The organism is Micromonospora sp. DT44, from assembly GCF_049841635.1.
Taxonomy (GTDB): Bacteria; Actinomycetota; Actinomycetes; order Mycobacteriales; family Micromonosporaceae; genus Micromonospora.
On the sequence record NZ_JBNCKS010000009.1, the window covers coordinates 55924 to 144358 of the forward strand.

77 protein-coding genes, 2 tRNA genes, 1 pseudogene and 1 riboswitch (1 of these 81 cut by a window edge) are annotated in these 88435 nt (G+C 69.7%); of the genes and pseudogenes, 32 read left to right on the forward strand and 48 right to left on the reverse strand.

What is annotated here, in order from left to right:
- Window positions 1-742, forward strand: the 3' portion of a protein-coding gene (locus ACLQ25_RS07430; protein ID WP_425730151.1) for a phosphotransferase family protein. The gene continues 83 nt to the left of window position 1, outside the view; the window shows 742 of its 825 coding nt (coding positions 84-825); its start codon lies off the left edge, out of view; it ends in the stop codon at window positions 740-742.
- Between the two features lie 55 nt (window positions 743-797).
- On the opposite strand, the gene ACLQ25_RS07435 is transcribed toward ACLQ25_RS07430, so the two are convergent.
- Window positions 798-871: transfer RNA gene (locus ACLQ25_RS07435), tRNA-Gly, on the reverse strand.
- 203 nt (window positions 872-1074) lie between these two features.
- On the opposite strand from ACLQ25_RS07435, the gene ACLQ25_RS07440 reads away from it, so the two are divergent.
- Window positions 1075-2061: a zinc metalloprotease gene (locus ACLQ25_RS07440; protein ID WP_425730152.1), complete on the forward strand. Its 987-nt coding sequence runs from the start codon at window positions 1075-1077 to the stop codon at window positions 2059-2061.
- A gap of 69 nt (window positions 2062-2130) precedes the next feature.
- On the opposite strand, the gene ACLQ25_RS07445 is transcribed toward ACLQ25_RS07440, so the two are convergent.
- Window positions 2131-2679 (reverse strand): pyridoxamine 5'-phosphate oxidase family protein, encoded by a 549-nt coding sequence (locus ACLQ25_RS07445; protein ID WP_425730153.1) that lies wholly within the window; start codon window positions 2677-2679, stop codon window positions 2131-2133.
- Window positions 2680-2756: 77 nt separating this feature from the next.
- Here ACLQ25_RS07445 and dcd point away from each other — a divergent pair, with 77 nt between their 5' ends.
- Window positions 2757-3335 carry a dCTP deaminase gene (dcd, locus tag ACLQ25_RS07450; protein WP_266247661.1) on the forward strand — a complete coding sequence of 193 codons (579 nt, stop codon included), beginning with the start codon at window positions 2757-2759 and terminating at the stop codon, window positions 3333-3335.
- A gap of 61 nt (window positions 3336-3396) precedes the next feature.
- Here the strand turns inward: dcd and ACLQ25_RS07455 are convergent, their stop codons facing one another.
- Complete coding sequence (locus ACLQ25_RS07455; RefSeq protein ID WP_425730154.1) at window positions 3397-4437, reverse strand: NlpC/P60 family protein; 1041 nt, start codon at window positions 4435-4437, stop codon at window positions 3397-3399.
- A gap of 12 nt (window positions 4438-4449) precedes the next feature.
- Window positions 4450-4585: riboswitch (cyclic di-AMP (ydaO/yuaA leader) on the reverse strand.
- Between the two features lie 235 nt (window positions 4586-4820).
- Here ACLQ25_RS07455 and ACLQ25_RS07460 point away from each other — a divergent pair.
- Window positions 4821-6776, forward strand: a complete 1956-nt coding sequence (locus tag ACLQ25_RS07460) for an N-acetylmuramoyl-L-alanine amidase (RefSeq protein ID WP_425730155.1) — start codon at window positions 4821-4823, stop codon at window positions 6774-6776.
- Between the two features lie 58 nt (window positions 6777-6834).
- On the opposite strand, the gene ACLQ25_RS07465 is transcribed toward ACLQ25_RS07460, so the two are convergent.
- The 5 genes from ACLQ25_RS07465 to ACLQ25_RS07485 form a co-directional block, all read right to left on the reverse strand.
- Window positions 6835-7848, reverse strand: coding sequence for an NlpC/P60 family protein (locus ACLQ25_RS07465; protein ID WP_425730156.1), 1014 nt, complete (start codon window positions 7846-7848; stop codon window positions 6835-6837).
- A gap of 167 nt (window positions 7849-8015) precedes the next feature.
- Window positions 8016-9017 (reverse strand): hemolysin family protein, encoded by a 1002-nt coding sequence (locus tag ACLQ25_RS07470; protein WP_425730157.1) that lies wholly within the window; start codon window positions 9015-9017, stop codon window positions 8016-8018.
- Complete coding sequence (locus ACLQ25_RS07475; RefSeq protein ID WP_425730158.1) at window positions 9010-10332, reverse strand: hemolysin family protein; 1323 nt, start codon at window positions 10330-10332, stop codon at window positions 9010-9012. Before ACLQ25_RS07475 ends, ACLQ25_RS07470 begins: the two co-directional genes overlap by 8 nt.
- A 123-nt stretch (window positions 10333-10455) precedes the next feature.
- Window positions 10456-12648 (reverse strand): (Fe-S)-binding protein, encoded by a 2193-nt coding sequence (locus ACLQ25_RS07480; protein ID WP_425730159.1) that lies wholly within the window; start codon window positions 12646-12648, stop codon window positions 10456-10458.
- Between the two features lie 314 nt (window positions 12649-12962).
- Complete coding sequence (locus tag ACLQ25_RS07485; protein ID WP_355242748.1) at window positions 12963-13226, reverse strand: cell division protein CrgA; 264 nt, start codon at window positions 13224-13226, stop codon at window positions 12963-12965.
- A gap of 221 nt (window positions 13227-13447) precedes the next feature.
- On the opposite strand from ACLQ25_RS07485, the gene ACLQ25_RS07490 reads away from it, so the two are divergent.
- From ACLQ25_RS07490 to ACLQ25_RS07505, 4 genes are read left to right on the forward strand one after another with little or no spacing between them, the layout of a single operon-like run.
- Complete coding sequence (locus ACLQ25_RS07490; protein ID WP_425730160.1) at window positions 13448-14251, forward strand: DUF881 domain-containing protein; 804 nt, start codon at window positions 13448-13450, stop codon at window positions 14249-14251.
- Window positions 14248-15795 carry a class E sortase gene (locus ACLQ25_RS07495; RefSeq protein WP_425730161.1) on the forward strand — a complete coding sequence of 516 codons (1548 nt, stop codon included), beginning with the start codon at window positions 14248-14250 and terminating at the stop codon, window positions 15793-15795. Before ACLQ25_RS07490 ends, ACLQ25_RS07495 begins: the two co-directional genes overlap by 4 nt.
- 4 nt (window positions 15796-15799) lie before the next feature.
- A complete protein-coding gene (locus ACLQ25_RS07500) occupies window positions 15800-16084 on the forward strand; it encodes a hypothetical protein (protein ID WP_425730162.1) in 285 nt (94 codons plus the stop codon).
- A 2-nt stretch (window positions 16085-16086) separates the two neighbouring features.
- A complete protein-coding gene (locus ACLQ25_RS07505; protein WP_425730163.1) occupies window positions 16087-16737 on the forward strand; it encodes an aminodeoxychorismate/anthranilate synthase component II in 651 nt (216 codons plus the stop codon).
- A gap of 8 nt (window positions 16738-16745) precedes the next feature.
- Here ACLQ25_RS07505 and ACLQ25_RS07510 read toward each other — a convergent pair whose 3' ends face one another.
- The 8 genes from ACLQ25_RS07510 to ACLQ25_RS07545 all read right to left on the reverse strand — a co-directional run bounded on the left by ACLQ25_RS07510 (window position 16746) and on the right by ACLQ25_RS07545 (window position 26456).
- Complete coding sequence (locus ACLQ25_RS07510; protein ID WP_425730164.1) at window positions 16746-17381, reverse strand: SanA/YdcF family protein; 636 nt, start codon at window positions 17379-17381, stop codon at window positions 16746-16748.
- 86 nt (window positions 17382-17467) lie between these two features.
- Window positions 17468-19288: a Stk1 family PASTA domain-containing Ser/Thr kinase gene (gene pknB, locus ACLQ25_RS07515; RefSeq protein WP_425730165.1), complete on the reverse strand. Its 1821-nt coding sequence runs from the start codon at window positions 19286-19288 to the stop codon at window positions 17468-17470.
- A complete protein-coding gene (locus ACLQ25_RS07520; protein ID WP_425730166.1) occupies window positions 19285-20691 on the reverse strand; it encodes a protein kinase domain-containing protein in 1407 nt (468 codons plus the stop codon). The genes pknB and ACLQ25_RS07520 overlap by 4 nt, the downstream gene beginning before the upstream one ends.
- Window position 20692: 1 nt before the next feature.
- Window positions 20693-22201, reverse strand: coding sequence for a peptidoglycan D,D-transpeptidase FtsI family protein (locus ACLQ25_RS07525; RefSeq protein ID WP_425730167.1), 1509 nt, complete (start codon window positions 22199-22201; stop codon window positions 20693-20695).
- The gene (locus tag ACLQ25_RS07530) at window positions 22198-23688 is read right to left on the reverse strand and encodes an FtsW/RodA/SpoVE family cell cycle protein (RefSeq protein ID WP_355048515.1); all 1491 of its coding nucleotides are present in this window, start codon (window positions 23686-23688) and stop codon (window positions 22198-22200) included. Before ACLQ25_RS07530 ends, ACLQ25_RS07525 begins: the two co-directional genes overlap by 4 nt.
- Window positions 23689-23718: 30 nt before the next feature.
- Window positions 23719-25179 (reverse strand): PP2C family protein-serine/threonine phosphatase, encoded by a 1461-nt coding sequence (locus ACLQ25_RS07535; RefSeq protein WP_425730168.1) that lies wholly within the window; start codon window positions 25177-25179, stop codon window positions 23719-23721.
- Window positions 25176-25661: an FHA domain-containing protein FhaB/FipA gene (locus ACLQ25_RS07540; RefSeq protein WP_355048517.1), complete on the reverse strand. Its 486-nt coding sequence runs from the start codon at window positions 25659-25661 to the stop codon at window positions 25176-25178. The genes ACLQ25_RS07535 and ACLQ25_RS07540 overlap by 4 nt, the downstream gene beginning before the upstream one ends.
- A gap of 6 nt (window positions 25662-25667) precedes the next feature.
- Window positions 25668-26456 carry an FhaA domain-containing protein gene (locus tag ACLQ25_RS07545; protein WP_007454122.1) on the reverse strand — a complete coding sequence of 263 codons (789 nt, stop codon included), beginning with the start codon at window positions 26454-26456 and terminating at the stop codon, window positions 25668-25670.
- 207 nt (window positions 26457-26663) lie between these two features.
- On the opposite strand from ACLQ25_RS07545, the gene ACLQ25_RS07550 reads away from it, so the two are divergent.
- The 3 genes from ACLQ25_RS07550 (at window position 26664) to ACLQ25_RS07560 (ending at window position 28733) form a co-directional block, all read left to right on the forward strand.
- Window positions 26664-26749 (forward strand) — tRNA-Leu (locus ACLQ25_RS07550).
- A gap of 65 nt (window positions 26750-26814) precedes the next feature.
- On the forward strand, window positions 26815-27930 hold the full coding sequence (locus ACLQ25_RS07555) for an NAD-dependent epimerase/dehydratase family protein (RefSeq protein ID WP_425730169.1): 1116 nt from the start codon (window positions 26815-26817) through the stop codon (window positions 27928-27930).
- Window positions 27927-28733 (forward strand): WecB/TagA/CpsF family glycosyltransferase, encoded by an 807-nt coding sequence (locus ACLQ25_RS07560; RefSeq protein WP_425730170.1) that lies wholly within the window; start codon window positions 27927-27929, stop codon window positions 28731-28733. The genes ACLQ25_RS07555 and ACLQ25_RS07560 overlap by 4 nt, the downstream gene beginning before the upstream one ends.
- A 69-nt stretch (window positions 28734-28802) precedes the next feature.
- Here the strand turns inward: ACLQ25_RS07560 and ACLQ25_RS07565 are convergent, their stop codons facing one another.
- A complete protein-coding gene (locus ACLQ25_RS07565; RefSeq protein WP_425730171.1) occupies window positions 28803-30359 on the reverse strand; it encodes a S8 family peptidase in 1557 nt (518 codons plus the stop codon).
- Window positions 30360-30574: 215 nt separating this feature from the next.
- On the opposite strand from ACLQ25_RS07565, the gene ACLQ25_RS07570 reads away from it, so the two are divergent.
- Entirely contained in the window at window positions 30575-31177 is a 603-nt protein-coding gene (locus ACLQ25_RS07570; RefSeq protein ID WP_425730172.1) for a hypothetical protein, read from the forward strand.
- Here the strand turns inward: ACLQ25_RS07570 and ACLQ25_RS07575 are convergent.
- From ACLQ25_RS07575 to ACLQ25_RS07585, 3 genes are all read right to left on the reverse strand, one after another.
- The gene (locus ACLQ25_RS07575; protein WP_355048522.1) at window positions 31145-31546 is read right to left on the reverse strand and encodes a hypothetical protein; all 402 of its coding nucleotides are present in this window, start codon (window positions 31544-31546) and stop codon (window positions 31145-31147) included. The two genes, ACLQ25_RS07570 and ACLQ25_RS07575, sit on opposite strands and share 33 nt — an antisense overlap.
- Window positions 31547-31744: 198 nt before the next feature.
- A complete protein-coding gene (locus tag ACLQ25_RS07580; RefSeq protein ID WP_355048523.1) occupies window positions 31745-31966 on the reverse strand; it encodes a DUF397 domain-containing protein in 222 nt (73 codons plus the stop codon).
- Entirely contained in the window at window positions 31936-32811 is an 876-nt protein-coding gene (locus ACLQ25_RS07585) for a helix-turn-helix domain-containing protein (RefSeq protein ID WP_234584497.1), read from the reverse strand. The genes ACLQ25_RS07580 and ACLQ25_RS07585 overlap by 31 nt, the downstream gene beginning before the upstream one ends.
- Before the next feature lie 624 nt (window positions 32812-33435).
- On the opposite strand from ACLQ25_RS07585, the gene ACLQ25_RS07590 reads away from it, so the two are divergent.
- Window positions 33436-33720, forward strand: coding sequence for a hypothetical protein (locus ACLQ25_RS07590; RefSeq protein WP_425730173.1), 285 nt, complete (start codon window positions 33436-33438; stop codon window positions 33718-33720).
- Window positions 33721-33818: 98 nt separating this feature from the next.
- Entirely contained in the window at window positions 33819-34262 is a 444-nt protein-coding gene (locus ACLQ25_RS07595; protein WP_425730174.1) for a hypothetical protein, read from the forward strand.
- A gap of 7 nt (window positions 34263-34269) precedes the next feature.
- On the opposite strand, the gene ACLQ25_RS07600 is transcribed toward ACLQ25_RS07595, so the two are convergent.
- Window positions 34270-35085, reverse strand: a complete 816-nt coding sequence (locus tag ACLQ25_RS07600; RefSeq protein ID WP_425730175.1) for a PASTA domain-containing protein — start codon at window positions 35083-35085, stop codon at window positions 34270-34272.
- A gap of 124 nt (window positions 35086-35209) precedes the next feature.
- Window positions 35210-35911: a PASTA domain-containing protein gene (locus ACLQ25_RS07605; protein WP_425730176.1), complete on the reverse strand. Its 702-nt coding sequence runs from the start codon at window positions 35909-35911 to the stop codon at window positions 35210-35212.
- A 122-nt stretch (window positions 35912-36033) separates the two neighbouring features.
- Here ACLQ25_RS07605 and ACLQ25_RS07610 point away from each other — a divergent pair, with 122 nt between their 5' ends.
- The gene (locus ACLQ25_RS07610; protein WP_425730177.1) at window positions 36034-37554 is read left to right on the forward strand and encodes a hypothetical protein; all 1521 of its coding nucleotides are present in this window, start codon (window positions 36034-36036) and stop codon (window positions 37552-37554) included.
- A 152-nt stretch (window positions 37555-37706) separates the two neighbouring features.
- On the opposite strand, the gene ACLQ25_RS07615 is transcribed toward ACLQ25_RS07610, so the two are convergent.
- Together ACLQ25_RS07615 and ACLQ25_RS07620 are read right to left on the reverse strand one after the other, a co-directional pair.
- Window positions 37707-39185 (reverse strand): glutamate--cysteine ligase, encoded by a 1479-nt coding sequence (locus ACLQ25_RS07615; protein ID WP_425730178.1) that lies wholly within the window; start codon window positions 39183-39185, stop codon window positions 37707-37709.
- Between the two features lie 283 nt (window positions 39186-39468).
- Window positions 39469-40050: a YceI family protein gene (locus ACLQ25_RS07620; protein WP_425730179.1), complete on the reverse strand. Its 582-nt coding sequence runs from the start codon at window positions 40048-40050 to the stop codon at window positions 39469-39471.
- Between the two features lie 100 nt (window positions 40051-40150).
- Between ACLQ25_RS07620 and ACLQ25_RS07625 the strand changes: the two genes are divergently transcribed.
- Window positions 40151-40651: a MarR family winged helix-turn-helix transcriptional regulator gene (locus ACLQ25_RS07625; protein WP_355048531.1), complete on the forward strand. Its 501-nt coding sequence runs from the start codon at window positions 40151-40153 to the stop codon at window positions 40649-40651.
- A 241-nt stretch (window positions 40652-40892) separates the two neighbouring features.
- Here ACLQ25_RS07625 and ACLQ25_RS07630 read toward each other — a convergent pair whose 3' ends face one another.
- The 3 genes from ACLQ25_RS07630 to ACLQ25_RS07640 all read right to left on the reverse strand — a co-directional run bounded on the left by ACLQ25_RS07630 (window position 40893) and on the right by ACLQ25_RS07640 (window position 46451).
- Window positions 40893-43565, reverse strand: coding sequence for an ATP-binding protein (locus ACLQ25_RS07630; protein ID WP_425730180.1), 2673 nt, complete (start codon window positions 43563-43565; stop codon window positions 40893-40895).
- 141 nt (window positions 43566-43706) lie between these two features.
- Window positions 43707-44855 (reverse strand): acyl-CoA dehydrogenase family protein, encoded by a 1149-nt coding sequence (locus tag ACLQ25_RS07635; RefSeq protein ID WP_425730181.1) that lies wholly within the window; start codon window positions 44853-44855, stop codon window positions 43707-43709.
- A gap of 63 nt (window positions 44856-44918) precedes the next feature.
- The gene (locus tag ACLQ25_RS07640; protein ID WP_425730182.1) at window positions 44919-46451 is read right to left on the reverse strand and encodes an acyl-CoA carboxylase subunit beta; all 1533 of its coding nucleotides are present in this window, start codon (window positions 46449-46451) and stop codon (window positions 44919-44921) included.
- 162 nt (window positions 46452-46613) lie between these two features.
- Between ACLQ25_RS07640 and ACLQ25_RS07645 the strand changes: the two genes are divergently transcribed.
- Window positions 46614-47174, forward strand: coding sequence for a snapalysin family zinc-dependent metalloprotease (locus tag ACLQ25_RS07645; RefSeq protein ID WP_425730183.1), 561 nt, complete (start codon window positions 46614-46616; stop codon window positions 47172-47174).
- A gap of 55 nt (window positions 47175-47229) precedes the next feature.
- Here ACLQ25_RS07645 and ACLQ25_RS07650 read toward each other — a convergent pair whose 3' ends face one another.
- The gene (locus ACLQ25_RS07650; RefSeq protein ID WP_425730184.1) at window positions 47230-48150 is read right to left on the reverse strand and encodes a hydroxymethylglutaryl-CoA lyase; all 921 of its coding nucleotides are present in this window, start codon (window positions 48148-48150) and stop codon (window positions 47230-47232) included.
- 887 nt (window positions 48151-49037) lie between these two features.
- On the opposite strand from ACLQ25_RS07650, the gene ACLQ25_RS07655 reads away from it, so the two are divergent.
- Entirely contained in the window at window positions 49038-49823 is a 786-nt protein-coding gene (locus tag ACLQ25_RS07655; protein WP_425730185.1) for a hypothetical protein, read from the forward strand.
- A 98-nt stretch (window positions 49824-49921) separates the two neighbouring features.
- Here the strand turns inward: ACLQ25_RS07655 and ACLQ25_RS07660 are convergent, their stop codons facing one another.
- The 4 genes from ACLQ25_RS07660 to ACLQ25_RS07675 all read right to left on the reverse strand — a co-directional run bounded on the left by ACLQ25_RS07660 (window position 49922) and on the right by ACLQ25_RS07675 (window position 56658).
- Window positions 49922-51259, reverse strand: a complete 1338-nt coding sequence (locus ACLQ25_RS07660; protein WP_425730186.1) for an acetyl-CoA carboxylase biotin carboxylase subunit — start codon at window positions 51257-51259, stop codon at window positions 49922-49924.
- A gap of 71 nt (window positions 51260-51330) precedes the next feature.
- A complete protein-coding gene (locus ACLQ25_RS07665) occupies window positions 51331-51930 on the reverse strand; it encodes a TetR/AcrR family transcriptional regulator (protein WP_355048539.1) in 600 nt (199 codons plus the stop codon).
- 70 nt (window positions 51931-52000) lie between these two features.
- Complete coding sequence (locus tag ACLQ25_RS07670) at window positions 52001-54868, reverse strand: hypothetical protein (RefSeq protein ID WP_425730187.1); 2868 nt, start codon at window positions 54866-54868, stop codon at window positions 52001-52003.
- Window positions 54865-56658, reverse strand: a complete 1794-nt coding sequence (locus ACLQ25_RS07675; RefSeq protein ID WP_425730216.1) for an HSP90 family protein — start codon at window positions 56656-56658, stop codon at window positions 54865-54867. Before ACLQ25_RS07675 ends, ACLQ25_RS07670 begins: the two co-directional genes overlap by 4 nt.
- Window positions 56659-56779: 121 nt before the next feature.
- Here ACLQ25_RS07675 and ACLQ25_RS07680 point away from each other — a divergent pair, with 121 nt between their 5' ends.
- From ACLQ25_RS07680 to ACLQ25_RS07690, 3 genes are read left to right on the forward strand one after another with little or no spacing between them, the layout of a single operon-like run.
- The gene (locus ACLQ25_RS07680; RefSeq protein ID WP_425730188.1) at window positions 56780-58021 is read left to right on the forward strand and encodes an MFS transporter; all 1242 of its coding nucleotides are present in this window, start codon (window positions 56780-56782) and stop codon (window positions 58019-58021) included.
- A 31-nt stretch (window positions 58022-58052) separates the two neighbouring features.
- Entirely contained in the window at window positions 58053-58589 is a 537-nt protein-coding gene (locus ACLQ25_RS07685) for a SigE family RNA polymerase sigma factor (RefSeq protein WP_425730189.1), read from the forward strand.
- Complete coding sequence (locus ACLQ25_RS07690) at window positions 58586-59764, forward strand: hypothetical protein (RefSeq protein ID WP_425730190.1); 1179 nt, start codon at window positions 58586-58588, stop codon at window positions 59762-59764. The genes ACLQ25_RS07685 and ACLQ25_RS07690 overlap by 4 nt, the downstream gene beginning before the upstream one ends.
- 65 nt (window positions 59765-59829) lie before the next feature.
- On the opposite strand, the gene ACLQ25_RS07695 is transcribed toward ACLQ25_RS07690, so the two are convergent.
- The 4 genes from ACLQ25_RS07695 to ACLQ25_RS07710 form a co-directional block, all read right to left on the reverse strand.
- Window positions 59830-60732: a sulfurtransferase gene (locus ACLQ25_RS07695; RefSeq protein ID WP_425730191.1), complete on the reverse strand. Its 903-nt coding sequence runs from the start codon at window positions 60730-60732 to the stop codon at window positions 59830-59832.
- 104 nt (window positions 60733-60836) lie between these two features.
- Window positions 60837-61283, reverse strand: coding sequence for an imidazolonepropionase-like domain-containing protein (locus ACLQ25_RS07700; protein ID WP_425730192.1), 447 nt, complete (start codon window positions 61281-61283; stop codon window positions 60837-60839).
- 3 nt (window positions 61284-61286) lie between these two features.
- Window positions 61287-62054: an SGNH/GDSL hydrolase family protein gene (locus ACLQ25_RS07705; protein WP_425730217.1), complete on the reverse strand. Its 768-nt coding sequence runs from the start codon at window positions 62052-62054 to the stop codon at window positions 61287-61289.
- A gap of 218 nt (window positions 62055-62272) precedes the next feature.
- A complete protein-coding gene (locus ACLQ25_RS07710) occupies window positions 62273-62503 on the reverse strand; it encodes a winged helix-turn-helix domain-containing protein (protein WP_425730193.1) in 231 nt (76 codons plus the stop codon).
- 571 nt (window positions 62504-63074) lie between these two features.
- On the opposite strand from ACLQ25_RS07710, the gene ACLQ25_RS07715 reads away from it, so the two are divergent.
- Together ACLQ25_RS07715 and ACLQ25_RS07720 are read left to right on the forward strand one after the other, a co-directional pair.
- Window positions 63075-64124 (forward strand): transporter substrate-binding domain-containing protein, encoded by a 1050-nt coding sequence (locus ACLQ25_RS07715; protein ID WP_425730194.1) that lies wholly within the window; start codon window positions 63075-63077, stop codon window positions 64122-64124.
- Window positions 64088-65224, forward strand: a complete 1137-nt coding sequence (locus ACLQ25_RS07720) for a hypothetical protein (RefSeq protein ID WP_425730195.1) — start codon at window positions 64088-64090, stop codon at window positions 65222-65224. The genes ACLQ25_RS07715 and ACLQ25_RS07720 overlap by 37 nt, the downstream gene beginning before the upstream one ends.
- 75 nt (window positions 65225-65299) lie before the next feature.
- Here ACLQ25_RS07720 and ACLQ25_RS07725 read toward each other — a convergent pair whose 3' ends face one another.
- The 5 genes and pseudogenes from ACLQ25_RS07725 to ACLQ25_RS07745 all read right to left on the reverse strand — a co-directional run bounded on the left by ACLQ25_RS07725 (window position 65300) and on the right by ACLQ25_RS07745 (window position 69455).
- Window positions 65300-66487 carry a hypothetical protein gene (locus ACLQ25_RS07725; RefSeq protein ID WP_425730196.1) on the reverse strand — a complete coding sequence of 396 codons (1188 nt, stop codon included), beginning with the start codon at window positions 66485-66487 and terminating at the stop codon, window positions 65300-65302.
- Window positions 66488-66715: 228 nt separating this feature from the next.
- Window positions 66716-67897 (reverse strand): hypothetical protein, encoded by a 1182-nt coding sequence (locus tag ACLQ25_RS07730; RefSeq protein ID WP_425730197.1) that lies wholly within the window; start codon window positions 67895-67897, stop codon window positions 66716-66718.
- Window positions 67894-67989, reverse strand: a pseudogene (locus ACLQ25_RS07735) (SigE family RNA polymerase sigma factor); the annotation flags it as partial. The gene ACLQ25_RS07730 and the pseudogene ACLQ25_RS07735, both read right to left, overlap by 4 nt.
- Window positions 67990-68088: 99 nt before the next feature.
- The gene (locus ACLQ25_RS07740; RefSeq protein WP_425730198.1) at window positions 68089-68661 is read right to left on the reverse strand and encodes a Crp/Fnr family transcriptional regulator; all 573 of its coding nucleotides are present in this window, start codon (window positions 68659-68661) and stop codon (window positions 68089-68091) included.
- A gap of 287 nt (window positions 68662-68948) precedes the next feature.
- Window positions 68949-69455, reverse strand: a complete 507-nt coding sequence (locus ACLQ25_RS07745) for a hypothetical protein (RefSeq protein WP_393368404.1) — start codon at window positions 69453-69455, stop codon at window positions 68949-68951.
- Window positions 69456-69623: 168 nt separating this feature from the next.
- Between ACLQ25_RS07745 and ACLQ25_RS07750 the strand changes: the two genes are divergently transcribed.
- From ACLQ25_RS07750 to ACLQ25_RS07765, 4 genes are all read left to right on the forward strand, one after another.
- On the forward strand, window positions 69624-70418 hold the full coding sequence (locus ACLQ25_RS07750; protein ID WP_425730199.1) for a hypothetical protein: 795 nt from the start codon (window positions 69624-69626) through the stop codon (window positions 70416-70418).
- A gap of 80 nt (window positions 70419-70498) precedes the next feature.
- Window positions 70499-72709, forward strand: a complete 2211-nt coding sequence (locus ACLQ25_RS07755; protein ID WP_425730200.1) for a hypothetical protein — start codon at window positions 70499-70501, stop codon at window positions 72707-72709.
- Window positions 72710-72723: 14 nt separating this feature from the next.
- Complete coding sequence (locus ACLQ25_RS07760; protein ID WP_425730201.1) at window positions 72724-73602, forward strand: hypothetical protein; 879 nt, start codon at window positions 72724-72726, stop codon at window positions 73600-73602.
- Window positions 73603-73718: 116 nt separating this feature from the next.
- Window positions 73719-74000, forward strand: a complete 282-nt coding sequence (locus ACLQ25_RS07765; protein ID WP_124770913.1) for a hypothetical protein — start codon at window positions 73719-73721, stop codon at window positions 73998-74000.
- Window positions 74001-74143: 143 nt separating this feature from the next.
- Here ACLQ25_RS07765 and ACLQ25_RS07770 read toward each other — a convergent pair whose 3' ends face one another.
- Entirely contained in the window at window positions 74144-74800 is a 657-nt protein-coding gene (locus ACLQ25_RS07770) for a hypothetical protein (protein ID WP_425730202.1), read from the reverse strand.
- Window positions 74801-75301: 501 nt separating this feature from the next.
- On the opposite strand from ACLQ25_RS07770, the gene ACLQ25_RS07775 reads away from it, so the two are divergent.
- The 4 genes from ACLQ25_RS07775 to ACLQ25_RS07790 all read left to right on the forward strand — a co-directional run bounded on the left by ACLQ25_RS07775 (window position 75302) and on the right by ACLQ25_RS07790 (window position 82851).
- The gene (locus ACLQ25_RS07775; RefSeq protein WP_425730203.1) at window positions 75302-75610 is read left to right on the forward strand and encodes a hypothetical protein; all 309 of its coding nucleotides are present in this window, start codon (window positions 75302-75304) and stop codon (window positions 75608-75610) included.
- A 143-nt stretch (window positions 75611-75753) separates the two neighbouring features.
- On the forward strand, window positions 75754-76836 hold the full coding sequence (locus ACLQ25_RS07780; protein ID WP_425730204.1) for a site-specific integrase: 1083 nt from the start codon (window positions 75754-75756) through the stop codon (window positions 76834-76836).
- Window positions 76837-77359: 523 nt separating this feature from the next.
- On the forward strand, window positions 77360-82126 hold the full coding sequence (locus ACLQ25_RS07785) for a hypothetical protein (protein ID WP_425730205.1): 4767 nt from the start codon (window positions 77360-77362) through the stop codon (window positions 82124-82126).
- Window positions 82127-82404: 278 nt separating this feature from the next.
- The gene (locus ACLQ25_RS07790) at window positions 82405-82851 is read left to right on the forward strand and encodes an NUDIX hydrolase (protein ID WP_425730206.1); all 447 of its coding nucleotides are present in this window, start codon (window positions 82405-82407) and stop codon (window positions 82849-82851) included.
- Here ACLQ25_RS07790 and ACLQ25_RS07795 read toward each other — a convergent pair.
- From ACLQ25_RS07795 to ACLQ25_RS07820, 6 genes are read right to left on the reverse strand one after another with little or no spacing between them, the layout of a single operon-like run.
- Complete coding sequence (locus ACLQ25_RS07795; RefSeq protein ID WP_425730207.1) at window positions 82834-83421, reverse strand: histidine phosphatase family protein; 588 nt, start codon at window positions 83419-83421, stop codon at window positions 82834-82836. The two genes, ACLQ25_RS07790 and ACLQ25_RS07795, sit on opposite strands and share 18 nt — an antisense overlap.
- Window positions 83418-84164 (reverse strand): SDR family NAD(P)-dependent oxidoreductase, encoded by a 747-nt coding sequence (locus tag ACLQ25_RS07800; RefSeq protein ID WP_425730208.1) that lies wholly within the window; start codon window positions 84162-84164, stop codon window positions 83418-83420. Before ACLQ25_RS07800 ends, ACLQ25_RS07795 begins: the two co-directional genes overlap by 4 nt.
- A complete protein-coding gene (locus ACLQ25_RS07805) occupies window positions 84161-85294 on the reverse strand; it encodes a hypothetical protein (protein ID WP_425730209.1) in 1134 nt (377 codons plus the stop codon). Before ACLQ25_RS07805 ends, ACLQ25_RS07800 begins: the two co-directional genes overlap by 4 nt.
- Complete coding sequence (locus tag ACLQ25_RS07810) at window positions 85291-86373, reverse strand: glycosyltransferase family 9 protein (RefSeq protein WP_425730210.1); 1083 nt, start codon at window positions 86371-86373, stop codon at window positions 85291-85293. The genes ACLQ25_RS07805 and ACLQ25_RS07810 overlap by 4 nt, the downstream gene beginning before the upstream one ends.
- A complete protein-coding gene (locus tag ACLQ25_RS07815) occupies window positions 86370-86924 on the reverse strand; it encodes a phosphoribosyltransferase (protein ID WP_425730211.1) in 555 nt (184 codons plus the stop codon). Before ACLQ25_RS07815 ends, ACLQ25_RS07810 begins: the two co-directional genes overlap by 4 nt.
- A complete protein-coding gene (locus ACLQ25_RS07820; protein WP_425730212.1) occupies window positions 86921-87700 on the reverse strand; it encodes a hypothetical protein in 780 nt (259 codons plus the stop codon). The genes ACLQ25_RS07815 and ACLQ25_RS07820 overlap by 4 nt, the downstream gene beginning before the upstream one ends.
- Window positions 87701-87961: 261 nt before the next feature.
- Here ACLQ25_RS07820 and ACLQ25_RS07825 point away from each other — a divergent pair, with 261 nt between their 5' ends.
- Entirely contained in the window at window positions 87962-88402 is a 441-nt protein-coding gene (locus ACLQ25_RS07825; RefSeq protein WP_425730213.1) for a transposase, read from the forward strand.
- Window positions 88403-88435: the final 33 nt, after the last annotated feature.

Here is an 88435-nt window from a genome sequence, read left to right on the forward strand (position 1 = left end):
GGCTCCGACCGGCAACCACGCCGAGATAGCGTCGACCGTCGTCGGCACGTCCCGCACGGTCTTCGTCAAGGCCGCCTCGACCGGGCTGAGTGTCCAAACGCTGCGCTACGAGCTGACCGCAACCAGGGCGGTCGACTGGTTCCCGCCGGCCGTCCTGTGGCACTTCGAGCGTGATGGCTGGTTGGTGGTGGGGGCCGAGTTGCTTGACGGCCCTCACCCCGACCTGTCTCCCGGAAGTCCAGATCTGGACCTGCTCCGGGTGACCCTGAAAGCACTCCAGGGCACGCCGGCCCCGCGCGGGACCTGGTTCACCCCGGCCGGGCGACTCGGATTCGCGCTACCCGATATGCAGGGCCGTACGCTCGTTCACTCCGACATCAACCCGACCAACCTCATCCTCACTCCGGCAGGGATACGCGTCGTTGACTGGGCGTGGACGACCGAGGCAGCTGCATGGGTTGAGCTGGCTCTACTCGTGCAGTGGCTGATAGGTAGTGGTCACAGCCCGGCGCAGGCCGAGGAGTGGCTGGCGCAGTTTCCCGCCTGGACCGCGGTCGGCGGCGATGCGCTCGACGCCTTCGCCGCGATGAACGCCGCGAAGTGGAACGTCAAGGCCGAGCAGAGGCCAGATGGATGGGTGCACGACCTCGCGGCGTGGACCGGCGAGTGGGCGAAGCACCGGAGCTCCCAGGCCAGCAAGTTGCAACTTATGCCAAACGGCTGCACGACAACCCAGCCTTGATCATGGAACGTCGAAGGCCCTGGCTGGACTGTCGTCCTGGCCAGGGCCTCGATCGTGGAGCGGGTGACGGGAATCGAACCCGCACTGTCAGCTTGGGAAGCTGATGTTCTGCCATTGAACTACACCCGCGGGCGGCACCACTGTACCCGAGTCGTCGCAGCCATGCACCCAGCCACCCCCACACGCCGACCGCCCCCGCTCACCTCCGAAGAAGTTTCCAGACGGCAACATATGGTCGTTCTCAAATGCGTCGATGAGTTGTAACGTCTGCCACACGTTCCCAGCCACGGCGTGACACACCCCCTGCCGCGCCGCCAGAAAGAGGTGGGCCCATGGGACTCCGTCCCAACCTGCTGACCCGGCGTGTCGCCGGTGTCGCGTCGACAACTCTCGCGCTGCTGCTCAGCACCGCTGCGGTGGGCGTCGTTCCGGCCGCTTCGGCCTTCTCCGCCGCACCTGGCGGCGCCTGCGCGGAGCCGGCCGACAGCCACGCCAACGCCCGGGCGAAGCCCGGCGCGGGAGCTCTGCACGAGCCCAACGAGCTGACCGCCAAGCAGGTCCGTGAGCGGGACGCCGACCTCGCGGCGGCGCTGCGCGAGCGGGCCAACTACCGGGCCGGCGCCGGCGCCACGACGCTGGCAGCCACGGTCACCATCCCGGTGGTGGTGCACGTGATCCAGGAGGACAGCACCCGGGCCGGCGGCAACATCCCCGACTCGATGATCACTTCGCAGATCAGCGTGCTCAACCAGGCCTACGCGGGCGGGACCGGCGGCGCGGCCACCGCCTTCGCCTTCCGCCTCGACAAAATCAACCGGGTGACGAACCCGTCGTGGTACCCGATCGTCGACGGCTCGTCGGCGGAGCGGTCGATGAAGTCGTCGCTGCGGGTCGGCGGCAAGAACACGCTCAACATCTACCTCGGTGAGTTGAGCGACGACCTGTTGGGCTGGGCGACCTTCCCACAGCGCAGGCTCAACAGCATGGATGGCGTGGTCGCGCTGAGCGAGTCGCTGCCGGGTGGCACCGCCACCAACTACAACCAAGGCGACACCGGCACCCACGAGGTGGGCCACTGGCTGAACCTCTACCACACCTTCCAGGGTGGTTGCGGCGGCTCGGGTGACGGGGTCAGCGACACCCCGGCCGAGGCGTCGCCCGCGTACGAGTGCCCGACCGGTCGGAACACCTGCTCGGCGACCGGCCTGGACCCGATCACCAACTTCATGGACTACACCTACGACTCGTGCATGTACCAGTTCACCGCTGGTCAGGCGAGCCGCATGCTGACCGCGTGGAACGCGTACCGCGCGGCCTAACTCCTCGCGTACACCAGGTGCCGGCTCCGTCACGACGGAGCCGGCACCGGCGTTTTTCGATGGCCGTGGTCAGGCGGCCGTGCACTGGACGTCGCGGCTGCGACGGGTCGGGCGCGTCTGCGGTACGGGGGAAGCCGCGGCCGCCGCGGGCGGGGTCTGCGGATCGAGCCAGACCTGCACGGCCGGACGCCCCACGGCGATGCCCAGGCCGTGCTGGTCGCGACGGGTCAGCATCGCCACGTCGACGGTGAACTCGAACAGCCGCCAGTCGGCCCGCGGCTCGGCCCGGGCGCTCTGCGCCAGCCGGGCCACCCGGACCGGGTCGGTGACCGGCCAGGCGTGACCCGCCACGTACGCCTCGTCGTCGCTCTCCTCCGGAGGGAACGAGTGCAGTGCGTATCGGCCGTCCCGTTCGAGGTCCCGGCGCTTCGGCGAGTCGATGATGAAGCAGAACAGACCCTCGTCGGTGATGACCGGGGAGACCGGATGGACCCGGGGCCCACCGTCGGCACGGACCGTGGCCAGATAGCCGAAGCCCGGCCCGTACTGCTGCAGGAGAACGCGGATGCCGTCGGCGAGGCGGGGCTCGTCGGCGGCGAAATCGGACCAGGAAGCCATGCGGGCATTCTATCGAACAAATGTACGAGGAGCGACCTCGACACGCTGGTCACCGCCCACCTCGCTATGGTGGTCCGATGCTGCTCTCCGACCGTGACCTGGTCTCCGAGATCAAGGCCGGCACGCTGGGCCTGGAGCCGTTCGAGCCCACCCTGGTCCAACCCTCCAGCATCGACGTACGACTCGACCGGCTGTTCCGGGTCTTCAACAACCATCTCTACACCCACATCGATCCGGCCATGCAGCAGGACGACCTGACCTCGGTGGTCGAGGTGCCCGACGGCGAGCCGTTCGTGCTGCACCCGGGAGAGTTCGTGCTCGCCTCGACTCTGGAGGTGATCTCGCTCGGCGACCAGCTCGCCGGCCGACTGGAGGGGAAGAGCTCGCTGGGCCGCCTCGGCCTGCTCACGCACTCCACCGCCGGGTTCATCGACCCGGGCTTCTCCGGGCACGTCACGCTGGAGCTGTCCAACGTGGCGAACCTACCGATCACCCTCTGGCCGGGCATGAAGATCGGTCAACTCTGCATCTTCCGGCTCTCGTCGCCCGCCGAGCACCCGTACGGCTCGGTGGTCTACGGGTCGCGTTACCAGGGTCAGCGGGGGCCGACGCCGAGTCGTTCCTGGCAGAACTGGCGCGCCTGGCCGACGCGTTAGGAGACGACGCAGGGCCCGCCGCGAGCGGATCGCGACGGGCCCTGACTGCGTCCCGCGTCGGTCAGCCGGGGCGACCGTAGCTGTGGACGGGCCCGTCGTCGACCTTCTTCATCTTGACGGGCACACCGGCTTGGGAGGCGTGCACCACCCAGCCGTTGCCGACGTACATGCCGACGTGGTGGATGTCGCTGTAGTAGAAGACCAGGTCACCGGGGCGCAGGTCGCCCTTGCTGACGTTCTTGGTGACCCGGCTCTGCGCGGCGGCGTTGTGCGGCAGCGACACACCGGCCTTCGCCCAGGCGGCCAGCATCAGCCCGGAGCAGTCGTACGACTCCGGACCCTCGGCGCCCCACACGTACGGCTTGCCGATCTGCGCGCAGGCGAACTTGACCGCGATGCCGGCACCGCCACCCGGGTAGCTGGCCGGGCAGGGCGCGGGGCGCAGCGAACCGCCGCCGCCGCTGCCGTACACCTTGAGGCGCAGCTTCTGTAGCCGGTCGATCTCCTCGTTGATCTGCTTCTTCTTCGCCGCCAACTGGGCCTCGGTGCGGGTCAGCTGGACCACCATCTCGTCCAGCGGCGCCTTCTGCCGGGCCAGCTCGTTGCGCAGGTCGGCGACCTGGCGGACGTCCTCCTGCTGGTTGTGGGCGAAGCGGTCGAGCATTTCGAGCTGACCGACCATCTCGCTGGGCGACCGGCTGCCGAGCATCGTGTTGACGGTCGACAGGTTCTCACCCATGTACGCGCGCACGGCCAGCGCGCTGACCTTGTTCATCGCGGCGTCGACCTGGCGCTCCAGCGGCCCGATGCGGGCGGCGAGCGCGTCGGCCTGCTTGCGCTTGAGGGCCAGGTCGGACTGGGTGGCGTTGTGCCGCTCGATGATCGGTTCGAGCTTGTTCCAGTCCTCGTCGATCTGGCGTTCGATCTCGGCGACGGACGGGTCGGCGTGGGCCACCGTGGCGCTGCCCGTCAGGACGACGGCGACGCCGACCAGGGCGGCGAGTGCGGTGGTGAAGCGGGACCAGCGTGGACGCGGCACGGTCGACGTCGGGTCGGCCGGAGCCGACCGTCCGAACGACGGCCGCGGGGCTTGGAGGGCCACCGGGTTCCGTACTCCTTCTTCCTGACCGCCTACCGGGTTAGCTGACGGGTTCGGGCGGGAAGTGGGCGCCCTACCGCAGGAACTGCGGATTCACCCCGAGGAACCTGGGTCCCCGGCTCGCTCGCGAGCGACTCGGCGGTGTCGGTCCGTTACCGCCCGGGGTGGGCAGACCTGCTACCGGGCCGACGAAAGACCAGAGTAGAGACGGCCGTTACCGATCCGCAACCCGTGCGGCCGTGACACTCCGTACCGATTGCAGCGGGCCATCGGGCGGATGTGAAGATTTCCTTCCGTACGTTTCGAAACATGGAAAGGTATTGACGCGGACTCCCGGGCAGGACGAAGGTGACGGCACCGACACCAGTTGACATGTAGGGAGTTCGATGAAACGTCCGACCCTGCTCGCCGTCGCGCTCGTCACCGCCACGGCGGCCGTACCGCTGCCCGCCGGCCCGGCCACCGCGGCCCCCGCCGCCGACCGCCAGCAGCAGTACGCCGCCGCGGCGACCGAGTACGGCGTACCCATCGACGTACTGCTCGGCGTCTCCTACCTGGAGTCCCGCTGGGACAGCAACGCCGGCACGCCGAGCACCAGCGGCGGCTACGGCCCGATGCACCTGACCGACGCCCGGCAGGTGGCCGCCCTACCGCGGAGCGGTCATCACGACGCCCCGGGCGAGGATCCGCGCGGCGACGAGTCCCGTCGTGCTCTCGCACCGGCGCCCGCCACCGGGAACGCGCCGCCGAGCGCAGCACTGCAGACCGTGGACGCCGCCGCCGCGCTCACCGGCGCCACCGCCGAGGCGCTGCGCACCGACCCGACGACGAACCTCCGGGGTGGGGCGGCGCTGCTGGCCGCGTACCAACGGGAGGTCGGCGCCCCGGTCGGAGTCGGCACCGACCCGGCCACCTGGTACGGCGCGGTGGCCCGCTATGCCGGCGCGGACAGCGCCGATGCCGCGGCGGCCTTCGCCGACGAGGTCTTCACCACGATCGGCGCCGGCGAGACGCGGGTGACCGACGACGGCCAGCGGGTCACGCTGCCGGCCCGGGCGGTACGACCCGAGCGGTCCTGGCTGGACCGACTGGGACTGCGGCGACTCGCCCGCCCGGACGGGTTGGAGTGCCCGAGCACGGTGTCCTGCGAGTGGATCCCGGCACCCTACGCGGCGTTCGGCGACGGCGACTACGGCAACCACGACCTGTCCGACCGGCCCGACCGGCAGAAGATCGAGTACATCGTCATCCACGACACCGAGGCGAGTTGGGCGACCACCCTGCAACTCGTCCAGGACCCGACCTACGTGAGCTGGCACTACTCGCTGCGCTCGGTGGACGGGCACATCGCCCAGCACGTCAAGACCAGGGACGTCGCCTGGCACGCCGGCAACTGGTACGTCAACGCCAAGTCGATCGGGCTCGAACACGAGGGCTTCGCCGCGCAGGGCACCTGGTACACGGAGGCGATGTACCGGACGTCCGCGAAGCTCGTTCGGCACCTCGCGCTGCGGTTGGGCATCCCGCTGGACCGTCAGCACATCATCGGCCACGACAACGTGCCCGGCACGACCGCGTCGACCGTCCGTGGAATGCACTGGGACCCGGGGCCCTACTGGGACTGGACGCACTACTTCGACCTGCTGCACGCCCCACGGCTGGACACCGGCACCCCGGCCACCGGGCTGGTCCGGATCGACCCCGACTACGCGACCAACCAGCCGGCGTTCACCGGATGCGTCACCCCGGGGACGCCGTGCGCGCCACGCGGCTCCTCGTCGGTGGTGCTACGCACCGCGCCGGCCCCGGACGCGCCGCTGGTCAACGACATCGCGCTGCGCCCCGACGGCACCCCGAACACGATGGACGTGTCGGACCACAGGGCCCGCGCGTCCGCCGGCCAGACGTACGCCCTGGCCGGTCGACAGGGTGACTGGACGGCCATCTGGTACCTCGGGCAGCGGGCGTGGTTCCACAACCCGGCGTCCGCGCCGACGGCCGCCTGGACCGTCGGCATGGTGGTCACGCCGAAACCCGGCCGGGCCACGATCCCCGTCTACGGGCGGGCGTACCCGGAGCAGGCGGCCTACCCGGCCGGCGTGCCCTACCAGGCGATCTCACCGTTGCAGTACACCCTCGCCGCCGGCCAGCGCTACGCCGTCGGCGCTGTGCTGCCCGGCGAGTACTACCGGGCCAGCACGTTCGACGGCTCCTCGCCCGGCGACTGGACGGTGATCCGGGGCCAGAACCGGTACGCGCAGATCCAGTTCGGCCATCGCATCATGTACGTCGACCTCGCCGACGTGCAGTTGCTGCCGTCCCCGGTGGGCGCACCCCGCTGAGGAAAGACGACGGCCCCCGGTCGAGGTGACCGGGGGCCGTCGTCGTGCGTGCTGGGGATCAGCCAGGTCGGCGGAACCCGGCGACCGGCATGGTGTTGATGCTGGACACCATCACCGGTTTGCCGGCGCGTGGCGCGTGCACCATCTGGTTGTTACCCAGATACAGCCCGACGTGACTCAGGCCGGAGTAGAAGAAGACCAGGTCACCCGCACGGGCGTCGGCACGCGAGACGGCCTTGCCCTCGTTCCACTGATCACCCGTGTGGTGGGTGAGGTAGATCCCGGCCGACTTGTAGGCGTACTGGGTCAGCCCCGAGCAGTCGAACGAGTTCGGGCCGGTGGCGCCCCAGACGTACGGATCGCCGACCTGCTGGCAGGCCGTCTTGATCGCCTTCTGCGCCGCCACGGAGACCACACCGTTGATGGTCGGGCAGCCGGCGGTCTTGACCGTGGTCTTGGGCATCGACGCCTCGAGCTTCTTGATCTCGGCGTCGATCTGCTTCTTCTTGGCCGCCAGATCGTTCTGCTGCTTGGTCTGGGTGGCGATCAGCGCGTCCAGCTTCTGCTTCTCGCCGTCGTACTTGGCCCGGACGGCGAGCACACCCTCGACCTGCTTGCGCTCCTGGGAGGCGAGCCGGTCGAGGAGGGTGAGCTGCTCGGTGAGCGTGTCCGGCTTGGCGCTGATCAGCAGCGCGCCGATCTCCTGCGAGGGGCCCGACATGTAGTAGCGGGAAGCGAGGTCGCCGACCCGGTTGAGTGCCAGCTCGCTCTGCAGGGCCAGCGGCTCGATCTTCTTCTGCAGCGCGGCAGACTTGCTCTTGTTGACCTTCAGCTGCGCCCGCACCTTGTTGTACTGCTCGATCGTGGGCTCCAACTCCTCCCACTTCTTGTCGATCTGCGCCTCGATCTCGTCGACCGTCGGCTCGGCCTGCGCCGGCACGGCGATCATGCCGGCACCGACCGCAGCGGCGGCGACCAGCACGATCAGGCGACGTGCGACTCTGCGCAGACCGCGCGGTCGAACGGACGACCCTGGTGCGTGACGATGAAGGGGCATGGTTGCCACCGGCACCGACTCCTTTGCAACCGACCGCCGGGCGCCTCGCGTGAGGGAAGGGCCGAGGCAGACGACCCACAGCGGTCGGTGCACCACATTAGGGAAGCGCCGGACCGAATTCAAGGCGAGCCGAGTCACCGTCACTGTCGTGCAACCGCTTGCACACCAAGGGTGTTGGTCAATTAACCAACGATTGCAGTCAATACATCATCGAGGGTCACCACACCGAGAGGTCGGCGCCCGTCACTGACCAGCACCATGTGCCGCCGTTCCCGGCGCATGGCCAGCAGCAGATCGGCGAGCGTACGGTCCGGCGGGACCACCGCCAACGGCCGGTAAACCGCCTCCGGCACGGGGGCGCGGCGACCCTGCCCGGCGTACCCGAGCACGTCCTTGACGTGCACGAAGCCCAGCACCCGCCGGGTGGACCGCTGCACCACCGGAAACCGGGACCGGCCGGTACGGGTCGCCAACACCTCCAGCGACGCCGGTGAGACGTCCTCGGCGACCGTCGTCACCGTCGACCACGGTTGCAGGGCGTCCGCCGCCGTACGGGTGTGCAGGGCCAGAGCGCCGGTGATGCGGGCGTGCTCCTCGGCGTCGAGCAGCCCTTCCGTACGCGCCTGCGACACCAGGCCCGCCAACTCCTCGGCCGTGAACACCGTCTTCACGGCCTCCGTCGCCTCGATCCGCCACAGCGCCAGCACCCGGCGGGCCGCCCACTTCATCGCCAGCAGCAGCGGCTTGGTGGCCACACAGAACGCCAGCATGGCCGGGCCCAGCCAGAGCGCGGAGACCTCCGGACCAGCCAGCGTGATGTTCTTGGGCACCATCTCGCCGACCACCGTGTGTAGGAAGACGACGACACCGAGCGCGAGCACGAACGCCACCGGGTGCACCGCGCGCTCGGGCAGACCGATGGCGTGGAACGGCGACTCGAGCAGATGGGCCAACGCCGGCTCGGCGATCGCGCCGAGGCCCAGCGAACAGACCGTGATGCCGAGCTGCGCGCCGGCAATCATCAGCGGAATCTGGTTCATCGCCGACAACGCCCAGCGGGCCCGCTTCGAACCGGCCGCCAACGGCTCAATCACCGTCCGACGGGACGCGATCAGCGCGAACTCGCTACCCACGAAGAAGCCGTTGCCGAGCAGGAGCAGCACGGCCACCAGCAGCTCAGTCATCGGCGTCCGGCTCCGCCGGTCGCAGCACCCGGACCTGCTCGATCCGGTGCCGCTCCACCTCCACCACGGTGAACTCCCAGCCGTCGGCGTCGACCGTCTCGCCGGGCAGCGGAATGTGCCCGAGCCGCGCCAGCAGGAACCCGGCCAGCGTCTCGTACGGCCCCTCGGGCAGCCGGAAGCCCGTCTGCTCGACCAACTCGTCGGAGCGCAGCACCCCGTCGACCAACACCGTGCGCTCGCCGCCCGGAACGGTCAGCTGATGCGGATCGACGTCGTCCACGCTGGCCGGGTCGAACTCGTCGGCGATCTCGCCCACCAACTCCTCGACGAGGTCCTCGATCGTCACCACGCCATCGGTGCCGCCGTACTCGTCGACGACGATCGCCAGGTCGGCCCCGGCCGCCTTCAACGCCGCCAGCACGCCGTCCAGGTCCAGGCTCTCCGGCACGTACACCGGCTCGCGGGCCACCGCTGCCACCACCGTCGACGCCCGCGCGGCCAGCGGCACGCCCAGCGCGTCCGGCACGCCCGCCACGCCGGTGACGAGGTCGAGGGTCTCCTCGTACACGGGGAAGCGGGTCCGTCCCGTCCGCCGGGACTCCTCCAGCAGCTCCGCCACGGTGGCGGTGGCCCGTAGCGCGACCACGTCGACCCTCGGGGTCATGGCCTCGGCCGCCCGCTTGTCGCCGAACCGGATGGTGCGACGCAACAACATCGCCGTATCCGGCGGCAGCGCGCCCGCGCGGGCCGAGATGGCGGCCAGCAACCCTAACTCCTCCGGCGAACGGGCGCTGGCCAACTCCTCCTGCGGCTCCACGCCGAGCGCACGGACCAGTCGGTTCGCCGAACCGTTCAAGCCCCGGATCAACCAGCCGAACGTCCGGGAGAAGGTGTGCATCGGCCCGGCGGTGGCCAGCGCGGCGGGCATCGGCCGGGCCAGCGCCGCGTTCTTGGGCACCAGCTCACCGAAGAGCATGGACAGGAGCGTCGCCAGGGCCAGCGCCAGGAACGGGGTGAAGCGCTCGGTGCTCTCCCCGGCCACGGGACGCAGCAGCGGGGTGAAGATCCGGGCCAGCGCCGGTTCGGCCAGGTAGCCGGTGAGCAGGGCAGTGATGGTGATCCCGAGCTGCGCCCCGGAGAGCTGGAAGGACAGCTCGCGCAGCGCGGTGCGTACCGTCCGGGCGGCCTCGTCGCCGGCGGCGGCCCGCCGGTCGATCTCCGCGCGGTCGACCGTGACCAGGGCGAACTCGGCCGCGACGAAGAACGCGTTGCCGGCGGTCAGCGCAACGAACCCGACCAGCGGCAGCAGCGTCATCAAGAGCAGGCCGTCGATGTCCCCTCACCTCGGCGAGATTCTTGCACGGCGGCGACGGCCCCTGCGGGCCGCCGCCACCGATGTTCGGAACGGAGGTGTACGCCTCAGCCGGCGACCGGCGCCTCAGCCGGCGACCGGCGTCGACTCGCCGCGCGGCTGCTCGGGCTTGACCGAGCGCAGCAGGACGCTCGCCACGTCGATGACCTCGACCTGCTCGCCGGCGCCCTTGCCGTTGACACCGTCGTTGAGCATGGTCGAGCAGAACGGGCAGCCCACGGCGACCGTCTTCGCTCCGGTGGCCATGGCCTCCTCGACCCGGTCCACGTTGATCCGCTTGCCGATCTTCTCCTCCATCCACATCCGGGCGCCGCCGGCGCCGCAGCAGAAGGAGCGCTCGCTGTTACGCGGCATCTCGGTCAGCTCACCCTGGATCGAGTCACCCAGCACCTCGCGCGGGGCGGCGAAGACCCGGTTGTGCCGGCCCAGGTAGCAGGGGTCGTGGTAGGTCACACCGCCGTCGACCGGCTGCACCGGGGTCAGCTTGCCGGTGGACACCAGGTGGGCCAGCAGTTGGGTGTGGTGGACCACCTCGAACTCGCCACCGAGCTGCCCGTACTCGTTGCCGAGCGTGTTGAAGCAGTGCGGGCAGGTGGCGACGATCTTGCGCTTGGTCTTCTCGCGGCCCTCGAACGCCTCGTTCAGCGTCTCGACGTTCTGCTGGGCGAGCATCTGGAAGACGAACTCGTTGCCGATCCGGCGAGCCGGGTCGCCGGAGCACGTCTCGCCCTCGCCGAGGATCGCGAAGCTCACGCCGGCCTCGTTGAGCAGGGTGGCGACCGCCCGGGTGGTCTTCTTGGCCCGGTCCTCGAACGCGCCGGCGCAGCCGACCCAGAACAGGTACTCGAAGTCGTCCACCTCGCCGACCCGGGGCACCTCGAAGTCGAGGCCCTTGGTCCAGTCCTCGCGGGTGTTCTGCGGCGCACCCCACGGGTTGCCCTTGTTCTCCAGGTTGCGCAGCATCACGCCGGCCTCGGAGGGGAAGCTCGACTCGATGAGCACCTGGTAGCGCCGCATGTCGACGATGTGGTCCACGTGCTCGATGTCCACCGGGCACTGCTCGACGCAGGCGCCGCAGGTGGTGCAGGACCAGAGGACGTCCGGGTCGATGACGCCGCCCTCCTCGGCCGTGCCGATCAACGGCTTGTCGCCCTCGGCGAGCGACAACACGTCCAGGTGCGCGAGCTGCGCCTGGGTGGCCTTCTCCTCGCCCGTGAGGTCCTTGCCACCGCCGGCCAGCAGGTAGGGCGCCTTCGCGTACGCGTGGTCGCGCAGGCTGAGCACGAGCAGCTTCGGCGACAGCGGCTTGCCGGTGTTCCAGGCGGGACACTGCGACTGGCAGCGGCCACACTCGGTGCAGGTGCTGAAGTCCAGCAGGCCCTTCCAGGTGAACTGCTCGACCTGGGAGACGCCGAACTGGTCCTTCTCCGGGTCGGCCTCCTCGAAGTCGAGCGGCTTGCCCTGGCTGGTCATCGGACGCAGCGGACCCAGCCCGGAGCCGGCGGGTTTCTCCGGGTCGCGCTTGAAGAAGATGTTGGGGAACGCCAGGAAGCGGTGCCAGGCGACGCCCATGGTGACGTTCAGCGAGATGACGATCAGCCAGGTCATCGAGATGACGATCTTGATGAGCGCGGCGACGCTCGCGCCGTCCGACCAGTCCGGGAGGATCGCGCCGACCGCGTGGCTGACCGGAGTCGCCCAGACCGGGTACTCGAAGTGGTCGGTGGCGACCTTGAAGCCCCGGATCACCAGGCCGAAGACCAGGACCAGCAGCACGACCCACTCGACGAAGTAACCCTGCCACATGGTCGAGCCGGTGAAGCGGGAGCGGCCGCCGGGCCGGTTCGGCCGGTTGCGCAGCCGGATCGCCATCAGCACCAGGATGCCGACCAGCCCCAGCACCGTGATGATCTCGGTGGCCAGCCCGAAGACGGTCCAGTGCCCGATGATCGGCAGACCACCGGTCGGCGTGACCACCTCGAAGTACGCCTCGAGCACCAGCAGCGACAGCACGATGAAGCCGACCATCACGAACCAGTGGGCGGCGCCCACCACACCCCACTTGAGCATCCGGGTGTGGCCGGCGGTCTCCACCAGCATCTTCCTGGTGCGGGCGCCCTTGTCGGCGAACCGCTCCGGAGCGGGTTGCCCCAGCCGGATCACGGCCGTCATCTTCATGACCGCGCGCACCGCCAGCCACACCGCCACGGCGGTGATGCCAGCCGCGAGGATCGTGGTGACGATCTGGACGCTGCCCATCGAGTTGGCCTCCCCGGTCTGCTGCTCGTCGAGCGGTTCAGCAACCGGGGCCGGGACAGGCGTAGGGCAGCGTCGCGCCGCCGCCGCACCTGCGACCGGACCGGTCGATGACCTCGCTCCGCTCGGTCATGCAGTGCAGCCTACGCGCAAGGTTACCCAGCAGTAACGTGAGTCATCTCGCAGTAGGCCACGCCGCCTGCGGACACCATAGGGTGCCCGGCCCGGCCCGGTCGTGCCGGGCAGGGGGATGGCGGGTGACGGAGATCCTGCGGTCCGGTGGTGGATCCCGCGGTGCGGCGGCGGCCCGACCGGGCTCAGCGCCAGCGGGAGAGCAGCACCAGCGACGCGACCATCGCGCCGAAGCCGACCGCCAGGTTCCAGTACTGCCACGAGGCGACCGGGTACTCCTGCTCGGAGAGGTAGTAGACGACGAGCCAGCCGATGCCCGCGACGATCAGGGCGACCGCGGTGATCGGAAGCCACACCGGGCTAGGCTTGCGCGACGTCGCCGTCGTCGTCGGACGCACGTCCGTCGGCGGCGTGTACACCTTCTTCTTGCGGACCTGAGACTTGGGCACGGCGCTCTCCAGAGGGGGTGACGACCTCGTCCGGCCTGACAACCGGACGCGGAGGCGACGGTTCATGGCCAATAATGTTCGACAGCTAGCGTAGTCCCGAACGGCCGCCTGGACCACGAATGGGGTTAGGCAGGTACATGGAGTGACCGAAAAGGGCGGGACTGTTCGCATCGCGGCCCAGTCGTCACGAACCGGTCCCCGACACTCGGAAGGAACGCTCGGTGGAGTACACATCCGGCGCCGCCTCCTGGCAGAAGGTCCTCCGACGGGCCGTCGCCGGGCTGCTGCCCCGGCGGCCACGCCAACGGCGACCGGGCTGGTCGATCGGGGTGCCCCTGATCGCCGCCGCGGCGGGACTGCTCTTCACCACCACCGCGACCACCGCCGGCGGCACCGCCCTCCGGGAGGACCGGCGGCCCCAGCTCAACCAGCTCATCGAGGAACGGCAGCAGCAGGTCACGGTGAGCGAGCGCCGCGCCGCCACCCTGCGCGGCGAGGTCGAGCAACGCACCGACACGCTGGCCGACTCGGACGCCCCGATCAAGGCCCAGCAGAACCGAGCCCAACGCAGCCTCGCGGCGGCCGGGTTCACTCCCGTCACCGGCACGGCCGTCACGGTCGAGCTGAACGACGCGCCCCAGCACAACGACGCGGCTCACTCCGACGCCACCAACGACGACCTGGTCGTGCACCAGGGCGACGTGCAGGCAGTGGTCAACGCGCTCTGGGCGGGTGGTGCGGAGGCCATGTCAATCATGAACGTCCGCGTGCTCGCAACCAGCGCGGTACGCTGCGTCGGTAACACCCTGCTGCTTCATGGTCGGGTGTACTCCCCACCGTTCAAGATCGTAGCAATCGGCGATCCCGCTGCCCTCCAGCAGGCCCTCGCCAGCTCTGAGGGAGTCCGGTTGTTCAAGGACGCAGTCGACGACTACCAACTCGGCTACAAGGAGTCCGTCTCCACCGTGACCGTCCCGGCCTTCGAGGACTCGACCGCCCTGCGCTCGGCGACGGTGCCCAGGTGAGCGGCCCCGACGAGCGCCGCGACGGCCGACACCGGGACCAGGCCGACGAACCGACGGCCTTCCTGCCGAAGGTCAACCGGCCCGAGCCGGGTCGCGCCGAGCCACCTGCGGGCCGGGTGGAATCCTCCCCGGGCCAGGCCGAGTCCACCGGAGGTGGACCTCAGTCGTCGCCGTCCCGGCCCGGCCCGACTCCGGGGCGGACGCCGACCGGCAACTGGCCGGATCCCGTGCTGCCCAGCCGGTCTCGGCCGACGGGCCCGCCCGCCACCTTCGAGGCACCGAGCGCCGGATGGTCCGACCCGCAGGGCTCCACCGACCGCGCGACCCCGACCGCGCCGCCGCCGTGGCCGGGTAACGCGGCATCCCGCGCCGAGTCGAATCCTCCCCCCGCCGCCGCGCCCCCGAGCACGCCCGCGCCACCGAGCACACCCACGCCACCGAGCACACCCACGCCACCGAGCGCCTCGCCGCCACCGAGCGCCTCCCCGGCCCTCGGTGTCCCCACGTCGCCGGGCGGCAACGAGCCGACCGCGTTCATTCCGAAGATCACCCCCGGGTCCACGCGCCCGACCGGCGGCTCGGGCGCACCCGTCTCCCCGGCCGCGCCCGGCCGCACCGCCGACCCGAACGCCACCGCGCTCATCCCCACCGTGACCGGCCAGCCGACACCCCGGCCCCCGTCTATCGACATGACGGCGCTGATGGGTGCGGTTCCCCGTACACCTGCGCCGGAGGGGTTGGCCGACGAGGGCGACAGCGCCGCCGAGCCGCCGCGGCCACGTCGGGGGGAGCGGGTCGTCCAACTCCGGCCGCACCAGACCGGCGAGGGCTACAAGAGCGTCTACTCGGAACTCACCCGCCCGTCACTCGCCTCCCGCATACGATCCGGCATCCGGGTCACCGGCGAGGTCCTGATCACCTTCGGCCTGGTGGTGCTGCTCTTCGCCGGCTACGAGGTGTGGGGCAAGTCCGCCGTCGTCGACGCCCACCAGAACGACCTCAGCAGCGAACTCGCCAAGGCGTGGGGCCCGACCGACGACCCGACTGTCGTTCCGTCGAAGGCCCCGAGCGCCAAGCCGTCCCCGCCGGTGCGCGGCAAGCCGATCGCTGGTCTCTACATTCCCAAGCTCGACAAGAACTGGGTGGTGGTCGAGGGCGTCACCCAGGACGACATCCGGTACGCCCCCGGGCACTACCCGACCAGCGCGCTTCCCGGCCAGGTCGGCAACTTCTCCGTCGCCGGCCACCGCAACCGGGCCACCTTCTGGCGGCTGGACGAGCTGAACGACGGCGACGCGATCGTGGTCGAGGGCAAGACCGACTGGTACGTCTACCGGGTGGCGCAGACCCGCATCGTCAAGCCCACGCAGGTCGAGGTGGTGGCACCGGTGCCCGGTGAGCCGAACAAGAAGCCGACCAAGCGGATGCTCACGCTGACCACCTGCAACCCCAAGTGGGACAACTACCAGCGTCTGATCATCCACGCCGAGTTGGACCACACCCAGCCCAAGTCGGCGGGCCGCCCGACCGAACTGGGAGGCTGAGGCGATGTACGCGTTCATCTGGCGCAAGCTCCCGTTCGGGCTGGCCGGCAAGCTCGTCGGTTCGGTGCTGCTCGCGACCGCCACGGTGGCTCTGCTGTGGTACGTGGCCTTCCCGTGGGCCGAGCCCCTGCTGCCCTTCGACGACGTCCAGGTCACCCAGGACTCCGGCGTTCCCGGCGAGCCGAGCGACGGCGATGCGGTGACCGACGAGACGCCGACCGGCGACGACCACGACCTGCCGTACGACACGGAACGGAACAACCCCGAACCGTCCTCCACGAGCAGGTGACGATGCGCGTCCTGGTGATCGACAACTACGACTCGTTCGTCTTCAACCTCGTGCAGTACCTGGGCCAGCTCGGCGTGGACTGCGACGTACGCCGCAACGACGAGATCGACGTCGCCGAAGTCGGCCGGCTGGGCGCGGCGGGCGTCCTCCTTTCACCCGGTCCGGGCAGCCCGGACCGCGCCGGCATCTGCCTGGACGTCATCCGGGAGTACGCGGGCAAGCTGCCGATCTTCGGTGTCTGCCTCGGTCACCAGGCCATCGGGGAGGCGTTCGGGGCGACCGTCACCCGGGCCCCCGAGCTGCTGCACGGCAAGACCTCCGAGGTACGCCACCACTCCGTCGGCGTGCTCGCCGGCCTGCCCGACCCGTTCACCGCCACCCGCTACCACTCGCTGGCCGTCCTGCCCGAGACGCTGCCCGACGAGCTGGAGGTCACCGGCTGGACCGGGTCCGGAGTGGTGATGGCGATGCGGCACCGGACTCTGCCCATCGAGGGTGTGCAGTTCCACCCGGAGTCGGTGCTCACCGAGGGCGGCCACCTGATGCTCGCCAACTGGCTCGCGAGCTGCGGTCACACCGAGGCGCTGGAGCGCGCGCCGGCGCTGGCCGCCGAGGTGGACGCCCGACGGCTCGCCGCCTTCGCCACCTCCTGAACGCCCGGTCAGCTCCTGAGGGCGTCCCGCAGGGCCGGGTTCGCGGGTGACCGGACTGCGGGTGGCCGCTCCCGGAACGCGTCCCAGGCCGCCTTGCCGCTGGCCAGGTAGTCCCGGACCGCCTTACCGGCGAGCATGACGGAACCGCACCCGTCGCAGCGGGCGGCCACCCCGTCGACGTCGAGGCCGAGGTGCCGGCAGAGCGTCACCGCCCGGGACAGGTGGTAGGACTGCGTCACGATAAGGGCGCGCTCGACGCCGTACACGTCCCGGGCGCGGACGCAACTGTCGTACGTGTCCAGGCCGAACGGGTCCGCCACCACCCGTGCCGGGTCGACGCCGAGCCGCTCGGTCAGGTAGGCGGTCATCACCGTCGGCTCGTCGCCGGAGGTGCCACCGCCGTCCCCGGACACCAACACCGCCCGCGCCCGCCCGGTACGCACCAGCTCGGCGGCGGTCTCCAGACGGCCGGCGAGCCGGTCACCCGGTTGCCGTCGGTCCGCCGCCGCCGCCGTGCCGAGGACGATCACGACGTCGGCGGCGGGTGCCCCCGCCTCGTCGTGGGTGTGCCCGCGCGCGCCGAGCGTCGTCCACAGCCACGGGAGGCTGCTCAGCGTCACCACGACCACGCCCAGGACCGCCACACGTCGCAGCCACCGTCGCCAGCGACCCACTGTCGGTGGGCGGTCGTCGACGAGTGCCCGCAGGCCCCGCACCCGGATGCGGACGGCTACTCCCCGTCCACCCGGAACGGCGGGATGATCGGCTGGCCGGTGCCGCCACCGCTACCGGGCGTGCTCGTGCTGCTGGGGGTCGGCGTCGGGGTCACCGGCGGGCTGGGCGTCTCCTCGACCTCCTCCGGGATGCCGACCTCGATGGTCACCGTCTTGCCCTGGGCCAGCTCGGTGCCGCCCTTCGGGTTCTGCTTCTGGACCCGGCCGGCCTCGGCGGCCGGCACCTCGTCGCCGTCGCGGAAGCTGACCACGTAACCCGCCGCGCGGAGTTCGGCGGCGGCGTCGTCCTTCGTGGAGTTGACGACGTTGGGCACCTTGCTGACATTGCCGCGCGAGACCTCGACGGTCACCTTGCTGTCCTGCGGGACGGTGGACCCCGAGGGCGGGCTGACCTTGATCACGATGCCCTTCTGCGCGGGGTTGTCGACCGGCTTCTGTTCCACGGTCAGCCCCAGCGCTTTCAGCTGGGGCTCGACGTTGTCGAACTGCGAGTTGACCAGACCCGGGGGAATCTTGACGTCGGGCTTGCCGTCGCAGATCTGGACGGTCACGTTGCTCGCCGACTTCAGCCGGGCGCCCGCCGCGGGATCCTGCTTGGCGACGGTGCCCTTCGTGCAGTCGTTGGCCAGGACGGGATCGCCCACCACCGGGTTGAAGCCCGCGTTGCGGATCTCGGTGACCGCCACGTCGCGGGTCTTGCCGGCGAGCGTCGGCACCGCCTTCAGGTCCTTGTCCTGCTGCTGACTCCACAGCAGCGCGGCGACCAGCGCGATCACCGCCAGCACGCCGACCGCACTGAACAGGGCGATCAGCCAGGAGGACGCCTTGCGCTGGCGCGGGTCGCCGACCCGCGCCGGGATCTGCCGGGTCTGTGCCCCGGTGGCGGCCGGCGGGTAGCCGGCGGCACCGCCGCCGGCCGGGGCCATCGCCACCGTCTCCGCCTCGCGCAGCACCGGAGTGGCCAGCACCGGCCGCCCAGCGGCGGCACGTAGCAGGTCGGCGCGCATCTCACCGGCACTCTGGTAGCGGTTCAGCGGGTTCTTCGACAGCGCCTTGAGCACGATCGCGTCGACCGCCGGAGTGACGTCCGGGTTGATGTCGCTCGGGGTCGGCGGAGTCTCCCGTACGTGCTGGTACGCGACGCTGACCGGGCTGTCACCCACGAACGGCGGGTGACCACAGACCAGCTCGAAGAGAACGCAGCCGGCCGCGTACACGTCGGAGCGGGCGTCCACGGCCTCACCGCGCGCCTGCTCCGGCGACAGGTACTGAGCCGTGCCGATGACCGCGCTGGTCTGCGTCATGGTCGTCGCGCCGCTGGCCAGAGCCCGGGCGATACCGAAGTCCATCACCTTGACCTGGCCGGTCTGGGTGAGCATGACGTTGCCCGGCTTGATGTCCCGGTGGATGATCCCGTGCCGGTGGCTGAACTCCAACGCCGCGCACATGTCGGCGCAGATCTCCAGCGCACGGCGGGGCTGCAACCGGCCCTCGACGCCGAGGACCTCCTTCAACGTCCGTCCGTTGACGAACTCCATGACGATGAAGGGCAGCGTCTCGCCGGTCGGGGCGGTCTCCTCGCCGGTGTCGTAGACCGCCACGATCGCCGGGTGGTTGAGCGACGCCGCGTTCTGCGCCTCCCGGCGGAAGCGCATCTGGAACGTCGCGTCCCGGGCGAGGTCGGTACGGAGCATCTTGATCGCGACGTCCCGACCGAGCCGGAGGTCGCGACCGCGGTGCACCTCGGCCATGCCGCCGTAGCCGAGCAGCTCGCCGACCTGGTACCTGCCACCGAGCAGGCGGGCCTGCGCTGTCATCGCGTCTGTCGTCCTTCGCTCGTCGTCGTCCCGCCGTCACCCGGCCGGAGTCGTACCTCACGACGGTACGACGTCCGGGTCGCATCGTCGCGTCCGTCGAGCCGCAGCGCGCCGGACGTCACGGTCTGTGAAGTCGTCGCCCCGGACGTACCCGTCTGCGACGCCTTCCGCAGTTTGTAGGAAATCACGCCGGAGCAGAGCAGGACCAGTAAGGCCAGCAGGATGGCGACGAGCACCATCCCGGGCCGGGACCGGCTGGGTTCGGACGCCGGACCGGCCTGCCGGACGTACGCCGGCTGGTGTTCCTGCCGGGTCTGTGCCGGCGGCACCGCCGCGGCGCCGCGCGGATAGCCGGCCTGGGCGACCGGCGGCCGGGCGTGCGGTACGGCCGGCGCGACCGCGGTGGGGCGGGGTTGTTGGGCCGGCGCGACCGCGGTCGGTCGCTGCCCGACGGGCGGCTGCCGGTGTGGCGCGCCCGGCGGGCGGAACTGCTGCGCCTGCGGCACCTGCGCCCGCCCGGGTGCGGCGGGCGAGGACGGCGCACCGGAGATCGGCGCGGAGTGACCACCGGACCGGGCCTGCTGGGACAGCGCGGCCTTGAGCTGCCGGGCGACCGAGGCGAGGGCGGCGGCACTCGGCCAGCGGGCGGCCGGGTCCTTGGCCAGCGCCCGCTCGACGACCGCCCGGACCTGCGGCGGGATGTCGTTGGGCAGCGGGCGGGGCGTCTCCCGGACATGCCGCATGGCGATGTCGAGCGGGTTGTCCCCCTCGAACGGTCGCCGGCCGGCGAGGCACTGGTAGGCGACCACGCCGAGCGCGTACACGTCGGACGCCGGGGTGGCCACCTGCCCGGTGGCCTGCTCCGGCGAGATGTACGAGGCGGTGCCGAGCACCGAGCCGGCGGCGGTGAGCTGGCCGACGATGTCCGAGCGGGCGATGCCGAAGTCGGTCAGCACGAGCGTGCCGTTCGGCCGGACCAGCAGGTTGCCCGGCTTCACGTCGCGGTGCACGATGCCCTTCTCGTGCGCGGCGTGCAGGGCGTCCGCGGCCTGCGCGACGAGCGCCATCGTCCGGGCCGGGGTGAGCCGGCCGACCCGGCTGAGCGTGGAGGACAGGGCGTCGCCCTCGACGTACTCCATGACCAGGAACGCGATCTGCTGATCGTTGCCGAAGTCGTAGACGTCGACGACCCCGGGGTGGTTGATCGTGGCCATCGTCCGGGCCTCGCCCCGGAACCGCTCGGCGAAGTCCGGGTCGTCGAGCAACGCCGGGAGCAGGCTCTTCACCGCGACCGTCCGGCCGAGCACCTGGTCGGTGCCGCGCCAGACGTCGCCCATGCCGCCGCTGGCAATCCGCTCGTCGAGACGGTAGCGGTTGCCGAGCTGGACGCCGGGGCTGAGCATGTCAGCGGCCCCCGGGGTCGGCGATGGCGGCCCGCATGATCTGGCCACCGATCCGGGCCGCCTCGGCGCTGCCACCGCTGCCGGCCTGCTCCAGTACGACGCACACGGCCGAAACCGGGTTGCCGTTCTTGTCCAGCGCGAAGCCGATGAACCAGCCGTGGTCGGGGCGGTCCGGCGCGGACTGCGCCGTACCGGTCTTGCCGCCGACCGTGTAACCGCTGATCGCCGCCTTCTGGCCGGTGCCCTTCTGCACGACGCTGACCATCATGTCGCGCAGGTCGGAGGCGACCTGCGGCTCGACGGGCTGGCGCAGCTCCCGTGCCTTCGCGGTGTAGTAGCTGGTGGTCCGGTCCGGGGCGAGGAGCTGCCGGACCAGGTACGGCCGCATCTGGCTGCCGCCGTTGGCGACCGCCCCGGCGATCATCGCGCCCTGCAACGGGGTCATCCGGACGTTGTTCTGACCGATCGAGGACTGGGCCAACGCGGCCGGGTCGGTGCTGCCGTCCGGGTTCTGCATGTCGCCGGTCCGGCTGGCCGCCGTCCGCAGGCCGCCCTCCTCGCCGAGCTGGCCGACGGTGAGGTCGTCCTGCTCGAAGCCGAACTGGCGGGCCTTCTCCTTGACCTTGTCCGCGCCGAGCCGCACGCCGAGCTGCGCGAAGCCCGTGTTGCAGGACTCGGTGACCGCCTCCTGGAGGGTGACCTGTGCCTCGGGGCAGATCGACGGGACGGCGTTACGGATCGGGCTGCCCGAGGTGGGCGGTGTGTAGCTGGACCCGGCCGGGATCGGGGTCGACTTGGTGACGCCGTTCTCCAACGCCGCCGCGGCAACCACGATCTTGAAGGTGGAGCCTGGAGGCAGCGTCTCGGAGAGGGCGCGGTTCTTCAGCGGGCCGTCCGGGTTCTGCTCCAGCTTGTTGATCTCCGCAGCCGCCGCGGCCGTGTCGTGGCTGACGAGCGGGTTCGGGTCGAAGCTGGGCATCGACACCAGGGCCTGCACCGCACCGGTACGCGGGTCGATGGCGATCGCCGCGCCCCTCTTCGCATCCACCTGGTTGTTGCGCATCTGGTCGTACGCCACGTCCTGCGCCCGCTTCGAGAGCGTGAGCAGCACGTTGCCGCCGGCGGTCTCGTCGCCGGTGAACATGTCCTTGAACCGGTCGCCGATCAGCTGGTCGCTGGTGCCGGCCAGGAAGTCGTTCTCCAACTGCTCGATGCCGGTGTCGGCCAGGTTGACCGGCTTGTAGCCGAGCACATGGGCGTACTTGGCGCCGCCCGGGTAGGCGCGCTGGAACTTCAGCTTGCCGGTGGTCTCCTTGCTGGTGGCCAACGCGGTGCCGCCGGCCTCGATGTTGCCGCGCTTGCGCTTGTAGTCGGCGACCTGGACCCGACCGTTGTAGTCACTGGTGCGGTACTCGTCGGCCTTGTACGCCTGAATCCAGTTCAGGTTCGCGAAGAGCAGCCCGAACAGGACCATGACGACGACACCGACACGACGCAGGGGTGCGTTCACGGCTTGATCACCTCCGTGGGAGCACCATGCAACTGCTCGGGCGGACCGCCCGCCGGTCGGGCCGCCTTGCCGGCGCCACCGGTCACCGGCCGCCGAGCCCCGTCGGAGACCCGCAGCAGGACCGCGATGAGCAGCCAGTTCGCCATCAGCGACGAGCCACCGGCGGACAGGAACGGCGTGGTCTGGCCGGTCAACGGGATCAGCTTGCTGATGCCGCCGACGATCACGAAGACCTGGAGGCCCAGGGTGAAGGCGAGACCGCCGGCGAGCAGCTTGCCGAACGAGTCACGGACCGCCAGCGCGGCGCGCAGACCCCGCTCCACGATCAGCAGGTAGACCACCAGCAGCGCGGAGAGACCGAAGAGGCCGATCTCCTCACCGATGCCGGCGAAGATGAAGTCGTTCTGCACCTCGGGCAGGATGTCCGGCTGACCGCCGCCCGGTCCCGCGCCGAAGAGCCCACCCGTGCCGAGGGCGAGCAGGCCCTGGACGAGCTGATAGCCCTTGTCGGTCGGGTCGGCGAACGGGTCGAGCCAGATCTCGGCGCGCACGTAGAAGTTGGCGAACGGCCCGCCGACAGTCGAACCGAGGACGTACGCGAGGTAGGCGCCACCGAAGAAGAGGAGCAGACCGATCAGCAGCCAACTGACCCGTTCGGTGGCGATGTAGAGGGTCACCACGAACATGCCGAAGTACAGCAGAGAGGTGCCGAGGTCCTTCTCGAAGACCAGCACCAGGAGGCTGATCAACCAGACCACGACCACCGGACCGAGGTCCCGACCGCGAGGGAAGTCGATACCGAGGAACCGCCGGCTCGCCAGCGAGAGCACCTCGCGCTTGCGCACCAGGTAGTACGCGAAGAAGACCAGCAGCGCCAGCTTGGCGAACTCACCCGGCTGGATCGAGAACCCGCCGAGACGGATCCACAGCTTGGCGCCGTTGATCTCGGACATGCTGCGTGGCAGCACCGCCGGGAGCATCACCAGCACGATGCCGGCGAGTCCCAGGGTGTACGCGTACCGGGACACCGAACGGTGGTCGCGCATGATCGCGAGCAGACCCGCGGCGAGGATCACCGAGGCGAGCGTCCAGGCGAGCTGCCGGCCGCCGATGCCGGCGAACGTGGCCAGGTCCTCCCGGTCCACCGGCGCGGCCTCACCCAGGTCGATCCGGCGCAGGAAGCCCACGCCGAGACCGTTGAGCAGAGCCACCGCCGGCAGCAGAGCCGGATCGGCGAACGGGGCGAGGAACCGGATGACCAGGTGCAGGCCGAGGAAGACCGCCCCGAGCGCGGCGGCGGGCATCCAGAAATCCGGAGTGACCGTGTCCAGGAGGTTCGCCTCGACGGTCGCCATGTACGCGGCCACCAGCACCATGGCCAACAGCAGCAGGGACAGCTCGGCGTTGCGCCGGGACCGGGCCAGGCGTACGCCGGACTCCCCGCCCGTGGTGGCGGGCGAGGATGCCGGTGTGGCCGCTACGGTCACGGGTGGAGTCCTTGGGATCTCAGTCGACGCTCACTCAGGAGACCGGCAGCCGGCCGGGTCGAGCGCCGGCGGTGCCGAGTCGGAGGGCGTGGCGTCGGGTGCGGTGGTCGGATCGGTCCCGCCGGCGGTGGCCGCCGTGGTCGGGCTCGCGCTGAGGACCCCGTTCACCGACGCGCTGGGGCTGGTGGCCGGCGTCGGGGACGTCACGGGCGGGGTCGGGGATGGAGTGGGCGTGGGCGAGCCGGTCACCGCGCCCGAGTCGGGCAGGCAGAGCGGCTTCAGGTTCGGGTTGGTCGGCGTGTCGCTGGTCAGCTCCGCGAGCTGCCGCTCGGCGTCCGGCTCGCTCTTGGCACGGATGCCCACCTTGACCGTGTCCTGGGCGGCGACGGTCAGGTCGTCCAACCGGGTGCCGCTGGTGCGGTGCACGGTGGAGAGGTCCATCCCGGCGATCTGCCCCTGGATGCCGCGGAAGACGGCGACCTGGCCCTCGTCGGTGGCACCCACGTAGTACTGGCGCTGGGTGTACGTCCAGCCGGCGAAGAGTCCGCCGCCGAGGATCACCAGAAGGGCCACGGCCATGGCGGTGGCGCGTACCGGCCGGCGCTTGCGCGGTTCCGGCTCGTCGTCCGCGGCGGCGGGCTCCTCCGGCGCGGCGGGGCGCGGCGCGGAGAGCGCCGAGGCCCGGGCGGCCGGGGTCGAGTCGTCGGCGGAGGTGGCCATGCCCCGGTCCCGGGCGGCGGCACCGCCGACGATCGGGGTCGCCTCGACGATGTCGTGGTCGGTGGCATCGGCGATGATCACCGTGATGTTGTCCGGGCCGCCACCGCGCAGCGCGAGCTGCACCAGTCGCTCGACGCACTGCTGCGGATCGGTGTACTCGCGCAGGGTCTCGCCGATGGTGTCGGCGCTCACCACACCCGAGAGGCCGTCGCTACAGATCAGGTAGCGGTCACCGGGGAGCACCTGGCGGACCGAGTACTCCGGGTCGATGTCCCGGCCGTCCAGCGCGCGGGTCAGCAGCGACCGCTGTGGGTGGCTGCTGGCCTCCTCGGCGCTAATCCGGCCCTCGTCGACGAGCATCTGGACGTATGTGTCGTCCTTGGTGACCTGCGCGAACTCACCGTTGCGCAGCAGATAGGCCCGCGAGTCACCGATGTGGACCATCCCCAGCTTGCTGCCGGAGAAGAGGGTCGCCGTCAGTGTGGTGCCCATCCCCTCCAACTGCGGGTTGGCGTCCACCGTGTCGCGGAGCTGTTGGTTGGCGGTGCCCACGGCCGAACGCAGCGCGTCGACGAGGGCGTCCCCGGGGACATCCTCGTCGAGCGGCGCCATGGCACCGATGACGATGTTGCTGGCGACGTCACCGGCGGCCATGCCGCCCATGCCGTCGGCAACGGCGAGTAGCCGCGGCCCGGCGTAGACGGAGTCTTGATTGCCGTCACGGATCAGACCGCGGTCGCTGTGGGCCGCATAGCGCAGGGTCAGAGTCATGGCCGTAATTCGAGGGAAGTGCGGCCGATCCGGATCGGCACGCCGAGGGGTACGGGGGTTGGTCCGGTGACCTTAGCGCGATCGAGGTACGTGCCGTTAGTCGAGCCGAGATCCTCGACGAACCACTGGCCCTCGCGCGGTAGGAGTCTCGCGTGCCGCGCGGAGGCGTAGTCGTCGGTGATGACCAGGGTGGAGTCCTCGGCCCGACCGATGGTGATCTGCGCTTCACCGAGGGTGATGCGGGTACCGGCCAGCTGACCGGCGGTGACCACCAGCTGGTGGGCCGCCCTACCCCGCTTCGCCTTCGCCGGTTTGGCCGCCTGCCCCGTCGAGGCGCCAACCGCGCGCGGTGCCGCCACCAGGCGACCGGATCGGGCTCCCGCGAAAAGATCTCGGCGGATAACGCCGACCACCGTGAACACGAAGATCCACAGCAGGATCAGGAACCCGAACCGGGCAACGGTGATGACCAGTGCCGGCAAGGCGGCTCAGCCGTCCACGCGGAAGGTCAGCGTCGTGGTGCCGAGCTGGACCATGTCACCGGGGTTCAGCGCGACGGCGGAGACCCGCTGCCCGTTGACCATGGTGCCGTTGGTGGAACCCAGATCGGTCAGCACAACCTGGCCGCCGTCGAAATCCAGTCGGGCGTGTCGCCGGGAGATACCGACGTCGGGCAGGCGCAGGTTCGCCTGGTCGCCGCGACCGATCACCGTCGACCCCATCTGGAGCGGGTAGGTGCGCCCGTCACCGGAGACCAGCCGCACGTTGCGACCGCCACCGTGCCCGGGCGGCGGGCCGTAGCCGCCACCCTGGTCGTACGCGGGGTAGGCGGGCGGACCGGCGTCGTAGCCGGGCGCCGACACCGGGGCGACCTCGCCGCCGGTGTAGACCTCGGCGGTGACGCGGAACATTCCCGTGTCCAGGCCCTCGCCCCGCTCGATCTCCACGATCACGTCGCCGTAGACCGTCCAGGCCTGCTCGCCGATGAACTCCGCCTGCGACTGGGCCAGCTCCTGGGCCAGCGCGGCGGCGTACGGCGCCAGACGACTGTGGTCGAACGGCGAGAGATCGATCACGTAGCGGTTGGGCACCAACGTGCGCCCACCGGCCAGGATCGCCTTGTGCGCCTCGGCCTCCCGCTGCATGGCGTTGAGGATCTCCACGGGGTGGACCACCCCTTTGAAGACCTTGGCGAAAGCCCCTTCGACCAGGCCTTCTAGACGCTTCTCGAAGCGTTGCAGCACGCTCACCGGCTCCTCCTCGGGTCCCGAGGACATGATGGTATCCGGCCGGCGCGCGCGCAGCTCACACGCCGCTCGGCCGCCTGCTCCCGGCCCGTTCGGAAGGACCGGGACAGCCGTGCTAATCTTTCGTCCGCCACGAACGGTAACCGCTCGTGGCGAGCGTCTGGGACAGCGTAGTATTCCCGGGGCCTGTTGGAGACAGCGGGTTCGGGGCGGCTACAGTCTCCCGGGTTGTGCCACGGGGATGTGGCGGAATGGCAGACGCGCACGGTTCAGGTCCGTGTGCCCGAAAGGGCGTGGGGGTTCAACTCCCCCCATCCCCACCAAAAGGCGAGGGCTCCGCTTGATGCGGGGCCCTTCCGTCATATCGGGGCGTGCCGGGCGTCACGCTATGCTCCGATGGTTTCTGCCTCCGATGGACCAGGAGTGGCGTGTGAGTGTCGCGTTGGTGACCGGGTCGGGCGGTCTGATCGGCTCCGAGGCGGTCCGGCACTTCGCCGGCCTCGGTCTGGACGTCGTCGGCATCGACAACGACATGCGCCGGTACTTCTTCGGAGAGGACGGCTCCACCTCGTGGAGCCTGGAGCGGCTCGGCCGTGACCTCGGTAACTCCTACACCCACTACGCGGTGGACATCCGGGACCGGGACGGCCTGGAGCAGGTGTTCAAGAAGTACGGCTCGGACATCGCCGTGGTGATCCACAGCGCCGCGCAGCCCAGCCACGACTGGGCGGCCAAGGAGCCGTACACGGACTTCGACGTGAACGCCGGCGGCACCCTCAACATCCTGGAGAACACCCGTCGGCACGCGATCGACGCGCCGTTCATCCACTGCTCCACCAACAAGGTGTACGGCGACCGGCCCAACAGCCTGCCGTTGATCGAGCTCGAGACCCGGTACGAACTGCCCGAGGACCACCGCTGGTACGAGGGCATCACCGAGGAGATGTCGATCGATCACTCGTTGCACTCGGTCTTCGGCGCCTCGAAGGTGGCCGCCGACGTGATGGTGCAGGAGTACGGCCGCTACTTCGACATGAAGACCGCCTGCTTTCGGGGCGGCACCCTGACCGGCCCGGCCCACTCGGCCGCCGAGTTGCACGGATTCCTGGCGTACCTGATGCGCTGCGTCATGGAGGGTCGGACGTACAACCTGTTCGGCTACAAGGGCAAGATGGTCCGCGACGCGATCCACTCGCACGACGTGCTGACCGCGTTCGAGGCGTTCTTCCGGGCGCCCCGCTCGGCCGAGGTCTACAACCTCGGAGGCGGTCGGCACTCGAACACCTCCCACATCGAGGCGTTCGCGATCGCTCAGGAGATCACCGGCCGCGAGGCGCAGATCAACTACGTCGAGCAGAACCGCACCGGCGACCACCAGTGGTACGTGAGCAGCATGGCCCGGTTCGAGGCGCAGTACCCGGACTGGAAGATCACCTACGACGTGCCGATGATCCTGCGGGAGATCTACGAGGCGAACGTGGACAAGTGGGTGCCCCAGCCGTGACTCGCCAGACCAAGCGCAACGTGCTCGGCGTCCTCGTCGACGCCACCGACTACGCCTCGGCGACCGACGCGGTGGTGACCGCGGCGCACGAGCGACGGCCTTTCGCGCTGACGGCGCTGGCCGTGCACGGCGTGATGACGGGGGTGCTCGATCCGGCGCACAACGCCCGGTTGAACTCCTTCGACCTGGTCACCCCGGATGGGCAGCCGGTGCGCTGGGCGCTCAACCTGCTGCACGACGCCGGGCTCACCGACCGGGTCTACGGGCCGACGCTGACGCTGCACGTGCTCTCCCGGTTCGCCGACGAGGGTCTGCCCGTCTACCTGTACGGCTCGACCGAGGAGACGCTGGCCAAGCTGATCCCGGCGTTGGAGCGGATGTTCCCGGCCCTGAAGATCGCCGGGGTGGAGCCGTCGAAGTTCCGCGCGGTCCAGCCGGGCGAGGACGCGGAGATCGCCGACCGGATCCGGTCCAGCGGCGCCCGGCTCGTCCTGGTCGGGCTCGGCTGCCCGCGCCAGGAGGTCTTCACGTACGCCATGCGCCCGCTGCTGGACATGCCGATGATGGCGGTCGGCGCCGCGTTCGACTACCACGCCGGGCTGCTGCGCCAGCCTCCGCCGTGGATGCAGCGCGTCGGCCTGGAGTGGTTCTGGCGGCTTAGCCTGGAGCCGAAGCGGCTGTGGCGTCGCTACGTGATCCTCAACCCGGCCTACCTGGCTCGGCTCGCCGGCCAGAAGACCGGCCTGTGGAAGCCCCGCCCGCCGGCCCCGGCGACCGAGCGGCCGGCGACCTTCGCGGTCTGACAACCGATCAGGTACGACACGAGGCCCCACCGGGATCGTCCGGATGGGGCCTCGTCCCTGGGGAACAGGTCAGACGGTCAGGGTCCAGCTGGCGATGTAGCCGGTGTCCGCTGAGTAGACGTCGCGCACCTGGAGTCGCCAGGTGCCGTCCGCGGCTTCGCCGGACAGGTTGACCGTGTACGTGGTGTTCACGTTGTCGGCGCTGTCCGAGCTGCTGCTGTCCTTCAGCCGGTACGAGCTGCCGTCCGGGGCGAGCAGGTCGATCACCAGGTCACCACGGTAGGTGTGCACGATGTTCACCGCCGCCGTGGAGGCCGACGAGGCGTTGCGGCCACAGCCGGAGATGGGGACCATGGCGGTCACCGCCGCGCCGGCGTCCGGGATCGTCAGCGCGGCGCCGTTGGTGCCGCTGCAGCCGGTGGGCGGCGGGGTGGTGCCGCCGCTGCCCACGTAGAGCAGCAGGTTCGGTGAGCCCGAGCCGACATTGCTGATCACGTTCGGGGTGGCGTTGGACACCAGCTGGTTGCGTACCTGAGCCGGGGTCCAGCTCGGGTTGACGCTCGCCACCAGAGCCGCCGCCCCGACCACGTGCGGTGTGGCCATCGAGGTGCCGCTGATCGTGTTGGTCGCGGTGTTGCTGGTGTACCAGGCCGAGGTGATCGACGAGCCGGGCGCGAAGATGTCCAGGCAGCTGCCGATGTTGGAGAACGACGAGCGGGCATCCGTGTTGGTGGTCGAGCCCACCGTGATGGCCTCCGCGGTCCGCGCCGGCGAGGTGTTGCAGGCGTTCGCGCCGTTGTCGTTGCCGGCCGCGAGACCGTACGTGACGCCGGAGGCGATCGAGTTACGGACGGCGGTGTCCAGCGAGCTGTTCGCTCCGCCGCCGAGGCTCATGTTCGCCACGGCGGGCTTGATCGCGTTCTGGGTGACCCAGTCGACGCCGGCGATCACACCGGCGCTGGTGCCACTGCCGGAGCAGTTCATCACCCGTACGCCGACCAACTGGACGGCCTTGGCCACGCCGTACGTCGAGCCGCCGACAGTGCCGGCGACGTGCGTCCCGTGCCCGTTGCAGTCGTCGGCCGACCCGCCGTCCACCGCGTCGTAGCCGGAGGTGGCCCGGCCACCGAAGTCGTTGTGGGAGAACTTGATGCCGGTGTCGATGATGTAGGCGTGCACGTTGCTCGCCGTGTTCGGGTACGTGTAGGAGTTGTCCAGCGGCAGGTTGCGCTGGTCGATGCGGTCGAGACCCCAGGACGGCGGGTTGGCCTGCGTTCCGGAGATGGACACGGTGTGGTTCTGCTCGACGTACGCGACGGCCGGGTCGGCGGCGATCCGTGCCGCTGCCGACGCGCTGACGGTGACCTCGAAGCCCCGCAGTGCGGTGCCGTAGGTGCGGGCGATCTTTCCGCCGTGCCGGGCGGTAAGCCGTTGCGCGGTGTCACCGACCCGGTTGGGCGCCACGGTGCTGTCCTTGAGGACGACGATGTAGCTGTCCGGCACGGCGGTGGCTCCGCCAGCCTCCCGTACGACGCCCACCGGCTCGGCGGCCAGAGCCGGGGCACCGACGGCCAGCACGGTCGCGGTGGCCACCCCGACAAGTGCGGACCTGAGTGGAAGACCCATCTCCCTACCTCCCTCCGACCGGCGTCGAAGCGCGACCACCGGCTTTTCCAATCGACGCTTGCCGATCTCGCTGAGAGTAGGTCGGCCGGTCCGACAGATAAACATGTCGAAACGTCCATCACCCGGATGGGATGCCCCCTACGGGATCGGCTTCCGGGGCCAACGGGGGTCCGGCCCGGATTCGCCGCGCCGGCGGACGGGAAAGACTCTCCGACATGGAGAGTCAGCTCACCATCCTGTTGCCGGTCGCCGCCGTCTGGCTGGCCGCCGGGGTCCTGGCCGACCGACTGCCCCGGCTGCGCGACGCGCGTGCGCTTCGTCGGCGTACCGGATGGTTGCTGGCGCTCGCGCTGGTCGGCGTCGCGCTGATCGCGGCGGTGGCCATCGGCGGCTTGTCGAGCGCCGGCACCGCACCGATCGATCATGCCGCGGCCGGGCTCACCCTCGCCACGGGGCCGGCGCTCGTGGTGGCCGTCTGCTCGGTACGTCGAATCCGCCGCCTGCGGGCCGGGGCCGGCGCGTTCGACACCGCACCCGGCACGCCCGCCCCGCACGGGCTGCGTGCCGCCGCGGCCCACCCGCTGGTCGGCGTGCCGTTGCAGGTAACCGCCCTGGCGACACTGCCGGCGGTGATCGCGGCAGCCGGCGCGGACCTCGGCGCCGAACCCGGGGTCACCGGACCGGCGATCACCGTCGGCGCACTGGCGGTGGCGACCATCGGCGTCCGACACGCGCTGCGGCACAGCCGGCTCATCGAGCGGGCGCAGCCCGCCACCGCCACGCGGTCAGCGCGAGCGGCCGGCCCCCTGCACGTATAGGAGCTCCAGGATCGCCCGGGTCGCCTCGAACCAGCGGTCCAGCCAGCCGGGCGGCGGCACGCTGCCCTTCGGCGGCAGCTCCAGCAGCAGGCCACGCAGCAGCGGGTGATCGGCCAGCGAACTGGTGGGCTCGATCGGCCAGCCGTCCGGGGGGAACGACGGCTCTACCAACGGGTTAGGGTCCAGCGACGGCAGCGAGAGCGGCGGGTCCATCGGCTCCGGGTCCGACACCTCCCGCCCGTCCAGCTCCTGGTCGGTCGAGACCACCTCGGTCAGCACGGTGTCTCGACGCGCCCCGCGGTACTTGCCACCGAAGCGCTCCGGCTTGGCCGGACCGTTGGTGAGGTTCTCTGAACCGATCGTCGTCATCCGTCTCGCCTGCCTCGCTCGGTTGCGGGTCGGTGCGGCGGGTCGTCGACCAGGCCGCACCGACGGGTTCAACGACGCGGGCCCGCTCTGGCGACGGGAATCCCGGCGGAACCTGGCAGCGGTCGGGCCGGCGGAGCGCGGACATGGAACGTCCCCGCCCGGTCGAGGACCGGACGGGGACGTTCATCGACCACTCGGTCAGGCCGAGCCCAACACACCACCCCTGGCTCCGGCAACGAAGGCACGCCAGTCACCGGGAGCGAAGACCAGGGCCGGACCGGCCTTGTCCTTCGAATCCCGGACGCCGACCGCACCGGTCACGTACGCCACTTCCACGCAGTTGTCGCAGTTGGGCCCGCTCTTCGAGCTCTTGAACCACGTCGCCTGCGTCAGGTCCACGGGGAACCTCTTGGTCGCCATTTCGGCTCCTCTGCCAGTTTTGCGATGTGTGCGACGGACTCCTCCGGACGAATGGCCGCAGCGCGGATGTGATCGAAGATGAAGCTGTACTTCTGCAGTTCGTCGCTCTTCTCAAGGAAAAGCCCACCCGTGGCGTTCTCCGCGTACACAACATCCGGATCACCGGGCTCAGGGAAGCTGAGGATCGTGAAGGTGCCGTCCATGCCGGCGTGCGCACCCACCTCGAAGGGGAGGATCTGGAGCGTCACGTTCGGCAACTCGGCTACCTCGACCAACCGCCTGAGTTGGCCGCGCATCACCTCGTCCCCGCCCACCGGCCGACTTACCACCGCCTCATCGAGCACCACCCACAGATCGACCGGATCGTCCTGGGTCAACAACGACTGACGGCCCAGACGGACACGCACCCTTTGATGTACCTGATCGGCCGTGAAGTCCGGACGGGCGGCGCGGATCATCGCCCCGGCGTACTCCTCGGTCTCCAACAGGCCGGGGACGACCTGCTGTTCGTACGCCCGGATGGAGCTGGCTGCCGCCTCCAGGCCGACGTACGCCCCGACCAGCACCGTGCTGTACGGATGCCACCAGCCCTTCTGTCGGGCTTCCCGGGCGATCTGCACGAGTTCGTCGCTCTCGGCGCCCACGACGCCGTAGATCCGCAGCATGTCCCGCACGTCGCGCGGGGTGGCCGTGGTGTGGCCCGTCTCTATTCGGGAGACCTTGGACGCCGAGCACTCCAACTGCTCGGCCACCACCTCGATGGTGATCCCCGCCGACTCCCGCTGCCGGCGCAGCTCGGCACCGAGCCGTCGCCGTCTGATCGTCGGGCTGCGCCGTTCACTCATTGCGCGGCCTCGGCATTTCTGGCTCTCGCCGCTGGTTGCTCGACCCCACTCTCGGGCTACCTCCGGTCGACGCGCCCACTGGTTGCCGCTCGCCGGGGGCGCGACCGTCGACCGGCGAGCGTTCGCGACGAGGGGTGGTGCCGGTCATCGGCCGGCCGCGACGGGCGAAACCGGCCCTCAGTGTGCCGCCCACACGCGGATCGCTTCAAGCGCCGCTTTGCGTGGCGAACTCACGTATCGGCAAAAGTCGACGTGCAACTTGCATGAAGCACGTCGCTGATGCACTCTGTCCGTATGGCTCGGATCACTCAGCGTTCCGGTCCGCTCTCCGGGAGTGGTGAACCCACTGACCCCGGGCAGCCGGACGGCACGCCGGCCCGGCCAGCGACACCCGGACCTGCGCCGGGGTAAAGACCCCACCGCTGCAAGCCAGCTGACTGCGGCGGTGGGCGCGGTTCCCGGCAGCAGTCAGGTGATGGTCGGGTGGCGGCACGCCACCAGCGGGTACGGCCCGACCACCACCAACACCAGACGGTCCACGAGGCGCGATCCCGCAACCGGGCCGAGACATCCCAGACCAGTCACCGCCGGCATCCCGCCGGCTTACCCTCCCCAGGAGCCCATGTGCTTCCCCGCTCCGGTGACGTTCTGCACGTGACTCGCGCGGCGAGTGTCCAATTCCTCAGACCGATCATGTTCCGGGTGATCCGGGTGCTCGACTGGCCGACCTACGACGGTTGGCTCTGGCTCGACGGCTACGAGCTCAACGCCGGCGGCGACGCCGTCAACCGTCGGTCGATCTTCGTACAGCGGGAAGGGCTGCAACAGGTGCAGGCCGCGCCGGTGCCCCGCCCGCACACCGTACGGACCCGGCGACCGGTTACCCGTACGCCGGTCAGAGTCGGCTGACCAGCGCGATCCGCCGCGGGTAGGCGTGCCGTCGCCATAGAATCAGTACGCCCACCCCGGCACCGTTCCAACCGCACGTCCAGGACCCTGAGCCTGGGATGGTCATGGTCAATCAGCCCGCCGTGCGGCGGCACCACCGCTGGAGTATCACCTACGCTCTCGGACTACTCGCCCTCCTCGGGGCCCTGACCATCGTCGTGGTCCTGGTCCACGATCCGGCGTCGTCGTCCACCCGGCTGGCCGTTCCGGTACCGGCGCCGGAGATCACCGTGGCCGGCTCCGATCCGCCCGTGGACGAGTACGGCTGGATCGGCGCCGACATCCCCGACGGGTACGCCGGGGCGGCGGCCGACGCGACCGGCCCGGCCACCGGTTCCGGTGCCGGCGGTCAGGCCGACGGCCAGCAGGCACTCGCCGGGACGACGTCGGGCAGCCACCACGGCACCGACGTACGCCGGTCGCTCTTCTGGTCCGGGATCTCCGGCCTCACCATCTCGCTCGCCGGCCTCGGCCTCGTCGGCACCCGCCGCCGAAGGTGGTGATAACCGGTCACGGCGTGGCCGTCGCCGTCGGGCTCGGGCTGGTCGACGTGCCGGGCGGCGACGGCCGGGCCTGGGAGATCACCACCAGCACCTCCTGGTCGGTCGGCACCAGGGTGCCGGCCTCCGGATCGGTCCGCACCACCGTGCCCGGCGGCAGCTCCGACGAGCGGTACACCACCCGGTAGCTCAGGCCCAGTCTCTCCAGCAGTCCTTCGGCGGTCGACTGCGGAAGGCCGGTCAGCGGCGGCACCGGTATCTGCGCTTCCTCGGTGGTCGCCGCCGGGCTGCTCGGCGTCGCGCTGGTGGGCGCCGCCGACGTCGGGGCGCTGCTGCTCGGCGCGGCGGTGACGCTGGCCGGCGGGACGGACGGCGTGGTCGGGTCGTCGGGGTCGTCCTCCCGCGCGCTCAACACCACCCACAGGGCCGCACCGAGCAGGGCGGCGAACAACAACGCGAGTACGCCCCAGAGGATCGGCAGCCACCACCGACGGCCGCCCTGCTCCTCCACGTACCAGTCCGCAGACGGCTCGGCCGGTCGAGGTGCCCGTACCTCGGCCCGCCCCGACCACGACGGTGGCGTCGACCGCTCCGCCGGCATCCGCGTCGTCCGGTCCGCCGAAGACGCAGACGCGGCCCGGTCAATGGGCATCGTCTCGTCCGGCGAAGCGCCACCGCCTGACGCGGCCCGGTCGATGGGCATCGTCTCGTCCGGCGAAGCGGTCGGTTGCGGCGGCGGTGGGCGGTCGCCGCCGGCAGGCGGCAGAGGGCGCGTGCGGTCGTCGTCGGGTGTCCCGGCGGGCGGCTCCTGGCGGTCGTCGCTCATCGCACGTCCCTTCCCGAACCGGGCGGGCGCCCTGGCCCTCGACGTCAACCTAACCGCCCAGGTCGACATCGGCCGGTATCGGTGGCACGAACCGCGTGCCGCCGGCGGGTCGGGGCCGCTCGGGTCAGGAGGTGGGCTTCGCGGTCGGCTGGCTCGGTGGGGCCGCCGCGCCGCACCAGATGCTGACCTCGTCGTTCCAGCGGGCCGGACCGTCCTCGGCCGGTTCCTGCCGGCTGACCTTTCCACTGCGCCCGCTGCGGTAACTCGGGTAGAGCCCCTCTTCGACCAACTCTTCCGCTGCCTTGGCGCAGTCGTCGCCGACCACGTCCGGCACTTCGGCGGCGGGCGGTGGCCCAGCGATCTGCAGTTGAACCGTGGTGCCCCGGGTCACCGGAGTACCCACCGCCGGCGAGGCGCTCACCACCGTGCGTCCGGTGCCGCCGCCGAAGACCAGCCGCCAACCCAACCGTTGTTTACGCAGCATCTCGCGCGCCTGGAGGAAGTCGGCCCCGACCACCGGGGGCACGGTCAGCCCGGTCCCCTTCGTCGCGGAGGCGGTCGTGCGGGGAGCGGACGGGGTGGTCCGGCCGGTGGTCGGCCGAGACGAGGTGGCCTCCTCGGTCGGTGTACCTGCCGTGGTGGCGACCGCCTGCGGGGTCGTCGGGGACTTGTCGTCCTCGCCGGCCAGCAGCCAACCGCCGGTCGCGCCGACCACGGCGAGGAGCACCGCGACCAGTCCGCCACCGAGCAGCACGCCAGCTCGGCCGCCGTCACCGCCGTCCCGGCCACCGGAGGATTCCTGCCGACCCGTGTTCGCGTCCGTCATACCGTCCACCGCCTCATCACCGGCGACCGTACCGTTCGCCGCCCACCACGTTGCGCCGACGGTCCGTACCGGCGGGTCACTGCGACTCGCCGCACCGACGACGGGACGTTACGCTGCCCGGCATGGCCAGACGGGGCTGGGGAGTATCGATCGCGACGGCGGTCGGGGTCGCTGCCGGCGCGGGCGCCGCGCAACTGGGCTTCGGCTACGGGCTCGGCGTCATCACCTGGACGCCCACCGAGGCCGGGTCCAACGGCACGGCCTGGGCCGACGGCCTCGCCTGGGCCACCTGGCTCGCCGCCAGCTCCACTGTGCTGGGAGCTGTCTGCGCGCAGCGACTGCACCAGCGTGCCGCGCCCACGCCGACGACCGGCGCCCCACCGGCGAACGAGGCTGACCTGCCGCAGTCGCCGGCGCTCACGCCGGGCCAACCGACCCGGCCCGAGGGCGCCGACGTGGCGCAGGATCGGCCGGTCATCGATCGGGCCGAACCGGTGCCCGTCGAGCACCCCGGCCTGTTCCGCCGGCTGTCCCTGGCGCTCGGCGCCGGGCTCGGTGGACTGGTCACCGTACTGCTGGTCGCCGTACCGGCTCGGGTCGCCGCAGGTGCCGACACCGGCGCGCCGCAGCGGGTCGCGGCCCTGCACGCGGCGCTGGGAATCCTAATCGGCGTCCTCGTCGCGCTCTGGGCGCTGCGTTCCCGCACGGTCGCGGTGAACATCACCGCGACGGCCGCCTGGCTGTGGCTGCTCGCCGTGGTCTCGGTCATCGACGGTGTACGCGTCGGACGCGGGCTGACCGGCGCCCAACTTGGCACCTGGCAGCTCGACCCGGACCACGGGCGGTACTGGATCGGAGGCCAGATCTACTGGCCCGGCGCGCTGCTGGCGCTCGTACCCGCGCTTCTGATCGGCGCCCTCGCCGCCCGCGGCGCCGCGCGTCCGGGCGGACACCGGGTGGGCGCGGCGGCCTCCGGTGCGGCCGGCCCGCTGCTCGTCGCGCTCGCCTACCTGACCACCGTGCCGAGGTGGGCGGCCCCCGGCCCGGCACAGTTCTCGACCCAGCTCATCGCCCCGTACGCGGTGATCGCCGGGGTCGGCGGCTCGATACTTGTCGCTCGACTCGCCGAGCGGGCCGGTCACCAACGTGCCGCCGACCGCCGACCGAACGCCCCGGCCGCCGGTCCGGACGCCGCCTCGACGGGTGCATCCGCGAACCCCGAGTCGGGCGACGTGTCCGACCCGACGTCGACCGCTTCGACCGGCCGACGCGACCCGGCGTCGGCCCCTCCGGCCGGCTCACCCGGCTCGACGTCGGCCTCTTCGGCGGACTTCACCCGGGCCGGAGGGCTCCCGACCGAACGGACGACGCCCACGAGAGAGGGCGCGGCGGACGCCGGGCGATCCGGACGCCGCGCCCGCTCGGTGACCGACGCCGCGGCCGGCACGGCAACCCGACGCGGCAGGACGCCGTCGACACCGACAAGCCCGCCCGGGGACCAGCCAACCGACGCGACCACGACCGCACCCCGCGTCCCGGCCCCCCGCCGCAACCCCGACGCCGCACTCTCAACCGACGCCGCACCGTCAACCGACGCCCCAACCGCGCCCCGAGCCCGCCCACCCCGCCGCCCCACCACCTGACCCCCACCGCCACCCACCCCGTCCCTCCCCGCGCGCACCCGACCGAGCTGAGTCGATCATGAAGTTATTGCCGCGACACGCCGAGGCGGCTGGCAATAACTTCATGATCGACAGGTTGAGGCGGGGTGGGGGCCTGAGGGGGTGGGGGGTGGTTACTGGACGGGCCAGGTGTGGACTGGTTCGTTGGTGCGTTGGAGTTCGGCGTAGCGCTTGACCATGTGGTGCAGGGCTGCCGGGCGGTCCATGCCGTGGTGGCGCTCCGCCGCCCAGACCGCCTCGGTCTGCCAGACGGAGCCGTTGCGACCGGTACGGCACCGCTGCTCGATGATGCCGAGCAGCCGGTCCCGTTGCGCCGGCGCGACGCCGAAGCCGTCCAGTCCGGTCGCGGCGACGGGCAGCAACTGATCGAGTACGAGCTTGGTGACCGGCACGTCACCGACTCCGGGCCAGTGCAGCACGGCGTCCAGACCACGGCGGGCCGCCGAGTGGAAGTTCTCTTCGGCCGAGGAGAAGGTGAGCTGACTCCAGATCGGTCGGTCGGCCTCGGCCAGACCACGGACCAGCCCGAAGTAGAAGGCCGCGTTGGCCAGCATGTCCACCACGGTGGGACCAGCGGGCAGCACACGGTTCTCCACCCGCAGGTGCGGGCGGCCGTTCATGATGTCGTAGACCGGGCGGTTCCAGCGGTAGACCGTGCCGTTGTGCAGCCGCAGCTCGCTGAGTTGGGGCACCCCGCCGGCGTGCAGCACCTCCACCGGGTCCTCGTCCTTGCAGATCGGCAGCAGTGGTGGGAAGTACCGGACGTTCTCCTCGAACAAATCGAAGATCGAGGTGATCCACCGCTCGCCGAACCAGACCCGGGGGCGTACGCCCTGGGCCTTGAGTTCCTCCGGACGGGTGTCGGTGGCCTGCTTGAACAGGGCGATCCGGGTCTCGGCCCAGAGTTGGCGGCCGTAGAGGAAGGGCGAGTTCGCCCCGACCGCCACCTGCACTCCGGCGATGGCCTGGGACGCGTTCCAGTAGTCGGCGAAGCTGTCCGGCGCGACCTGGAGGTGGAACTGGAGACTCGTGCAGGCCGCCTCGGGGGCGATCGAGTCGGTGTGCGTCCGCAACTGCTCGACGCCACGGATGTCGAGTTCGATGGCCTCGCCCCGGGCGCCGACGATCTGGTCGTTGAGGACCCGGTAGCGCTCGTTGGTGGAGAGGTTGTCCTCGACCAGGTGCCCCTCGGTGAGGGTGGGCAGGATGCCGACCAGGACGATGTTCGCGTCGGACCTGGCCGCGCGCTCGTCGGCCCGGGAGAGGCTGCTGCTCAGGTCGTGTTCGTAGTCGGCGAACCCGGCGCCCTCGATCAGCCGGGGCTCCGCGTTCAACTCCAGGTTGAACTGCCCCAACTCGGTCTGAAAGAGCGGATCGGCGATCTCGGCGAGGATCTCCTCGTTGCGCATCGCCGGCTCGGCCGCCGAGTCGACCAGGTTCAGCTCGATCTCGAGGCCGGTCATCGGCCGGTCGGCGTCGAACCCGAAGTCGTCGAGCATCAGGGCGAAGACGTCGAGGCACCGCCGGACCTTCTGCCGGTAGCGGACGCGGTCCTCCCGGGTGAAGGCGCCCTGCGAGACGTCCCTGCCCATGTGTCCTCCCGACAACCGGCGCGGTCGGGATTCTGCCGTCCCGGAAGCGCATTGTGAACCATCAACGGTAAGAGCGCTCGCCTGGCCGGGGCCAGAGGCCGACGACGGTGATCCGACGCCGGCCGAGTGGATTCGCTCGTGGCGCCATCTCTACCCCGTCGCCGCCACGGCGGACCCCACGGAGGCAAGAACAAGTCGTGACAATTCACACGCGCTCGGCACGGACGACGCCGGGCCCGCGCCGACGTGCGGCGCGGGCCCGGCGTACGGGTGATCCGTGGGATCAGGCCTGGCGGACGGCCTCGCCCTCGATCTCGATCTTGATCTTCTTGCCGACCAGCACGCCGCCGGTCTCCAGGGCGACGTTCCAGGTCAGACCGAACTCCTCGCGGTCGATCTCGGTGCTCGCGGAGAAGCCGAAGATGTCCTGGCCGAACGGGCTGCGGCCCACGCCCTCGAACTCGACCTCCAGCTCGACCGGACGGGTGACGCCCTTGACGGTCAGCTCACCGTCGAGCACGAACTCGTTGCCCTTGCGGGACTTGACGCCGGTGCTGCGGAACTCCAGGGTCGGGAACTGCTCCGCGTCGAGGAACTCAGGGCTGCGCAGGTGCGCGTCCCGGTCGTCCTGAGTGGTGTCGATGCTGGCGGCCTGGATGGTCGCGACGACCGAGGACTGCAGCGGTTCCTCGGCGATGGTGATGGTGGCGGTCGCCTCGTTGAACTCACCGCGGACCTTGCTCACCATCATGTGCCGGGCGACGAAGCCGACCCGCTTGTGCGCCGCGTCCAGCACGTAGGTGCCGGCCGCCGGGATGGTGAGACCGTCCCAGTCGCGGGTAACCGCGTCGATGCTGCTGGTCATGACTGGTGTCCTCCAGAGGATTGTTTAGTAGCCCAACGACTGCTTAAGCAAATATAACCTCAACAACATTCCCCGTGTCAAGTACTGGTAGGGTTAACGAGTGACCAACGTGTTCGACGACCCCCGGATCACTGCGGTTGGCCTCCTGTACGAGGCCCACGCCGGGCTCTCCGCCCGGTTCGCCGCCCAACTCGAGGAGCACGGCCTCTCCCAGGTCGAGTTCGAGGTGATCACCCGACTGGCCCGCTCGCCCGGCAACCAGCTACGGATGACCGACCTCGCCGCACAGACCTCACTGTCCACCAGCGGGGTGACCCGGGTGGTGGACCGGATGGAACGCGACGGACTGCTCACCCGTCGAGCATGCCCGAACGACCGCCGCAGCTCGTACGCGGTGGTCACCGCCTCCGGAATGCAGCGGCTCGACGAGACGCTGCCCGGGCACCTGCGGATCATCGAACAGTGGTTCACCGGCCAACTCGAACCCGAGGCGCTGGCGGCACTGCTCGACGGCCTGCGGCGGGTGCGGGACGCGGTCCATCCTGGCGCGACCGCCGGCAGTACCGAGCAGGAGACGGCCGACGACTGCGACCCGACCTGACCGTCGGCCCGCAGGAAGGGCTTCCGGGCGGTACCGGCAGAAGGACCGGCAGAACTGACCCCCGAGACCGGACAAACCTCTTGAAAAACACCAACTTCCCCGGCAACGGTGGCAGGCTTTCGCCCACCGGGGAATCACCGGGGGGTGACGGCGCGGGCGAACAGCGAGGGGTAGCACCAAGGGGGCTCTTCGCCCGCGCCACTCTCCATCCGGCGGTCCATCGAGGCCGACCGGCCACCGCTCACCGTTCGGTGGCTCCACCCCGCGCGGCGATCAGCGCGTAGAGCAGCCCGGACTCCTGCGGCAGCAGTCGGATCCCGGTGTCCTCGCAGACCTGGTCCAGACGATCGAGGACCGTCGGATCCCCGGTGCTCGCGGCGAGGCCCACCAGCGCCTCCACGACGTCCCGGCGATCGTGACCGGCCTCGACGGCGGCCGCGAACCACTCGGCCGCCAACTCCCGATCACCCCGGTGCAGCGCCAGGTTCCCCTCGATCAGCGCGCAGATCCCCGCCTCCGGTCCGCTCCACGACAACACAGTGTCGTCCGACCGTGGTCGCGGCAGTCCGACCCGCTCCATCCACTGCCGTCCCGGCACGGCGACGGTCGCCTCGGCGCCGCCGGCGCGCAGCTCGGTGAGCACCTCGGTCGCCTCGGCGGCACGGCCGTCCTGAGCGAGCGCCAGACCGACCGTGCCGAGCACCCGACGACGATGTCCCGGGTCGCCCAGCTCGAACAGCGCCGCCACCGCACGCCGCCCCTGGTCGACGGCGTCGGCGTACCGGCCCTCCAGGCGGGACACCTCGGCCCGGTTGGCCCAGGCCAGCACGCGCAACCGCTGCTCACCCCCCTCAGCCGCGAGCCGGTCCACGGCGGCCAGCCGCCGCCGTGCCGCCGCCAGGTCGCCGACGCGGATCTCGTGCCAGGCAAGGCTGTTCTGCGCCACCGCCAGATCACGCGTACGACCGTTGCGGGCGGCGAGCCGGAGCACCGCCTCGGCCTGTTCCCGCGCCTCGTCGTGCCCGCCGACGGTGGTCAGCAGAGCACCCAGCACCCCGCGCGCCTCCAACTCGCCGGTCACGTCGCCGGAGTGTCGGAAGATCTCCAACGCGGCGCGTGCCCTGGGTAACTCTTCTGCCTCAGCACCGTGTTCGGCCGCGAGCCGTGCTATCCCGAGGCTGGCCCAGCCGCGCAGGATCGGGTCCGCGTCGGCGGTTCGCGGGTCGGCCAGCAGACGTCGCAGCCACTGCCGCCCGGCGACGTCCCGGCCGCGGAAGCGCCACCAGCGGGGGAGGCAGGCGGCGAGCCGGAGCACGGTCAGGGGGTCATCGGTGGCCGCGTGGGCGAGCGCGGAGCTGATATCGCTGCTCAGCTGGTCGAGCCGGTGCACCGCGTCGAGCATCCGTGGGCCGGCCAGCTCGGCGGCGGTCCGCGCCACGAGGCGGGCGGTCACCTCCGCGTGCCGACGGCGTACGCAGGTCAGCTCACCGCCGCCGACCGCCTGCTCCACGGCGAAGTCACGGACCGCGTCGAGCAGGCGGAACCGGAACGGCCCGGTGCCGCGAACGCTCAGCAGGCCCAGCTCGACCAGGCGGTCCAACACCGGGACCGGATCGATGGCGACGGTCCCGTCCCGGTCGGCCTCGTCGGCGAGCATCTCCTCGGCCATCTCCACCGACCACCGGTTGCCGAACATGGCGAGTCGCCGCAGCGCGTCGCGCTCGTGCGGCGCGAGCAGGCGGTAGCTGGTCGCCACCGCGTCCCGCAGGGTCACCGCCACCGACGCCCGCGTGGCATCGGTGGCGTACGGACGGCGGGCCGCCGACTCCGGCCCGTCCCACCGGGCACGGGTCTCCTCGGCCGAGGTGGTCAGGTCGAGGACGCGGTCGCCGTACCGGTCGAGCAGTTCGGTGAGGTCGAGCAGCCGCCCCCGGGCGGCCATCAGCTCGATGGCCAGTGGCAGGCCACCCAGCCGGCGGACCAGGGCGGCCAGTGCCGGTAGCTCGTCGGGGCCGGGCGGTTCCCGACGGACCTGGGCGAGCCGTGCGATGAACAGCGCGACCGCTGGCCACGAGACGAGCGTGGCCGGACCGGATTGTTCGCCGTCCGGCGGCGGTACCTCGAGCGGGGCGACCGGCCAGACCCGTTCGCCGGGTAGCCCGACCGGATGCCGGCCGGTGACCAGCACCCGCAGCGACGGCAGTACGGTGCCCAACCGGTGGAGTGTCTCGGCCACCGGGCCGGGGGCGCGCTCAACGGCGTCCATGACCAGCAGCGCCCGCCGGCCGGCGAGGCGGGCGACCAGTTCCGGTAACCGGGCGGCGCCGAGGACGGTCATCGAGGCCGCGAGGACGTCCGGTCCGTCCGAGCCCTCGCCGACCAGCACGCCGGCCACACCGCCCGGATGCGCCCGTGCCGCCGCGTGGGCCACGGCGAGCGCGAGCGCGGTCTTGCCGACACCGGCCAGGCCGACGAGGCTGATCAGCCGTGGTCCGTGGTCCGCGGTCAGCATCGCGGCCAACTCGGTGACATCGCGATCGCGTCCGATCAGGGCGACCGGCGGCGGGAGGGCGACCGGCGCGTCGGCTCGGGTGGCTTGCGCCGTCGCGACGCCGACCGTGCCCGGGCCGACATCCGACGGCGGCTCGCCGCCGACGAGGCCGCGGGCCGTGGCCAGGAATGCCGCCCGGACGGGACCGGTCAACCCCAACGCCGTGGCGAGCAGATCGACGGTGGTGCGCTGTGGCCGGACCGACCGGCCACGCTCCAGATCCCGCACCGTCCGCACACCGACTCGGGCGCGGGACGCCAGTTCCGCCTGGGTCAGACCGGCGGCGCGTCGATGCGCACGGAGCAGCGCCGGCAGCCCGCTACGATCGGCCGGGCTCCGCGACCACCCATGATCCGGAGTCATGGGCACGAAGAGTACGGTTCGCCTCCGACCATCGGCAGTCGAACGTCGTCCTGCCGACGTCCGCTCGCCGATAATCCGACAGCGGAATGGTCGATCGACCGGGAGCGGTCGGTAACCCCCGGGATCGCCCGAGGGGTGGGATCAGAGGCCCAGATCCCGGGCGATGATCATGCGTTGCACCTCGCTGGTGCCCTCGCCGATCTCCAGGATCTTGGAGTCCCGCCAGAACCGGGCGACCGGGTACTCGTTCATGAATCCGTAGCCGCCGTGGATCTGGGTGGCCTCCCGGGCGTTGTCCACCGCGATCGTGCTCGCGTGCAGCTTCGCGATGGCGGCCTGCCGCTTGAACGGCTCGCCGGCAAGCATCCGGGCGGCGGCGTCGTAGTAGGCCAGGCGGGCGGTATGCGCCTTCAGCTCCATGTCCGCGATCTTGAACTGGATGGCCTGGTTGTCGCCGATCGGCCGGCCGAAGGCGTGCCGCTCCTTCGCGTACGTGATGGACTCGTCGACGCAGCCCTGGGCGAGGCCGACGGCCAACGCGGCGATCGCGATCCGACCCTCGTCGAGGATCCGCAGGAACTGGGCGAAGCCCCGACCCCGCTCGCCGAGCAGGTTGGCCGCCGGCACCCGGCAGTCGTCGAAGGTCAGCTCGTGGGTGTCCGAGGCGGTCCAACCGACCTTGGAGTAACCCGGAGCCACCGTGAATCCGGGCGTGCCGGTGGGCACGATGATCGTCGACAACTCCTTGGAGCCGTCCGGGTTGGTGCCGGTCACCGCCGTGACCGTCACCATGGCGGTGATGTCGGTGCCCGAGTTGGTGATGAACGCCTTCGACCCGTTGATCACCCACTCGTCGCCGTCCAGCACCGCGCGGGTCTGGGTGCCGGCGGCGTCGGAACCGGTGCCCGGCTCGGTGAGGCCGAAGCCGGCCAGAGCCTCCCCGCTGAGCAGCCGGGGCAGCCAGGTGGCCTTCTGCTCCTCGCTGCCGAAGCGGTAGATCGGCATCGCGCCGAGCGAGACGGCCGCCTCCAACGTGATAGCCACGCTGGAGTCGACCCGGGCCAACTCCTCCAGGGCCAGGCACAGCGCGAAGTAGTCGCCGCCCATCCCGCCGTGCTCCTCGTCGAAGGGCAGGCCGAACAGGCCCATCTTGCCCATCTGCCGGATCACCTCGTACGGGAATGTGTGCCGCTCGTAGTGCTCGGCGATCACCGGGGCGACCACCTCGCGGGCGAAGTCCCGCACGCTCGCCCGTAGCGCCGCTTGTTCGTCGGTGAGCCGGAAGTCCATCTCATCCTCCTGGTGGGACGGTGCCCTCGACGCTCGTGACGTCGAGACGGGTGGCTGTGCGGGTCAGACCGGGGTGACGCCGTGCCGCCGACGGGAGAAGGTGCGGTCCTTGGTACGCGCCGCCGCGAACCGGCGGACCAGCTCGTCCCGCAGGTCGTGCGGCTCGACGATGGCGTCCACCACCAGCTCGCTGGCGAGCCGGACAACGTCGATGTCCTGCTCGTACTCGGCCCGCTTGGCGGCCACGAAGGCGGCCCGCTCGTCCGCGTCCTCGATTGCCGCGATCTTGTTGGCGTAGACGGCGTTCACGGCGGCCTCGGCGCCCATCACCGCGATCTTGGCGCTGGGCAGCGCGATCGTCGCGTCCGGCTCGAACCCGGGCCCGGCCATCGCGTACAGGCCCGCGCCGTACGCCTTGCGGACGACCACGCAGATCTTCGGCACGGTCGCCTCGGAGATCGCGGTGATCATCTTGGCGCCGTGCCGGATGATGCCCTGCTTCTCCACCGCGCTGCCGACCATGAAGCCGGGAACGTCGCTGAGGAACAGCAGGGGCACGTTGAACGCGTCGCAGAGCTGCACGAACCGGGTGGCCTTGTCGGCCGAGTCGACGAAGAGCACCCCGCCCTTGAACATCGAGTTGTTGCCGACCACGCCGACGACCTGGCCGTCGAGGCGACCGAAGCCGATGGTCAGCTCCTTGGCCCACAGTGCCTGGATCTCGAAGAAGGAACCCTCGTCGAGCAGGCCCTTGACGTACCGCCGCATGTCGAACGCCTGCCGCTCGCTGGCCGGCACCAGCGCGGCGAGGTCGGCCTTCGCGGACGCGGCGACCGCCGGCGCGGCCGGCGGCGCCTGGGTCCAGTTCGCCGGCAGGTACGACAGGTAGGTCTTCACCACGTCGAGCGCGTCGGCCTCGGTCTTGCAGAGGAAGTGCCCGACGCCGGACTCGGTGGTGTGCACCTTGGCCCCGCCCATCGCCTCCAGGGTGGTCTTCTCGCCAGTGACCATCTCGACCATCCGGTCGGAGCCGAGATACATGCTGGCATTGCCGTCGACCAGCGCCACCACGTCGCAGAACGCCGGGATGTACGCCCCTCCGGCGGCGCTCGGGCCGAACAGCGCGCACACCTGCGGGATCGAGCCGGAGGCGCGGACCTGGTTCCAGAAGATCTTGCCGGCGCCGCGGCGGCCGGGGAAGAGGTCGACCTGATCGGTGATCCGGGCGCCGGCCGAGTCGACCAGGTAGACCATCGGGACGCCGGCCCCGTAGGCCCGCTCGATGATCCGGATGATCTTCTCGACGGTACGGGCGCCCCAACTGCCGGCCTTCACGGTGGAGTCGTTGGCCATCAGGCAGACCTGTCGGCCGTCGATCGTGGCGGTGCCGGTGACCACACCGTCGGCCGGCAGGCCGTCGGCGAGCGCGTTGGCGTAGAGGCCGTCCTCGACGAAGGAGCCCTCGTCGACGAGGAGCGCGACGCGTTCGCGGGCGAAGAGTTTGCCCTTGGCCTCGTTGGCCGCGTGGTACTTGTCCGCGCCGCCGGCCCGGGCCCGCTTGCGCAGTTGTTCCAGCGCCTCACCGTCGAGCGTCACGCCGACTCCCTCGCCCGTGTTGACCTGAACGATCGTTAGGCTATCGCATCCGCGCACCCTCCGGCGACCCATGCCGCACCGACGCTCCTTCGAACGAAACATTGAAATCTATGAATCTCTGTGGATAGGCTCCTGGCACCCCCTCTCGGATAGGAGTCAGCGATGACCTCACGACTCAGTCGGCTCGCCGTCGCGTTGGTCGCGACGGCAGGTGCCACGCTCGGCGTCACGGTCGCCAACCCCGCGCCCGCGTCCGCCGCGATGACCATCTGCTACAACACCAGCCAGGCAGGCGCCTACGCGGGCACCGCCAACCAGGCCGCCTCGATCTGGAACAACGCCACCGTCAACCTGACGCTCTCCGCGAACTGCGGCTCCAACCTGCGGATCTACCAGATCACCGGCGGCGGCTCGTACGCCGTGCGGACCAGCCTCGGCAACGGCCGGGTCTACATCGACACGCAGCAGGCGGCGCAGTACAGCCCGCTGCGGATCATGACCCACGAGATCGGGCACATCCTCGGCCTGCCGGACAACTACAACGGCAACTGCTCACTCCTGATGTCCGGCGGCAGCGCCGGCACCAGCTGCACCAACCCGTACCCGAGCACCGCCGAGGCGAACCGGGTCAGCAACCTGTTCGCCGGCACGTTCAGCGCGACCGACCGCAGCGCGGACATCTTCCGCGACAGCTGGCCGTCGGCGCTCACCACGGTGGGCTGACCGAACCCGCGCACCACGAAGGGGCCGGCAGCTCGCCGGCCCCTTCCGCGTGTCCTCAGCTCGGCATCGGCGTCAGTCGTGTACGCGGGCCCGCCCGCAGCACGCCGGACGGCAGCGTCTTGCCGAGCAGTTCCTCGGCCAACTCGGCCACCTCGATCAGGGCGTCCAGGTCGATGCCGGTGTCGACGCCCATGTCGTGCAGCATGTGCACCGCCTCCTCCGTCGCCAGGTTGCCACTCGCACCCGGCGCGTAAGGGCAGCCACCGAGACCGCCGACGCTCGCGTCGAACTCGATCACCCCCAGCTCCAGCGCGGTCAGCAGGTTGGCCAGCGCCGTACCCCGGGTGTTGTGGAAATGCAGCAGCACCGGCACGTGCGCGTTTCGGTCGCGTACCGCGGTCAGCAGCTCCCGGACCCGACGCGGCGTGCCCATGCCGGTCGTGTCGCCGAAAGCCACCCGGTCCGCGCCGTCGCGGACGACCCGGTCGACGATGCCGGCGACACGGCGCGGGTCGATGTCCCCCTCGTACGGGCACCCGAAGCTCGTCGCCACGATCACCTCGACCCGCGCGGAGGCCCCGTGCAGAAGGTCGATCAGCTCGGCGATGTCGTCCAGCGACTCATCGGTGGAACGGTTGACGTTGCGGCGGTTGTGCGTGTCGCTGGCCGACACCACCACCTCGATCTCGGTGAAGCCGGCGGCCAGGGCCCGCTGGGCACCTCGGGTGTTCGGCACCAGCGCCGAATACCGCACCCCGTCGACCTTCGCCGCCCGCCGCCACACCTCGTCGGCGTCGGCCATCTGCGGAATCGCCCTGGGGTGCACGAACGACACCGCCTCGATCCGGCGTACGCCGGTGGCGGAGAGCGCGTCGAGCAGCCGCACCTTGGCGTCGGCGGGGATGGGCTCCTCGTTCTGCAACCCGTCCCGGGGTCCGACTTCACGGATCGACACGGAGCTTGGCAGTTCCGCCATGGGGTCACCTCACTGTCTGCCCTGGTGGGGCAACGGTAGCGACATCGGCCCGGATAACCGCCAGCGTCGAGGACGGTACGGACACGGTGTGCGATGGCTCTCCGCCGAGGTGGGCCGTCCAGCCACCACCGGACCACCCTTCGGCGGATGAATCAGGCCAGAAGGATGCCATCACCGGCGGCGGCATGGAACTGCGGGCGGTCGGGTGGCTACGTTGGTGCCGGCGGGACGGCGGGGCCAGCCATCGGCTCGACCCCACCGTCTGGACGCCTCCGGTGGTCAGCGCTGCGACGGTCCTTCCAAGAGCTCCGCAGCGCATCGGAGTGCGGTCGAGAGGGCGCCGGCGCACGCGGCGGCGTCCTCCCGACCCACGCACAGGGCCAGCAGCGCAACGCCATCGGTGCCGAGCGACATCTTCCGCAGAGTTCGGACGATACGTCGTCCCGTGTTCGGCGGTCGAACCGAATTACCGTTCATCTGCCTTCCTCTCCAGCGTCAGTTGACAATTGTCGCGGGATTGTCGTTGCGTGGAACTTCCACGACTGATCTCGCGATCAACAAACAATGGGGTTGCCTCCCATCGACTACGACAACGACGCGATCCGACGGACCGAACGATCTTCTGACCGGGTTCTCGACCGGCCACCCCGGCCAAACCGACGGAGCAGCGGAAGTCCAACAAGGACCAAGCCGGAACGCCCCCACCACAAGGGCTCCGCCCCGGCCAGCGACCCGGCCAGAATCTGACTGGCGACACAGCCCGCAAGACCCGCGCTGTTGATCGGAGGCGGTACAAATACTGGTCCGAGTCATGTGAGCTCTTGGAAGGACCTACATGACCAGCCCATTGCAAGGACCGAGATGACCACCCGGGTGAAAGGAACAAGATGTTAAACGAAGCAGAGGAACACACCCGGAGACACCGACTCGTCTCACGATCGAAGCTCGAAGCGCAACACGCGCAGCGCTATCACAACCCCGCCGTCGCGACGTACGCACTGGCGGTCCGCGAGATCGTGGCGAACTGTTCCGAGATCGGCCCGATCGACACCTGGCGGAAGCTGGCCGACCTGGTCCACACGCCCCGAACCGACCCTGACCGCGCCAGTCGCAGCAGGAAACAACTCCGCCTGCGCAAGAAGCTGTCGCGGCACTTCACCGCCGAGAGCAAGGGCCCACCCTGGCAGACGGTGATGCTCGTGGTGAAGTACGCGCTGCCACCGGAGTTCCGACGGGAGCGGTTGGCCCAGTTCGCCGAGTTGTACGAGCTAGCCCGCGGCGAAAAACCGCCAAACGGCGTTCGGGACGACGAACATGCCGAGAACGGGGCGGGCGAGGATGTCGAGCAGCGCTTACGCCAGAGGATCGCGGCCTTGGAGCAGGAACGTCTGGACCTCAGGGTGGAGGTCAGCAAGCTGCGGGCCACCGCCGGCCTCGACACCACGTCGAACGATCTACCTCGACAACGCGATCCGTCGAGTGGCCCGTCCACCGGGGCGCTCAACGCCCGGCACTTCCGGGCCGGCGGCCCGGTACCGGGCAACCATCGTGCACGAAGGCTGGACACCGGCGGCCCCGGCCTGCCCGGGCAGAGCCGGGGAGGGCTACCCCGCCTGACTGACCAGCCCTGGCACGGAACCGACAACCCCGACAACCTGCCCAGGTTCCGCTGACAAGCCCTCGCCATCGGCGTCGATCAAGAGGTTTGCGTCAGAATTCCGGCCACGGACGACGCAAACCTCTTGATCAACCTCGACAGCTCAGCGGGCGGTCAGCGCATGCGGGAGACAATTCCTGTGTCGTAGGCGCCGGAGCGGAACTCCTCGTTGCCCAGCAGCTCGGCGAAGAACGGGACGTTGTTCTTCGGGCCCTCGATCTGGAACGCCGCGACCGCCGCCTCCGCCCGCTCCAACACCTCTGCGCGGGTCTCGCCGGTGACGATCAGCTTGGCCAGCAGGCTGTCGTAGAACGGCGTGACGGTGTTACCCCCGGTGTAGCCGGAGTCCACCCGGACACCCTCGCCGGTCGGCTCCACCCACGTCCGGATCACGCCGGGGCCGGGCAGGAAGCGCTTCGGGTCCTCGGCGTTGATCCGCATCTCGATGGCGTGGCCGCTCGGCGCGAGCGCTTCCGGGTCGAACGTCGGCGCCAGCCCGGATGCCACCCGCAACTGCTCCTCGACCAGGTCGATCCCGTAGACGTACTCGGTCACCGGGTGCTCCACCTGAAGACGCGTGTTCATCTCCAGGAAGAAGAAGTCGCCGGAGGTGGGGTCCAACAGGCATTCGACCGTGCCCGCGTTGCGGTAGCCGACCGCCTCGCCCGCCCGTACCGCCGCCGCCAGCAGGCGCGCTCGCAGTTGCGGCGAGACCGCCGGCGACGGGGATTCCTCGACGAGCTTCTGGTTGCGTCGCTGCACCGAGCACTCCCGCTCGCCGAGCGCCACCACCCGACCGTCGGCCAGGCCGAGGATCTGCACCTCGACGTGCCGCACCCGGGGGAAGTACCGCTCGATCAACACCGATCCGTCACCGAACATCCGCCCGGCGAAGGCGCGCACCTTGTCGTACTCGGTGCGCAACGCGGCCTCGTCGACGGCCACGCCCATGCCCATGCCGCCGCCACCGGCGGCGGCCTTGACCATCACCGGGTAGCCGATCTCGGCGGCGGCCGTCACGGCCGCGTCCAGGTCGGCGGCCGGATCGGTGGTGCCGGGCGCGACCGGCACGCCGGCCGCCGCCATCAGGTTCCGAGCATTGATCTTGTCGCCCATCGCGCTGATCGCGTCCGCGCCGGGTCCGACCCAGATCAGCCCGCTGGCCTCGACGGTACGAGCGAACTCCGCGTTCTCCGACAGGAAGCCGTAGCCGGGGTGGATGGCCTGCGCGCCGGTCGACTTGGCGGCGGCGAGGATCGCCTCGACGTTGCGGTAGCTCTGCGCCGGGTTCGGCGGGCCGATGAGGACCGCCTCGTCCGCCTCGGTGACGAACGGCAGGTCGGCGTCCGCCTCCGAGTACACCGCGATCGCGCGGATGCCGAGCCGCTTGGCGGTCCGGATGACCCGGCGGGCGATCTCGCCCCGATTGGCGACCAGCAGTGACTCGATCATGTTTCCTCCCGGCGTCCGGATGTTGGGACGATGTCAGGGAATCATGACCGGCGTACTTCTGACGAGTCGGATCAGGCGAGCAGCGCGGCCAGGGTCGCTCCACGCAACAGCTCGGCCCGACGCCGGCGGTCCACCTCGCCGCCGAGAAACGGAGTCGAGTTCATCAGGCCGAACGCGGCGTGCGCGAGCACCCGAGCCTCACCGTCGGGCATGCCCGGGTGCAGCGCCGTGAGCACCGTCACCCACTCCTCGACGTACATCCGTTGCAGCCGGCGGATCCGTCGCCGCGGCTCCTCCGGCAGACGGTCCAGCTCGTGCAGGTGCAGCGCGATCACGGCCGGGTTGGCCAGCGCGAACTCGACGTGGAAGTCGATCAGGGACTCCAGCACGCCGCGCGGGTCGTCCGGATGCCCGGCGGCGCGTTCCCGCCCGCCGGCCAGCAGCCCTTCGCTGACCGGGATCAGCGCCGCGGCCAGCATCGCCTCCTTGCCGGCGAAGTGGTGATAGAGCGCCGGACCGGTCACCCCGGCTGCCGCGCCGATGTCGTCCATCGACACGCCGTGATAGCCGCGGGCGGCGAACAGACCGACCGCGATCTCCAGGATCTCGTCCTTGCGGGACCGGCGCCGGCCCGTACCCGCCGCCCCCCGTGCCTGCTGCTCCACCGTCACCGGGCAAGCGTAGACCGCGAGCTGGACACGGTGGGGCGACGGATACCGATCGGTTCGTCGCTCGCGGCGGTCAGTCGTCCGGGTCGAGGTCGTGCTCCTGCCGCAGGGCGGCCGCCTCGGCGGGCCGGTCGAGCAGGTCCAACGCGCGGGCCAGCAACCACGCGGTCTGGCGGACCGGCCGTGATCCGGCCGGCAACCCACCGAGTACGCGACGCAACAGCGGCTCCGCCTCGACCGGCCGTTCCAGTCGGAGCAGCAGCTCCCCGACGAGGACCTCCACCTGGGCCGCCTCACCGAACGCCTCGATCGACCGCAGCCGGTCGGGCACCCCGGCGAGCCGTTCCAGCGCCTCGTCCGTCCGGCCCTCCCCGGTCAGCACCCGCGCGCCCGTCTCGGCCATCATCGCCAGCTCGTACGTCACCGGTGGCGGCGGCTCCGGCTGCCCGGCCAACACCGCCGCCAACCCGTCCGCCAGTTCGACGACACGGACCGCCTCCGGCAGGTTGTCGGACCAGAACCAGGCGTACGCCTCCCGACGGCGGGCGCGCAGCTCGTCCAGCGGCAGATCGGCGAGCCGGTACGCCGTGGCGGCGGCGGCGAACCGCTCGGCGGCCGCCGCGTCCCGGTCGGCGTCGTACAGGATCCCGCCGGCCTCCTCGAGCACCTGGGCCCGGAGGTGCAGGTTGTCCGGGCCGTCCAGGTTGACGGACAACTGCTCCAGCAGAGCCAAGGCGGGGTCGATCTCGCCGAGCCCGGCGTACACGCCGGCCAGCAGGTGCCGGCAGCGGTCGGCCTCCGCCTGGGCGCCCAGGCGGTCCAGGCCGAGCACGGCCTCCTCGGCGACCTCGGCCGCCTCGGCGAGCCGACCCACCACCCGGTACGCGTTCGCCAGCTCCCAGCGCAGGAACGCGTCCCCCTCGGCGCCACGCTCCACGCAGAGCGTCACCGCCTCGACGAGGTCGTCCACCGCGTCGGCGGCCCGGCCGGCGGAGAGCAGTGCCCGCGCGCGGGCGACCCGTACGGGCAGCTCCGCGTCCGCCGGCGCCACGCGCAGCGCCTCGTCGCAGGCGGCCACCGCCTCCGCCGGATCGTTGACGGTCCGGGCGCAGGTCAGGCAGGCGGCCGTGATCAGCTCGCCGACGCCCAGCTCACGGGCCATCCGGCGGGCCTGGACGGCGGCGGCACGGGCCTCGTCGACGCGGTCGGACTGCTCCAGCAGATGTGCCCGGTGCACCGCGATCCGGGCCGCCAGGTGCTCGTCGCCACCGGCGTCGGCAGGTATCCGGGAAAGGGCCGCCAGGGCGTCCGCCCAGCGTTGCCGGTGCAGCAGCGCCAACGCCAGCCGGTCGTAACCGGCGGCGCGCTGCCGGGGGTCACCGAGTCGATCCAGCGCCTCGGCGGCCTCCCGGACCAGCGTCAGCCCCTCCTCGGCGTGCTCGTCGGCGCGGGTCAGCAGCACACCCAGCCGCCCCGCGACCACCTGGGCGGGCAGCTCCTCGCCCGCTGAGCGGTACAGGTCCAACGCCGCCCGGTTCAGCTCGACCGCACCCTCGACGTCGTCCTCGTCGCCCCGCTCGGCCGCCCGGAGCGCCAGTCGGTGCGCGACCGTACGCGGTGGCAGGTCGGCGGCGTCGAACCGGTCGTCGTACGCGGCCAGCGCCGCCCGGAAGGTGGCCCGGTCGTGCTGGCCCCAGCTCTCCTCGGCGACGGTCAGCAGCTCGTCGGCGTCGGCGGGCAGAGCCACGGTGGACACCTCGACCGGCGCCCGCCCGGGCCGTTCGGACGCGGGCGCTGCCCCGCCGGCCGGCGCGCCCCCACCGGTTCGGGCCGGACGGCGACGAACGCTCGCGGACAGCGGCAGGTGCTCACCACTCGGTCGTACGGCGAGCCGACGGGCGATCCACTCCGACTGGTGGGTGGTGCCGTTGCGGGCGTCGAAGCGGGCGGCCAGCTCGGTCGCCCGGTCGGCCAGCTCGTCGGCCAGCGCCGACGCCGGCACCTCGGCCGCCGGCCGCCCCTCGGCAGCCCGGCGGTACACGCTGGCCACGCCGGCCTGGCGCAGCGCGGCGGCGGCGGTCGCCGCGAAGTGCATGGCGGCGGCCGGCGACGGCGGTCGGTCCAGCCAGTCCAGGTGCCGCCCGACCAGCTCGACCGCCCGCGCCTCGTTGCCGGTGAGCGTGCAGAACTCGACGTGGTCGCCGATGTCCCACAGGTCGGCGAGGCTGCCGCGCAGCTTGCGGTACGCCTCCCGGTGCGCGTCGCGCGCCGACTCACCCCGACCGGTACGCAGGTACGGCAGCAGAAGCGCCGTGAGGATCGCCTGCGGCTGCTCGGTGCACGTGAGCCGACCGGCGAGCACCGGCTCGGCGAGGGCCACCGCCTCGGCGTCCCGACCGGTGTCGGCGAGGTAGCCCACCTGGCTCGTCGGGTCACAACCCGCACAGTCGGACAGTTCGTCACGGGGCGTCGTCTGCCACAGCCGGTACCAGTGCGCGGCCGCCTCGGCGTCACCCACGTGGTCGGCGACCCGGAACCGGTGCTTGTGGACGGTCTGCAAGCTGTGCCCGCCGGCCCGGTAGTGCCGCTCCATGTCGTCGAGCACGGCGTACGTGCGGTCCAGTGGCACCTCGGGGAACTCCAGCAGACCCGACACCATGTACTTGAAGTGCCACAGCAACTGGTGCAGGTGCTGCTGGTGGTAGGGCTGCGGGTCACGGTCGAACTCGGACAGGCACCAGGAGAACGTGACGAACGACTTCGCCGGCTCGCCTCCGTAGACGTACCCGGTCGTCGCCTGCATCCGGGTCACATAGGCGAGGTGCCGGTCGTCGGTGGCGTCCACCCGGCGCAGCAACTGCTCCAGCGCGGCGATCTGCCCCGCCCCGTACGGCATGTCGGCGATGCCGCGCAGCACCCGCCACAGGTCCTCGTCGCTCATGCCTGCTCCCGTCCCGGTACGGCCCGGCCGAGCAGGCCGAGGAAGGCGTCGTTCAGCAGGGCGGCGTCGGCCGCGCGGACCGGGTGGTGCCCGAGCAGCAGCGCCTGCCCGTACAGCGCTTCGACGGCGAGCCCGACCAGGTCCGGGTCGCCCAGCATCGTGACCCGCCGCACCAGCGGGTTGCGGTGGTTGAGCACCAGTTGCGGGCGGTCCGGTGGGGCGGTGGCGGCGAGCGCGTCGAGCACCCCACCCCACAGCTCGTCAGCCCGGTCACGGCTGGCGGCGAGCTGGTCGTTGAACGCCGCCGACCGGCTCACCAGGTAGAGCGCGGGCAGCGAGACCGGGTCGTACGCCCGGATGACCACCTCGCAACCGGAACGCTCGACGGCCCGCTGCGCGGCGGTGAGGAACGGCCGCAGCGCCAGTTCCACGGACGGGTCGAGGGCCTCGAACCGGGTGGTGAGGTCACTCGGCTCGAGCCGTTCGATCAGCACCGAGCGGTCCACCGCCGGCAGCCGCTCGATCAGCTCGGTGTCGTACGTGTAACCAGCGTTGACGACGGCCAGGTCCTGCGCGGCGGCCACGGCGGCGAGCTGGCGGAACTCGTCGAGGCTGGCCGCGTAGCGGACCACCCCGTGGCGTTCCCGGAACTCGGCGAGGGTGAGCGTGCCGACGTTTGTGTCCATCGGCCACCACCTGTCGACCAGCCGGAGCATGTCGTCGTCGTGCAGGGCCAGCGCCTTCACGCCGAGGTGGTGCACCTGGAGGAACTGGGCCAACCGGTGCGGGTCGTGTCGCGCCAGCCGGACCAGCCAGCCGCGTACCTGGTCGCCGAGCGCCTCCCGAGTGGCGGTCAGCAGGGTGTCCTCGTACAGGGCCTCCCGGCTGGCCGTCGGACGCAACTCGGTCGCGTCGACGACGCAGTGCGCGAAGAACGCCCAGTCCGGCAGCAGGCCGTCAGCGTTCTCGGTGAGCAGCATCCGCTTGAGGTAGACGCGGTGCCCGGCACGGGCCGCCGGGTTCACCGGGGTCGGCAGGATGACGGCGACACCGGTCAGCCCGGCCTCGGGGACGCTCAGCGGCAGCACGTCGAACGGGTCCACCCCGAGCGTCTCGCGGGCGTACGCGATCAGCGCCGCCCGATCGACCGGCGTGCCCGGCGTCGTCGGCCAGGGCGGTTCACCGACGGTGGTGACCACGTCGCCGACCCGGACGGTGACCGGCAGCAACGCGCCGAAGAGCCGCGCCAGGTCGACGACGGTCGGCGTGCCGAACCACTGGTCGGCATCACGGCGGGGCACCAGCGTCACCGTGGTGCCCACCTCGGCGCGGGCCTCCTCCGGTGGCGCGACGGTCACCGCGTACCGGCCGTCGGCGTACCCGGTCCACCGGACGGTGGGATTGTCGCCGTGGCGGGTGAGCACCTGGATCTCGTCGGCCACCAGGAAGCAGGAGAGCAGGCCGATGCCGAACTGGCCGAGGAACTCGTGCCGGGAGAAACCCAGCTCGTCACGCTTGGAGCTGCGGCCGATGGTCGCCAGCAGCTCGTGTACCTGCGCCTCGGTCAGGCCCACGCCGGTGTCGTGCACCCGGAGGGTGCCGTCCCCGGTGATCTCCGGGGGTTCGATCCGGACCAGCGCCGGAGCATCCGGCTCGGTGGTACGCCGGGCGGTGATCGCGTCCACGGCGTTCTGGAGCAGCTCTCGGACGTAGACCCGAGGGCTGCCGTAGAGGTGATGGCTGAGCAGGTCGACCACGCCACGCAGGTCGACCTGGAAGGTGTGGTCCACGCCTGTGCTCTCCCCGGTCCCGATGCCGGCGCTCACCGTACCCAAGATCACCGGCGGTCCGCGTCCCCCTTTCGCCCGGCGGCTTGACCCTCGACCCGGTCGAACCGGCACGGTCGGCGGCATGACCTCCTCCGTTCTGGGCCGGGATTTCCGGCTGCTCTGGTCCGCCGCCGTGGCGTCCCGCTTCGGGGACGCGCTGCGGACGCCGGCGCTGGCGCTGCTGGCGGCCACGCTCACCCGCGACCCCCGGATCATCGCCGCGGTCACCGTGGCCGCGCAGGTGCCGCCGCTGCTCTTCGGCCTGCTCGGCGGGGTGTACGCGGACCGCTGGGACCGCCGCCGGACGATGGCCGGCATCGACGGGGTACGCGCCGCAGTGGTGGCGGCGGTGGCCGTGGCGGTGGCCTTCGACCGGGCCGGCATCGGGCTCCTGCTGGTAGCGGCGTTCCTGCTCGCCGCGCTGGGAACACTCTTCGACGCCGCCTCTTTCGCGATGCTCCCGGCCCTGGTGCCGCCGGCCGCGCTGCCCCGGGCGAACGGCCGCCTCCAGGCGGGTTCGGCGGTGGCGGGGGGTTTCCTCGGCGCTCCCGCCGCCGGTGTCCTGTTCGCCGCCGCTCCCGCACTCCCGTTCGCTCTCGACGCCGTCACCTTCGCGGTGGCCGCCGTGCTCGTGCTCACCCTCACCGCTCCGGCCGCCGTACCCGCCAAGCCGGCGACCAGGCGCGCGTCGGTGTGGGGCGACGTCGTCGAGGGAGTGCGGTGGCTGCGCGCGCACCGGACCATGTGGCGGGTCACCCTGCTCGCCGCGGCGAGCAACCTGGCGATCTCCGGCCTCATGGCGGTGCTGGTGCTCTACGCGCTGGACGTGCTGCGGATACCGCCGGCCGGGTACGGGTTGTTCGCCGCGTCGGTGATCCTCGGCGGGGTCGCCGGGGCGCTGGCATCGGACCGGCTCGCCGCCCGGCTCGGCACCGTACCCGCGCTGGGTGCGGTTCTCGCCACGCAGACCGTGGCGCTGACCGGCTTCGCGCTGGCCCGGCATCCGGTGCCGGGCGCGTTCGCGCTTGCCGTCTTCGCCGCTGGGACGGTGGTGTGGAACAGCCTGTGGGCGTCGTACGGTCAGCGGGAGGTGCCGTCGAGGCTGCTCGGTCGGGTCGGCGCCGCCCAGCGGATGGTCGGTCTGCTCACCGCGCCGGTCGGCGCGGTGCTCGCCGGGCTGGTCGCCGCCGCCCACGGGACGGTCCCGGTGGTGGGCGCGGCGGCGGGCATGTTTGCGCTGGTGACGGTGGTGGCGTGGCGGATCCTGCGACCGGCCGGAAAATCGGTCCAACCTTTTCCGCCCTCCCGTGCGTCTGTCGGGTGACGCGCACCGCGGGCGGCCGGAAGGGGTGCGGATGGGATCGACGGCGGACGACGGCCGCGACGGCTACCTCGCCTTCGTGGAGAGCAACCAGCACCGGCTCCTGCGCGCGGCCTTCCTGATCTGTGGCAACCGGCACCAGGCCGAGGATCTTCTCCAGGACGCCCTGATGAAGCTGGCGCTGCGCTGGACCTCGGTCCGCGACGGCGATCCCGCCGCGTACGTGCGGGCCATCCTCTACCGGGACGCGGTGTCCTGGTGGCGACGTCGCCGCCGGGAGTGGCTCAGCGCCACGCCGCCGGACCGGGCCGCGCCGGACCGGGACGGCGCGCTGCGGCTGACCCTGCACGACGCGCTGGGGACGCTGCCGCCGCGGCAGCGGGCCGTGCTGGTGCTGCGTTACTACGAGGACCTGACCGAGGTCGCCACGGCGGAGGCGCTCGGGGTGACCGTCGGCACCGTGAAGAGCCAGTGCCACCTGGCGCTGCGCCGGCTCCGGGAGGTTGCTCCCGACCTCACCGGGATGGACCGACCGGGTCGGGGCGCCAACGGTGTGGAGGTGAACCAGTGAACGAGCAGGACCTGCGTGACCTGTTCACCGTCACCGTGCAGGACGTGCTGCCCAGCACACCGGCATCGAACGGCTGGGATCGGGCGCGGCGCACCCGACGTACCCGACGGGCCGTCGGCGCGGTCGTCGTGGCCGTGGCGTTGGCCGGTGGCGCGGCGGTCGCCCTGCGACCGTCCCCCGATCCGCGCCTCGCCCATCCGGTGGCGCCGACCGTCGCGCCCACCCACGCCGACTCCGTGCAGCGCCCGCCCGCCAAGCTGACCTACCCACCCGATCCGCTGAGCCGGATCAGCGGCCCGCCGACCGTTGCGCTGTCCGCGCGACCGGTCCAGCGGGCACTGGCGCTGTTCCAGCCACTGAGCGAGGAGGGTCAACCGGACGGTGTGATCCGGATCCTCGGCGACGACGGCGTGGTCCGCGGTCTGGACGTGGTGACGCCGGCACCCACCTGGGACGAGAGCGGCAACGAGGCGACGGCGGTCAAGCCGGGAGTCCTGTCGCCGGACGGCCGGTGGGCGGCGTTCGCGCAGACCAACGAGCTGATCATGGTCGACCTCACCACGGCGGGCGTACGTCGCATCCCACTCGACGGCTACCTGGAGTTGGTGGTGTGGGCGCACGATCGGGTGCTGGTCGGCGGCGACGACCGGACGTACGTGGTGCAGCGGGACACCGAGGCGGCCAGCACCACCGACCTGTCGGCCTGGAATGTGGTCACGCCCGATCCGGAGGCCGGTCGCGGGGCGGCGCTGCTCGAATTGGTCGGCGAGCGCGGTGGCCTGAAGCTCCAGAGCCGGACGGCCTTCGACAGCCCCGTCCGCTCCGAACAGCGGATCACCTTTGACGCGCTGCCGCCGCCCTATCAGGTGAACGAGTTCTACGGCCGGGGTTGGCTGCACGGGGGCCGGTTGGCCAGCGCCGCCTGGATCGTCAACGCCCAGATCAGCGGCGCGGAGGGGGTGGCCGTGCTGGACTCCCGCACCGGCTCGGTGACCCACCTGCTCGACCTCGGGCGGGACCGCGCCAAGGGCTGCTGCCCGGTGCTGGGCTGGGACAACAAGGGGGCGGTGCTGCTGCGCCTGGAACCGGCCGCCCTGGCGCGCTGGGATCCGGAGACCGGCGCGATCACCGGAATCATCGCCGACCTGCGGGGCGTGCTGGCGCTGGCGGGCTGAGGGGCGGCGTGCTGGTACTGGCCGGCTGAGGGGCGGGGGCGTGCTCAGCCGGCCGAGCCCGCGTCTCAGGCGGCGATGCCGCCGGGCTGGTCGCCCTTCACCACAGGCGCCCGGACCAGGTTGCCCCACTCCGTCCACGAGCCGTCGTAGTTGCGCACCTGCGGGTAGCCGAGCAGGTGCCGCAGCACGAACCAGGTGTGGCTGGACCGCTCGCCGATCCGGCAGTACGCGATCACGTCGTCGTCCGGGCTGAGCCCGAGCTGGTCGGCGTAGATCGCCTTCAGCTCGTCGGCGGACTTGAACGTCCCGTCCTCGTTCGCGGCGGACTTCCACGGCTTGTTGACCGCGCCCGGGATGTGCCCGCCCCGCAGCGCGCCCTCCTGCGGGTAGTCCGGCATGTGCAGCATTTCGCCGGTGTACTCGCCCGGGGACCGGACGTCGACCAGCGGCCGACCCACCGCGATGTGGGCCATCACCTGCTCGCGGAACGCGCGCAGCGGCGCGTCGTCCCGCAGCGGCACCGGGTAGTCGGCGCGGGGCCGGGCCGGCTTGTCGCGGGTCAGCTCGCGCCCCTCGGCGACCCACTTCTGCCGGCCGCCGTCGAGCAGCCGCACGTCGGCGTGGCCGAAGAGCGAGAAGACCCAGAGGGCGTACGCGGCCCACCAGTTGAAGTTGTCGCCGTAGAAGACGACGGTGTCGCCCCGACCGATGCCCTTCGCGGCGCACATCTCGGCGAAGCTGGTCGCGTCGAGGTAGTCCCGGGTGACCTGGTCGTTCAGGTCGAGGTGCCAGTCGACCTTGACGGCGCCGGGGATGTGACCGGCTTCGTAGAGCAGGACGTCCTCGTCGGACTCGATCACGACGAGGCCCTCGTCGCCCAGGTGCTCGGCCAACCAGTCGGTGGTGACCAGCCGCCGCGGGTCGGCGTACGACTGGAGGCGGGGATCAGGATCGTTCGGCACAGACATGAGCCCCAAGGTACGCCGCGACACCGCTGGGCGGCCCGCCATCGGGAATCGGGGGGTCACAGGTGTCGCAGCTAACGCCGCCGGCCCATCCGAGGACGACACGTTCAGGCGCGTCGGTGCACGATCCGGCCGGCGACCACGGTCGCGAGGCAGGTGCCGTCGACGTCGTGCACTGCCAGGTCGGCCCGGTCGCCGGTAGGAAGGGTCGGCATCACGGGTCCCGTCAGCACCTGCAGGTTTACTCGCCCGGCGGCGGCCCGCAGCGCCGGGTCGGTCAGGTGTTCCGCCAGTACCGCCGTGACTCCGCGTCGCAGCAGCGCGTGCACCCGCTCGCGTGGGGTGGGTGCGGCGGGCAGCGGACCGTCGTGCAGCAGGCCGGGCCCCAGCGTGCCCGCCCAGCGGCGGACCCGCACCCCCGCGTACGCCTCGATCAGCTCGGCCAGCGGACCGACCGCCTCGATGCGGTCGCCGACGACCAGCACGGCGTGCTCCGGCACCGGCTCGCCGTCCCGTTCGCGGCGCAGCAGCGGCGCGGTGTGCAACGTACGCACAGTTCAGTCGACGATCGGCCCGAGCAGCGGGCGCTTCGCGGTCACCGTGTCACCGGACGACCGGCCGGTGAGCCGCCGTTTGATCCACGGGGCCAGGTACTGCCCGGCCCAGCGCAGGTCGGACGCACGCGCGGCGAGCCACGGCGACGGCGCCGGGTGCGGCGGGACCAGCAGCCACTCCTCGTCACAGCCCACGCCGAGCGCGTTCAACACCTGCCCGGCGACCCGTCGGTGACCGGCCGGCGAGAGGTGCAGTCGGTCGGTGCTCCAGAGCATCGGGTTGAGGAACGTGTCGTCGGCGTACAGGTCGACGAGGATCGCGCCGTGCCGAGCGGCGGTCTCGCCGACCGCCTGGTTGAGCAGTTCCACCCGGGGAGCGACGAGACGCTGACCGGGCAGGCGTGCCATCACGTCCGCGAATCGGAAGAGCAGCACGTCGGCGCCGCCGGAGCGGAGCTGCCGAACGACCTCGTCGAAGCGGGAGACCAACGTCTCCGGGTCGAAGGTGCGGCGCAGCACGTCGTTGCCGCCGGCCGCGAAGCTGATCAGGTCGGGCTTCATCGCCACCGCGGAGGGCACCTGCTCGGCGACCACGCTCGGGAAGAGCCGGCCCCGGATGGCCAGGTTCGCGTACCGGAAGTCGGGGCCCGCCTCAACGGCGAGCCGGGTCGCCACCAGGTCGGCCCAACCCCGGAAGGTGCCATCCGGGTACGCGTCGTCCATACCTTCGGTGAAACTGTCCCCGACCGCGACATAACTGCGCCAGCGCACCCGCGCCCCCTCACGCCACCCGTTGCCTGCGGCGACCAGTCTTTCACCGCAGGCGTGTCGTCCGGTGCCCCGATCGGCCGACGTGGCGGAGGTCATGCGCACATCTTGATCGAGCGCCTTGATCGACACGAGTTCGCCGATATCGCGGTATCCCGGTCGTGTTGACACCGCAACTTCGGTGAACTCGTGTCGATCATCCGCAACGTCGGCCGGCGACGTCACTGACCTGGCGCGTTCTCCTTGACGTACACGCCGGCGCCGGGCAGTGACTCCGTGAGGCCCTGCATCTTCAGGATGAGGAAGACCCGGTCCGCGACGAAGCTGGAAACCTCGTACTGCTCACACAACTCGGCACGGCTGGGCAGTCGCGAGCCGGGTGGGAACTCCCCGGACTTAATCCGCTTGATCAAATCTTCGGCAACGCGCTGGTAGGCGTACTGCGGCGGCACTGGCGGTTCCCCTATCGATCGGCACCTCCCACTTAATCACCCATGGCGAGTGCTTGACTAGCAATGGTTAGCCATGGCAGGTTTCCCGTAGCGCCCCTATCGGTCGGCAACTGACGGGGTGCCGGATAGCGGTCCGGTCACCAGATCTGGGATCGGTGGCCGGACCTGCCCATCGTGCGGGAGGTGCCGTGATCGAGCGTGAACTGCCTCGTTCAGAGTGGGTGCCGACGCTGGCCAAGCAGATCATCCGGCGGCACTGGATTCTGGGGTCCTGCGAGCGGTGTCAGGGCCGGGTTGGAACGTGCGGAGCGCTGACCTGGGCCCGGGAGCGCATGACGACGTACCGCCACACCGGCAATCGGACGACCGACTAGCCCTCACGGACACAGTCGCAAATCCGGCTGATGGCGGAGTGTCGTGGTTCGCCAGCAGGCCCCACAATGGAGGACCGGTCATCGGGCCGTGCAGCGGGAGGGCCTAGTTGAGTCAGGCAAGCGAGCCGAGCCCCGCCGGTCCGGCACCGGCGGCGGACACACCGTCGCGCACCACACGGACCCGTCAGATCCGACTCGTGGGGCTCGTGGTCGCGCTGGCCGTCCTGGCAGCTGCCCTCGTCCCGATCGTCCTCGCCATGGGTCCGCCGACTCGGGACGAGCTGCTGGAGGACGCTCAGCTCAAGGGCAAGCAGCAGCTCATCATCGGAGTGAAGGACGACCAGCCGGGCATCTCACAGCGCCTTCCGAACAACGTCTGGAAGGGCTTCGACGTCGACATCGCGTACATGATCGCGAGCTATCTCGGGTTCGACCACTCGCAGGTGCGTTTCGTGCCGATCGAGAGTGAGGACCGGGCCCGTCGGCAGGCCCAGGACGGCGAGGGTTTCGTCACCGTCGACCTGGTCATCGCCTCGTACAGCATCAACGACAAGCGCCGGGAGGAGGGCGCGGTCTTCTCGGCCGCGTACCTGCACACCGAGCAGTCGGTGGTGACGTTGAAGGACTTCAAGGGCCAGGTGAGCAGCCTGGAGGATCTGCGTGGGCTGACGGTCTGCTCGCTGACGACCTCGACGTCCATCCAGCGCCTCGCCGAGGCCGGCGCCACCCCGGTGGGCCGGAACCGGATCAGCGAGTGCATCCAGGAGATGTACGACGGCAAGGTGCAGGCCGTCACCACCGACGCGGCGATCCTCGCCGGCTTCGTCACCGGCGACCGGCCGGGCGACGACGGTCAGCGGTTCACCGGGACCCTGAAGAACGTCAAACCGCTGCGGCACTGGGACATCGGCTCGTCGCCGCGGGAGCGGTGGGGCGTCAACACCGGCCCCAACAAGGCCCTGCTCGACCTGGTCGACCTGGCTCTCTACGAGTCGGCCAAGGACGAGGAGAACTCGGCCTGGGAGAACGCGTTCAACGCCAACCTCCGTTGGCAGCAGGGGTACAACCTCCCGCAGCCGGTCGCGGAGCAGCAGCAACCCGATCCGAGGAAGGTGGAGGTGCGACAGTGGCCGTGGGAGAGGATCGCCCTGCCGCCCCCGGCGCACCCCGGGTCGTCACCGGTTCACACTGGGCCGTTCGCCCGCGTCGGATGGCGGGGGCGCGGCAGGCGCAACAGTGGCTGCTGACCCTCCTACCCACCTTCCCCGTCCTCCTGCTGGTGCTACGGCTCTGGCAGCTCAGCCAGCAGGACATGTCCACGATGCTGCTGCTGGTCCAGTACGTCAGCCCGCTCGGCCTGCTGAGCGCCCTCCTGATCGCCCTGGTGTGGGCGTTCCCCGTCGTCGTGCTCACCTTCGGCGTACTCGGTCGACTGCTCCGGCTCAGCGCTCCTGACCGGTTCGACCCGGAACGCTCACTGTTGGCCTCCGGAACGGCACGTACCCCCGGGTGGGTGATCAGCGCGGCCGTCGCGCTGGCGGCGCTCACCTGGCAGCTCCGCTTCCTGCCGTCGCTGCTGATGCTCGGCCTCTGGCTGTTGGCACTGCGCACCCGCTACCTGCACCCGGATCAGCCGACCCGCATCCTGTTCGTCAGCGTGGCCCTGCCGTTGGCGGCGGCGGTCCTGGCGTACAGCGTGCTCGGCCCGGCGATCTGGACGGCGTACCGGGAGGGCGAGCTGGCCACCGCCGCCCTGCTGGCGGTGCCGCCCGCCGCGACCCTGCTGCTTACCGGCCCGATCCCCGGGTGGATCGCCCCCACGCTGACGCACGGCCTGGCGTTCACGGTCGCGGCCGTGCTCCCCGTGGTGATGGGCGCGGTGTTCCTCCGGGTGCCGCTGCTGCCCATCGCCGCCGTCGAGGTGGTCCCGAAGAAACCGGCCGCGACGGCCCCGGAAGTCCCGGCGTCGACAGCCCCGGGTGGCCCGGCCTCGCGGTCGTTGGAAAGCACGACCTCAGCGGCCCCGGGCGCCCCCGGGAACGGCGGTACGGCAACCCCGGACGGTCCCCCGTCCGCCGCCGACGGCCGGCAGGTGGTGCTCGGCGCGCTCATCACAGTGACCGACACGTCGACGATCGTGCTGGATCGGACCGCCACCGTACGGTTCCTGCCGAACGGGTGGGTCGAGTCGCAGGTTCTCTGCCCACAGCCGGCGGCGGTTCCGTACAGCCTGGTGTCGGTGCGTGGCTGGCCGGTGGAGGAGACCGCCCTGGACTGGATGATGCCCCGCCGGCCGGTGGCCGACCCGGACGTCCGCTGCGAGGGCCGCCTCCCCGGCGCGAGGTGACCGGACGGAGGGACCAGCCACCCCCTACGTGGCCGGTCCCTCGTCGTAGCCGGTGGAGCGGCCACCGGGGATGCTTCAGCCGAGAAGACCGCCCCACGGCTGGCCGGCGGGCACCGCCGCGTCGGCCAGCACCCGGCCGTTGGAGGCGTACCGGACCAGGCGGTAAGCCGGCGCGTCGTCGCCCGGCGTCGCGGTGTTTACCTGAGCCACCAGGGTTCCATCGGCGCCGAAGACGACGTCGACCGTTGCCCCGTGGCCGGTCGGCTTGCGCCAGGCCGTCTTGAGGGGTGCCAGCTCGATGACCGCCCCGCTCGCGACTTCGACCCGGTAGGTGCGGAACTCCCAGGTGCATCCGCACTCACCCGCGTTGGGCACGTGGGTGCTGAGCACCGCCGTCCGGCCGTCCGCGGAGATCCCGGCCACCCGGTCGATGACGCGGTCGGCGGGGATGCGGGGACTGATGGTGCGCCGGGTACCTCGCCCGTTCGCGATGCTCACCGTCCGCTTGGCGACCTGAGCCCACCATCCGTTGTCCACGGTCGGGCAGTCTGACTGGTGGTTGGCAAGGACCCTACGGCCGGTACCGTCAGCATTGATGTCTACCAATGTCCAGTCTCTCTCTCGACCTATGCTGAACAGCACACGCTCGGAATCGAGCCAGCTCGGCGTGCAGGTCCACCCGCTCTGCGTCCCGACGACGTGCTGCTGCGTGCCGTCGAAGGCGCTGATGACCAGTCGGCCGGCGGACGGCTCCAACCAAGCGATTCGCTGGCCGTTCGGGGAGACGACGATCGGGCCGTCGGCGGTGCCGCTGCGCGGCCGACCCGTTCGCACCACCTGCCAGGTCCCACCCGAGGTACGCCGCCAGATCCGGGCCGGGTCGTTCTGCCTCTGGCCGAACTCCTGGTCTGCGTACCAGGTCAGCTGCGGCCACTGCGTCGACCCGGTGTCCGGGCGGGCCGGAACGACGGGCGGTGCGGCGGCGCTCGCGCCCCGCACGGAGCCACCCGCACCGGCGGCAGAGGTGTCGCCCGTCGCGGTGACAGCGTTGCCGGGCGCGGTGACAGCGTTGCCGGGCGCGGTGACAGCGTTGCCGGGCGCGGTGACCGCCGTACGGGTTCCGGCGGGGACATCCGTGGCATCCGGGCCGGCGGTGCCGCAGGCCGCGGCGCCGAACGCCAGGAACAGCAGAGCGGCGGTACCGACGATCACGCTAGAGCGGTGGGCCGGGGCGGCGGGGCGGGTGAACGGGCCGAGGTTCATCGTTTGCATCCTCTGCGGAGTGTGGTCGGGTTCGATACCACCCAAGACGAGCCCTTGGCGCTGGCGAGTTGCCGTTCTCGGGCGTCGCTATCCGACAGTCGAATCCCTTGGCACCGGCAACCATTTCCGCGGTTCACGGACGGTGATCAACGCCCGCCAAACGATCCGGGTGGGGACAGCGAAAGGGCGGGCCACCCGAGGTGACCCACCCAGTTCCGGTGCTGCTCGTCAGTCCACGACGGCGATTATGTGAGTGCCCTTCAGGCTGGCCGGCTCGGCGGTCTCGGAAATCTTCTTGCCGTCTTCGTCCACCAACAGCACGGCGTATCCACTACCGGCTCGGACCCGCACGATCATCGAACCGTCGGCCCGGAAGTACACCTGCCGCGGCTTTCGGCCCTCCAGAGGCAGTCGGATCTCCTCGCCCGTTCGGGTATCGCGCACCACGCCGACGTCGGGACCGGTCCCGTCCTCGCTGCCGGGGTCGGGTTGGTACAGGGCGATGCGATCGCCATTCGGAGAAAGGCTGGCGACGTCCCCATTCCGCCAGGTGCCCCTCGGGCCCAGCCCTGGCATGTCACGCTTCCGGTTGCCGCTGCTGTCGAACAGCGTCACACCACCATCGATGTTGATCATCGCGATGACCTCGCCGTCAGAAGACCAACGAGCATCACATCCCGCACGCTCGTTGGCCCACCAGCGCACGGTCTTCTTCGCTGAGTGCGTGTCCAGCACCCCGACCCGGCCAGGCCCAACCGCCGGATCCCACTCGCGGAACAGCAGGTACCGCCCATCCGGCGACCAGGCCGGGTTGACGCAGGTCTGCTCGACCTCTTTGCGCATCTGCTGCCGGTCCGAGCCGTCGACGTTAGCCGTGTAGAGGTTGGTGCCGCCGTCTGCGTCGATCTGCACCCAGGCAACCCGATGTCCGTCCGGCGAAATGCTCGCGCGGATCAGTGCAGTAGGTTCCGGCAAAGCCGCCAGTTGCACCACCCTGTCCCCAGGGCTCCAGGACCGTAGATTCGCGTTCCTGGCATCGACCCCCGAGGCGGGGCCGTAGAAGAGCTTGCCGAACTGCACGGCCGGGGTGTTCGTGCCGGACCCGCTGCTGGGCGGGGCACCGGGGGCGTCGGCGCTGGTGGAGGGCGTCGGGGTGAGCGACAGGGTCGGCGTCGGGGTCGCCGTGACCGACGGGGTGTCGGCGGGCAGCGGGTTCGGGGACTGGTTCGGCCGGATGGCGAACGCCGTGCCGGTCGCCGCCGCGATCAACACCAGGGCGGCGGCGGAGGTGGCAACCGCGCGCTGGATGCCGAGCCGGCGGGAGGCGCGCAGCGTACGGTCCCGCAGGTCGACCGAGGTGACCTCGTCGGCCAGGGCGGCCAGATCGAGCCGGAGGCGCTGGTCGTTCATCGGTTGCTTCCTTCCAGGACGTACAGCTCGGCGAGCTCGGGCGCCACGGCGCGCAACCTGGCCAGCGACTTGGCCGTCTGGCTCTTCACGGTAGTCAAGGGCCGAAAGAGGCCAGAGACTATACGCGGCAGGGAGGGCGCTTCGCCTTCGCTCTGACATCGTTCGATACGGTTCGGTTGGACTCCAACCCTTCAGCTGCCTTTGGTCCACCCATGTCGCACGTTCGGCATTAGCCCCACCTGCCGCAGGGTCGCCAAATCACGTATGGTGATCTGGCGGTATCCCGTCTCAAGAACTCCGGCCTGCCGAAGCTCGCGGAGCGCTTTCTCCACCGTCGGCTCCGCTGCGCCACTCAAGGTTGCCAACTCCGTTTGAGTCAGCATTACGCCAAGAGTTCTGCCGGCCGGCACCGACTCTCCGTGTGCGGCCGATAGTTCTGCCAAGACCCTAGCCAATCGGACCTTCGCCGGGTAAGAGGCGAAGTCGACCCTTCGCTGGTTCGCCCAGCGGAAACGTGCAGCCGTGGTGCCCGCTAGCGCAAGCGCCGCCTCGGGGTGATCCTGCAAAAATGGATGCCAATCCCGCCGATGAATGACGTTGACCACCCCGTCACCGCAGCTGGTGACCGTGGCCGTGCGCGGTGCGCCGCCCAGCGCCGAGATCTCACCGACGACGTCACCCGAAACCCTGATTGCTAGAAGGGCCTGACGCCCATCTGCCAGATTGACAGTTACCTTCGCCAACGCATCGCGGAGCAGCACCATATGACTACCCTCGTCGCCTTCGCGAAGGATGCGGCCTCCCGGCTCCACCTTTACGGCTGTACCGATGGCAAGGAGCGCGGTGCGGACTGGCGGGGTCAGGTAGCTGAGTAGGGACCCCGGAGGCCACGGTGACAAGTCCTGTGGTCGGTCCTGGTGGTGTTGCATGTCAGCACCCCGTTCGCCGTCGGACGTGGCGATGCTTGGCCTGGTTGCGGTTGCATCGGCACAGCAACCATTCTGGTCGATGCAGTCGGCCGGCAGAAGGTATCCGAGCAGCGGCGTGCCAGTCACAGGAAGGATGCAAGGACCAGCCATGACGTTGCCGAGGCGACTGCAACGAAGGTCCACGGAAGCGCCGAACGCACCCGACAATGCTTGCCGTACGCGATCTGCCCGAGCAGCATCACGAGCCGCCACGCCTCCTTGCTCTCCTGACCAGCGACTAGGGCGATGGGTAGCGATTGAGGATCGGGGAAGCCGAAACGGTTCGGTCCTTCTGGTCCGGTCACCACCGGGCGGAAGCCGAGCGCCAGTTGCCGGGCACCGGCGACCAACGAGCAGATGAGCACGACGCAGGTGAGGCCAAGGGCTAGACCCAGCCCTGGCGTGCCTGCCAGTTCAGATCGCGTGGGCAGGCTACTGGCGATAAGGCCCGCCAGCGCTCCGTAGACACCAACGAGCTTCGCGATCTTGGTATCGGCGTGCTGGATCGAGTCTTGATGCATGCGAGCCGTGGCCAACGCTCGTTCCACGTCGGCAGTACCGGATGACACCGGGAACTGAGGGATGCTCATGGCATCAGTCAAGCCGTGGCGTCTCCGCCGGACCCCTTCGAAGTACGGCTTGACGCAAAGACGACAACAATCTCATTCCCGAAACCCGTACTTCGATGGCATTCCCAACGTCGCGCGTCGCTATAAGTGACATGGTCTCGCAAGCAAGGCGAGGCACGAGGGGGCGAGATGACACCGGCAGCGCAGGCGGACCGGCGGCTGATCATGTTCGTGGACATGGAAAGCTACAGCAGGAACGACGACATGGGACAGTTCCATGCCCAGAGCAACTTCCAAAAGATCATGCGAGATGCTGCCAAGCTTTGCGGGCTGGACCGGAATGGCTGGGTGATCCAGGCGAGCGGTGACGGTGAGTTCGCAATCTTTCCGCCTGGGACCTCGGAGCCGAGGATCGTTGCCGAACTCGTGCCGGCAATGGACCGGATTCTGCGCGACCACAATCGGCAAGCTGCGGACCACGCCCGTATCCGGATGCGTGTCGCCTTGCATCAGGGGCTGGTAGTACCGGGGGAAAACGGTTTCGCCGGCAAGGCAGTTGTAACGGCCGCTCGGCTGGTCAATGCCGAGCCTGCTCGGGAGGCATTGGGCTTATTCCCCGACGCCGCAGTAGCGCTAATCGTATCAGCCACCATTCACCGCGACGTCGTTTGCCAGTCCTACAGCGGCATCCGGCCAGACCGCTTCCGTCGGGTAGATGTTGAGGTGAAGTCCTTCGTGGACGAGGCCTGGGTGTTTGTGCCAGATGAGAATGTCAACTGCGCTCCCTTCGTGCTCGCCGCCGATGGACCAGGGAACGCTCGTCGTAGTGGTGGAAAGACAGGGCCATCGGCAGCAAGTCCCTCCGGCGGTAGCAGGTTCGACTTTGGCACCGTCACGAATAACGGGCCTACCGTGTACGGCGACCACGGCCGCGCCTACGGCTCACACGCGGTGTGGCGCGACGACGAGGAGCGAGAACGGTGACTCCCCACCGTCCCCCCGCTGACGAGCCATTACCAGTCGATGCAGGGCCTGGTGCGGAAACGCCCGGCTCTGGGCCGGAGGTGGACGATTCGAAGCAGCCGGCGACAGCAGGGAATCCCGAGCATGACCGGGACGAGGCGGGCGTCGATCTGCGCGACACAAAGGCCAGTGAGGAGGACGAGGAGGCAGAGGACCAGTCGGAGGATGCGACGGAGATCGACGAGTCTGGCAATTCTGCCGACTTCATGCAGTCCAATCCGACGCTCAGAGCATGGATGCCACGGCAGGGCAACCGCTTCCGGTTCGACGACGTCCGAAACGAAGGACCAACGGTCTATGGCGACTATGCGCGGATCATCGGCAACATCATCAACATCGGCCAAGACGATCGCGCTCGACTAAGTGCCGAGCCCGTTCGCCGGATTAAGCTCAAGGTGGCCACGTTAGTCAAGCCTGCATGTTTCGGTGACCTAACACAACGCTTGGGTCGAAGCCCGGTAGTTGGCCTCGCAGGCCCGGTTGGCACGGGGCGCTCGACGACTGCCTGCGCTGCACTCGTCGCTCGCCACGGCCAGGAACGCGTTCGGGAGATCATGCTCCCCGAGTCCAGCGATCCTTTGCAGATCCGAGATCACGCGGATTTACTGCAGAAGGGGCACGGCTACATCATTCGACTCGGCGCCAACGCCACTGCTGGGCTACTCCGAGCTTTGGAGCGAACCTTTGAGCAGCAAGAAGCGAGTGCGGTTTTGGTACGCGACCTAGACGTGCCAGACCGCGTGCTTCATCACGCGGAGGTATTTCAGAAAGGCAGTTTCGATCCGATAGCTGTTTTCCGTCGGCACCTCGTCTATAACCTCCATGGCCGCTGTGTTGACGGCCATGAGCACTGTGACGGGCACTGCGGGATCCGCTACGCTCGGAGGCTCTTGAAAAACGATCTCCTCCGCCGCGGCGTGACGCTGCTGGCTCGGCCCCGAGAATGCGCACAGCAGGCGGAAGTTATCGCGACCAGAATTCCGCAAAGCAATGAAGAACTGGCCGCACTGCTTCCGTCCGGAGAAGTGCGGCGACGTGTTCGTGCACGCGCCATTTTGGAGATGCCTACCGTCGACAGCGACTACCAACACCGCCAACTGCAGCACCGCAGGGCGCTACGAGTCACCTATGCAGTCTTTTCCGGCCATCCGATCGCCCACGTGACGGATGCGGCCGGGCTGTTGCTAGAGAAGCTCGATGGGCTCTTCGCCCATCCCGCCATCGGCCGGCCCGCGCTGGTACACAGCCTCCCCAGACTGCTCGGTGACGATCTTGCCGGCGACTGGGACGGCGAGGAGGAGCTAGCAGATCGGCTCCGACCTGACGTGGCGACCCGGATGGCGCAGGTGGAGCCGGATATGGTTCGGGCACTTCTGGACGTTTCCTGGAACGAATTCGACAACAGCCGGTCGGCACTCATCGGGTGGTTGGACGCGCTGGCCACTCATCCCGCTGAGAATTTCAAGCACTGCGCAGCAGTCGCTGCTGCCGGGTTCGCCTGTCACGACTTCGATCAAGTTTATAGCAGTGTGATCAGCAACTGGGCGAAAGACCGGAAGCCCGCCCTTCGCCGAGCAGCTGCGGCGGCGCTGGTGGCCGCGGCCAACCTTGCCAACTCAGGGACCCCCGACAGATCACCGAGCCACCGGATCAGCAGCCGCGTGAGCGTGGAAATTTCCTCACTCGCCCGGTCTGACGCCGCATTTGAACGAGACACAGCCGCCAAGGCATGGTCTATGGGCTTCCGAACCGTGAATCACAACCGATTATTGCATGACCTGACCCACGTCGCCCGAAACGCCCACGGCTATCTCGGCCACGAGGTCACGGAGTCGGTCACTCGACTGGCTGGGGATCTCGGCCATGCCCCGATCTTGGTTTTACTCAAGAAATGGTCACAAAGTGAGGATTCCGTCCTTGAGGTCGCGGCCGGTCGCGCGTTCAGCCGGTTGACAACGTCGGAACTTCCCTTTCCCGGCCAGTTTCCGCTGCTCTCGCTAGCAGGCGCATCGCCCCAAGCCTTAGAAGATGTGGCGGCGATCTGGCGCTTAATCCTCTTGGACCCCGATCTTGCAGAGAACGGTTGGCGCCAACTGGGTCACTGGCTGCGATCCTTCCGGGCATACCCACCGACCGCCGAGGCCTTTCGCGCCCTGCTCCGGAATCTCGTCCTCGACCGGAGCGTGCAGCCACGGTTCGCCTACTGGCTATCACGAGCAGGTGCCCTATCCCATTTTGCTTCGGCTGCCTGAGCTCAGGAGTGCCCATGACCTCCCCCAACGCTTTTGCTTCTACGAATGCCCTCGCCCGTTGGTGGCGAGGCCTGAAATCATGGCTGAGGCGGCTGTGGCTCGCTGCGAACCGCCTCCTTCCCGGTCCGCCACCGCCGATTCGACAATCCGTCCCGGAGAGCGTCAGCCAACGCCGTCGGCTGTCCCAGCCCATTATCGTGCCGGCACGCGGGTTCGTCTTCACGTTTGAGATCCAGGTGCTGCTGACCTGGCACGCGGAAAAGCTGAGCGAAGAACTGCTAGGTGCCTGGTCGTTGCAATTTGCCGACCTGGCACGGAGAGATGTTGAGAGACAGTGTGCTGAGCTGGCACGACATTTTTACCCGCAACAGGCCAGCGAACTCGAGTACCGCCTCAACCGGGAACTCTCGCGAAGCTACCGCACTTATGAACGACGGGGGATCGCTCTTCGCTGCCGGCCCGAGGTGAGGGTCCGTCTCGACCCGGAGGTACGCGAACAACTTCGAGCGATCCACCTCCAACGGATTCAGGAGGAAGGCGAGCACGAGTTACTCCTGCGACGAGCCCAGCGGACCGACCAACTGACCCAACGTTGGATCGCGGTGCTAGACCGGCTGCGCCACAGCCCTCTCGCGCATGCCGCAGCCCATCTTACCGATGAGCATCTGGCCAGCGTCATCGAACAGTACGTGACCGCAGAAGAGAAGGCGAACGTAGACCTTCTTGCTACTCGCCTAGACGGAATACTCCGACGTAGCGGACGAGTCGGGCAGCCCTTGGAGGCGCACGAGGCTGACGAGGTCATCAGGCTGCTTGACGACGTCCTAGCCGACGTTCCTGACCTCTTGTCGACCACTTACCGCCCAACCTCAGACGGCACCAAGGCGCAGTGACCTCTACCCATCTGAGGTAGTCAAGCGTTGTAAGAAGCCAGATGAGCCTTCGGGCCGCTGTTCATGCCTGGTCCTTGAGGTGTGACGAGCGCCGTTCATACGAATACGGTGGGCTGATGATCTGGATCGCCGGCAACGAGTACGGCACCGCCGCCGAGATCGCGCAAGGGCTCGGTCCCGACGTCACCGCAGACCGGGTTCGCGACTGGGCACGCCGCTCTGCCAACCCCGCCGACACGCTCCACGGCCTCTTGCCCCGCCATCACGCAACCGGCCGAGGTCGAGGAACTACCTGGTACCGCTTCGACCAGGCGGCCAAGGTGGAGGCCATCACCCGCCGCGCCAAGGGCGGACCGCCACGCACCGGCACCTTGAAGCGGCCAAGCGCGTCGAGTTGACGCCGGTGCACCGCAATGCGCAAACTCCATCACACATCCAACTTGTAGGTGGAATGTGCCCGCAGCCAGAATGCGCAAGCGCGGACCGGTAGTCATTCGGTTGCCGCGGGACAGCGAGACCCGCGGCAACGCGGCTCGGAACTTCATGACCAGCGGATGAAGTACTCGCCAGTGAAGTAGTACTGGTCGGCTCCGGGCTTCGTGGCCGTGTACCTGGCGTAGCGCTCGTGCATGCGCCCGAAGACCTGGTAGCGGTCGACGAACGGGAAGGCGTCGTCACCAACGGGGACCCGGAACGTGTGCTCGATTGCCGGGCCATCAATGAGGGTGACCGTGCGGTAGCCGGTCGGCGCCCGGTAGCGCCACGACCGGGGTGGCCAGCGCTCCTCGCGTTCTTCCCGCGCGAGCTGCCCCTGGTATTCGAGATCGTTCCACTCGTCGTCGTCCAACGCGCTTCGGCGGGCGGCCTGTCGGCCGGCCTGTTGGGCCTGGACGCGCCGCTCGTGCCGTACCGCTGCTTGCCGGGCGGCTTGGCGGCTGACACCGCGGGCGGCACCGATCTCGGCATAACTTGCCTGCGCCCGCTGGGCTTGCAGCGCAGCATCGTCGGCCAACTGGTCAAGCTGCACGGTCAGCTCACGGCAGGTCTGCAGGACGGCTAGGGCGTGCGCCCGGCGCTCGTCCTGAGGGCTGTTGAAGAACGGGTTGGAACTGGCGGTCTTTGCTACGCCGTGCTGGGCCAGCAGGTCCACGGCGTGGCGCATCGTCAGCTCGAACAGCTCTTGGCGAGTGTGGTCCACGAGCGACAATGCTAGTTGTCGCAATTCAATCGACGGCAACCTTCGTTGTCGATGGCATGGAGCCGCACGGAGCGCCCACAACCCGTCTGAGCTGGGAAGACGTGAATTTGCCGAGATACTCTTGACCGGCATTCGTTCGCGTGCCACTATCTCCGCAGTAGGTGCAGCGCGCCCAAATTCGGGCGGAGCCCTTAAACCAAGGCGGAACCGATGAGCGGTGCCGCCTTTTTTGCTGCCCGCCCAACCCCTGTTCTCGTTGGGCTGGCTTTGGCAAGACCTCCGGCTACGTCACCATCTCGGTCGGGCTGGCCAGGTCGCCCTGCACCCCGGGCAACCATCGCACCACACCTGCTCTCCGCCGGACCTACAGTCACCTGACTGCTGCCGGCGGACCCTTCCCCACGAGGAGGTGAAGCCTCCCACGCGCCTCGAGCGATAGATAACCCCGAGTGGACGCTCGGGGTTTTTTCATGCCCAAAAAACGATCTTGAAGGAAGTTCTGTGTTCAACGTGATGCGTCCGGGTGGGTCCAGTGGGTCCGGCCCGGCCTGGGGAGTGGTGGCGCTCGCTAGCGGCGGCGCGGTGGTCTCCGCGCTTGGCGGCACTGCGGTGGGGCATCCAGTGGCGGGCCTGGTGGTTGCTGGCTGCGTGCTGATCGCGCCTTGGCTGCTGGCCGGGGTGCTGGTGGCGGCCGCCGCTGTGGTGGCGATGCGCGGACGCCGCGGGCGTCGGAGCACGGTGACCGGCGAGGGCACGGTCGAGGTGATCGACGCGCTGCGGCGGCTGGTCGACAGCGTGCTCGGCCGCTGAGGCGGTAGACCCCTGGAGAGAGTCATGACCATCGGCTGTTTTAGGTGCAATCACACAAGCGCGGAGCTCGCTGCTACCTCATTCACGATAATATCTCTTCTCGTGATCGAAGAACGGTCGCGACGACCGTCGGGCGGTGAGCCGTGACCTCGTCGCAAAAGGACGCCGACATCACCGGGAACGCGCCCGCGAGCCGGCAGCCGGTGATCCTGCGGGCTGGCACCCACGATCGGCTGCGCCGCGTGATGCCCGAGAGCACCCGCTGCGCCTACACCGGTGACCTGCGCCGCTTCCTCACCTGGTGCGGCGACCAGCAGTTGCTGGACGTGGTCCCCACTCTCGACGACTTCGACACGCTCGCCGCAGCGCTGCACGCCCTGCTGGCCGACGGCTCCGACAGCCACATGGTCGTCACCGACTACGTCAGGTCCCTCGCCAACGCCGGCCGTGCCCCCGCCACCATCGAGCGAGCCCTGGCCGCGATCGCCGCCGCGCACCGCGCCACCGCCGCCGCTGCACTGCCCACCGACGGTCCTCGCGCCGTGCTGCGTGCTTACCGCCGTGACCAGGCCACCAGCGGCCCTGGCGGGCGGGCGCGCAAGGCTGCCCCGGTTACCGTCACCGCGCTGCGGGCCATGGTCTCCGTCCTCGACCGGAGCACTCCCGCCGGCGTTCGCGACATCGCGCTGCTCGTGCTCGGCTTCGCCCTCGCGGCCCGGCGCAGTGAGCTCACCGCCCTGGACATCACCGACCTCGTCTTCACCCCCAACGGACTGCACGTGACCGTGGGCACCGCCAAAACCGACCGGCACTCCGCCGGCCGGACCGCGGACCTCCCCTGGGGCATTGACCCTCGCACCTGCCCGGTGCACACCGCGCATGCCTGGCTCACCACGCTGGCCGACCACCGGCGCACCACCGGCCCGCTGCTAGTACGCATAGACCGGCACGGCCGGCTCGGCCTCGTGCCCACCGGCCGCGGCAGCGCGGACGGCCGGCTCACCGGCCAGGCAGTCGCCCTGATCGTCGCCCGCACCGCAGCCGCTGCCGGCCTCGACCCGCATGCCGCCTGGTCCGGCCACAGCCTGCGCCGCGGGTTCGCCACCGAGGCCTACCGCACCGGCGCCGACCTCCTGCGCATCGCACGCGCCGGCGGTTGGAAGGACGGCTCCACCACCCTGCATGGCTACATCAAAGACATCGACCGACGGCAAATTAACCCCTGACCGGCGTCGGCCTTTAAGGGTGCCGACTTGAAGCGAGTGTCAGGTTCCGAAGGGAACCAGAGACGCTCGCGTTGGCTCAGGCACGCCACCGTTGGCCGGGATAGTCGATCACTCGGGTTTCGGTACCCTGGCCCAGCACTACAAACCTCGTAGCGGGGGCGACCGGTGATGCGGCCGCACGGCTAGCCTAATCACAACGTCCGCCACCGTTTGCCTATGGCACGATCCGCGAGAGGCCCAGCGTTTGGGATCGACCGAGCAGCAGGGCGGGCGTTAAGCGCATTCAACCCCGATAAGGCTTGATCGGTACGAAGGCCCATCGGGGTTCAGCCCAAGTGTCGGACGGTTGACCTAGGCTGCCTGACGTGAACGGCGTGTGCAAGCGCTTCATCGCCGCAACAAATCAGCAGGCTGAGTGGTCGGCGCGGATCGCGCATGTTCCGGATCATCCTGAGAACTCCGTCATGGTCCAGGCATGGGACTTCGGTCGGCGGCAACTTCGATGCCTTTGGGAGATAGCAAGGTGACGCAGTCGTCGGCCGGCGGGTCCGGCACTACAGGTGGTGTTCTGCACGAGAACCGATGTGTTGCATGGCTGGCCGCTCACATGCTCGCCGAGACGGCGCTGCCGGATTGGGCCTCAGGCCGGCTGGTGCTCGGCGTAGGCAGCCAGACCGGCCGCCCCGTGGATGACGTCGGCGGGCTGACCGACGCGACGGGTTGGGTCTGCGTCCAGGCGAAGAAGAGACTGGCGCGCAGTGACCATCCGGACAGTGATCTTGCTGCGGCACTCGAGCAGCTGGTGGCGATCGATGCGGAGGGCGTTCCCGGCCGGCCGCCGAACCAGGATGAACTGCGGCCACTCGACCCTCGCGTCGACCGAGTGGTGATCCTGACAAACGAAGAGGCCCCCAGCACGATCGCCGTCGCGATGGCCCGGCTCGTCGATCGGCTGCGTACCTGGCCTGAAGCTGTTCCCCTGGCCGAGGCAGCCACCAATGCCAACGAACAAGCCTCCCTGCGCACCCTGCGCGGACACCTGGAACGTCTATGGGCCAAGCGTCACGGCACGACTTCCGACGAGAGCGTCCTGAGATCGCTGCTCCGTCCGCTCGCCGTGCGGGCGCTCGACCTACGGGATGAGGGCAGCGATCTCCGTGCCCTCCTCCTGGATCTTCGCGATCTTCTAAGAGATCCAGACAAGGCGCTTCACCTGTGGCGTGAACTGGAACTGATCGGACAGCGGCTGGCCGCCGAGCGCTCATGGGTGGAGCGCGCCGACCTGGTCCGGGAACTGGAGACCCTGGGCCTTCACCTCACGCCCGTAGCGCGGCTGCGCCGGGACGTCCAGCGGCTCCAAGCGGTCACGACCGGCAATCTCGGTTCGCCGCCTACGAATCTCACCCTCACCGCGCCGGAAGGCAACGTTCAGGTAAGCCGGGCCGTGTCGGAACTGCTCGACGTATCCGAAGGCAACGTGGCGATCACCGGCGATCCGGGTGCCGGCAAGTCGGTCGTCCTGCACCGGTTCGCAGACCGCCAGGCGGCCGACGTCGTCTACCTGACGCACCACCAACTGCGGGGCACGGCCGGTGACACCCGCGCCGAGCTCAACCTGGACCATGATTTGCATGAGGTCCTGACGGGCTGGACGGGTTCGCGCCCCGGACTTCTGCTGCTCGACGGGATCGATCAGACCCGAGGCGTCGAGGCGTCGAGCTGGCTGCCCGAGCTGGGCCAGCGTCTGCGCGAAACCCGCTGGCGGATCATCGGCAGCATCCGGTCGTTCGACCTTCGTCACGGCCCTCGCTGGCGAACGATGTTCGCAGGGACGCCAGTCGACCCCAGCCACCTCGACCCGGAACTCTCCCAGGTCGCCCACCTACTGATCGGCGACCTGACGGCGGAAGAGATCGCAACGGTACGCGGCGCCAGCCCTTCAATGGATAGGGTGCTCGACCGGGCCGACGATCGTCTGGCAGAACTCTTGGCCAACCCGTTCAACCTGAACCTGGTGGGCGAGCTGATCTCTGCGGATCTGGACGTGTCCCAGATCCGCAGCCGCCTGGATCTGCTCACCCGCTTCTGGCGACTACGCGTCGTCGATGCCCCCGACGGGCGAGTACGGCAGCGCGTGCTGCAGACCCTGGTCACCTCAATGGTCAACGCTCGCTCCCAGCAGGTCAGCGACTCGCAGCTCGGTGAGGCGGCCATGCTGACCGTCCTCGATGGCCTGCTCCGCGACGGCGTGCTGAGAGAAAGCCCAACCAGCCCGTGGGCGGCGAGCCAGCCGCTCGGTTTCGCCCACCCCGTCCTGTTCGACTACGCCGCCGCGATCATCGCGCTCGGCGATCTTGGCATCACGGAAAGTGTCGCTGACAGCCTCGACAAGGACCCGGATCTCGTCATGGTCCTCCGTCCGAGTCTGGACTACCGCCTAGCGATCGCCTGGCACGCCGATCCGAGCCGGACGAGCTATTGGCGGCTCGCCCTACGACTCGCCGCGCAGCAATCCGGGCACATGCTGGCCGCCGCAGCGGCCGCTACGATCGCCGCTCACGAGCTACGCGCCGCAGCCGAGCTGGGACTACTCGAATCGGCCTGTCTCGCGACCACAGACCATGCAACCTGGACGGTCGACGATGCGCGCGGGCTGGCATTCCTGGTCGCAGCCGGGCTTGGTGCTGCCGAGGCGGGCCCCGCCGCACTGGACGCGTTCGGGGAGCTCTTGGTGGGACTTGCGCTGCACAGCGTGAACAATGACGACGTAGGGTTGGCGCTTCTTGTTGCGCAGCTTGGCCGCCGCGCGGCGGGTGATCAAGCGCCGATGGCCGGCACACTTGCTGCCCGCGGTTGGGTCAGCGCCGCTATCGCCGCCGTGATCGTTGGTCTAGCCGACGTGAATGACCCCCATCGCGCGAATCTTGCCGATCCCGGGGGCCGTGCGCTAGCCGCCGCGGCAACCCTCGACGCTGCCGCGACCGCCGACACCATCCGTCTGGTCATCGCCCCACCCGCGCTGCGCGGTTGGGGCGTTCGAGCCGTCCGTCCGTTGATCAACGTTCTACCGCAGATTGCAGCCCAGGATTCCGGCCTCGCCGTCGACCTCGGCGCAAGCGTGTGGCTCTTCGAGGACGACCGGACGCAGTCAACGAACATGCTCAACAGTCAAATACTTCCGCTTACATCGAACCGCCAGCAGGATCTGGAGAGCACCCAGTACCAGGTCAGCCAAGCGTTCCCCGCCTTGGCGGCGGTGGACGTCGTCGCGGCGACCAGGCTCCTTATCAAAATTGTTGAATCCCGTCGAGTGCTTCAGTACGGCAGCATCGAGTCGCAGGCAAGCCAGCGGCCGTGGGTACGGTACAGCGGCGACCTGCGGCACGCGGGCGGTCATCGCTCGCTCCCCGCCATGGCCGACGCCCTCGTCGACGGCATCGAGAAGCTCGCGCCGGACTGCGGCAATGCGATCGATCTGCTCATCGACTGCCTCACCCACGCCGAGGTGTGGAACCGGCTGCTTCACCGAGCCGCGACAAGCGAGTCACCAGCGCTCGCGCACGCCCTCCGGCCGGCGCTGGCGAGTCCGTCGCTCTTTGCCCACAGCCAGACATGGCCGGCCGCTGGCCACGTCGCCGCCCGCCTGTCCCCACTGCTCTCCGCGTCCGAGCGCGACGCGCTGGAGCAGGCCATTGTCGCGGCGACCGAACCCGGCACAGCCGACCCGGAGCCACGGCGGGACAGCCTCCGCGCGCGGCAGGAAGCGCTGCTGAGCGCCCTCGCGTCTGGAAGGGCCAGCGAGGATACAAATTGCCCGTTGCCCCCCATCCTGGTTCCGAACGACAAGTCACGTCGTGTGGAGCCTGAGATGGGCGCGACTGACGCGTCCCCCGAGGCGCGGCTCCTCCGGCAGGTCGACGAGGCCCTCGGGACCGCCAACCAGTCAGACAACCGTGACGCCGCGAGCCGGCAGCTGGTGGCCATGTGGCCGCAGCTCATCGCCACGTGCGCTGCGGATACCACGAACCTGCAGTTGCATGAACGCCTGCTGCGAGCCGCCGACCACATCGCTCGTCTGCCGGAGGTTCTGCCGAACACGGTCCTCGGTCGACAGATTTTCGAGGCCGTCGAGGCGGCCATGCCGAAGCCCAGCCCCGCCGGAAGTCTGCCCGGCATCAACAACAACCGGTTCGCGAGTTGGTCGTGCACACCCGAAAGCGGAGCGCTGAGCACCGCACGCACTCTCCTCACGCGACCCGAGTGGCAGCGCGCACACGGTGACCAGCTAAGTGCACACCTGCTCAGCCATCTCGACAGCAGCGAGTGGACGTACCGATACCTCAGCACGACCGCCATTGGCCTCATCTTCACCGAGCCGAACGAACTTCTCTCCCAGGTCGACAGCCGGCTCGCAGCCGAAACCGACGACCACGTCGCCTCAGTGCTAGTCCATGTGATGGCACGTTATGTGCATAGTCGACCCTTTGACGTGGATGGAATACTCGCCCGCTTGACCTCCATGCCTGATTGGCCTTATCTGCTCGATCCGGGCCATGATCCGACAAAGATTCATGACACCCCATGTGAGGCTGTGGTTCAGTGCCTTACAGCCCTTGCGGTCCTATACGACAGTCCTTTTGCCAGGTCCACGGTTCGAGCGTGGCTTTCGAGCCCTACCGACCATGCCGCTGCGGTGATCGTGATAGCGAGGCACCTCCGTGATCTCCTTAATCCGGCCGACCCCTCCCTTCAAGGAGCACAACGCAAGGCATTCGAGCTGCTGACGCTCACCTTGAAACCGCTCCAACCCGCTTGGGCCGAGCCCACGCAAATGGAGAGCGCGCTGACCGTGGCTGACGCAGTCGCTCAGGAAATTTACCTAGCCAGCGGCGCCTTCGATAGACAGCAGGGTTCTCGCGGAGAATTCGGTGACCCGCTCCTCTTCGCGAAGCTCGCGCTGCCACTTTTGGACGGCATTCGCCAGGTTCACCACCCGGCGGTCACGCACCACATCATCGAGACGGTCGAGCACCTAAGCACGCTCCAGCCCAAGCCGGCATTGCTCCTAACGATGCGGGCGATCATCGAGGATCAGGGTTACGTCGCCGAGTCGCTCGGCGTTGACGCCGCCCTCAAGCTGATCAATCGCTTCGTGGCCGACCACCGGGAACTCGTCTTGGGCGACCCTGAGTGCGTTACCGCCGTACGCGTCCTGCTCGAACGATTTGTGCGCGCGGGATGGCCACAAGCCGTACAGATGGCAGAACGCATGGACGAATTGTTCCGCTGATATGTTGCCCGCAGCTCGAAGCGGAAGTGGAATCAAAAGGTGACCCGCTCATTCGACTCGCCGCCTTCGCGCCGCCGGCAGCCACTCTATGACGCGCTACCTACGCGGGCCATAGACCTGCTTGTCGCCTTCGCCGATGACACCATCGCCACGACGTGCCACTTGCCCGACTGGCCTTCGCTACGCTCCGGCTTCCTAGCTTCAAGCATTTTGCACTCGCGCGATCTCGCGGTAACTTCGATCCGCCCAGGTCTCGGTTACTGCTGATTGAGGTCCACATGCGTGAGGTCGTGCGTCGGTCGGTACGAGCGATTCTGTGGGACGAACGCGATCAGCTCGTGTTGATCAAGAGGACGAAGCCCGGCCAAGCTCCCTACTGGACTGCGCCCGGTGGCGGCCTTGAGCCGACGGATGCATCCCTAGATGCAGCCCTGCGCCGTGAGCTGCAGGAGGAGCTGGGCGCGGAGGCAGAAGGGCTCAGCCAGGTGTTCTTGTTCAGCTCGCCGTCGGGTGATGGGGTGTCCGTACAGCACTTCGTCTCCTGCCGGCTCAAACGGGTTGATGAGAATGCCCGTACGGGTCCGGAGTTCACTGATCCGGGCCGGGGTGGCTATGCCCTGGACCGGGTGGCTGTCGACCGCCTTCCTGAGGTGGATCTGAAGCCTGAGGCCCTGAAGGATTTTATCCTCGCGAACACTGACGCGTTGCTATCGGAATTGACCTGAATCGGGCCAGATCCCTGCCGGTGCGAGCGTAAATCGGCGCGCGGCTTGGAACACGTCCTGGGGGCGGCTCGCTCCAGCGATGATCGCTGCGACGGCACCGATGAGCACTCGGTGCGAGACGATCAATGCTGTGTTTCCTTCGACGGAGTGTCCGAGGACCGCCGCGGCGGCCATCGCTCGTTCGTAAAGCGCTGTAAGGCTCTCGCCCCCGGCCAGGGCCGAGTCCGGGTCGCGGAGCCGGTCGCTGCGCCAGGTCTGGTACTCAAGTGGGTACTCGTGAGGTCCTTTGCCGAGGACGCAGTCGGGTGGACGCCACTCGGCGTACAGCGGGTTGGGGGTGGCGAGCGGCACGCCGAGCAGCGCAGCCAGGATCTGCGCGCTCGTGGTGGCGCGCGGATGCGGGCTGGTGAAGACGATTGTGGTCCGGACACCGCGGTCACGAAGTGTGTGGGCGGTGGCGGCGATTTGTGCCGCGCCGCGCGCGGTGAGGGGTGTGCCGGGTCGGGCATGGGCGTGGGGTCGGGTGATTCCGTCGAGGCTGGTTCCGTGGCGGATCCAGAGGGTGGTCATGAAAGGTGCCAGCCGCCGTCGACGTTGATCGCTTGGCCGGTGATGAACCCCGCTTCCGGGGTGGTCAGGAAGGCGATGGCGGCGGCGACATCTGAGGGTTGGCCCCGTCGTTTGATGCACTGCCGGTCGAGCTGGCGTCGGACCATGGCCTCGTGATCGGGTACGACGCTGTGTTCTGCGGGGACCTCGATCGAGCCGGGCCGCACGGTGTTGACGGTGATGTTGTGGGGGCCGAGTTCGCGGGCGAGCGCGCGGACGAGTCCTTCCAGGCCGCTTTTCGCGGCGATGTAGCCGGCGAGGTCGATGCGTCCGATCTGGGTCATGACTGAGGAGACGGCGACGATGCGCCCGTAGTTGTTGTTGATGAAGGCGGGCGTGCCGGCGCGGATGACAGCGGCGTGCGTGACGAGGTTGAGTTCGAGCTGGTCGCGAAGGGCGTCGAGGTCCGTCTGGCTCCAAGGGATGCGGGGGTACGCCCCGGCGTTGCTGATCAGGGCTGTGAGTCGGGCGGCGTGTTGCTCGATCGCGGCGCGGAGTGCGGTCTGGGTGTCAGCCGCGGTCAGGTCCCCGGTGATGGTGTGGGTCTGGGCGCCGTGGCGGCGGGCGGCCTCGACGACCGCGGCGAGGTCGGTGTCGTCGTGGCGGTGGGTCAGGACGAGGTCGAAGTCGGCGGACAGTCGGGCGGCGATGGCCGCTCCGATGCCCGTACCTGCTCCGGTGATGACGGCGATGGGGCGGCTCATGAGGGCGGCTCCGTCGGTACACAAGGGGTGAGTCCGAGGATCTGTTCCAGGTCGGCGTCGGGCGCGTAGAGGTCGGCGAGTAAGCCCAGCGACAGAGCGGCGTCGCGGGGCTCAAGGAGCTGTAGTGGATAGACGGCGAGGATTCGCATGGCAAGGTAGGGGCGTATCCAGGTGAGCAGATCCGTGGTGGCGGAGAGTGCGAGCGGCCGGGCGAGCGTCGTGAGGTATCGGGTGATGGCTTGCTGCCGGGCCGGCGATGGGTGGTGCTGGTAGTCGATGCCGACCGATCGGTGGGAGAGTCTTCTGAGCCGTACGGTGGGTTCGACAGCTTCGGCGAGTGCCTTCCTGTGGTCGGCGTAGGCGTCGGTGTTGTGGTGGGGGACGAGCCAGGCGCCGTGCAGTCTCTGGTACCAGAGGAAGCAGGCGATCTCGCCGGGCAGGGCGTTGAGGCCTGCGGTGTCGTAGTCGAACCAGACGGGCTGGTGGTCGGCGTCGAGGCCAATGTTGAAGTCGGTGGGGTCGCCCTGGGTCATCGCGGCCCAGACCTGCTCGTCGGGTTGGAAGGCGTCGCGTAGCTCGCTGACAAGGGCATGAAGGTCGAGCCGTCGGGGCTGTCCGTTGACCACGAGGGTGGTCTCTCGCAGCTCGGAGGGTCGGAGACCGTCGGCGTCGGCCAGTTTGAGCACGATCGGGTTGTGACCGTAGTAGTGGTCCAGCCTGCAGCCCGGCTGGGCCCGGTCGCGGTAGAGCTTGCTGTTGGTGCGTGAGGCGGGGACTCGGCAGATGGTCGCGTCGATGGTTCGGCGGTAGTGCTGGATGATGGCGTCGAGCCCACGATCGAGGTTGGCCGCGCTGTCGGTGTCGGTGGACGTAACGGCGTCGAGGAGCAGGCCGGTGTCCGGAAGATCTGGTTGGTGGCGGTCGTAGAGGGTGAGGGTCCAGTGCCCGATGCGGTGTTGGGAATGCAGCCCTGGTACCCGGTAGTGGTGGCGGATTCGTTGGTATCCGGCGGCTTCGGCGGCGGCCTCCACCGGGTTCGGGTTCACCTTGGCGAAGAGGCGGTGTGAGCCGATGTCGAGGTGGAACGTGCGGTTCTTGGTGAAGCGGCGGTAGCGGGCGACCCGGATCATCGAGGCCACCAGCCGGCGCGCTGCCCCGCGAAGTCTGCTATGTCCTTGGCGGGGATGGCGCGAAGGTCGCTCGCGGTTGACCAGAGAGTGTCGTCGTAGCAGTCCCGCACGGGACACGCATCGGCGACCGACATCAGGTGCGAGAACGGGGTGGCCACCGCGTGGTGGTGTGGCGATCCGGTGATCCACTTGGCGTAGCCGTGCCGTCCGTAGAGGCCGACCACGTGCGGCTGGGTGCCGTCCGGTCGGATGGTGAGCGCGGCGAGATGGGTCAGGCCGGTGTCGTTGCCGATGACCAGCTCGGCGGTGGCGAAGAGGTCAATGCAGTCGACCGCCGTTGGCCCGTGAAGTACTTCGATCTGCCCTACGGATGCCGGAGGTTGGTGGCCCGGTGGTGTCACCAGGCTGAAGCGCCAGGCGCCCGAGTGGCGGGCCCTCAGGTGTTTGGCGAGGGCTGCGAAGTTGTCGATGCCGTAGTCCTTGCGGTCGGGGCGACTCGTCGTGGCCACGAAGAGCACGTGGAATGGGTCTGGCGCTGCGACGGTCGACCGGAACCTGGGGCACGGATCACCGGATGCGGGGAGCCTGGCGCCGAGGGTCTGCTCGATGTCGAGGTAGTAGCGCATCGGCAGCGCCGCATGGACCTCGACAACGTCGACGTCGACGAGGTCGAGCAGCGTCGGAGGCGATTCCGGTACCGCGTCGAATTCCAAGGCGTTATCGCTGCTCCGCGTGCCCAGTTGGTGCCCGTCCCCGTACGCGACCGTGACCGTGACTGGAAGGGTGCACCGGGCGATTAGGTCCGCCCGCCTGCCGGCGTACTCCAGTGTTTCGAACTGATCGTGTGTGGCGTCGTGAAGTGCCTGAGCCATGGCGAGGCCGAGCAGCAGGTCGCCGAGTCCGCGAGAGCCGAAGTCGACGCGCCACCCAGTCTCACGTACCGCGTCGAGCCGTGCCCGTCGCGGCGGGATCTCTCCGTTGGCTCGTCGATACGGCAGGAGCCGGCCGAGCGGCGCCTGTTCACGTCGGACGAGGTACCGCCCGCCGCGGTGGCGCACAGGCTCCTCGACGAGGGTCACAGCGTGGTCAGTACGCACAGCGGGACCTCGTTGCTCTCGAGCAGACGTCGACCATCTCCGGCGGTGTCTTCGACCAGGCAGAGCGCACCAGTGATATCGGCTCCGGCCGCACGGAGCGCCTTGACGAGATTGGCCAACGTGAGTCCGGTGGTTATCTCGTCATCCACGATGAGGACGCGCTGGCCTTTGAAGTCGCCGTACGCGAAGACCTCAAGGCGCCGGGCATGCGGCTCGTGGAAGACAAGCTTCTCGGGTAGGTCAAGGTTGACCTTCCAGGCAAGGCGGTATTGGCTGCCACTGGCCCAAGCGATCCCGATCGTGGGAACGATGCCGCCGGCGTCGAGACCCAACAGCAGATCGTGCTGCCGGTACGCCGGGTGCTCACACCATCGCTGCCACAAGCTTCGCCCGGTGGCCAGTACCTGTTCTGCGGCCACATCGGTGCGGATGCCGTCGAGGCCATGGACGACGCGGATCGGGCGAGTGGTGTCTCCCACCCCGAGCCGGGTCACTCGATCGGCGTGAAGAACCTCGTCAAAAGCGGTGGTCATCGAAGATCAGGTCCTTCCGTCTTGGGGGTGTCGGGGGTGGCCGCGCAGCCGAACGTGTCGTAGTAAGCGAGGATTCTGGCGGCGGCTTCGCGGACCCGGTGGGAGAGCGTTTCGCCCTGTCGCCACCGGTCGCCGCTGACCTCGGCCGCTGCCGGAAGGTCGACTTCGGCACCCGGATGGCTGGTGGTGAAGGCGAGGCGGACCTCCTCGCTGGCGTCTAGGTCAACCCCATCGGCGCGCAGGATGATCTTCATGATCAGCACAACGTGCTTATAGACAGCGCGGACATCGAGTGCCGGGTTCGCGGCGAGTCGCCGCAGCACCATCACCACGAGCGGAAGCTCGCTGCGTGAGGCCCGGTCGTCGGTTGGTGCGTCGAAGGCGTTGAGTGTGAGGCCGTCTCGGCGGTAGAGCAGACCTCGCCCATCGTGGGCAATCTGCCGCAACGCGTGCAGTACCCGAGGTGGGACGGACCCGGCGCGCACCTCTCGCGTGGTGAACGAGGACAGCGCGATCTTTTCTCCCGCCGGTCCCCGGTGGGGTATACGCCTGACCTGGAGCCAGTCCAGCGGCAGCGTGTCGCGCACGACAAGGAGGTCGATATCGCTCCATCCCGGTAGCCAGCCCTGGTGGGCGAGGCTGCCGGTGGCGGCGACAAGCGCTGTCTCAGAGTCGGTCAGCCTGGCGATGCAGTCCGCGAGTACCGGTTGCAGAGACTCAGGGATGGCCGCTTCTGCCTGCGGCGGAACCTTGGCACCGGACCTGCGGTGAACCACTTCAGTGACTGCGCTCTTCAGCGCGGCGAGGCTGCGGCTGTTGTCGAGGATTGTGTCGGCGATCGACGCGATGCGGTCTCCGCCACGGCTTCGCTTGATCGCGTCGCGAGTGGCGAGCGATCCCGTGGGCTCGGTGGCACGCAGCGAGCGAAGCCGGTGCGGGATGTCGAGGTATAGCCCTCTTGGTCAGGATGGCGTGAGGCACCCCGTGTGAGTGGGGTGGTGACCTGCTGAGGGCGGGGATCGGAGATCCTTGTGTACGTGTCCACTTCATCTGGCAAGCAGCCGGCGGCTGGCGGCGGTGACCCGGCGCCGAAGCCGTCGCGGCGGGTTTTCAGCCCTGAGTTCAAGCTCGCGATGGTCACCGAATATGAGAACGCCGCGAATGGGGAGAAGGGCGCGATCTTGCGCCGGGAAGGCTTGTACTCGTCGCACATCATCGAGTGGACACGGGCTCGGGATGCCGGGCAACTCGGCCAGGTAGGAGCTCCGGGGACGGATTCTGGTACTGCGGCGGCCGGGTCGCGGGTGAAGAAGTCCGCAGAACAGATCGAGCTGGAGAAGCTGCGCCGGCAGAACGAGAAGCTGCAAGCGGATCTGAAGAAGACCCGCATGGCGTTGGACATCATGGGAAAAGCACACGCGCTCTTGGAAGAATTCTCCGAGAGCGCGGACAACGACAACCCGCCGAAGAGATCCTGACCGACGTGTTTGGCGAGTTACGCGACGCGGACA

What these genes read in the sequence shown, in the direction of transcription:
- ACLQ25_RS07535 (WP_425730168.1), bottom strand. Translation starts at nt 25,179, where the DNA reads ATGACTCTGACCCTGCGCTATGCGGCCCACAGCGACCGCGGTCTGATC.
- ACLQ25_RS07620 (WP_425730179.1), bottom strand. Translation starts at nt 40,050, where the DNA reads ATGACCAGCAGCATCGACGCGGTTACCCGCGACTGGGACGGTCTCACC.
- ACLQ25_RS07800 (WP_425730208.1), bottom strand. Translation starts at nt 84,164, where the DNA reads ATGAGCCGCCCCATCGCCGTCATCACCGGAGCAGGTACGGGCATCGGA.
- ACLQ25_RS07580 (WP_355048523.1), bottom strand. Translation starts at nt 31,966, where the DNA reads ATGGCGACCAAGAGGTTCCCCGTGGACCTGACGCAGGCGACGTGGTTC.
- ACLQ25_RS07475 (WP_425730158.1), bottom strand. Translation starts at nt 10,332, where the DNA reads ATGACGCTGCTGCCGCTGGTCGGGTTCGTTGCGCTGACCGCCGGCAAC.
- ACLQ25_RS07680 (WP_425730188.1), top strand. Translation starts at nt 56,780, where the DNA reads ATGACCTCCTCCGTTCTGGGCCGGGATTTCCGGCTGCTCTGGTCCGCC.
- ACLQ25_RS07500 (WP_425730162.1), top strand. Translation starts at nt 15,800, where the DNA reads ATGTACGCGTTCATCTGGCGCAAGCTCCCGTTCGGGCTGGCCGGCAAG.
- pknB (WP_425730165.1), bottom strand. Translation starts at nt 19,288, where the DNA reads ATGACAGCGCAGGCCCGCCTGCTCGGTGGCAGGTACCAGGTCGGCGAG.
- ACLQ25_RS07760 (WP_425730201.1), top strand. Translation starts at nt 72,724, where the DNA reads ATGACCTCCCCCAACGCTTTTGCTTCTACGAATGCCCTCGCCCGTTGG.
- ACLQ25_RS07600 (WP_425730175.1), bottom strand. Translation starts at nt 35,085, where the DNA reads ATGAGCGACGACCGCCAGGAGCCGCCCGCCGGGACACCCGACGACGAC.
- ACLQ25_RS07460 (WP_425730155.1), top strand. Translation starts at nt 4,821, where the DNA reads ATGAAACGTCCGACCCTGCTCGCCGTCGCGCTCGTCACCGCCACGGCG.
- ACLQ25_RS07585 (WP_234584497.1), bottom strand. Translation starts at nt 32,811, where the DNA reads ATGAGTGAACGGCGCAGCCCGACGATCAGACGGCGACGGCTCGGTGCC.
- ACLQ25_RS07655 (WP_425730185.1), top strand. Translation starts at nt 49,038, where the DNA reads ATGTTAAACGAAGCAGAGGAACACACCCGGAGACACCGACTCGTCTCA.
- ACLQ25_RS07615 (WP_425730178.1), bottom strand. Translation starts at nt 39,185, where the DNA reads ATGGGCAGGGACGTCTCGCAGGGCGCCTTCACCCGGGAGGACCGCGTC.
- ACLQ25_RS07740 (WP_425730198.1), bottom strand. Translation starts at nt 68,661, where the DNA reads ATGGTGCTGCTCCGCGATGCGTTGGCGAAGGTAACTGTCAATCTGGCA.
- ACLQ25_RS07445 (WP_425730153.1), bottom strand. Translation starts at nt 2,679, where the DNA reads ATGGCTTCCTGGTCCGATTTCGCCGCCGACGAGCCCCGCCTCGCCGAC.
- ACLQ25_RS07555 (WP_425730169.1), top strand. Translation starts at nt 26,815, where the DNA reads ATGCTCCGATGGTTTCTGCCTCCGATGGACCAGGAGTGGCGTGTGAGT.
- ACLQ25_RS07470 (WP_425730157.1), bottom strand. Translation starts at nt 9,017, where the DNA reads ATGACTGAGCTGCTGGTGGCCGTGCTGCTCCTGCTCGGCAACGGCTTC.
- ACLQ25_RS07575 (WP_355048522.1), bottom strand. Translation starts at nt 31,546, where the DNA reads ATGACGACGATCGGTTCAGAGAACCTCACCAACGGTCCGGCCAAGCCG.
- ACLQ25_RS07725 (WP_425730196.1), bottom strand. Translation starts at nt 66,487, where the DNA reads ATGAACCTCGGCCCGTTCACCCGCCCCGCCGCCCCGGCCCACCGCTCT.
- ACLQ25_RS07520 (WP_425730166.1), bottom strand. Translation starts at nt 20,691, where the DNA reads ATGCTCAGCCCCGGCGTCCAGCTCGGCAACCGCTACCGTCTCGACGAG.
- ACLQ25_RS07630 (WP_425730180.1), bottom strand. Translation starts at nt 43,565, where the DNA reads ATGACTCCGGATCATGGGTGGTCGCGGAGCCCGGCCGATCGTAGCGGG.
- ACLQ25_RS07795 (WP_425730207.1), bottom strand. Translation starts at nt 83,421, where the DNA reads ATGACCACCCTCTGGATCCGCCACGGAACCAGCCTCGACGGAATCACC.
- ACLQ25_RS07750 (WP_425730199.1), top strand. Translation starts at nt 69,624, where the DNA reads ATGACACCGGCAGCGCAGGCGGACCGGCGGCTGATCATGTTCGTGGAC.
- ACLQ25_RS07790 (WP_425730206.1), top strand. Translation starts at nt 82,405, where the DNA reads ATGCGTGAGGTCGTGCGTCGGTCGGTACGAGCGATTCTGTGGGACGAA.
- ACLQ25_RS07695 (WP_425730191.1), bottom strand. Translation starts at nt 60,732, where the DNA reads ATGTCTGTGCCGAACGATCCTGATCCCCGCCTCCAGTCGTACGCCGAC.
- ACLQ25_RS07815 (WP_425730211.1), bottom strand. Translation starts at nt 86,924, where the DNA reads ATGACCACCGCTTTTGACGAGGTTCTTCACGCCGATCGAGTGACCCGG.
- ACLQ25_RS07635 (WP_425730181.1), bottom strand. Translation starts at nt 44,855, where the DNA reads ATGGACTTCCGGCTCACCGACGAACAAGCGGCGCTACGGGCGAGCGTG.
- ACLQ25_RS07730 (WP_425730197.1), bottom strand. Translation starts at nt 67,897, where the DNA reads ATGAACGACCAGCGCCTCCGGCTCGATCTGGCCGCCCTGGCCGACGAG.
- ACLQ25_RS07545 (WP_007454122.1), bottom strand. Translation starts at nt 26,456, where the DNA reads ATGTCCTCGGGACCCGAGGAGGAGCCGGTGAGCGTGCTGCAACGCTTC.
- ACLQ25_RS07565 (WP_425730171.1), bottom strand. Translation starts at nt 30,359, where the DNA reads ATGGGTCTTCCACTCAGGTCCGCACTTGTCGGGGTGGCCACCGCGACC.
- ACLQ25_RS07480 (WP_425730159.1), bottom strand. Translation starts at nt 12,648, where the DNA reads ATGGGCAGCGTCCAGATCGTCACCACGATCCTCGCGGCTGGCATCACC.
- ACLQ25_RS07685 (WP_425730189.1), top strand. Translation starts at nt 58,053, where the DNA reads ATGGGATCGACGGCGGACGACGGCCGCGACGGCTACCTCGCCTTCGTG.
- ACLQ25_RS07745 (WP_393368404.1), bottom strand. Translation starts at nt 69,455, where the DNA reads ATGAGCATCCCTCAGTTCCCGGTGTCATCCGGTACTGCCGACGTGGAA.
- ACLQ25_RS07610 (WP_425730177.1), top strand. Translation starts at nt 36,034, where the DNA reads ATGGCCAGACGGGGCTGGGGAGTATCGATCGCGACGGCGGTCGGGGTC.
- ACLQ25_RS07670 (WP_425730187.1), bottom strand. Translation starts at nt 54,868, where the DNA reads ATGAGCGACGAGGACCTGTGGCGGGTGCTGCGCGGCATCGCCGACATG.
- ACLQ25_RS07650 (WP_425730184.1), bottom strand. Translation starts at nt 48,150, where the DNA reads ATGGCGGAACTGCCAAGCTCCGTGTCGATCCGTGAAGTCGGACCCCGG.
- ACLQ25_RS07720 (WP_425730195.1), top strand. Translation starts at nt 64,088, where the DNA reads ATGGCGGGGGCGCGGCAGGCGCAACAGTGGCTGCTGACCCTCCTACCC.
- ACLQ25_RS07765 (WP_124770913.1), top strand. Translation starts at nt 73,719, where the DNA reads ATGATCTGGATCGCCGGCAACGAGTACGGCACCGCCGCCGAGATCGCG.
- ACLQ25_RS07440 (WP_425730152.1), top strand. Translation starts at nt 1,075, where the DNA reads ATGGGACTCCGTCCCAACCTGCTGACCCGGCGTGTCGCCGGTGTCGCG.
- ACLQ25_RS07595 (WP_425730174.1), top strand. Translation starts at nt 33,819, where the DNA reads ATGGTCATGGTCAATCAGCCCGCCGTGCGGCGGCACCACCGCTGGAGT.
- ACLQ25_RS07605 (WP_425730176.1), bottom strand. Translation starts at nt 35,911, where the DNA reads ATGACGGACGCGAACACGGGTCGGCAGGAATCCTCCGGTGGCCGGGAC.
- ACLQ25_RS07570 (WP_425730172.1), top strand. Translation starts at nt 30,575, where the DNA reads ATGGAGAGTCAGCTCACCATCCTGTTGCCGGTCGCCGCCGTCTGGCTG.
- ACLQ25_RS07805 (WP_425730209.1), bottom strand. Translation starts at nt 85,294, where the DNA reads ATGATCCGGGTCGCCCGCTACCGCCGCTTCACCAAGAACCGCACGTTC.
- ACLQ25_RS07645 (WP_425730183.1), top strand. Translation starts at nt 46,614, where the DNA reads ATGACCTCACGACTCAGTCGGCTCGCCGTCGCGTTGGTCGCGACGGCA.
- dcd (WP_266247661.1), top strand. Translation starts at nt 2,757, where the DNA reads ATGCTGCTCTCCGACCGTGACCTGGTCTCCGAGATCAAGGCCGGCACG.
- ACLQ25_RS07660 (WP_425730186.1), bottom strand. Translation starts at nt 51,259, where the DNA reads ATGATCGAGTCACTGCTGGTCGCCAATCGGGGCGAGATCGCCCGCCGG.
- ACLQ25_RS07505 (WP_425730163.1), top strand. Translation starts at nt 16,087, where the DNA reads ATGCGCGTCCTGGTGATCGACAACTACGACTCGTTCGTCTTCAACCTC.